This is a genomic window from Halorussus rarus, assembly GCF_003369835.1.
Taxonomy (GTDB): Archaea; Halobacteriota; Halobacteria; order Halobacteriales; family Haladaptataceae; genus Halorussus; species Halorussus rarus.
Genome location: NZ_QPMJ01000003.1, coordinates 223,040 through 331,450 on the forward strand (window position 1 = coordinate 223,040; position 108,411 = coordinate 331,450).

The 108,411-nt window shown below is 70.1% G+C and carries 112 protein-coding genes and 1 tRNA gene (2 of these 113 only partly in view); 44 read left to right on the forward strand and 69 right to left on the reverse strand.

All coding sequences use genetic code 11. The features are described 5' to 3' along the window. The 3 genes from DVR07_RS17255 to DVR07_RS17265 form a co-directional block, all read right to left on the reverse strand. Positions 1 to 60: the 5' portion of a DUF7535 family protein gene (locus tag DVR07_RS17255; RefSeq protein ID WP_240147610.1), read on the reverse strand. It extends 189 nt beyond the left edge of the window; 60 of the gene's 249 nt are visible here — the first part of the coding sequence; its start codon is at positions 58 to 60; its stop codon lies beyond the left edge, outside the window. Between the two features lie 184 nt (positions 61 to 244). Then, on the reverse strand, positions 245 to 493 hold the full coding sequence (locus DVR07_RS17260; protein ID WP_115798560.1) for a PRC-barrel domain containing protein: 249 nt from the start codon (positions 491 to 493) through the stop codon (positions 245 to 247). A 154-nt stretch (positions 494 to 647) separates the two neighbouring features. Then, positions 648 to 1,256, reverse strand: a complete 609-nt coding sequence (locus DVR07_RS17265; RefSeq protein WP_115798561.1) for an OsmC family protein — start codon at positions 1,254 to 1,256, stop codon at positions 648 to 650. Positions 1,257 to 1,487: 231 nt separating this feature from the next. Between DVR07_RS17265 and DVR07_RS17270 the strand changes: the two genes are divergently transcribed. After that, positions 1,488 to 1,955, forward strand: a complete 468-nt coding sequence (locus tag DVR07_RS17270; protein ID WP_115798562.1) for a hypothetical protein — start codon at positions 1,488 to 1,490, stop codon at positions 1,953 to 1,955. Positions 1,956 to 1,963: 8 nt separating this feature from the next. On the opposite strand, the gene DVR07_RS17275 is transcribed toward DVR07_RS17270, so the two are convergent. The 5 genes from DVR07_RS17275 to DVR07_RS17295 all read right to left on the reverse strand — a co-directional run bounded on the left by DVR07_RS17275 (position 1,964) and on the right by DVR07_RS17295 (position 5,101). Then, complete coding sequence (locus DVR07_RS17275; protein WP_115798563.1) at positions 1,964 to 2,443, reverse strand: hypothetical protein; 480 nt, start codon at positions 2,441 to 2,443, stop codon at positions 1,964 to 1,966. Between the two features lie 85 nt (positions 2,444 to 2,528). After that, on the reverse strand, positions 2,529 to 2,987 hold the full coding sequence (locus DVR07_RS17280; RefSeq protein ID WP_115798564.1) for a peroxiredoxin: 459 nt from the start codon (positions 2,985 to 2,987) through the stop codon (positions 2,529 to 2,531). An 89-nt stretch (positions 2,988 to 3,076) separates the two neighbouring features. Beyond that, positions 3,077 to 3,526, reverse strand: coding sequence for an Hsp20/alpha crystallin family protein (locus tag DVR07_RS17285; RefSeq protein ID WP_115798827.1), 450 nt, complete (start codon positions 3,524 to 3,526; stop codon positions 3,077 to 3,079). 90 nt (positions 3,527 to 3,616) lie between these two features. Continuing rightward, positions 3,617 to 4,429 (reverse strand): prephenate dehydratase, encoded by an 813-nt coding sequence (gene pheA / locus DVR07_RS17290; protein ID WP_115798565.1) that lies wholly within the window; start codon positions 4,427 to 4,429, stop codon positions 3,617 to 3,619. Positions 4,430 to 4,597: 168 nt separating this feature from the next. After that, positions 4,598 to 5,101: an ACT domain-containing protein gene (locus DVR07_RS17295; RefSeq protein ID WP_115798566.1), complete on the reverse strand. Its 504-nt coding sequence runs from the start codon at positions 5,099 to 5,101 to the stop codon at positions 4,598 to 4,600. Positions 5,102 to 5,228: 127 nt separating this feature from the next. Between DVR07_RS17295 and DVR07_RS17300 the strand changes: the two genes are divergently transcribed. Next, a complete protein-coding gene (locus DVR07_RS17300; protein WP_115798567.1) occupies positions 5,229 to 5,450 on the forward strand; it encodes a hypothetical protein in 222 nt (73 codons plus the stop codon). 21 nt (positions 5,451 to 5,471) lie between these two features. Here DVR07_RS17300 and hisB read toward each other — a convergent pair whose 3' ends face one another. Beyond that, positions 5,472 to 6,059, reverse strand: coding sequence for an imidazoleglycerol-phosphate dehydratase HisB (hisB, locus tag DVR07_RS17305; RefSeq protein WP_115798568.1), 588 nt, complete (start codon positions 6,057 to 6,059; stop codon positions 5,472 to 5,474). A 106-nt stretch (positions 6,060 to 6,165) separates the two neighbouring features. Here hisB and DVR07_RS17310 point away from each other — a divergent pair, with 106 nt between their 5' ends. Continuing rightward, positions 6,166 to 6,345, forward strand: coding sequence for a hypothetical protein (locus DVR07_RS17310; protein ID WP_115798569.1), 180 nt, complete (start codon positions 6,166 to 6,168; stop codon positions 6,343 to 6,345). A 16-nt stretch (positions 6,346 to 6,361) separates the two neighbouring features. Here the strand turns inward: DVR07_RS17310 and hisA are convergent, their stop codons facing one another. Next, positions 6,362 to 7,084: a 1-(5-phosphoribosyl)-5-[(5-phosphoribosylamino)methylideneamino]imidazole-4-carboxamide isomerase gene (gene hisA, locus DVR07_RS17315; protein ID WP_115798570.1), complete on the reverse strand. Its 723-nt coding sequence runs from the start codon at positions 7,082 to 7,084 to the stop codon at positions 6,362 to 6,364. 162 nt (positions 7,085 to 7,246) lie between these two features. Here hisA and DVR07_RS17320 point away from each other — a divergent pair, with 162 nt between their 5' ends. From DVR07_RS17320 to DVR07_RS17335, 4 genes are all read left to right on the forward strand, one after another. After that, positions 7,247 to 7,654, forward strand: a complete 408-nt coding sequence (locus DVR07_RS17320; RefSeq protein WP_115798571.1) for a hypothetical protein — start codon at positions 7,247 to 7,249, stop codon at positions 7,652 to 7,654. Positions 7,655 to 7,735: 81 nt separating this feature from the next. Beyond that, positions 7,736 to 8,374 (forward strand): phosphoserine phosphatase SerB, encoded by a 639-nt coding sequence (gene serB / locus DVR07_RS17325; protein ID WP_115798572.1) that lies wholly within the window; start codon positions 7,736 to 7,738, stop codon positions 8,372 to 8,374. Positions 8,375 to 8,466: 92 nt separating this feature from the next. Continuing rightward, the gene (locus DVR07_RS17330) at positions 8,467 to 8,997 is read left to right on the forward strand and encodes an Hsp20/alpha crystallin family protein (protein ID WP_115798573.1); all 531 of its coding nucleotides are present in this window, start codon (positions 8,467 to 8,469) and stop codon (positions 8,995 to 8,997) included. A 128-nt stretch (positions 8,998 to 9,125) separates the two neighbouring features. Then, positions 9,126 to 10,211, forward strand: a complete 1,086-nt coding sequence (locus DVR07_RS17335) for an NAD(P)/FAD-dependent oxidoreductase (protein ID WP_115798574.1) — start codon at positions 9,126 to 9,128, stop codon at positions 10,209 to 10,211. On the opposite strand, the gene DVR07_RS17340 is transcribed toward DVR07_RS17335, so the two are convergent. The 5 genes from DVR07_RS17340 to DVR07_RS17360 form a co-directional block, all read right to left on the reverse strand. Beyond that, entirely contained in the window at positions 10,208 to 10,981 is a 774-nt protein-coding gene (locus DVR07_RS17340; RefSeq protein WP_193570241.1) for a DUF7530 family protein, read from the reverse strand. The two genes, DVR07_RS17335 and DVR07_RS17340, sit on opposite strands and share 4 nt — an antisense overlap. Positions 10,982 to 11,035: 54 nt before the next feature. Further along, the gene (locus DVR07_RS17345) at positions 11,036 to 11,986 is read right to left on the reverse strand and encodes an NAD(P)H-binding protein (protein ID WP_115798575.1); all 951 of its coding nucleotides are present in this window, start codon (positions 11,984 to 11,986) and stop codon (positions 11,036 to 11,038) included. Positions 11,987 to 12,070: 84 nt separating this feature from the next. Continuing rightward, positions 12,071 to 14,755, reverse strand: a complete 2,685-nt coding sequence (locus DVR07_RS17350) for an Hvo_1808 family surface protein (RefSeq protein WP_115798576.1) — start codon at positions 14,753 to 14,755, stop codon at positions 12,071 to 12,073. 135 nt (positions 14,756 to 14,890) lie between these two features. Then, the gene (gene metX / locus DVR07_RS17355) at positions 14,891 to 16,093 is read right to left on the reverse strand and encodes a homoserine O-acetyltransferase MetX (protein ID WP_115798577.1); all 1,203 of its coding nucleotides are present in this window, start codon (positions 16,091 to 16,093) and stop codon (positions 14,891 to 14,893) included. Beyond that, positions 16,090 to 17,439 (reverse strand): O-acetylhomoserine aminocarboxypropyltransferase/cysteine synthase family protein, encoded by a 1,350-nt coding sequence (locus DVR07_RS17360; RefSeq protein ID WP_115798578.1) that lies wholly within the window; start codon positions 17,437 to 17,439, stop codon positions 16,090 to 16,092. The genes metX and DVR07_RS17360 overlap by 4 nt, the downstream gene beginning before the upstream one ends. 101 nt (positions 17,440 to 17,540) lie before the next feature. Between DVR07_RS17360 and DVR07_RS17365 the strand changes: the two genes are divergently transcribed. The 3 genes from DVR07_RS17365 (at position 17,541) to DVR07_RS17375 (ending at position 21,047) form a co-directional block, all read left to right on the forward strand. Next, positions 17,541 to 18,590, forward strand: coding sequence for a family 43 glycosylhydrolase (locus tag DVR07_RS17365; protein WP_162829617.1), 1,050 nt, complete (start codon positions 17,541 to 17,543; stop codon positions 18,588 to 18,590). Positions 18,591 to 18,704: 114 nt separating this feature from the next. Next, the gene (locus DVR07_RS17370) at positions 18,705 to 19,766 is read left to right on the forward strand and encodes a S66 family peptidase (RefSeq protein ID WP_115798580.1); all 1,062 of its coding nucleotides are present in this window, start codon (positions 18,705 to 18,707) and stop codon (positions 19,764 to 19,766) included. A 75-nt stretch (positions 19,767 to 19,841) separates the two neighbouring features. Continuing rightward, positions 19,842 to 21,047, forward strand: a complete 1,206-nt coding sequence (locus tag DVR07_RS17375) for an MFS transporter (RefSeq protein ID WP_115798581.1) — start codon at positions 19,842 to 19,844, stop codon at positions 21,045 to 21,047. Positions 21,048 to 21,065: 18 nt separating this feature from the next. On the opposite strand, the gene DVR07_RS22555 is transcribed toward DVR07_RS17375, so the two are convergent. Beyond that, positions 21,066 to 21,197 (reverse strand): hypothetical protein, encoded by a 132-nt coding sequence (locus tag DVR07_RS22555; RefSeq protein WP_255457620.1) that lies wholly within the window; start codon positions 21,195 to 21,197, stop codon positions 21,066 to 21,068. 177 nt (positions 21,198 to 21,374) lie between these two features. Between DVR07_RS22555 and pdhA the strand changes: the two genes are divergently transcribed. Beyond that, positions 21,375 to 22,493 carry a pyruvate dehydrogenase (acetyl-transferring) E1 component subunit alpha gene (gene pdhA / locus DVR07_RS17380; RefSeq protein ID WP_115798582.1) on the forward strand — a complete coding sequence of 373 codons (1,119 nt, stop codon included), beginning with the start codon at positions 21,375 to 21,377 and terminating at the stop codon, positions 22,491 to 22,493. Between the two features lie 79 nt (positions 22,494 to 22,572). Next, entirely contained in the window at positions 22,573 to 22,890 is a 318-nt protein-coding gene (locus DVR07_RS17385; RefSeq protein ID WP_115798583.1) for a hypothetical protein, read from the forward strand. 30 nt (positions 22,891 to 22,920) lie between these two features. Here the strand turns inward: DVR07_RS17385 and DVR07_RS17390 are convergent, their stop codons facing one another. Continuing rightward, complete coding sequence (locus DVR07_RS17390) at positions 22,921 to 24,108, reverse strand: pyridoxal-phosphate-dependent aminotransferase family protein (RefSeq protein ID WP_115798584.1); 1,188 nt, start codon at positions 24,106 to 24,108, stop codon at positions 22,921 to 22,923. Positions 24,109 to 24,311: 203 nt separating this feature from the next. Between DVR07_RS17390 and DVR07_RS17395 the strand changes: the two genes are divergently transcribed. Then, entirely contained in the window at positions 24,312 to 24,548 is a 237-nt protein-coding gene (locus DVR07_RS17395; RefSeq protein ID WP_115798585.1) for a PRC-barrel domain containing protein, read from the forward strand. A gap of 28 nt (positions 24,549 to 24,576) precedes the next feature. Here the strand turns inward: DVR07_RS17395 and DVR07_RS17400 are convergent, their stop codons facing one another. Then, positions 24,577 to 25,395 carry a hypothetical protein gene (locus tag DVR07_RS17400; protein WP_205254559.1) on the reverse strand — a complete coding sequence of 273 codons (819 nt, stop codon included), beginning with the start codon at positions 25,393 to 25,395 and terminating at the stop codon, positions 24,577 to 24,579. 118 nt (positions 25,396 to 25,513) lie between these two features. Here DVR07_RS17400 and ligA point away from each other — a divergent pair, with 118 nt between their 5' ends. Both ligA and DVR07_RS17410 read left to right on the forward strand, forming a co-directional pair. Next, on the forward strand, positions 25,514 to 27,586 hold the full coding sequence (ligA, locus tag DVR07_RS17405) for an NAD-dependent DNA ligase LigA (protein WP_115798586.1): 2,073 nt from the start codon (positions 25,514 to 25,516) through the stop codon (positions 27,584 to 27,586). A 90-nt stretch (positions 27,587 to 27,676) separates the two neighbouring features. After that, positions 27,677 to 27,901, forward strand: a complete 225-nt coding sequence (locus tag DVR07_RS17410) for a hypothetical protein (protein ID WP_115798587.1) — start codon at positions 27,677 to 27,679, stop codon at positions 27,899 to 27,901. Positions 27,902 to 28,037: 136 nt separating this feature from the next. Here the strand turns inward: DVR07_RS17410 and DVR07_RS17415 are convergent, their stop codons facing one another. The 3 genes from DVR07_RS17415 to DVR07_RS17425 all read right to left on the reverse strand — a co-directional run bounded on the left by DVR07_RS17415 (position 28,038) and on the right by DVR07_RS17425 (position 30,206). After that, a complete protein-coding gene (locus DVR07_RS17415) occupies positions 28,038 to 28,919 on the reverse strand; it encodes an ABC transporter permease subunit (RefSeq protein WP_115798588.1) in 882 nt (293 codons plus the stop codon). After that, complete coding sequence (locus tag DVR07_RS17420) at positions 28,916 to 29,839, reverse strand: ABC transporter ATP-binding protein (protein WP_115798589.1); 924 nt, start codon at positions 29,837 to 29,839, stop codon at positions 28,916 to 28,918. The genes DVR07_RS17415 and DVR07_RS17420 overlap by 4 nt, the downstream gene beginning before the upstream one ends. A gap of 106 nt (positions 29,840 to 29,945) precedes the next feature. Beyond that, a complete protein-coding gene (locus DVR07_RS17425) occupies positions 29,946 to 30,206 on the reverse strand; it encodes a hypothetical protein (protein ID WP_115798590.1) in 261 nt (86 codons plus the stop codon). A 219-nt stretch (positions 30,207 to 30,425) separates the two neighbouring features. On the opposite strand from DVR07_RS17425, the gene DVR07_RS17430 reads away from it, so the two are divergent. Both DVR07_RS17430 and DVR07_RS17435 read left to right on the forward strand, forming a co-directional pair. Continuing rightward, positions 30,426 to 31,034: a hypothetical protein gene (locus DVR07_RS17430; RefSeq protein ID WP_115798830.1), complete on the forward strand. Its 609-nt coding sequence runs from the start codon at positions 30,426 to 30,428 to the stop codon at positions 31,032 to 31,034. A gap of 9 nt (positions 31,035 to 31,043) precedes the next feature. Then, positions 31,044 to 32,879, forward strand: a complete 1,836-nt coding sequence (locus DVR07_RS17435; protein ID WP_115798591.1) for an excinuclease ABC subunit C — start codon at positions 31,044 to 31,046, stop codon at positions 32,877 to 32,879. A 198-nt stretch (positions 32,880 to 33,077) separates the two neighbouring features. On the opposite strand, the gene DVR07_RS17440 is transcribed toward DVR07_RS17435, so the two are convergent. After that, on the reverse strand, positions 33,078 to 33,407 hold the full coding sequence (locus DVR07_RS17440; protein ID WP_115798592.1) for a hypothetical protein: 330 nt from the start codon (positions 33,405 to 33,407) through the stop codon (positions 33,078 to 33,080). Positions 33,408 to 33,529: 122 nt separating this feature from the next. On the opposite strand from DVR07_RS17440, the gene DVR07_RS17445 reads away from it, so the two are divergent. Further along, entirely contained in the window at positions 33,530 to 34,678 is a 1,149-nt protein-coding gene (locus tag DVR07_RS17445) for an SPFH domain-containing protein (RefSeq protein ID WP_115798593.1), read from the forward strand. 15 nt (positions 34,679 to 34,693) lie between these two features. On the opposite strand, the gene DVR07_RS17450 is transcribed toward DVR07_RS17445, so the two are convergent. Both DVR07_RS17450 and DVR07_RS17455 read right to left on the reverse strand, forming a co-directional pair. Continuing rightward, positions 34,694 to 35,566 (reverse strand): sulfite exporter TauE/SafE family protein, encoded by an 873-nt coding sequence (locus DVR07_RS17450; RefSeq protein ID WP_115798594.1) that lies wholly within the window; start codon positions 35,564 to 35,566, stop codon positions 34,694 to 34,696. An 86-nt stretch (positions 35,567 to 35,652) separates the two neighbouring features. Next, positions 35,653 to 36,282: an LLM class flavin-dependent oxidoreductase gene (locus DVR07_RS17455; protein ID WP_115798595.1), complete on the reverse strand. Its 630-nt coding sequence runs from the start codon at positions 36,280 to 36,282 to the stop codon at positions 35,653 to 35,655. A 213-nt stretch (positions 36,283 to 36,495) separates the two neighbouring features. On the opposite strand from DVR07_RS17455, the gene DVR07_RS17460 reads away from it, so the two are divergent. Next, entirely contained in the window at positions 36,496 to 36,939 is a 444-nt protein-coding gene (locus DVR07_RS17460) for a hypothetical protein (RefSeq protein WP_162829618.1), read from the forward strand. 181 nt (positions 36,940 to 37,120) lie between these two features. On the opposite strand, the gene uvrB is transcribed toward DVR07_RS17460, so the two are convergent. Beyond that, positions 37,121 to 39,181: an excinuclease ABC subunit UvrB gene (uvrB, locus tag DVR07_RS17465; RefSeq protein WP_115798597.1), complete on the reverse strand. Its 2,061-nt coding sequence runs from the start codon at positions 39,179 to 39,181 to the stop codon at positions 37,121 to 37,123. 151 nt (positions 39,182 to 39,332) lie between these two features. Between uvrB and DVR07_RS17470 the strand changes: the two genes are divergently transcribed. Further along, positions 39,333 to 39,593: an AbrB/MazE/SpoVT family DNA-binding domain-containing protein gene (locus DVR07_RS17470; RefSeq protein WP_115798598.1), complete on the forward strand. Its 261-nt coding sequence runs from the start codon at positions 39,333 to 39,335 to the stop codon at positions 39,591 to 39,593. A 1-nt stretch (position 39,594) separates the two neighbouring features. Next, on the forward strand, positions 39,595 to 40,002 hold the full coding sequence (locus DVR07_RS17475; protein WP_115798599.1) for a hypothetical protein: 408 nt from the start codon (positions 39,595 to 39,597) through the stop codon (positions 40,000 to 40,002). Between the two features lie 32 nt (positions 40,003 to 40,034). On the opposite strand, the gene DVR07_RS17480 is transcribed toward DVR07_RS17475, so the two are convergent. Both DVR07_RS17480 and DVR07_RS17485 read right to left on the reverse strand, forming a co-directional pair. Then, on the reverse strand, positions 40,035 to 40,667 hold the full coding sequence (locus DVR07_RS17480; RefSeq protein WP_115798600.1) for a rubrerythrin family protein: 633 nt from the start codon (positions 40,665 to 40,667) through the stop codon (positions 40,035 to 40,037). 381 nt (positions 40,668 to 41,048) lie between these two features. Beyond that, positions 41,049 to 41,915, reverse strand: a complete 867-nt coding sequence (locus DVR07_RS17485; protein ID WP_115798601.1) for a sulfurtransferase — start codon at positions 41,913 to 41,915, stop codon at positions 41,049 to 41,051. A gap of 256 nt (positions 41,916 to 42,171) precedes the next feature. Between DVR07_RS17485 and DVR07_RS17490 the strand changes: the two genes are divergently transcribed. Then, positions 42,172 to 42,954 (forward strand): sulfurtransferase, encoded by a 783-nt coding sequence (locus tag DVR07_RS17490; protein ID WP_115798602.1) that lies wholly within the window; start codon positions 42,172 to 42,174, stop codon positions 42,952 to 42,954. 80 nt (positions 42,955 to 43,034) lie between these two features. Here DVR07_RS17490 and DVR07_RS17495 read toward each other — a convergent pair whose 3' ends face one another. Next, positions 43,035 to 44,036 carry an AI-2E family transporter gene (locus tag DVR07_RS17495; protein ID WP_193570242.1) on the reverse strand — a complete coding sequence of 334 codons (1,002 nt, stop codon included), beginning with the start codon at positions 44,034 to 44,036 and terminating at the stop codon, positions 43,035 to 43,037. A gap of 142 nt (positions 44,037 to 44,178) precedes the next feature. Between DVR07_RS17495 and DVR07_RS17500 the strand changes: the two genes are divergently transcribed. Genes DVR07_RS17500 through DVR07_RS17510 form a run of 3 tightly spaced genes read left to right on the forward strand, consistent with a single transcriptional unit; the run spans position 44,179 to position 48,258 of the window. Beyond that, positions 44,179 to 45,330, forward strand: coding sequence for a thiamine ABC transporter substrate-binding protein (locus DVR07_RS17500; RefSeq protein WP_115798603.1), 1,152 nt, complete (start codon positions 44,179 to 44,181; stop codon positions 45,328 to 45,330). Between the two features lies 1 nt (position 45,331). Then, complete coding sequence (locus DVR07_RS17505) at positions 45,332 to 47,164, forward strand: ABC transporter permease (protein ID WP_115798604.1); 1,833 nt, start codon at positions 45,332 to 45,334, stop codon at positions 47,162 to 47,164. Then, positions 47,152 to 48,258 carry an ABC transporter ATP-binding protein gene (locus tag DVR07_RS17510; protein ID WP_193570243.1) on the forward strand — a complete coding sequence of 369 codons (1,107 nt, stop codon included), beginning with the start codon at positions 47,152 to 47,154 and terminating at the stop codon, positions 48,256 to 48,258. Before DVR07_RS17505 ends, DVR07_RS17510 begins: the two co-directional genes overlap by 13 nt. Before the next feature lie 35 nt (positions 48,259 to 48,293). Here the strand turns inward: DVR07_RS17510 and DVR07_RS17515 are convergent, their stop codons facing one another. The 3 genes from DVR07_RS17515 to DVR07_RS17520 form a co-directional block, all read right to left on the reverse strand. Next, on the reverse strand, positions 48,294 to 48,542 hold the full coding sequence (locus tag DVR07_RS17515; RefSeq protein ID WP_115798605.1) for a hypothetical protein: 249 nt from the start codon (positions 48,540 to 48,542) through the stop codon (positions 48,294 to 48,296). Next, positions 48,539 to 48,709, reverse strand: a complete 171-nt coding sequence (locus DVR07_RS21830) for a hypothetical protein (protein WP_162829619.1) — start codon at positions 48,707 to 48,709, stop codon at positions 48,539 to 48,541. Before DVR07_RS21830 ends, DVR07_RS17515 begins: the two co-directional genes overlap by 4 nt. Positions 48,710 to 48,839: 130 nt before the next feature. After that, complete coding sequence (locus DVR07_RS17520; protein WP_115798606.1) at positions 48,840 to 51,191, reverse strand: ATP-dependent DNA helicase; 2,352 nt, start codon at positions 51,189 to 51,191, stop codon at positions 48,840 to 48,842. A gap of 167 nt (positions 51,192 to 51,358) precedes the next feature. Between DVR07_RS17520 and DVR07_RS17525 the strand changes: the two genes are divergently transcribed. Next, positions 51,359 to 51,814 carry a universal stress protein gene (locus tag DVR07_RS17525; protein WP_115798607.1) on the forward strand — a complete coding sequence of 152 codons (456 nt, stop codon included), beginning with the start codon at positions 51,359 to 51,361 and terminating at the stop codon, positions 51,812 to 51,814. A 184-nt stretch (positions 51,815 to 51,998) separates the two neighbouring features. Here DVR07_RS17525 and DVR07_RS17530 read toward each other — a convergent pair whose 3' ends face one another. Both DVR07_RS17530 and DVR07_RS17535 read right to left on the reverse strand, forming a co-directional pair. Beyond that, on the reverse strand, positions 51,999 to 52,523 hold the full coding sequence (locus DVR07_RS17530) for a GNAT family N-acetyltransferase (protein ID WP_115798608.1): 525 nt from the start codon (positions 52,521 to 52,523) through the stop codon (positions 51,999 to 52,001). After that, a complete protein-coding gene (locus DVR07_RS17535; RefSeq protein ID WP_115798609.1) occupies positions 52,520 to 52,888 on the reverse strand; it encodes a universal stress protein in 369 nt (122 codons plus the stop codon). The genes DVR07_RS17530 and DVR07_RS17535 overlap by 4 nt, the downstream gene beginning before the upstream one ends. A gap of 152 nt (positions 52,889 to 53,040) precedes the next feature. On the opposite strand from DVR07_RS17535, the gene DVR07_RS17540 reads away from it, so the two are divergent. Then, the gene (locus DVR07_RS17540) at positions 53,041 to 54,045 is read left to right on the forward strand and encodes a DUF5806 family protein (RefSeq protein ID WP_449272234.1); all 1,005 of its coding nucleotides are present in this window, start codon (positions 53,041 to 53,043) and stop codon (positions 54,043 to 54,045) included. A 54-nt stretch (positions 54,046 to 54,099) separates the two neighbouring features. Here DVR07_RS17540 and DVR07_RS17545 read toward each other — a convergent pair whose 3' ends face one another. From DVR07_RS17545 to DVR07_RS17565, 5 genes are all read right to left on the reverse strand, one after another. Continuing rightward, positions 54,100 to 55,152 carry a hypothetical protein gene (locus tag DVR07_RS17545; RefSeq protein WP_115798610.1) on the reverse strand — a complete coding sequence of 351 codons (1,053 nt, stop codon included), beginning with the start codon at positions 55,150 to 55,152 and terminating at the stop codon, positions 54,100 to 54,102. Positions 55,153 to 55,218: 66 nt separating this feature from the next. Beyond that, positions 55,219 to 55,839: a DUF7529 family protein gene (locus DVR07_RS17550; protein WP_193570244.1), complete on the reverse strand. Its 621-nt coding sequence runs from the start codon at positions 55,837 to 55,839 to the stop codon at positions 55,219 to 55,221. 77 nt (positions 55,840 to 55,916) lie between these two features. Continuing rightward, a complete protein-coding gene (locus DVR07_RS17555; RefSeq protein ID WP_115798611.1) occupies positions 55,917 to 56,363 on the reverse strand; it encodes a DUF7112 family protein in 447 nt (148 codons plus the stop codon). A gap of 128 nt (positions 56,364 to 56,491) precedes the next feature. Then, a complete protein-coding gene (locus DVR07_RS17560) occupies positions 56,492 to 56,899 on the reverse strand; it encodes a 30S ribosomal protein S6e (RefSeq protein WP_115798612.1) in 408 nt (135 codons plus the stop codon). Positions 56,900 to 56,945: 46 nt separating this feature from the next. Next, positions 56,946 to 57,542 (reverse strand): hypothetical protein, encoded by a 597-nt coding sequence (locus DVR07_RS17565; protein ID WP_162829620.1) that lies wholly within the window; start codon positions 57,540 to 57,542, stop codon positions 56,946 to 56,948. Positions 57,543 to 57,644: 102 nt separating this feature from the next. Between DVR07_RS17565 and DVR07_RS17570 the strand changes: the two genes are divergently transcribed. Next, a complete protein-coding gene (locus DVR07_RS17570) occupies positions 57,645 to 58,340 on the forward strand; it encodes an SOUL family heme-binding protein (RefSeq protein WP_115798614.1) in 696 nt (231 codons plus the stop codon). A 54-nt stretch (positions 58,341 to 58,394) separates the two neighbouring features. Here the strand turns inward: DVR07_RS17570 and DVR07_RS17575 are convergent, their stop codons facing one another. After that, entirely contained in the window at positions 58,395 to 59,156 is a 762-nt protein-coding gene (locus tag DVR07_RS17575) for a hypothetical protein (protein WP_115798615.1), read from the reverse strand. A gap of 420 nt (positions 59,157 to 59,576) precedes the next feature. On the opposite strand from DVR07_RS17575, the gene DVR07_RS17580 reads away from it, so the two are divergent. From DVR07_RS17580 to DVR07_RS17590, 3 genes are all read left to right on the forward strand, one after another. Then, the gene (locus tag DVR07_RS17580; RefSeq protein ID WP_115798616.1) at positions 59,577 to 60,293 is read left to right on the forward strand and encodes an AzlC family ABC transporter permease; all 717 of its coding nucleotides are present in this window, start codon (positions 59,577 to 59,579) and stop codon (positions 60,291 to 60,293) included. Continuing rightward, positions 60,290 to 60,637 (forward strand): AzlD domain-containing protein, encoded by a 348-nt coding sequence (locus tag DVR07_RS17585; RefSeq protein ID WP_115798617.1) that lies wholly within the window; start codon positions 60,290 to 60,292, stop codon positions 60,635 to 60,637. Before DVR07_RS17580 ends, DVR07_RS17585 begins: the two co-directional genes overlap by 4 nt. 71 nt (positions 60,638 to 60,708) lie before the next feature. Next, entirely contained in the window at positions 60,709 to 61,662 is a 954-nt protein-coding gene (locus tag DVR07_RS17590) for an RNA ligase family protein (protein ID WP_115798618.1), read from the forward strand. Between the two features lie 85 nt (positions 61,663 to 61,747). Here DVR07_RS17590 and DVR07_RS17595 read toward each other — a convergent pair whose 3' ends face one another. Beyond that, positions 61,748 to 62,071, reverse strand: coding sequence for a hypothetical protein (locus tag DVR07_RS17595; RefSeq protein WP_115798619.1), 324 nt, complete (start codon positions 62,069 to 62,071; stop codon positions 61,748 to 61,750). A gap of 167 nt (positions 62,072 to 62,238) precedes the next feature. Next, complete coding sequence (locus tag DVR07_RS17600) at positions 62,239 to 62,622, reverse strand: hypothetical protein (protein WP_115798620.1); 384 nt, start codon at positions 62,620 to 62,622, stop codon at positions 62,239 to 62,241. 158 nt (positions 62,623 to 62,780) lie between these two features. Between DVR07_RS17600 and DVR07_RS17605 the strand changes: the two genes are divergently transcribed. Beyond that, positions 62,781 to 63,623 (forward strand): restriction endonuclease, encoded by an 843-nt coding sequence (locus DVR07_RS17605; RefSeq protein WP_115798621.1) that lies wholly within the window; start codon positions 62,781 to 62,783, stop codon positions 63,621 to 63,623. A gap of 224 nt (positions 63,624 to 63,847) precedes the next feature. On the opposite strand, the gene DVR07_RS17610 is transcribed toward DVR07_RS17605, so the two are convergent. The 7 genes from DVR07_RS17610 to DVR07_RS17640 form a co-directional block, all read right to left on the reverse strand. After that, positions 63,848 to 65,023, reverse strand: a complete 1,176-nt coding sequence (locus tag DVR07_RS17610; RefSeq protein ID WP_115798622.1) for a GNAT family N-acetyltransferase — start codon at positions 65,021 to 65,023, stop codon at positions 63,848 to 63,850. Between the two features lie 491 nt (positions 65,024 to 65,514). Further along, positions 65,515 to 66,495, reverse strand: a complete 981-nt coding sequence (locus tag DVR07_RS17615; RefSeq protein ID WP_115798623.1) for an ABC transporter permease subunit — start codon at positions 66,493 to 66,495, stop codon at positions 65,515 to 65,517. Continuing rightward, complete coding sequence (locus DVR07_RS17620; RefSeq protein ID WP_115798624.1) at positions 66,492 to 67,403, reverse strand: ABC transporter ATP-binding protein; 912 nt, start codon at positions 67,401 to 67,403, stop codon at positions 66,492 to 66,494. The genes DVR07_RS17615 and DVR07_RS17620 overlap by 4 nt, the downstream gene beginning before the upstream one ends. Positions 67,404 to 67,543: 140 nt before the next feature. After that, positions 67,544 to 68,836 (reverse strand): MBL fold metallo-hydrolase, encoded by a 1,293-nt coding sequence (locus DVR07_RS17625; RefSeq protein ID WP_115798625.1) that lies wholly within the window; start codon positions 68,834 to 68,836, stop codon positions 67,544 to 67,546. Positions 68,837 to 68,889: 53 nt separating this feature from the next. Beyond that, a complete protein-coding gene (locus tag DVR07_RS17630; RefSeq protein ID WP_115798626.1) occupies positions 68,890 to 69,804 on the reverse strand; it encodes an ATP-grasp domain-containing protein in 915 nt (304 codons plus the stop codon). Positions 69,805 to 69,942: 138 nt separating this feature from the next. Further along, entirely contained in the window at positions 69,943 to 70,668 is a 726-nt protein-coding gene (locus DVR07_RS17635) for a class I SAM-dependent methyltransferase (protein WP_205254560.1), read from the reverse strand. 182 nt (positions 70,669 to 70,850) lie between these two features. Further along, positions 70,851 to 71,768, reverse strand: coding sequence for a winged helix-turn-helix domain-containing protein (locus DVR07_RS17640; protein WP_115798836.1), 918 nt, complete (start codon positions 71,766 to 71,768; stop codon positions 70,851 to 70,853). Between the two features lie 135 nt (positions 71,769 to 71,903). Between DVR07_RS17640 and DVR07_RS17645 the strand changes: the two genes are divergently transcribed. After that, positions 71,904 to 73,082 carry a M24 family metallopeptidase gene (locus tag DVR07_RS17645; protein WP_115798837.1) on the forward strand — a complete coding sequence of 393 codons (1,179 nt, stop codon included), beginning with the start codon at positions 71,904 to 71,906 and terminating at the stop codon, positions 73,080 to 73,082. A gap of 319 nt (positions 73,083 to 73,401) precedes the next feature. On the opposite strand, the gene DVR07_RS17650 is transcribed toward DVR07_RS17645, so the two are convergent. The 3 genes from DVR07_RS17650 to DVR07_RS17660 all read right to left on the reverse strand — a co-directional run bounded on the left by DVR07_RS17650 (position 73,402) and on the right by DVR07_RS17660 (position 77,313). Next, positions 73,402 to 74,271, reverse strand: coding sequence for a universal stress protein (locus DVR07_RS17650; RefSeq protein WP_115798627.1), 870 nt, complete (start codon positions 74,269 to 74,271; stop codon positions 73,402 to 73,404). A 225-nt stretch (positions 74,272 to 74,496) separates the two neighbouring features. Then, on the reverse strand, positions 74,497 to 75,885 hold the full coding sequence (locus DVR07_RS17655; protein ID WP_115798628.1) for a hemolysin family protein: 1,389 nt from the start codon (positions 75,883 to 75,885) through the stop codon (positions 74,497 to 74,499). A 456-nt stretch (positions 75,886 to 76,341) separates the two neighbouring features. Beyond that, entirely contained in the window at positions 76,342 to 77,313 is a 972-nt protein-coding gene (locus DVR07_RS17660; protein ID WP_115798629.1) for a D-2-hydroxyacid dehydrogenase, read from the reverse strand. Positions 77,314 to 77,504: 191 nt separating this feature from the next. Between DVR07_RS17660 and DVR07_RS17665 the strand changes: the two genes are divergently transcribed. Both DVR07_RS17665 and DVR07_RS17670 read left to right on the forward strand, forming a co-directional pair. Beyond that, positions 77,505 to 78,827: an amidohydrolase gene (locus tag DVR07_RS17665; protein ID WP_115798630.1), complete on the forward strand. Its 1,323-nt coding sequence runs from the start codon at positions 77,505 to 77,507 to the stop codon at positions 78,825 to 78,827. Positions 78,828 to 78,934: 107 nt separating this feature from the next. Further along, positions 78,935 to 80,566, forward strand: coding sequence for a spermidine synthase (locus tag DVR07_RS17670; RefSeq protein WP_115798631.1), 1,632 nt, complete (start codon positions 78,935 to 78,937; stop codon positions 80,564 to 80,566). A gap of 21 nt (positions 80,567 to 80,587) precedes the next feature. Here DVR07_RS17670 and DVR07_RS17675 read toward each other — a convergent pair whose 3' ends face one another. Next, positions 80,588 to 81,955, reverse strand: coding sequence for an aspartate aminotransferase family protein (locus DVR07_RS17675; protein WP_115798632.1), 1,368 nt, complete (start codon positions 81,953 to 81,955; stop codon positions 80,588 to 80,590). Positions 81,956 to 82,070: 115 nt separating this feature from the next. Then, positions 82,071 to 83,696 carry a BCCT family transporter gene (locus DVR07_RS17680; RefSeq protein ID WP_115798633.1) on the reverse strand — a complete coding sequence of 542 codons (1,626 nt, stop codon included), beginning with the start codon at positions 83,694 to 83,696 and terminating at the stop codon, positions 82,071 to 82,073. A 550-nt stretch (positions 83,697 to 84,246) separates the two neighbouring features. On the opposite strand from DVR07_RS17680, the gene DVR07_RS17685 reads away from it, so the two are divergent. Beyond that, positions 84,247 to 84,900 (forward strand): hypothetical protein, encoded by a 654-nt coding sequence (locus DVR07_RS17685; protein WP_115798634.1) that lies wholly within the window; start codon positions 84,247 to 84,249, stop codon positions 84,898 to 84,900. Positions 84,901 to 84,969: 69 nt separating this feature from the next. Here the strand turns inward: DVR07_RS17685 and DVR07_RS17690 are convergent, their stop codons facing one another. Together DVR07_RS17690 and DVR07_RS17695 are read right to left on the reverse strand one after the other, a co-directional pair. Further along, the gene (locus DVR07_RS17690; protein ID WP_115798635.1) at positions 84,970 to 85,731 is read right to left on the reverse strand and encodes an SDR family NAD(P)-dependent oxidoreductase; all 762 of its coding nucleotides are present in this window, start codon (positions 85,729 to 85,731) and stop codon (positions 84,970 to 84,972) included. 76 nt (positions 85,732 to 85,807) lie between these two features. Beyond that, positions 85,808 to 87,247 carry an ABC transporter substrate-binding protein gene (locus tag DVR07_RS17695; RefSeq protein WP_240318898.1) on the reverse strand — a complete coding sequence of 480 codons (1,440 nt, stop codon included), beginning with the start codon at positions 87,245 to 87,247 and terminating at the stop codon, positions 85,808 to 85,810. 341 nt (positions 87,248 to 87,588) lie between these two features. Between DVR07_RS17695 and DVR07_RS17700 the strand changes: the two genes are divergently transcribed. Next, positions 87,589 to 88,719: a succinylglutamate desuccinylase/aspartoacylase family protein gene (locus tag DVR07_RS17700; RefSeq protein ID WP_115798637.1), complete on the forward strand. Its 1,131-nt coding sequence runs from the start codon at positions 87,589 to 87,591 to the stop codon at positions 88,717 to 88,719. 56 nt (positions 88,720 to 88,775) lie between these two features. On the opposite strand, the gene DVR07_RS17705 is transcribed toward DVR07_RS17700, so the two are convergent. The 6 genes from DVR07_RS17705 to DVR07_RS17730 all read right to left on the reverse strand — a co-directional run bounded on the left by DVR07_RS17705 (position 88,776) and on the right by DVR07_RS17730 (position 96,144). Beyond that, complete coding sequence (locus DVR07_RS17705) at positions 88,776 to 90,158, reverse strand: aspartate aminotransferase family protein (protein WP_115798638.1); 1,383 nt, start codon at positions 90,156 to 90,158, stop codon at positions 88,776 to 88,778. A 237-nt stretch (positions 90,159 to 90,395) separates the two neighbouring features. Beyond that, complete coding sequence (locus DVR07_RS17710) at positions 90,396 to 91,535, reverse strand: ABC transporter permease (RefSeq protein WP_115798639.1); 1,140 nt, start codon at positions 91,533 to 91,535, stop codon at positions 90,396 to 90,398. A 16-nt stretch (positions 91,536 to 91,551) separates the two neighbouring features. Beyond that, complete coding sequence (locus tag DVR07_RS17715) at positions 91,552 to 92,205, reverse strand: ABC transporter ATP-binding protein (protein WP_240318903.1); 654 nt, start codon at positions 92,203 to 92,205, stop codon at positions 91,552 to 91,554. Positions 92,206 to 92,413: 208 nt separating this feature from the next. Beyond that, complete coding sequence (locus DVR07_RS17720) at positions 92,414 to 93,670, reverse strand: hypothetical protein (RefSeq protein WP_115798641.1); 1,257 nt, start codon at positions 93,668 to 93,670, stop codon at positions 92,414 to 92,416. A 310-nt stretch (positions 93,671 to 93,980) separates the two neighbouring features. Beyond that, positions 93,981 to 95,282 carry a 5'-deoxyadenosine deaminase gene (locus DVR07_RS17725; RefSeq protein ID WP_115798642.1) on the reverse strand — a complete coding sequence of 434 codons (1,302 nt, stop codon included), beginning with the start codon at positions 95,280 to 95,282 and terminating at the stop codon, positions 93,981 to 93,983. 94 nt (positions 95,283 to 95,376) lie between these two features. Then, entirely contained in the window at positions 95,377 to 96,144 is a 768-nt protein-coding gene (locus DVR07_RS17730; protein ID WP_115798643.1) for a hypothetical protein, read from the reverse strand. Positions 96,145 to 96,271: 127 nt separating this feature from the next. On the opposite strand from DVR07_RS17730, the gene DVR07_RS17735 reads away from it, so the two are divergent. Next, positions 96,272 to 96,511 carry a hypothetical protein gene (locus DVR07_RS17735; protein WP_115798644.1) on the forward strand — a complete coding sequence of 80 codons (240 nt, stop codon included), beginning with the start codon at positions 96,272 to 96,274 and terminating at the stop codon, positions 96,509 to 96,511. Between the two features lie 60 nt (positions 96,512 to 96,571). Here DVR07_RS17735 and DVR07_RS17740 read toward each other — a convergent pair whose 3' ends face one another. Together DVR07_RS17740 and DVR07_RS21835 are read right to left on the reverse strand one after the other, a co-directional pair. Then, positions 96,572 to 97,549: an oxidoreductase gene (locus DVR07_RS17740; RefSeq protein ID WP_115798645.1), complete on the reverse strand. Its 978-nt coding sequence runs from the start codon at positions 97,547 to 97,549 to the stop codon at positions 96,572 to 96,574. A 163-nt stretch (positions 97,550 to 97,712) separates the two neighbouring features. Further along, positions 97,713 to 97,862 carry a hypothetical protein gene (locus DVR07_RS21835; RefSeq protein WP_162829621.1) on the reverse strand — a complete coding sequence of 50 codons (150 nt, stop codon included), beginning with the start codon at positions 97,860 to 97,862 and terminating at the stop codon, positions 97,713 to 97,715. Positions 97,863 to 97,997: 135 nt separating this feature from the next. Between DVR07_RS21835 and DVR07_RS17745 the strand changes: the two genes are divergently transcribed. Next, positions 97,998 to 98,666 carry a DUF7119 family protein gene (locus tag DVR07_RS17745; protein WP_115798646.1) on the forward strand — a complete coding sequence of 223 codons (669 nt, stop codon included), beginning with the start codon at positions 97,998 to 98,000 and terminating at the stop codon, positions 98,664 to 98,666. A gap of 13 nt (positions 98,667 to 98,679) precedes the next feature. Here DVR07_RS17745 and DVR07_RS17750 read toward each other — a convergent pair whose 3' ends face one another. Continuing rightward, a complete protein-coding gene (locus DVR07_RS17750; RefSeq protein WP_115798647.1) occupies positions 98,680 to 99,963 on the reverse strand; it encodes a M20/M25/M40 family metallo-hydrolase in 1,284 nt (427 codons plus the stop codon). Positions 99,964 to 100,101: 138 nt separating this feature from the next. On the opposite strand from DVR07_RS17750, the gene DVR07_RS17755 reads away from it, so the two are divergent. Beyond that, positions 100,102 to 100,175, forward strand: a tRNA-Lys gene (locus DVR07_RS17755). Between the two features lie 390 nt (positions 100,176 to 100,565). On the opposite strand, the gene DVR07_RS17760 is transcribed toward DVR07_RS17755, so the two are convergent. Both DVR07_RS17760 and DVR07_RS17765 read right to left on the reverse strand, forming a co-directional pair. Further along, on the reverse strand, positions 100,566 to 101,153 hold the full coding sequence (locus DVR07_RS17760) for a DUF7090 family protein (RefSeq protein ID WP_115798648.1): 588 nt from the start codon (positions 101,151 to 101,153) through the stop codon (positions 100,566 to 100,568). Between the two features lie 91 nt (positions 101,154 to 101,244). After that, positions 101,245 to 101,685 (reverse strand): DUF2391 family protein, encoded by a 441-nt coding sequence (locus DVR07_RS17765; protein WP_115798649.1) that lies wholly within the window; start codon positions 101,683 to 101,685, stop codon positions 101,245 to 101,247. Between the two features lie 136 nt (positions 101,686 to 101,821). On the opposite strand from DVR07_RS17765, the gene DVR07_RS17770 reads away from it, so the two are divergent. Further along, on the forward strand, positions 101,822 to 102,502 hold the full coding sequence (locus DVR07_RS17770; RefSeq protein WP_115798650.1) for a class I SAM-dependent methyltransferase: 681 nt from the start codon (positions 101,822 to 101,824) through the stop codon (positions 102,500 to 102,502). A gap of 145 nt (positions 102,503 to 102,647) precedes the next feature. Then, positions 102,648 to 103,772, forward strand: coding sequence for an ATP-binding protein (locus DVR07_RS17775; protein ID WP_115798651.1), 1,125 nt, complete (start codon positions 102,648 to 102,650; stop codon positions 103,770 to 103,772). A 70-nt stretch (positions 103,773 to 103,842) separates the two neighbouring features. On the opposite strand, the gene DVR07_RS17780 is transcribed toward DVR07_RS17775, so the two are convergent. From DVR07_RS17780 to DVR07_RS17790, 3 genes are all read right to left on the reverse strand, one after another. After that, positions 103,843 to 104,421, reverse strand: a complete 579-nt coding sequence (locus DVR07_RS17780) for a peroxidase-related enzyme (protein WP_115798652.1) — start codon at positions 104,419 to 104,421, stop codon at positions 103,843 to 103,845. A gap of 69 nt (positions 104,422 to 104,490) precedes the next feature. After that, a complete protein-coding gene (locus tag DVR07_RS17785; protein ID WP_115798653.1) occupies positions 104,491 to 105,498 on the reverse strand; it encodes a sodium:calcium antiporter in 1,008 nt (335 codons plus the stop codon). Positions 105,499 to 105,599: 101 nt separating this feature from the next. Beyond that, complete coding sequence (locus DVR07_RS17790; protein ID WP_115798654.1) at positions 105,600 to 106,160, reverse strand: DUF1684 domain-containing protein; 561 nt, start codon at positions 106,158 to 106,160, stop codon at positions 105,600 to 105,602. 389 nt (positions 106,161 to 106,549) lie between these two features. On the opposite strand from DVR07_RS17790, the gene DVR07_RS17795 reads away from it, so the two are divergent. Continuing rightward, positions 106,550 to 106,972: a DUF5807 family protein gene (locus DVR07_RS17795; protein WP_115798655.1), complete on the forward strand. Its 423-nt coding sequence runs from the start codon at positions 106,550 to 106,552 to the stop codon at positions 106,970 to 106,972. Between the two features lie 425 nt (positions 106,973 to 107,397). After that, positions 107,398 to 108,411 carry the 5' portion of a carbohydrate kinase family protein gene (locus DVR07_RS17800; protein ID WP_115798656.1) on the forward strand. It continues 9 nt past the right edge of the window, so the window shows 1,014 of its 1,023 coding nt (coding positions 1–1,014); it begins with the start codon at positions 107,398 to 107,400; the stop codon falls past the right edge of the window.

The following is a 108,411-nucleotide window of genomic DNA, read 5'->3' on the forward strand; positions in this document are numbered from 1 at the left end:
CTTCTTCATCGGTTCGGGTACGACGCTCTCGCTCCCTCCGTCTGCATCCCCCTCGCTCATGGCGCGAACTATCGACGACGGGAGGGATAAGCGTTTGCGGCCGGACGACCCGACCGGGGTTCGTTTCGAGTGGAACCGACGTGAAACAGCGGAAACGGCGGTGTCTGACGCGCGTCGGACGCGCCCCGAGCGAGTACGGCTGCGTCGGACGGTTGCCGTCGCCTGCCGAGGCAGTATTTCGCGGTTACTGCGGGGACAGGTCCTCGCGGATGCGGATCTGGCTGTTCTGGACCGCGGTGACGGCCTCCTCGTCGATGGCGTGGCGGTCGTCGCCCTCCGACCAGCCGAGCGCGTCGCGCAGGTCCTCGGGGAGGTGGTCCCAGTCGGGGTCCACGTAGGCGGTCCCACCGCGGACGTCCGTGACGGTGCCGATGCGGTCGGTGTCGTTCACGACTGTCTTGCCGCGGTCGTCGTCCGAGAGTTCCCCGGTCATGACGGTGACAGTACACGAGTTACGGGGAAAACCTCGGTGGCTCACCGTCGCCCTCTGACGTTTCGACCGGTGCACGGTCGGGTGACGCCGAATTCGGAGCCCCGGCCCGGCCGCGTCGACTCGACTGGCGAGGAAATCGGAGTCCGATGGTCGATTACGCGGTCCTCGACTCGTCGTTCATCCGCATCTCGGGCGTCATCTCGTGGGCCCGCGACACGAGGTTGAACACCGGGGAGCGGGCCACGCCCTCCCGGAGGATCGCGGCGTCCTCGTCCGTGAGGTCGGGACCGCCGACCTCGACGTCGATGGTGATGTCGTCGTAGGTCTCGTCGCCGTGCTCGACGTCCCGGATGCCGAAGAACACCCGCGGGTCGAGGTCGGCCGAGACCCTCGTCTCGAGGTGGTCGAGGTCGATGCCGTTCTCCAGCGCGACCACGTCGAGCGTGGCGTTGATGCACCCGGTGAGCGCCGCCAGCGCGACCTCCACCGGCTCCGGTCGGTCGGCGGGGTCGACGAACCCCGCGTCGGCCTCGACCTCCTTGAATCCGCCGAGCTGGAGGCTGTAGTCGCGCGTCTCGCGGCGGACGTCCTCGCCGCCGTAGCTGTAGCCGCCGAGCTTCGCCAGCGTGTGCATCGGGCGGCCCTCGGCGAATCCCGTGGCGCCGAGTCCGAGCATCGCGTCCTCCGGGTTGGCGGTCGCGTGCTCGATGAACTTCGCGTACTGTTCGAGGTCTACTCCGTGCTCTGTGGACTTCTGTGCCATGGAAGACGGTACGCCGGACGTATCTATAACTATTTTTCATTACGTTCGGGAATGTCGGCGGCTAACACTCTCGTAGCCGGGTCCTGCACGATTACACGAGCCCGTGCGAGTCGCCCCCGGCGACCGGCCCGAAGGTGACCGCCCGCCGACCTGCTCCGTCCGAGACCTGTCGGCGGGGCATTGCGCCCGGTGACGAAACCTTGAGGTGCCGCCCGCGAGTCGGCCCAGCTCGTGGGCGAGTTCGCCGACGACGTGCGCGACCGACTCTGGAAGTCCCTCGCCGAGCGACGGCCCTCGCACGAGTGGTCGACCGAGCACCGCATCCGGCGGACGCCCGTCGACGTCGTCGGCACCGACGAGGAGACACTCGTCGCGGTCGAACTGGAGTGGCGCCGCGCCGACCCGGTCAACAACACCGCGAAGCTGTTCTACTACGCCGACGAGGGGGAGATGGACGAGTACGACGAGGTGGTCGTCTGTCAGGTGTTCTCCGGCTACTACGACCTCGCGTCGGGGGGTGTGTCCTCCAAACGAGAGGTCGCGGAGTTCGTGGGCGAGACCGCCGCCGCGTCGGTCGAGCGCGTGACGTTCCACCCGCTCCGACTCCCCATCGACCCGCCGAAGCGGGGCGGCGAGCGCCCGGACGACTGGCGGGCGCGGACCGACGAGACCGCCGCGGCTGTCGCCGACCTGCTCTGACGCGCGGTTCACGGTTCTCGCGGTTCCGCCGAACGCGGCCCGAGGAAGAACCGGACGCCGAGGCCGTAGACCAGCCCGTACGAGACCGCGAGCGCCAGGGCGTACGCCAGGCCGAATCCGAGGTTGGGCACCGGCGGCGCCACCCCGGTCAGGTCGAGCAGTCCGGGCACCGCGAACGGGAAGAGGAAGCCGAGCACGAGCAGCGTCACGACGACCTCGATGCGCCGGTCGTGCGCGCCGGGCGCGGCCGGCCGCGTCGCGACCCAGGCGTAGCCGGCGGCGAAGGCGGTGACGACGACCGCGGCGAACGGCCGCGAGAGGTCGACCGACGCCGGCGTCCGCGTGAGGTGGAGGTACCAGGTCGCCGCCAGCAGGCCGAGCAGGAAGACGTACGAGGCGGTGACGGCCCACTGGAGTCCGCCGACGACCTTGGCGGCGAGCGTCGGCCGGGTCGGTCCGGGGACCCGCGACTCCGGCGCGTCGGTCATACCCCCGGTTCGGCGCCGGAGCGAAAAATCCTACCGGCGGCGTCGGCACCACCGGTGGGACGGGGATGGCGCCGCCGAGGTCGAGCTACTCCAGCGCGACCAGGCCCTCGTCGAGCATGTCGCCCAGCACGCCGCGGGCGTGGCCGTCGGGGTCGACCCCGTCGTACACCGACTTCACCTCGCCGTCGGCGAGCACGAAGGTCGTCCGAGAGGCCGCGCCCCGCGAGGGGTCGACGCCCACGCCGAACGCCTCGGCGATCTCGGCGTCGGGGTCGGCCAGCAGGTCGAACCGGATCTCGTACTTCTCGGCGAACTCCTCGTGGCTCTCGACGCCGTCGGTCGAGACGCCGAACACCGAGACGCCGGCGTCGTGGTAGCTCTCTAGCTCCCGGTCGAACTGCTCGGCCTCGGTGGTGCAGCCGGGCGTGTCGTCGCGGGGGTAGAAGTACAGTACGGTCGGCTCGTCGAAGTCGAGTTCGACGGTCTCGCCGCGCTGGTTCCGCGCCTCGACGGTCGGCGCGTCGTCGCCGGTCTCGAGCGTCATGTCCGAGCATTGCGGCCCGGACGGGAAGGCGTTTGCGCTCGGCCGGCAGTCGCCGCGTCCGCTCTAGCGGACGCCCGTCGCGTCGGCGCTCAGCTGATGTCTATCTGGTGGGAGTCGCCCTCGCTCGCGCTCCGCTTCGGCAGGGTCACCGTCAGCACGCCGTTCCGGTAGTCGGCCGAGACGCTCTCCTCGTCGACCTCCTCGGGGATCGTCACGGTGCGGTTCACCGACCGGTGGCTCCGCTCCTTCCGGATGTACCGGCCTTCGCCCTCCCCCTCGTCGGTCTGCTCGGACTCCTGCTCGCGCTCGGCCCGGATGCCGAGGCGGTCGCCCTGGAGCGTCAGGTCGATGTCCTCCTTCCGGTACCCGGGCAGGTCCGCGGTCACGACGAACTCGTCGCCGCGGTCGGCCACGTCGACCGACGCGCCGCCGCCTCCGAGTTGACCCATTCCCTCGCCGCCCATCGACTCCTCGAGCTGGCGGCTCATGCGGTTCATCATCTCCTCGATCTCCTTGAACGGATTCCTGCGTCCTGACATTGTGTCCCCCGGGCGTCGGTCGCCCGGTCGGAACTGCGACGCCATCGTCCTTAAAAATTCAGCCCCTCCTCGGCGACCGAGATGCCCGCGTCAGTAGATGACGTGCTCGGTGTCGTACGACCCGAGGCGCCGGACCCACCCGTTCTCCGCGATGTCCTCGACGTCCGCGATGGCTTCCTGGGCGCGGTCCTCGTAGAGGCCCGCCGCGAAGTCGACGTGGAACACGTAGTCGCCGAGGCGCTCGCCGCTGGGCCGGGACTCGACCCGGGTGAGGTTGATGTCGCGGTCGGCGAACGGTTCGAGGAGCTCGAGCAGCAGCCCGGGGTAGTTGGCGTTCGGGTAGACCACCAGCGAGGACTTCCCGCCCGCATCCGACCGCTCGTCGGCGGGCGCGATGACGAAGAACCGCGTCGCGTTCGAGGTCCGGTCCTGGATGCCCTCGGCGACGACCTGTAGGTCCGGGTCCCCGTCGGCGTTGGCCGGGTGGGCGATGCCCGCCACGTCGCGGTTCTCGCGGGCGTGCTCGACGCCGCGGGCGGTGCTGGCGACCGCTTCGAGGTCGGCGTCGGGGTACTCCTCCTCGAGGAAGCTCCGGCACTGCGCGAGCGCCTGGGAGTGGCTGGCGACCACCGAGAACTCCTCGCCCTGGGCGAGCAGCGCGTGGCGGATGGGCGTGACGATCTCCTGGACGGCGGCGACCTCGCGGTCGGTCAGCGCGTCGAGCGTCTCGGTGACGCTGCCCTCGATGCTGTTCTCGATGGGGACGACGCCCCGGTCGTACTCGCCGTCGGCCACCGCCTCGACGATGGCGGTGACCGACTCGCGGAACTCCACGTCGTCGGCGACCGAGGCGGCCGCCCGGTGGGAGTAGGTGCCCTCTGGTCCGAGCGTGACAGCTTGCATATGCACGCCCTTTCTCGGTGGCCACCAAAAGGGCGTCGGGTGTGATAGATCTTCGCGCGGGCGAGTGGGCACCCGGGTTCGGCGGACGACTGAGCGAGCAGTGGGCGGCCAGCGACCGCAGACGCTGCGGGTTCGGGGAGCTCCCTCCGTCGCGACGGGGTCGACGTGCTACTCCAGTTCGAGCTTCCGGACGAAGTCGCGGTTCTTGAGCTCGTTCAGCACGTCGCCGGGGATGTCGTCGTCGGTCACCAGGTAGAGCCGGGGCTCGTCGGTGAACTCCGGGTCCTCGCTGACGGTCTGGCGGATGGAGATGTCGTTCTCGGCCAGCAGCGTCGTCACCTCCGCGACGATGCCGGGCTGGTCGGCGTCGGTCACGTCGACGGTCAGCACCGTCAGGTCGAGCACCGGCGCGAGGTCCATCAGGCTCGGAATCGAGGAGATGTTCTGGAAGATGCGCCGGAGCTGCTCGTCGGCGAGGATAGCGTCGGTGGTCGAGTCGACCACCCGGCGGTCGACCCCGATCTCGCTGGCGATCTGGGTGTTGGGGATCTCGATGCTCCCCGAGACGACCCGCCCGTCGTCGTTGACCGAGAACCCGCGTTCGAGGAGCAGGCGGATGACCGCCTGCTGGGAGGGGCTTCCCTCGAACTTCCGCATGATCTCGTCGAACATGGTTCGGCTAACGGAGGCGCTCGTTAAGGGTCTCCCGGTCGGTCTGCCACCTCGGTACGGGCCAGCCATCGAGCGCGGACTCCGCCTGCCAAGAGAGTTATGTACCGTCAGTGAGATACCGCCGACCATGCCCGACCGAATCGAACTCGGCGTCAGCACGCCCGCGCTCGGCATCGCGGTCGTCGGCCTCGGCATCGTCGGCCTGGAGATCGGCGGGCAGACGAGCCAGTCCCTCGACGGAACCGTCCCGGTCGCGCTCGCGCTCACCGGCGGCGCGCTCGTCGCCGTCGCGAGCGGCGCGGCCGGGTTCTGGCTCGGGTCGGCTCGGACGGGTCCGGACGACGACTGATTCCGGCCGTCGGACGCCGGCCTACAGCTGCCCCTTCGTGCTCGCGACGTCGCTCCGGCGCTCGTCGATGCGGGTCGCGTCGTCGAGCGCCCGGGCCAGCGACTTGAACAGCGCCTCTATCTCGTGGTGGGCGTTCTCCCCCGACACCTCGACGTGGAGCGTCAGCCCGGCGTTCATCGCGAGCGAGCGGACGAAGTGCTTGGCCATGTGGCTGGTCAGCTCGCCCACGCTGGCCTGCGAGAACGACCCGTCGAAATCGAAGAGGGGTCGCCCGCTCACGTCCACGACGACCGACGCGACCGCCTCGTCCAGCGGGACCCGGCGGTCGGCGAAGCGCTCGATGCCGCGCTTGTCGCCCAGCGCCTCCGCGAAGGCGTCGCCGAGCGCGATGGCCACGTCCTCGACGGTGTGGTGGTCGTCGATCGCGAGGTCGCCGTCGCACCGGACCGTCAGGTCGAACAGTCCGTGCTTGGCGAAGCTCTCGAGCATGTGGTCGAAGAAGCCCACGCCGGTCTCGACCGTGGCGTCGCCGTCGCCGTCGACGTCGAGGGTCACCTCGATGTCGGTCTCGGCGGTCTCGCGGGTCACCGCGGCGGTTCGCTCGCTCATACCCGACAGTTAGCCCGGAGCCACATGGTCGTTACCCTCCGGCCGGGATGTGACGAGCGTCTGACAAAGATATATTGCAGTTCTCGCGTAACGAGCACACGAGACGATGCGCAAAATCGACGTCCTGACGCTGCTCGGCCTGTTCGTGGGTGGACTGCTCGCGCTCGGCGACGGCGCGGTGGTGGGCGTGCCGCTGCTCGCCGCGAGCGCGTACTTGCTCGCGAAGCCGCGGACGCGGTCGACCCGCCGGCGCCTGACGGCCGCGCTGGGTCCGCTGGGCCGGTGACGCACAGCCCCGTGCGCTAAACCGACCGCGCTTCTTCGAGCGTGAACTCGCCCTCGTAGAGTGCGGTCCCCACGACGACCGCCGCGGCCCCGGCGTCCCGGAGCGCGCGCACGTCTTCGAGCGTCGCGACGCCGCCGGAGGCCACGACCGGAATCTCGACCGCTTCGACCACCTCGCGCACGCGGTCGGTCTGGACGCCCGCGAGCTGCCCCTCCACGTCGACGTCGGTGAACAGGATGGCGCCCGCGCCCAGCTCCTCGTAGCGAGCCGCGGCCTCGGCGGGGTCGAGCCCGGTCCCCTCGGTCCACCCGGAGACGACGACCTCGCCGCCCTTCGCGTCGAGGCTGACCGTGACCGAGCCGGGGTACTCCTCGGATATCTCGGCCACGATGTCGGGGTTCTCGACCGCGGCCGTCCCGAGGATGACGCGGTCGACCCCGCGGTCGAGCAGGTCGGTCGCGTCCGCGACGGTCCGGATGCCTCCGCCGAGCTGGACGTCGACGTCGACCGCGTCGAGGACGGCCTCGACCGCGTCGGCGTTGGCGCGCTCGCCCTCGAAGGCGCCGTCGAGGTCGACCAGGTGGAGCGTCTCGGCGCCGCGCTCGACCCACTGCTCGGCGGCCGCCACCGGGTCGCCGTAGGTCTTCTCCGTGCCGCGCTCGCCGGCGACCAGCTGGACCACCTCGCCGTCCTGCATGTCCACCGCGGGGACGACCTCGAACTCGGGGAACGGTGTCATGGGTGTCGGTAGTGCGAGCGGCGGTTAAAGGCTCACTCTTCCGGCAGCGGTTCGCGGAGTCGGTGTCGCCCCGGATGCGAACGCCGCCGCGCCCGTGACTCAAACGTCGCTCCGACACCTTCGGACGCCAACTATTTGTGGCGCTCCGGCGGACCGACACGCATGAAACAGTCGCGCTTCCGATACCTGGGTCTCTTCGACCTGCTCCTCGTCGCGGTGTTCGTCGCCGCCTTCGGAACCGCCTCGTTCGCGGCGAGCGTCGCCATCCCGGCCATGGCGCTCGCGGGCCTGTTCGCCGTTCTCGCCGGAAGCGTCGCCGAGCTGTCGCTCGGCTCGGTGACGGTCACGTGGCGCCACTTCGTCGCCGCGACGTACGCGCTCTTCGCGCTGGCGCTCCCCGGCAGCTACCTGCCCGACGTGGTCGCGGGCACCGCGGGTCGGGCGGAACTCGCGCTGTTCGCGGTCACGTCCGTCGGCGCGCTCACCCTGCTGTTCTTCGGGTACGACGTCGCCCGCGGCGGCGACCACTTCGAGGTCGAACCGGACGTCGATACCGTCGTCGGCCGGTGACGGTCGCTCCGTTCCGACTGTCCCCCCGCAACGACCGCGTCTTCCGGTCGTTTCAAGCCCCCGGCAGCCCAACCCCCGGCCATGACGCTGGTCGCGTTCGACTTCGACGGGACGCTCTCGGACTCGGAGATGACGGTCCTGCTCGGCGAGCGGCAGGGGGTGGCCGACGAGATGGCCGACATCACCGAGCGGGCGATGAACGACGAGATTAGCTACGCGAAGAGCCTCCGGGACCGGGCCGCGCTGCTGGAGGGGCTGCCGGACGAGAGGGCCGAGGAGGCGTTCGAGGAGGTGTACCTCCGGCCGGACGCCGCGACCGTAATCCGGGAGCTCAACGAGGCGGGCGTGACCACGGCGGTTCTGACCGGCGGGTTCGAGCGCGGCGTCGAGACGGCCCTGGCGCGGGAGGGCGTCTCGGTCGACGTCGTCGTGGCCAACCGGCTCCCGGTCGCGAATGGAGACCTCACCGGCGAGGTCGAGGGGCCGCTCATCGAGGGGACGAAGGACGACGCCCTCGAACGGCTCGCCGGCGAGCGCGAGATCGCGATGAGCGACACCGTCGCGGTCGGCGACGGCGCGAACGACCTCCCGATGCTGGAGGTCGCGGGCCTCTCGGTCGGCTTCGTCCCCAAGCCCGCGGTCGAGCCGGCCTGCGACGTGGTGGTCTCGTCGATGGAGGGCCTCCGCGAGCTGTTCGACGAGGAGGGACTGCTCGACTGACGGGATTCGGGATATGGGTGTCTCGAGGCCTGTGATACAGCTTCTCGGCAATCTTATCTCCTCGCGAAGCCTATAGGTATGCGGTGAATCGAATGTCCCGATACGGCCCCTTCGAGGAGATGGACCGCGTGTTCGAACAGCTTCGCACCCGGATGTGGACCCCGGACGGGCCGTACGGCCGCGACGCCGGAGCGCTCGCCCGCGGCGACCGGGGCGTCCGCATGGAACCCGGGAAGCACGGCGGCGTCTTCGGGAGCGCAGCGACCGACGGCTCGTCGCTCTCCCGGAGGTCGAGCGACGGCGAGTACGTCTTCGTCGCCGATCTGCCGGGCTTCGAGCGCGAGGAGATCGACCTCTCGTTCGACGACGACGCGCTGACCCTCACCGCCGAGAGCGAGACCGGCGAGACCACCGCCGACGACGAGGGCGGGATCGCACTCCGCGGCGAGGTCACGCGCTCGCGCCGGGTGTCCGAGCGCGTCGCGATCCCCGAGGACGTGGTTGAGGACGAGATCACGGCCTCGTACCGCAACGGCGTCCTCGAAGTCCACCTCCCGCTGGTCGACCCGGTCGAGGCGGACGACGACGGGGACGACGCGACCAAGATCGACATCGGCGAGTAGTCCGTATTTTTCCGTGCAGTCGCGCGCTCGGTAGCGACAGCGACACGTCCCGGAGCGTCGCCGGTCCGTAACGTCGGCCGTCGACCGGGGCGAGTACGCTTTTCCCGCCGGCCTCCGACGGTTCGACCATGACTGACATCGCCGTGGTGGGCGCGGGCGTCGCCGGCCTCGGGGCCGCCTACGCGCTCCGGGAAGCCGACGCCGAGGTCACCGTCTTCGAGCGCCGCGAGTCGGTCGGCGGCCGGGCGGCGACGCGCCGCCGCAACGGCTGCGTCTACGACGTCGGCGCGAACTACTGTAAAGACGAAGACGAGCGCATCGCCGACCTCATCTCGGGCGAACTCGCCGACGGACTGGTCGAGGCCGAGGGGCCGGTGTGGACCTTCGACGCCGACGGCGACATCTCGGAGGGTCGCGGCGACGACGCCCGCAAGTGGACCTACCGCGAGGGGCTGGCGACGCTCGGCGAGCGCCTCCGCGAGGCCGGCGGCGCGACAGTCCGGACCGGCACCGAGGTCGCGCGGCTCGTCGGCGAGGACGACGGCTGGCGGCTCGGCACGAAGGCCACCGCCGACGCGAGCGACCCCCAGGCCGACGAGTTCGCGGGCGAGACGAACCCCGCCGAGGCCGACGCGTTCGAGGCCGACGCGGTCGTGCTGACGCCGCCCGCGCCGACGACCGCCTACCTGCTCGATCGGGCCGACTGGGACGACTCGCTCCGGGCGGACCTCGTCGAAGCCGCGGCCGACGTGCCCTACCGGACCATCCTCACGGTCGCGCTCCACTACCCCGACCGGACCGACGCGCCGTACTACGCGCTCGTCAACGCCGACAAGGACCACGACCTCGGCTGGGTCGCCCGCGAGGAGTGCAAGCCCGGCCACGTCCCGGACGGCGAGAGCCTGCTCGTCGTCCAGCCCTCGCTCGAGTGGTCCCGGCACCGGTACGACGACCCCGACGACGAGATCGCGGTCGCGGCGGCCGACCGCGCCGCCGAACTGCTCGGCGACCCCGACAGGTACGAGTTCGACTGGGCCGACGCGGTGCGGTGGCGCGACGCGCTCCCCGACGCCGGGGCCGACCGCGACGTCCTCGACCGCGGGGCCGACGCCGACCTGTTCTTCGCCGGCGACTGGGTGGCCGGCGAGGGTCGGGTCCACGCCGCGCTCCGGAGCGGGCTGGACGCGGGCGAACGGGTCGCCGAGCGGCTCTAGTCGCGGTCACGGCCGAGCAGGAGCACCGACGCGCCCGAGACCAGCGTCACCGCGACGACGTGCCCGACGACCGCCGCGACCAGCAGCGGCCGGTCCCGGACGAACGGCACCAGCAGCAGTTGCACCAGCGCGAACCCGACGGTCAGCAGGTCGACCCGGCGCAGACCGGCCCGGGTCGGGGCGTCGAACCGGTCGCGGTATCGGAGCGTCCGCCAGAGCCCGGTGAGGCTGGCCCACCACCCCGTGCCGATGCGGTAGCAGAGGTCCCACAGCACCAGCAGCGCGAGGTAGACCGCCGGTGCGGGCGGAGCGTCGCCGAGCAGGCGCGCGAACGGCGACACCCCGCCGGTCCGGGCGTCGGCCGAGAACAGGACGGTCAGCAGCGCGACGAACGCAAGCACGCCCAGCACCACCTCGATGCTCGACGAGAAGAGCAGCCGGCGGTACGGCTCTGGGGTCTCGACCCGGCGTATCTCGCCGCCGAGCGCCAGCATGAGGTAGCTCCCCGCTGCCGCGACCCCCACCGCGGCCGTGCCGGCCGGCACCGCGGCCCAGAGGTCGTACGCCGCGGCGAGCGCAAGCACCAGCCCCTCGAACACCGCGAACTGGACGACGACGGCCACCGGCGGCGAGAGCCCGAGGCCGGGAATCGCCCCCACGATGCTCTCGTAGACCCAGGTCTCCCCGTATCGGGTCGCGGGGTCCGCCCCGTCTCGGTTGTCGCCGCCGGCGTCGGCGTCGCTGCCGCCGTCCGGGCGCTCTCGGTTCATCGCTCGCCCGCCGCGTCGTCGTCGGTCATCCCTTTCGTCTCGTGGCCTCGGTGGTCATCGCTTTCCCGCCGCGTCTCCGTCCGCCGCCACGTTGCTCGCCGTCCAGTCTGCGCGGGCCTCCTCGGCCGCCAGCGCGCGCCCGACGGCCTCGTCGAACGGCGTCAGGTCGACCGGGACCAGTTCGCGGATGGCGGCGTCGTCGGCGACGACCGGGTTCTTCAGCCCCGCGATGAGCGGGTGGGCGATGGACTTCGGCACGCCGGTCACCAGGTCGACCCAGTAGGTCGACAGGGTCGGCGTCAGCACCGGCACCGGGACGATGCGGGGCTCCCGGCCCATCACGCGGCCGGTCCGGCGCAGCATCTCGCCGTAGGTCAGCACCTCGGGACCGCCGATCTCGTAGGTCCCGCCCGCGGTCTCGGGGACGTCGAGGACGCCGACGAGGTAGGCCACCACGTCGGCGACCGCGACGGGCTGGCACTCGTTGCGGACCCACCGCGGCGCGACCATCACCGGGAGCTTCGCGACGAGCTCGCGGATCATCCGGAAGCTCGCGCTCCCGTCGCCGACGATGACGGCCGCGCGGAGCGTCGTCAGCGCGAAGTCCTCGCTCTCGGCCAGGACGGTCTCGACTTCGCGCCGGGACGCCAGGTGCGCCGAGAGCGCGTCGCCGGTCTCGCCCAGCCCGCCGAGGTAGACCACCCGACGGAGGGGCGACCCGCGGGCGGCCTCGACGAAGTTGCGCGCCGCGAGCCGGTCGCGCTCGGCGAAGTCGCCGCCGGTCCGCATGGAGTGGACGAGGTAGTAGGCCGCGTCGACTCGCTCGAAGACTCCCGCCAGGCTCTTGCGGTCGAGCAGGTCGGCCTCCGCGACTTCTACCCCGCCGGGAGCGTCGTACCGGCTCGCGTCCCGCACGAGCGCGACCACGTCGTGGCCCGCGTCGAGCAGCGCGGGCACGAGGTGGCCGCCGACGAACCCGGTCGCCCCGGTGACCAGCACGCGCATGAGGTACGGCTTCGGCCCGCGCGACCATAACTGTCGGCGGCGGAGGAGCTCGGGCGAATCGGTGGTGACGTCGGTTTCCCGCCCTCACCCGGAGACGGTCGTCGTCGTGCCAGTCCCCGTTCCGTCCATCGCCGCGTTCGGATTCGCCGCGCCGGTCGTCGCGTTCCCGCCTCCCGCGTTCCCGCTGCCCGCGAGACCGGGCCGCAGGTCCGCGAGGTCGGCGACGGTCGGGGCGTTCACGACGGTGACGTTCCGGCCGTCCCGGACCACCCGGAAGGCGTCGGCGAACGGCCCCGACTCGACGACCCGGGTGTTCGGCCCGACCCGCTCGGCGCCGTGGCCGGCGAGCACCTCGCGGTACGCCCGGTGGAACTCCCGGGCGTCGCGGTCGGTGTCCCACGCGGTCAGCCAGACGTAGCCGTACTCGGTGTCGTTATCGGGGGCGCTCGGCCCGCCGAACACGGTCTCGTCCCCGTCGGCGTCGGCCGTCCGGTACGGCACGAACACGTCGTTACCCCACCCCGTCGAGGGCGCGCTGGTGTAGTTGAACCAGTCGTACGTGCCGCCGTTCGGGAACAGGTGCTCGTTCACCCCGATTATCTCGTTGTCGTACTCGTAGCCCTGGTACCACAGCATCGCGAAGATGCCGACCTCCCCGACGGTCGTGCTCCCGTCGGTGCCCCGGAACGCGAGCAGCGAGGTGTCGAACTGCCGCCAGTCGCCCCGCGCCGTATCCTCGAAGTCGAGCCGGACGGGGGGCTCGTTCCGGCGCTCTGGGTGGAGTATCTGCTCGGTGCTGGCCGGCAGGTCGTCGTAGGCGTCGTTCACCGCGTCCCAGCCGCCCCGCTCGCGCAGGTCCTCGACGTACCCCGGTCCGTCGGAGTACGGCGCCAGCGCGAGCTGGCGCATCGCGAAGTTCCGCGTCGGCGAGACGTTCCCCCCGCTGGGTTCCCTCGCTTCGACCTGGAGGCAGTTCCACGCCACCCCGCAGAGCGCCTCGAACCGCTCGTCGGCGTACCGGGCGTCGCCCTCGACCAGCGCGTTGCGGGCGTTGAACGCGTCCTCCCGCGCGGGAGCCAGGTCCCGGCGCGTGAGGTCGAAGTGCTGGTCCTGGAGCGCGTGGACGAACTCGTGGACCAGCGTCGTGCTGCTGATCGCGACGGGATCGGCCTCCTCCGAGACCACGACCAGCTTGTCGGTCAGCGGGTGGTAGAAGCCGCCGATCCGGGTGGACTCGGCGTTCATCTCGGCGGTCGCGTTCGCGTCCTCGCCGACGACGAACAGCGCCTCCCAGAACTGGTTGTCCCACGCCGAGGCGAGGCCGGAGTCGTTGCGCTCGCCCCGCGACCGGCGCTCGAGTTCGTCCCGACTGACGACCTCCAACGACACCGACCCGGTGTACTCCAGCTGGCGGAGGTGTTCGGCGCGGGCGATGGCCCGGTAGACGTACGCCCGGAGCTCCCGGTCGGTGAGCCCGTCGGACTGGTTCGCGGCGATGGCGTCGTCGTACCGGACGCCGCCCTCGACGCCGATGGTCTCGTCGCCGGTCGAGTCGAAGACGACCGCGCCGTCGCGGTTGCTCGCCACCCGGACGCCGGTCGAGTTCTCGAGCGTGACGCCGCCGATCCGGTTGTTCAGGACCGCGTTCCCGGTGACCGCCCCGCCGGTGACGTTGCGGTAGAAGACGCCGATGGAGCCGTTCTCGGCCGTCGAGTCGGTCACGGCGGCGTCGGCCGCCCGGAACGCGTAGACGCCGTACTGGTTGCGCGAGGCGTCGGTCGCGACCACGCTGGCCTCGGTGCCGTTCTCGAGAAGCACCCCGGCGAGGTTGTTGTTCGTCGCCGAGACGCCGAACACTGTCGTTCCGGTCGCGTTGACGGCGCGGACGCCGGCAAGGCCGTTCCCGACCACGGCGGTGCGCCGCACGTCGGTCCCGGACGCGAACAGCAGGGTGACGCCGACCCGGTTGTCCGACGCGGTCCCGCCGGTGACGCTGGCCCCGGTGGTCGATTCGAGCAGGACACCCGCGAGGTCGTTATCCCGGGCGGTGACGTCCGCGACGGTGCCGCCGGTCCCGCCGGAGAGGTAGACGCCGGCGAATCCGTTTCCGGCGGCGGTGACGTTCGCGACCCGCACCCGGTCGCTCCGGAACGCGCCGACCCCGAGGACGGCGTTGCCGTCGACCGCGCCGTCGGTGACCGTCGCTCCGGGCGACGCGATCGCCGTCACGCCGAATCCGTTGTTCTCGGCGCGGACGCCGGCGAGTCGACCGTTCCGGACGCCGGAGGCGACGACGCCCCACCGCCAGTCGGTGACGGTCAGGTCGGTCACGGTCACGTTCGACAGCCGGCGGTTCGCGGTCGCGGCCACCCCGACCGTGGCGCCGGCCCCGAACGGGTTGACCCGCCCGCCGAAGAACCGGTCGGTCAGCGCGTCCGGGTCGCTGGTCGTCACCCCGTCGACCGCGTGGCCGTTCCCGTCGAGGACGACGTCGCTCGCTCGAATCCTGATGCAGGTGTCGGCCGAACTGTTCTCGATGTCGCCGGTCAGGACGTATCGCCCCGGCCGCGCGATGGTTCTGCACGACGAGATTTCTGTCGCCTGCGCCGCCGCGTTCGCCGCCCGGTCCCCCGCTGTTCCCGCCATCGCGTCGCCCGTCGTCCCCGGCATCGCGTCTCCCGTCGCCGCTCCCCCTGCCGCCCCTGCCCCCGCCGCCGACCAGCACAGCATCAGCAGGCAGGCGACGACCGCGAACTGTCTGTTCGTCATTCTCTACCGCTCTCACGACGCCGCGGGGCATGAAACTCCGGGGCGGGTTCGCGCGACCGCGCCGGGATTTAATCGGTCTCCCGGCTGGTCGGAAGCGTCGGTCGGTCCCGAAGACGAGTGCAGGAGTGCCGGGCGTCAGTCGCCGAACAGGCTGGCGTGGACCGGCGCGAACTCCCGCTCGTCGGCGTCGCTGACCGCCCGCCCCTCGACGCCCGCCGCGAGGAAGTCACGGACCGGCGGGCCGACCTCCTCGGGTTCGACGAGGAAGGCGTCGTGGCCGTGGTCGCTCTCGACGACGTGGTTGGCCACGTCGACGCCCGCGGTCTCGAACGCGGCCGCGAGGCGCTCGGCCTGCTCGACCGTGAAGTGCCAGTCGCCGGTGAAGCTGACCACGAGCGCCTCGCCCGAGAACCCCGCCAGGGCGTCGGCATCCGAGTCGTACCCCTCGCCGAGGTCGTAGTCGTCCATCGCCCGCGTGAGGTAGAGGTAGCTGTTGGCGTCGAACCGCTCGACGAACTTCTCGGCCTGGTAGTCGAGGTACGACTCGACCTCCCGGTACGGGAAGAAGTCCGCGGCGGGGTCGTCGGGCGCGAAGGCGTCGGCCATCGCGGCCCGGCCCGCCGACCGCCGGCCGAACTTCCGGTCCATCGACTCCTTCGAGAGGTAACCGACGTGGCCCAGCTGGCGGGCGACCGCCAGGCCGTCGTGGGGTTCCTCTTGGTCCTCCCCGTAGTAGTCGCCGCCGTTCCAGTTCGGGTCGGTGGTGATGGCCCGGCGGGCGATGGCGTCGATGGCGAGCATCTGGGGGTCGAGCCGGGCCGCGGCGGCGACCGGGATCACCCGGTCGACGCGCTCGGGGTAGCGCTTGGCCCACTCGAGGACGTTCATGCCGCCGACGCTCCCGCCGATGACGGCGTGGAGCGGGCCGACCCCGAGGTGGTCGAGCAGCCGGGCCTGCGCCCGGGTCCAGTCGCCGACCGTCACGGCCGGGAAGTCGGTGCCGTAGGGCTCGCCGGTCTCGGGGTCCTCGCTGGCCGGGCCGGTCGTGCCGTAGCACGACCCCGGGACGTTCGCGCAGACCACGTAGTACTCGCGGGTGTCGACCGCCTTGCCCGGGCCGACCACGTCGCTCCACCACGCCGCGGCCTGGCCGTCGGTCCCCTCGTCGCCGCGCTTCGGGCCGGTGACGTGGGCGCTGCCGGTCAGGGCGTGACAGACCAGCACCGCGTTGTCGCCGTCGTACTCGCCGTAGGTCTCGTAGGAGACCTCCAGCGGGACCGACCGGCCGCACTCGAACTCGAACTCCCCGAGGGCGGCGGTGTCGCGCGTCCGGTTCATGCGTCCTCCGTCGGTGTCGCGGACGCGTCGGTCGCACTTTCACTACTGCCGCCCGTCGCCGCCTCGATGGCCTGCTCGACGTCCGCGAGCAGGTCAGCGGGGTCCTCGATACCGACCGAGACCCGGACGAGGTCGGGCGAGACGCCGGCGTCGCGCTGTTCCTCGGGCGAGAGCTGAGCGTGGGTCGTGCTCGCGGGGTGGATGACCAGCGTCTTGGCGTCGCCGACGTTGGCGAGGAAGCTGGCGAGCTCGACGCGCTCGCAGAACCGCTTGCCGGCCTCGAAACCGTCTTCTAGGCCGAACGCGATCATCCCGCCGTACCCGCCGTCGAGGTACTCGCTGGCGTTGTCGTGGGTCTCGTGGCTCTCCAGGCCGGGGTACGCCACCCACGCAACGTCGTCGCGCTCCGCGAGGTACTCCGCCAGGATTGCCGCGTTCTCGCAGTGGCGCTGCATGCGCAGGGGAAACGATTCGAGGCCCTGGAGGGTCTGCCAGGCGTCGAACGGCGACTGCTGGTTGCCGAGGCTCCGGAGCGCCCGGAATCGCACCGCCGCGGCCAGCGGCGCGTCCGCGAAGTCCGCCGAGAAGTCGGTGTCGTGGTAGGCGGGGTTGTCGCCGGCGAGTTCGGGGTAGTCGTCGGCGTGGGCCTGCCAGTCGAAGCTCCCGCCGTCGACCAGCACGCCGCCGACCGTGGTCCCGCTGCCGTGGAGCCACTTGGTGGTCGACTCCCAGACGACGTCGGCGCCGTGGTCGAGGGGGTTGCAGAGGTACGGCGTCGCGAACGTGTTGTCGACGACGAGCGGCGCGCCGGCGTCGTGGGCGATGGACGCGACGCGCTCGAAGTCGGGGGTCACCAGCGAGGGGTTGCCGACGGTCTCGACGTGGACGAACGCGGTGTCGTCGTCGACCGCCGCCTCGTAGGCCTCGTAGTCGAGGGTGTCGACGAACCGGGGTTCGACCCCGCGCTTGCTCGCGGTGTGGCTGAGGTGGGCGGTGGTGCCGCCGTAGGTGTCGGTCGAGCAGACCACGTTGTCGCCCTGCCCGGCGAGGACGAGGACCAGCGAGTCGAACGCCGCCATCCCGCTGGCGGTGGCGACCGCCCCGGCGCCGCCCTCCAGCGAGTTGAGCCGCTCCTCCAGCGCCCGGACCGTGGGGTTCGAGATGCGCGAGTAGATGTCGCCCTCGGCGTCGAGCGCGTAGAGCTCGGCGGCGCGGTCGGCGTCGTCGAACTGGTAGGAGGTGGTCTGGTAGATGGGCGGCGCTCGCGCCCCCGTCGCGGGGTCGGCCCCGTGGCCCGCGTGGAGGCTCCGCGTGTCGAAGCGCGGCTGGTCGTCCTCGGAGGTCATGTACTACACTCATATTTCTCGACGAGGTTATAACCCTCAGTTACGGCAAGCATTGCAGAACCGGGCGGAGCCCTTTAGTCGCGCTTCGGCGTAGCCCCGACGTGAACCGGCGCGAACTGCTCGCCGGCGCGGGGGTCGCGGGCTTCGGAACAGTCGAGACTGTCGGCTCCGCTCTCGCAGACACCGCCCCGCGAGAGCGCCAGTCGCACGAGACCTATCGGAATCCCGTCTCCGACCGCATCTTCCCCGACCCCGACGTGCTCCGGATCGGCGATACCTACTACGCCTACGGCACCTACCATCCCTGGACGCCGGGCGAGGGTCCCGACCGACAACTGGTCCCAATCCTGCGGTCGCCGAACCTCGTCGACTGGGAGCCGGTCGGCCCGGCCTTCGAGCAGAAACCGCCGTGGTCGCGCTATCGGGGCCTGTGGGCGCCCGGCGTCGGCCGACTCGACGGCCGGACGCTGCTCTACTACTCCGACTCGAAGTTCGGCGCCGACAACCCGGGCGTCGGCGTCGCCACCGCGCCCGAGCCCGCCGGTCCTTTCGAGCCTCGGGGCGGCCTGTTCCGGAGCGAGGGCATCGGCGTCCCCAACTCCATCGACCCGATGCTGTTCGAGGCCGACGCGCCGTACCTGTTCTGGGGGAGCCACCGGGGTATCTACGGCGTCCGGCTGGCCGACGACGGCCTCTCGACCGCGGGCGAGAAGTTCCGGATCGCGGGCGATGGCGTCGAGGCGCCCTACGTCGTCGAGCGGGACGGCTCCTACTACTTCTTCGGCTCGCGGGGCACCTGCTGCGCGGGCGCCGAGAGCACCTACCACCTCGTCGTCGGCCGGGCCGAGCAGTTGCGGGGCCCCTACCGCAACCGCGAGGGGGAGCGGCTCACGGCCGACGGAGCGACCGGGACGACCATCCTCGACGGCGGCGAGCAGTTCCTCGCGCCGGGCCACTGCGCGGTCGTCCGCGACGGGAACGGCGGGTGGTGGCTGCTCTACCACGCCTACGTCGCGGGGAACGCGCGGGTCGGCGACACCCCGCGTCGAGTCCTCATGCTCGACCGAATCCGGTGGGTGAACGGGTGGCCGGTGGTCGGGGAGGACGGCACGCCGAGCGCGAGGGGGACGGTTCCGCCGGCCGAGGAGTAACGCCGCCTCGACAGCTTCGGTGGCGGCGCTCGCGAATCAAGCGGTTTTCGGCGCGCGGAACCCGCTTTCAACCTCTCCGTAAACCATAGGGAACCCGACACCCAAGTCCCCGTCATGACCGACTTCGTCGTCCCGCCGGCGCTCGACCGCGGCGACCGGGTGGCCGTCGTCGCGCCCGGGTCGAACCGGGCGACCGACTTCCCGCACGTCTACGAGCTCGGCCTCGAGCGCCTCCGGGAGGTGTTCGACCTCGAACCGGTCGAGTACCCCACCGCGACGCGGGACAGCGAGTACCTCTACGACCACCCCGAGGAGCGGGCGCGGGACGTGATGGACGCCTTCGCCGACCCCGACATCGCGGGGGTCGTCACCGTCATCGGCGGGTTCGACCAGGTCCGCATCCTGCGCCACCTCGACCCCGAGGTGCTCCGCGAGAACCCCACGCGGTTCTACGGCATCAGCGACAATACCAACCTCGCGTGCTACCTCTGGAACCTCGGTATCGTCTCGTTCTACGGCGGGACCGTGATGACCGACCTCGCCATGCAGGGGTCGATGCACGACTACACCGTCGAGCACCTCGAAACGGCGTTCTTCGCCGACGACCTCTCGGCGTTCGGCGAGCTCCGGCCCGCCCAGCGATTCACCGACGAGGACCTCGACTGGGGCGACCCCGACAATCTCGACGAGCACCGGGAGATGGAGCCCGCGGACGGCCGGACCTGGCGCGGCGCCGACCGCGCCGTCTCGGGCCGGACGTGGGGCGGGTGCGTGTCCACCTTGGACATGCAGTTCCGGACCGACCGATTCCTGCCGGCGCCCGAGGACCTCGACGGCCGGATCCTCTTGCTGGAGACCTCGGAGGAGCTCCCCTCGGCGATGGACGTCCGACAGTTCCTCATCGGACTGGGCGAGCGCGGCCTCCTGGAACGGTTCGCCGGCGTCCTCGTCGGCCGTGCCAAGGCCCGCAACCCCGTCGAGGACCCCGGTCCCGAGGCCCGGGCCGAGTACCGGCAGAACCAGCGAGAGACCGTCGCGGAGGTGCTCGCGGAGTACAACCCCGACGCGCCCGTCGTCCTCGACGTGGAGTTCGGTCACACCGCTCCGGTCGTGCCGATTCCGATCGGCGGTCGCGTGGAGATCGACCCGACGAGCGAGACCGTCGCGTACCGGTAGGAGCCGGCGACCCAGCGACGCCCTCCTATTCCATCGCCGTTAAGACGGTGTAGTTCCCAGTTTCGACCGATACCCGTGAGTTCCGCTCGCCGCGACCGCGTTCTGCTCGCGACCGTGGTGTTCGCCGTGATGCTCGCCCAGGTGCTGCTCTACCCCGGCGTCCCGGACCTCGTCGACGCGGTCGGCGCGTCGACCTCGCTCGACGCGAGCATGTGGTTCCTCGCCGCGGAATTCGCCGCGTTCGTCGCCTTCGCCGGGGCGTGGGGCGCGCTCAGCGACGGGCTCGGCCGCCGGATTCCGCTGGTCGTGGCGGGGGCGCTGGGCGGCGCGGTCGGCTACCTCGCGCTCGCGCTGCTGCCGGCCGCGCTCTCGCTGTCGTTCCTCGGCGTGCTCGGACTCCGGGCGCTCCAGGGCGCGACCACCATCGGCGCGTTCTCGCTGTCGATGACGATGCTGATGGACCTCGAGGGCGGCCACGGCAAGAACATGGGCGCGGCCGGCATCGCCATCGGCCTCGGGACCGCGATCGGCGCGCCGCTCGGCGGCCAACTGTACGGCGTCGGCCCGCTCCTGCCGCTCTACGTCGCGAGCGGCCTGCTCGTCTGCGCCGCGGTGCTCGCGCTGCCGATCTCGGACCGGGTGCCGGGCGACGAGGCCGACGAGCGCGGCCGGGTCGTCCGGGCGCTGACGACCCTGACCGAGCGACCGATCCTCGGCCTCCCGTACGTCTTCGGGTTCGTCGACCGGTTCACCGCCGGGTTCTTCGCGCTTGTCGGCACCGTCTACTTCCGGGAGGCGTTCGGCCTCGACGCCGCCGCGACCGGCGTGATGCTCGGGCTGTTCTTCGCGCCGTTCGCGCTCCTCCAGTACCCCTTCGGCGTCCTCTCGGACCGGATCGGCCGGAAGGCCCCCATCGTCGCCGGGTCGGCGCTGTACGGCCTCGCGGTCGTCGGCGTCGGCGTCTCGCCGACCGTCGCCGTCGCCGGCGCGGGGATGGTCGTCGTGGGCGTCATCGGCGCGCTGATGTCGCCGGCGACGATGGCGCTAGTCACCGACCTGTCGGCCGACTCCGCGCGGGGCACCGCGATGGCCGGCTTCAACGTCTTCGGGAGCCTGGGCTTCCTCGCCGGCATCCTCGTGGGCGGAACGGTCGCCGACGAGGCCGGGTTCCTCGCGGCGTTCCTCGTCGCCGGCGCGCTGGAGACCGCCATCGCGCTCGCGTCGATTCCGGCGTTCCTCCGGGTCGACCTCGACGGCGAGCGGAGCGCGTTCGGCGGATAGACCGTTCTGGGCGGACCGTCAGGAGACGAGGTGCTCGACCGCCTCGGGTCCGAGCACGCCGAGGAGGAGAAGGACCGCGTCGAAGCCGGCGACGAGCGCGATGAGGGCCCGGAGCAGCCCCCGGAGGTCCTCGTCCAGATTGTTCGACATGTACTCGAGGCTGTTCCACCACCGGCATAAAACCCCGCCCGCACGCCGGGGACGAGTCCGACCCACCCGGACGCCCCGCTGCACCGGAGGGGCTCCCCGACCACCGGACTCGGCCGCCCCGGAGATGTTGCGACCATCAAATGGTTCTTGTGGACCGTCAGCGATGTACACCCACGAATGACGAGGCCCGACGGACTGTTCGCGCGTGCGCCAGACGACCGCATTCGAGTCCTGGACGCCGACGGCGAGGTGGTCGCACCGGAGCTACTTCCCGACCTCGACGACGAGGCGCTCGTCGCGATGTACCGCGACATGCGCTTCTGCCGCCGGCTGGACGAGCGCGCGATCAGCCTCCAGCGCCAGGGCCGGCTCGGCACGTACTCGTCGCTCGCCGGTCAGGAGGGCGCCCAGATCGGCTCGACGCACGCGCTCGCCGACGCGGACCTCGTCTCCTACCAGTACCGCGAGCACGGCGCGGTCGTCGCGCGCGGGTTCCCCTGGGAGTACCTGCTCTACTGGGCGGGCCACGAGCGCGGCAACGCGGCGCTCGCCGACGTAAACGTCCTCCCGCTCAACATCACCATCGGCGACCACCTCCCCCACGCGGTCGGGATGGCGTGGGCGGCGAAGCTCCGGGGCGACGACCGGGCGACGGTCGTCCACTTCGGCGACGGCGCCACGTCGGAGGGCGACTTCCACGAGGGGCTCAACTTCGCGGGCGTGTACGACGTCCCCGCGGTGTTCGTCTGCAACAACAACCAGTGGGCCATCTCGGTCCCGCGCGAGCGCCAGACCGCGAGCGACACCCTCGCCCAGAAGGCCCGCGCCTACGGCTTCGAGGGCGTGCAGGTCGACGGAATGGACCCGCTCGCGATGTACGCCGTCACGCGGGCGGCCCGCGAGAAGGCGCTCGACCCCCGCGAGGACGAGCCCCGGCCGACGCTCGTCGAGGCGGTCCAGTACCGGTTCGGCGCCCACACCACGGCCGACGACCCCTCGGTCTACCGCGACGAGGCGGAGGTCGAGCGCTGGCGCGAGCGCGACCCGCTCGACCGGCTGGAGGCGTTCCTTCGCGAGACCGGCCGACTCGACGACGACCGTCTCGACGAGATGGACGCCGAGATCGAGGCGACGCTGGCCGACGCGGTCGACCGCCTGGAGTCGTACGAGGCCGACCCCGACGACCCGTTCGAGTACACCTACGCCGAGCCGACCGAGACCCTCCGCGACCAGCGGGACTACCTGCGTGCGCTCCGGGAGGAGTACGGCGACGAGGCGCTCCTGCAGGACGAGTAGCGTAGAGGTTCGACCGACAGCCGGTCGCGCTCGCCGATAACGGTATCCGGCTCGCTGCCGAGAACTGTAGTCGTCACGCATGGCACCGAACTACGGGAGCGGCGACGCGGTCAGGGTCGTCCGGTGGGCGGCGATGGCGGTGGCGACGTACGCGGTGACGGGGGTCGTCTACGCGATTCTGGTGCTCGCGTCGGCCCGAGGGCCGCTGCTGTCCGAGGCGAGCTGGGAGGTGATGACCGCGCTCATCCTCCCGGCGTTCTACGCGAACCCCGCCCGGGCGCTCGTCGCGCCGGGGGTGGCGACGCTCGCGTTCGTCGTCGCGGCGGTCGCGGTGGTCCTGGGGACGCGGGGGCTACAGTCGCTCTACGTCCTGACGAACCCGACGCAGAAAGGGTGACGGCGAACGCGGCGTTCGATGGCCGCGGCGTTACCGCAGTTCCTCGCGGGCGGCCTCGACGCCGGCCTCGGCGTCGACGTCCGCGCCGGTCGCCTCGAACGCCTCGCCGACCGTGCGGACGCCCCGGAGGATCTGCTCGCTGGAGAGGTTGCCCATGTTGCTAACGCGGAAGATCTCCCCGCCGAGGTGGGCCTGCCCGCCCGAGATGGAGACGCCCCGCTCCTCGACCGCGTCGAAGAAGGCGTCGGGGTCCTCGCGGGTGTGGGCCGGCAGCGACACCGCGGTCAGGGTGTTGGAGTACCCGGTCGCCTCGTTGCGCTCGGGGAAGAGGTCGAGGCCCATCGCGACGAACGCCTCGCGGAACGCCCGCGACTGCTCGCGGTGGCGCTCGATGCGGTCGCCCATTCCCTCGGCCTCGATGTTCTCGACCGCGACCGCGAGCCCCCGGAAGAGGGGGACCGCGCTGGTGAAGGGGGTCTGGTGGGAGTCGGCCTTCCGGAGGTGCCAGTCGAGGTCCTCGTAGAACGGGGCGGCGTCGCCGTCGAACTGCTCCTGGGCGCGCTCGGTGGCGTACATCGCAGAGGTGCCCGGCGGCGCGGCCAGGCACTTCTGGGCGTCGGTGACCGCCACGTCGACGTTCCAGTCGTCGATGCGGAACTCGTCGCCGCCGATGGAGGTCACGCCGTCCACGACGAAGGTGGCGTCGTGCTCGGCCGCGATCTCGCCGACCGCCTCGACCGGGTTGAGCAGGCCCGTCGAGGTCTCGTTGTGGACCATCGTCACCACGTCGGTGTCGTCGTCGACGGTCTCGGCGACTTCGTCGAGGTCGATGGACTGGCCCCACGTCGCCTCCACCGGGTCGACCGAGGCGTATCGGTCGGCGATGCGCTTGAAGCGCCGGCCGAACTTGCCGTTGACCAGCGGCACGACCGTGCCGCCGTCGCCGCGGCCGCTCAGGCTGCCCACCAGATTCGCCACCGCGGCCTCCATCGCCATCGTCGCGGTCCCGTTGAAGATGAGGCTGGTCCCGTCGCTGGCGGTCGACGACCCGTCGAGCGTCGACTCGGTGAACACGTAGTCGAGCGCGTCCTGGGCCCGCTCGTACACCGCCTCGAACTCGGCGGAGCGGTGCGAGACCATCGGCTCGCTCATCGCCTGCCGCACGTCGCGGGTCGTGGGTACCGGCCCGGGGTTCAGGAGGAGAAAGTCCTCGCGCATGGACGAAGGGTCGGCCGGGCGCGGCTTAAGTACGCGGGGTCGGCGCAAATCCCGCCAATTCCGTCCGGTCGCTCCGCGGTCGTCGGGCCGTTCGTTTTCGTCGCGGTGTGACCTCCTGTCGGACTCACCGACCGGTCGCCGGAGATGACATGCCAGTTCGGGGCCACAGTCGTCATCAGTCCTCCCGGCGTATCTCGGCTGCTATGGCACAATTCAGCGAGGACGACGAGGGCAAAGACGTCGTCATGGGCGACGACAAGGTCGGAACGGTCCAGGAAGTGCGCGGCGACACGGCGTACGTCAACCCGGACGCCGGCATCACCGACAAGATCAAGGCGAGCCTCGACTGGGGCGACGACGACGAGGACACCTACCCGCTCGAGGCCGACCAGGTCGACGCCGTCACCGACGACGAGGTTCGCCTGCGAAGCGACCTGTAGCCGACCCGCTGCGCAGCGCGCTCGTTTTTTATTGTTTCGCGATTTGCTCGGCCACCCTGTCTAGGTGATCGAGCCCGACGACAGCGACCGTCTCTCCGCGCTCGCGGAGCGACGCGAGTTCCCCGGCCATGTGCTCCTCGCGGGTCTCGTCCCGGAGCGCCACGGGCCGGGGCGGGTCGAACGCCCGGAGCAGCGACTGGGAGCGCCTGGCCTGCGCGCGCTCGTCGCTGGCCTGCACTGCGGGCGGGTCCGCGCGGGTGCAGTCGTGCTCGACGGGGTCGTCGACCTCGACCCGGAGCGCGGTCCGGTCGGCGACCGCGGCCGCGACCCGGCAGGTCAGCGCGTGGCGGGTCACCGACGCGACGCCCGACGCCACCCGCCGGAGCGTGCCGGGCGAGGCGCCGTCGCGCCACCAGTTGCGGGCCAGGCGGGCGAAGAAGCCGCCGGTGGGCCCGTCGACGCCGACGACGTCGGCGCCGCACTCCTGGGCGGCCTGTGCGGCCGCGCTCATCTCGCCGCCGAACGCGGGCGGGGTGCGGTCGCTCCGGGCGTAGGCCCGGTAGAGCGGCGTCGCCAGCGGCGGCGCTTCGAGCGCGACGGTGTCGGGCTCGCGCTCGGCCACCACCGCGCGGGCCCGGAAGACGCTCGCGGGGTGGTCGTGGACGACGCCGACCAGGGTCACGTCGCCGTCGGGGTGGGCGACGGTGCGGACGTACTCGTCGCCCAGGCGCGGGTCGTCCGGGCCGTCGGTCGGCGGTTCCGCCGGCTCGTCGCTCGGTTCGGGGGTGTCGTCCGACCCGCCGTCGGGGGCGTCGGTCGAGTCGGGTGCGTCGTCGGGGGAGGGCATCGACGTGCGGGCCGGTATCACGCACCCCACATAACGTTTCGGATTCGGTCGCGTCCGCCGGCGGGCCGGCGGCCCGCGGGGACCGGGTTTATACCGGAGAGGGGACAAGTCCCCGCCAATGGCGAGCGTCAGCGCCGACGAGAACCCCTACGTCGAGGACCCGCCGACCGACTTCGACCCGGTCGAGCAACTGACCGACGAGGAGGCCGCCGAGCAGGCCCGCCTGCTCCGGGAGGCCGTCCGCTACCACGACTACCGCTACTACGTCGAGAACGACCCCGTCGTCGCCGACCGGACGTACGACGCCCTCTTCACCCGCCTCCAGGATCTCGAGGACGCCTTCGACGTGCAGACCGACGACAGTCCCACCCGGCGAGTCGGGGGCGAACCCCTCGACGAACTCGGGACGGTCGAGCACGTCGCGCCGATGCTCTCCATCGACTCGAGCGGCGAGGCCGAGGACGTCCGGGAGTTCGCCCGGCGGATGGAGCGAGAGGTCGGCGACGACGTCTCGTACGTCTGCGAGCCCAAGTTCGACGGGCTCTCGGTCGAGATCGTCTACGAGGACGGCGAGTACGTCCGGGCCGCCACCCGCGGCGACGGCCACACCGGCGAGGACGTCACCGAGAACGTCCGGACCATCGCCAGCGTGCCCCACCGGCTCCGGGGCGATCGTCCCGACCGGCTCGTCGTCCGCGGCGAGGTCCACATCCCCGAGGGCGACTTCCGGGAACTCAACCGCGAGCGGGTCGAGCGCGGCGAGGACCCCTTCGCGAACCCCCGGAACGCCGCGGCCGGCACCCTCCGGCAGCTCGACCCGTCGGTGACCGCCGGCCGGCCGCTCGACGTGTTCTTCTTCGACGTCCTCGACTCTTCGCACGACTTCGCGACCCACTGGGAGCAGCACGAGACGCTGCCCCGCTGGGGCCTGAAGGTCAACGACCGGGTCGAGCGCACCGACGACGTCGAGGACGCCATCGCGTACCGCGACCGGCTGATGGAGGACCGGCCGGACCTCGACTACGAGATCGACGGCGTCGTCATCAAGGTCGACGACCTCGACGCCTGCGAGGAGCTGGGCGCCACCGAGCGCCACTACCGGTGGGCGTACGCCTACAAGTTCCCCGCGCGCTCGGAGGTCACGACCATCACCGACATCACGGTCCAGGTCGGCCGGACCGGCCGACTCACCCCGGTCGCGCTGCTCGAACCGGTCGACGTCGGCGGGGTCACCGTCTCGCGCGCCAGCCTCCACAACCCCGACGAGATCGCCGCGATGGACGTGAACGTCGGCGACGAGGTGCGGGTCGAGCGCGCCGGCGACGTCATCCCCTACGTCGCCGAGGTGGTCGAGCACGGGGCCGAGGGCCACTACGAGTTCCCCGAGCGGTGCCCGGTCTGCGACAGCGCGGTGGAGTTCGACGGCCCCATCGCCTACTGCACCGGCGGGCTGGCCTGCGACGCCCAGCTCCGGCGCGCGGTCCAGTACTACGCCAGCGAGGACGGCCTCGACGTCGAGGGACTGGGCGGCGAGCGGGTCGACCAGCTCATCGACGCCGGCCTCATCGACGACAGCCTCGCGGACCTCTACCGCATCGAGAAGGCCGACCTGGTCGACCTGGAAGGGTGGGGCGAGACCAGCGCCGAGAACCTCCTGCGCGAACTCGAGGCGTCGAAGCGACCCCGCCTCCGGGCGTTCCTCGCGGCCATCGGCATCCCGAAGGTCGGGCCGGCGACCGCGGCAGACCTCGCCCGCTCGTTCGGCGACCTCGACGGCGTCCGGACCGCGACCCGCGACGAGCTCGAATCGGTCGAGGGCATCGGCCCGAAGGTGGCCGACCAGATCGCGGAGTTCTTCGACTCGCTCGAGAACGAGCGGGTCATCGACGACCTGCTCGACGCGGTCGGCCCGCTCGAAACCCCGGGCGACGGGGAGACCGGCGACGAACTCGCGGGCCTGACGTTCGTGTTCACCGGCTCGCTCGACGGCTACACCCGGAACGAGGCCCAGCAGCGGGTCGAGGACCACGGCGCGAACGCCACGGGCAGCGTCTCCGGAAACACCGACTACCTCGTCGCCGGCGACAGCCCCGGCCAGTCGAAGCTCGACGACGCCGAGGCCGAGGGCGTGCCGGTGCTGGACGAGGAGGCGTTCGAGGGCCTTCTGGCGGAGCGGGGCGTGGCCGCCTGAAGGTCAGTCCCCTCGACCGCCTGGCAGTGATCACACACCCGAAACGCGTGTCACCCCAAAATTATTACTTAATTGGGGGGATTTAGACGCATGAGCGCGCTCAAGTCGCTGTTCGCATACTGGAAGCGACTCCACGCGGCGGTGCACGTCGATTCGCCGTGGCGGAGGGCGATTATCGGCGGAGTCTCTGGCCTTTCGGGTGCACTGCTCGCAGATGCGGTCACGCAATCGTACTCGCTACGACTGCTCACCATCTTCGTCGTCACTACCGGTCTCATGGTCGTCCTCTCGGCCCTCGCGAATCATCTTCAGTAGCGTATCGCCTCCTGCGGGCAGACTTTCGCCGACCGACACCGTCGCAGATGGCCCGCTCGTAGACGTACGAACCGGCCGATTCGACCGGTTGGGTTCGGGAACACCCTTCGAACAGAAAGCGTGTTCTCGACGTCGGCTACAGGTCCGAGTCGTTGAACGCCAGGTAGCCGAGCGCGACCGGGACGAGCAGCCACAGCAGGAACTGGGCCAGCACGACCCAGTCCGAGAGGTAGACCGGCGTCTCGCCGATCTGCTTGGCGATGAACGACTGCATCCGACCGGCGCCGTACAGCCGGGCCGACAGGACGCTGTCGGTGTACAGCCGGGTGACGAGGCTCTCGTACGCCCGGATGGGGTTGAAGAACTTGATGAACAGCCCGTACTTCACGAGCGTCATGTTCTCCCAGCCGAGGCCGAGCTGGTCGTTGAACACCACCAGGACCCGCCGGACCTGGGTCCAGAGCATCGTGAGCACGACGTACGTCCCGACCGTACCGAGCATCGCCCGGCGGTTCGACGACGACGCGGCCGAGAACCCGACCGCGACGCTGACGAACACGACGCCGAGCAGCAGCGTCAGGGCGACGAACGCGAAGTACTTCAGGGGCTCGACCTGCACGCCGTAGAGCGCGAGGACGACCGCCGCGAGCAGCATGGCGATCAGCACCGGCAGGGTGAGCACGGTGCTCCGCCCGAGGGTCTTGCCGGCGACCACGTCCTGCCGGGAGTGGGGCAGCGAGAGCAGCAGCTTCAGCGACCCCGACTCGCGCTCGCCGATGATGGAGCTGTACGCGACGGCGATGGCGACGATGGGGACCACGAGCGCGACCACCCGGTTGCCGAGCGTCGGCACGAACACCTCGGAGGTGAGCGGCTGGTTCCCCTGCGGCTCGACGCCCGACCCGATGAGGTAGGCGCTCCCGACGAACAGGCCGAAGAAGACGGCAGACAGGCCCCAGAGCCACCGCGAGCGCACCGCGTCCCGGAAGTCCTTCCGGGCGATGGCCTGCCACGTCATGCCGTCACCTCCTGTCTGTCGGTGGTGTACGCCATGAACAGGTCCTCGAGCGACGCCTCCTCGGTCTCGAAGTCGCTGACGTCGACGCCGGCCGATTCGAGGGTCGTGATGACCGACGTCTTGGCGTCGCTCCCGCAGGAGACGACCAGCCGGCCGCCGTCGTCCCGCTCGACCTCGGAGACGCCGTCGAGGTCGCGCACGTCGGCCAGCGCCTCGTCGGAGACGCCGTCGGCGGTGATCCGCAGCACGGTGTCGGCGCTGGTCGCCTCGCGCAGCCCCTCGATGGAGTCCTCGGCCACGAGCTGGCCGTCCCGGAGGATGCCCACGCGGTCGCAGACCGCCTCGACCTGGCCCAGGATGTGGCTCGAGAAGAAGACCGTGGCGCCCCGGTCAGCCTCCTCGCGGACGATGTCGCGCATCTGGCGTGCCCCCTGCGGGTCGAGCCCGGTCGAGGGCTCGTCGAGGACGAGGATGTCGGGCTCGCCCACCAGCGCCATCCCGAGGACCAGGCGCTGGGCCATCCCCTTGGAGTAGCCGCCGGCCTTCCGGTCGCCGGCGTCGCCCAGCCCGACGCGGTCGAGGATGGCGTCCGGGTCGTCGTCGGCCTCCTTCGACTCGATGGCGAACTCGAGGTGCTGTCTGCCGGTCAGGCGGTCGTACACCGAGAACCCCTCGGGGAGCACGCCGAGGCGCTCGCGGACCGCGACGCCCTCCTCGCGGACGTCGCGGCCGAGGATGCGGACCTCGCCGTCGGTCGGGCGGACGAAGTCCAGCAGCATGTTGATGGTGGTGGACTTGCCCGCGCCGTTCGGGCCGAGGAAGCCGAACACCTCGCCCTCCTCGACCTCGAAGGAGAGGTCGCGGACGGCGACCACGTCGCCGTACCGCTTGGTGACTCCGTCGATCTCGATAGCGGCCATAGGAGCGCCTTTTGCGTTCCCCTACGTAAACCCTTGTCTTATCCCGGCGTTCGTCTGACGGAGACGGTGTCCCGCTAGTTCTCTCGTAGCGAGTGCCTCCGGTCGCTCAGACCGCCTCGTCCGGGTCGTGCCGGTCGGCCATCCGGGTCGCCTCGTCGGCGTAGCGCTCGCGGGTCGCCTCGTCGTCGACCGCGTCGAGCGACTCGGGGTCGGCGTCGACGGCCGCGGTCACGTCCACCTGGCTGAGCATGTTCATCGACCGCTGCTTGTGGAGTCTGCGCTCGCCGTCGGTCGTGGCGTACACCAGCGAGACCATGCCCTTGTCGGTGTACGTCCGCTCCACGAGCCAGAGTCGCTCCTCGTCCATGTTGACACCTACTCGGGCGGCGAGTTGAATCCACCGGGTCGGTCGCGCCCTCGCGCTCGCGTCGGCACGCCGGGTCAGCGTCGCGTGCCAGTAGCGTTAAGGCGCGAAGCGGCGTAACGGACTGTGAATGATGGACTACGGGTGGCAGGACCGAAGGGGACACGGAGTACCGGGTACCGGTAGCAACAGCCTCGGTCCCCTCCCCGCGAAGGCATGAGGATGAGCCAGTCCCCGCTCTCCCAGGCCACGGACGACCGCCTCTCGGAGATGCTCTTCCAGGGCGAGGAGGTCGAGGAGGAGTTCACCGTCGAGGGCGCCCGCGTCGCGGTCACGACCCACCGCGTGCTCGTGTTCACCCCAGACGGCGACGGCCGGCGGTTCGACCACGCCGACCGGCCGAACGTCCTGGACGCGAGCGTCGAGACCTCCGGGCGGAACTCGTACGTCGAGTGGGGCGTCCGGACCGGCGTCTACGGTGCGGTGCTGCTGGGCGGCGGCGTCCTCCTGAAGACCAGCGGCATCCTCGAGCAGATCGGGGCCACTCAGGCGCCCGCGGACGTCCCCGGGTCCGGCATCGCGCAGTTCGTCTCTCTCCTCCCGAAGGCGCTGGGCACGCTCACGACCGGCTTGCTGCTCGGCGGCGCCCTGCTGGCGCTGGCGGCCGCCGCGCTCGGCGCCCTCTACTTCGACTCCCGCGAGCGCGAACTCGTCATCGAGCGGGCCGGCCGCGACCCGATGCGGGTGCCGGTCCGCGACGACGAAGCCGAGGACGTCGCCCGACGGCTCCGGACCGCGGTGGGAACAGGTTCAAAGCCGCGCAGCGACTAGCGGCGCTCGATGGACGGCGACGCGGTACGCGACCGAGCCGGAGAGCTGCCCCGACAGCCCGGCGTCTACCAGTTCGAAGACGGCGAGACGGTCGTCTACGTCGGCAAGGCCGTCGACCTCCGGGACCGGGTGCGGTCGTACGCCGACCCGCGGGGCGAGCGCATCCGCCGGATGGTCGACCGGGCCGACCGCATCGACTACTCGGTCACCGACACCGAGACCCAGGCGCTGCTGCTCGAAGCGAACCTCATCAAGCGGTTCCAGCCCCGGTACAACGTCCGGCTGAAGGACGACAAGTCCTACCCCCTCGTCCAGCTCACCGACCACGAGTTCCCCCGCATCGAGATCACCCGCGACCCGGACCCGGCGGCCCGCGCACGACGGGCCGGCGAGGCCCGGAGCGACGGCGGCGCCCGGGCGAGCGCGGGCGGCGGTCCCGACGCCTCCGGACCCCGGGTTTTCGGGCCCTTCACGCGGAAGACGCGGGTCGAGACGGTCGTGAAGGCCCTGCGGGAGACCTACGGCGTCCGGGGCTGCTCGGACCACAAGTTCGCCAACCGCGACCGGCCCTGCCTCGACTACGACATCGGCCTGTGCACCGCGCCGTGTACCGCCGAGATCGACCGGGACTCCTACATCGCCGACGTGGAGTCGGTCGTCCGGTTCTTCGAGGGCGAGACCGGCGTGCTCGCCGACCCCTTGCGCCGCGAGATGGAACGAGCCGCCGAGAACAGGGAGTTCGAGCGCGCCGCGAACCTCCGGGACAAGCTCGACGCGGTCGAGGGGTTCCACGGCGGCGCGGGCGAGGCGGTCGCCCACGAGAGCGACGAGCGCGCCGTCGACGTGCTCGGCGTCGCGCTGGAGGGCGACTCGGCGACCGTCGCGCGGCTCCACAGCGAGTCGGGCCAGCTGGTCGACCGCGAGCGCCACGCCGTGACGGTGCCCGAGGGCGACGCCGACGACGCCGACACCCGGGCCGGCGCGGTGCTCTCGGCGTTCGTGACCCAGTACTACGCCGAGCGCGACCTGCCCGACGCGCTGCTGTTCTCCGACCGGCCGGACGACGAGGAGGTGCTCGACTGGCTGGAGGGAGAGGGCGTCGCGGCCAGGGTGCCGGGCGCCGGACGCGAAGCGACGCTCGTGGACCTCGCGCTCAAGAACGCCCGGCGGGGCGCGAGCGAACCCGACGCCCTCGCGGCGCTCCGGGACGCGCTCGACCTCGACCGGGTGCCCCGGCGCATCGAGGGGTTCGACGTGAGCCACGCCCAGGGCAAGCACGCGGTCGGCAGCGACGTCGCCTTCGCCGACGGGTCGGCCGACAAGTCGGGCTACCGCCGGAAGAAGCTCAGCGACGAGAACGACGACTACGCCAACATGTACGACCTCGTGCGCTGGCGGGCCTCCCGTGCGGTCGAGGGCCGCGACGACCGGCCCGACCCCGACCTCCTGCTCATCGACGGCGGCGAGGGGCAACTCAACGCCGCCCGCGAGGCCCTCGCCGACGTCGGCTGGGACGTGCCCGCTATCGCGCTCGCGAAGGACGAGGAGGTCGTGGTCACCCCGTCGGGAACCTACGACTGGCCGAGCGACGCCGACCACCTCCACGTCCTCCAGCGGGTCCGCGACGAGGCCCACCGGTTCGCGGTCCAGTACCACCAGACGCTCCGGGACGACGTCTCGACCGAACTCGACAACGTGCCCGGCATCGGTCCGCAGACCCGCCGGAAGCTCCTCCGGCGGTTCGGCAGCGTCGAGGGGATTCGGGAGGCGTCGGTCGCGGAACTACAGGAGGTGGAGGGCGTCGGCGAGAAGACCGCCGAGACCATCGAGACGCGGCTGTCGTAACTCCTCGATTCCCGCTGACTGGTCGAGCCACCGAACGCCTTTCCCGCCGTTCTCCGAGCCGAGTCGGTGATGCCCTCCAGCGCGAAGTCCGCGCTTCTGTCTGCCGTCCGCGTCGTCTTCGTCGCCCTCGCCCGGCGGTTCGCCGAGACCGTCGTCGGAGGACTGTTCCGAACTCTCGGCCGGCGCAGTCGCCCGTGATTACGTGCTCTCCTCGAGGTGCTCGCGCGTCCGCCCCGAGTAGCCCAGCACCAGCGCGACCACCAGCAGCACTGCCAGGCCGACGACGAGCGCGCCCTGCAACACCGCCACGATGAGCAACCCGACGGCCCCGACGGTCGCGACTCTGTATCGGCCGGCCCAGATGCCGCGCGCGCCGGTGAGCGCGAACGAGACCGTCAGTAGATAAACCAGGAGTCCGCTGTCGGAGAAGCCCCTCGAGTCGAAGAGGACGACCGCACCGATGGCGAGGACGAGGACCACCACCCCGACCGAGAACCCCTTCGCCAGCGCCGAGCGCGTGTTCGCCATACGCCACGTTGTCCGGCCAGCGACATAATACGCCGTGGTGCCCCGCCGCCGACGCCCTCCCCGTCGCCCGGTAGGCGACACAAAGGCCAAACGTTATGACCGCATAGCATCGTGTAACCAACATGAACAACCCCTTCTACGAACTCGGACGGCTCACCGCCGGGGTGAGCGTCTCGCGCCTGCTGGCCGGCGTCGTCGGGGTGCTCGCGCTCCTCGTCGCCCTCCCGTACCTCGACGCCGCGGCGGTCGCGGGTCTGCTCGCGCTGGGGTTGGTGGTCGCGGTCCTCGCCAGCGCGGTCGAGATCGTCGGCCCGTACGAGAAGCGAGCGCTGACGGTGTTCGGCGAGTACCGGGAACTGCTGGGGCCCGGCCTGAACGTCGTCCCGCCGCTGGTGAGCGAGACCCACGCGTTCGACATGCGGACCCAGATGCTCGACGTGCCCGAGCAGGAGGCCATCACCGAGGACAACTCGCCGGTGACCGCCGACGCCGTCATCTACATCCGCGTGATGGACGCCGAGAAGGCGTACCTCGAGGTCGACGACTACCGGAAGGCGGTCTCGGACCTCGCCCAGACCACCCTCCGGGCGGTCATCGGCGACATGGAGCTCGACGAGACGCTCCGGCAGCAGAAGGAGATCAACGCCCGCATCCACGAGGAACTCGACCGGCCGACCGACGAGTGGGGCGTCCGGGTCGAGGCCGTCGAGGTCCAGTCGGTGATGCCCACGCCGACCGTCGTGAGCGCGATGGAGCAGCAGACCGCGGCCGAGCGCCGTCGTCGGGCGATGATCCTGGAGGCCCAGGGCGAGCGCCGGAGCGCCGTCGAGAAGGCCCAGGGCGAGAAGGCCTCGAACGTCATCCGCGCGCAGGGCGAGAAGCGCAGCCAGATGATCGAAGCGCAGGGCGACGCGGTGTCGACCGTGCTCCGGGCGCGCTCGGCCGAGTCGATGGGCGAGCGCGCGGTCCTCGACAAGGGGATGGAGACGCTCGACGCCATCGGGCAGGGCGACTCGACCACGTTCGTCCTGCCCCAGGAACTGTCGTCGCTGGTCGGCCGGTACGGCAAGCATCTGACCGGCAGCGACGTGGGGGACGTCGGTGACGGCGATTCGCTGGAGAGCCTCGACTTCGACGCCGAAACCGAGGAACTACTCGGCCTCGACGACGTCGACGAACTGGTCGGCGAGTTGGACGGCGGCACAACCGACGGCGAGAAGGCCGATGCCGAGTTCGACGCCGACGTCGAACTCGAGACCGAGAACCAGTGACGGCGTCGCCCGACCTCAGAGGAACAGGACGCGGAACAGGACGAACGCGCCGACCAGCGAGTAGACGACCATCATCGCGCGGACGGTCGCCTTCTCGGAGACGCGGCTGTTGATGAACGCGCCCGCCTGGCCGCCGACGAGGCACGTCAGGCCCGCGGCGAGGCCGAAGTCGAACGGGACGGTGAAGTCGTGGCCGCTGAACGCCGGCGGCGCGAACTCCAGCAGCAGGAGGTTCGTCACCAGCGCGGCGACGATGGTCCCGTGGAGCACGAGCGCGCTGGTCCCGGTCGAGAGCTTGACCGAGACGCGCTTGCGGACCGTCAGCAGCGTCTGGGTCAGCTCGCCGATGGCGATGGCGACGAAGCCGGCCATCGCCCCGCCGACGCCCGCGACCAGTCGGTCGTAGCGGTCGAAGGTGGAGGCCGGCGATACGACTTCGCCCCCGTCCGCGGCGACTCCCTCGGCGCCGCCCTCGTGACCGTCGTGGGCCCGGAACAGCACGGCCGAGAGGACGATGAGCATCCCGCCGAACAGCAGCTTCAGCACCGTCGAGGGCGCGAAGTACGACAGCGCCCGGGTGACGACGGCGACCGGGACGCTGATGGCGAGGATGGCCTTCGCCACGTCGAGGTCGATCTGCTCGCGGAGGTAGTACGCCGAGACGCTGCTGGTGTAGCCGAACAGCTCGACGAACAGGGCGAGCCCGATGGCGGCCTGGAGGGTGACGTCGGGGAACGCCGGGACGAGCGCGGGGTACACGAACAGGAAGGCGGGGACGAAGAGGACGGCCGCCTCCATGGCGAACGTGTTGACCGTGGTGCATATCGCGAACGTCAGAAGCACGAACGTCAGGAGACCGACCGCGGAGAAGCCGAGCGGGAGCGCCATCTACGCGAAGCCTCCTGTCGGGGGTTGGATGGGGTGGCCCGGGTCCGAGCGAGCGTCCGGCAGTCGTTGAATCATGGTGGCCCGGTCTAAGCGACGCCGAACTGAAAAGATTTGATGAAGCAGAAAATCGTTCCGGGCGGTGGCGACGCTCTGCGTCTACAGGTCCGATGCGACGCCGCCCGCTCGACCGCCGGGTTCGCGTTCGCGGCCATCCACGTCCGGAGGCCGCCGTCGGGCCGCACGGGAATCGTCGCGTCCTCGACCGCGTAGTACTCGCCCTCGTAGCTGACGTTCGTCTCGGTGAGGAGTCGGTCGACGAGCTCGAGCCCCTCGACGAGGCGGGGCACCCGCTCGCGTTTCGGGACGCCGAAGGCGTCGAACTCCTCGTCCCGGTAGCCGGCACCGACCCCGAACGCGGTCGGGCCGTCGTGGAGCGCGTCGAGCGTCGCGACCCGCTCGGCGATGTCGACCGGATGGCGGAACGGCAGCAGCACGACGCCGGTCGCCAGCTCCATCCCGGACACCTCGCCGGCCACTCGTGAGAGGAACGGGACCAGCTGGAGCTGCGTGAAGTCCGAGAGGTAGTGCTGGCCGGCGCTCAGGTGGTCGAACCCCACCTCGTCGGCCGTCCGCGCCAGTTCCAGCAGCCCGTCGCGGAGTTCGGTCGGCGTCCGGTCCGGGTCGCCCTGCGGATTCAGGTAGAGGCCGAACTTCATACCCACACCACGAGAGGTCTTATCAAATGCGTTCGCGTCCGGCGGCGAGTAGCGAGCGAAGCGCCGATTCGGGCCTCTTTTCCGCGGTCTCGTAGATGCGCCGGATGCAGGCGGCGATTCGCAGCGGGGGCCGACACCGGAGTAAATACTCCCAGCCGAATACCTGTACTATACGGGAAAATTACATATTTCTGGCCGTAGTCCCGATAGACGATGGCGCCAGGTGTCCGTTCGGACGGAGCGGTGCCGGTGAACGCGTTCCACGTCGGGGACTCGTACCTGTTCAAGCACTACTTCGAGGGCGAGGCGGTGTTCGACCGGCTCCGGCGGTACTACGACAACACCCAGTACCGGTTCGCGGTGCCGACCGAGGAGTTCGACGGCGTCCGCCGATTTCTGGCCGATCGCGGCTACGCGCTCGACCCCGTGACGTCGCTCGACGACTACGCCGTCGTCGTGCGCAAGTACACGGCCCATCCGGACGACATCTTCAAGACGTCCGTCCTCCAGCGCAGCCACGGGGACTACAACCTCTTCGTGCTGACCGACGAGAACGCGGTCGCCGAGGCGGTCGCCGACGGCGGAACCCGGCTCGCGGACTCGCCGCTCTCCGTGACGCTCGGCTCGCAGATGCGGCTCTCGGCCGCCGAGGGCTGACCCCTCTCTGCCGGCTACGCGCGGAGGTCCATTAGGAATGTGCGGGCGTGTCGGATTGGAGTCTGCGGGCGTGTCGGCCCGCGCGGTTCGCAGACGACGGCTTTGAAGTGGAGACGTTCTCGAACCGATTCGACCGTTCCGCCCCGGTGGTCGACCGAGGAAACCGGTTGCCGGCCGCCGGTCAGAACCCCTCGGTCGGTTCGGGCACGCCGCCCTCGACGTCGACGTCCACCTCGAACTCCTCGCGGAGCTCCCGGATGCGGTCGCGGATGTCCGCGGCCAGCTCGAACTCCAGGTTGTTCGCGGCCTCGTTCATGCGGTCCTCGAGCTCCTCGATGCGGCGCTCGGCCTCGTCGTCTGTCTCGGGTTCGCCCGAGGTGACCCCGGAGGTGTCGGTCTTGCTCCCGGGCAGGTTGGCCTCCGAGACCTCCTTGTCGATGGTGGTGGGCTCGAAGCCGTGCTCCTCGTTGAACTCCCGCTGGATCTGCCGGCGGCGCTGGGTCTCGTCGATGGCGGCCGCCATCGCGTCGGTGGTCTCGTCGGCGTACAGCACCACCTCGCCGTTGACGTTCCGGGCCGCCCGGCCCATCGTCTGGACCAGCGACGTCTCCGACCGGAGGAACCCCTGCTGGTCGGCGTCCAGTATGGCGACCAGCGAGACCTCCGGGATGTCGAGGCCCTCCCGGAGGAGGTTGATGCCCACGAGCACGTCGAACTCGCCCAGGCGAAGCCCGCGGACCAGTTCGTGGCGTTCGAGCGTGTCGGTCTCGTCGTGCATGTACTCGACCGCGACCCCGGCCTCCTCGAGGTACTCGGTCAAATCCTCGGCCATGCGCTTGGTGAGGGTCGTCACGAGCACGCGCTCGTCGTTGCCGGTCCGCTTCTCGATGCGGTCCATCAGGTCGTCGATCTGCCCCTCGGCGTCGGTGACCTCGACCTTCGGGTCGACGAGGTGGGTGGGCCGGACGATCTGCTCGACGATCTGGTCGCTGTGCTCGCGCTCGTAGTCGGCGGGGGTCGCCGAGACGTAGAGGGTCCTGTCGGTCTTCTCCTCGAACTCCTCGAACGAGAGCGGTCGGTTGTCGTACGCCGTGGGGAGCCGGAAGCCGTTCCCGACGAGGCTCTCCTTCCGGGACTTGTCGCCCGCGAGCTGGCCCTTGATCTGGGGGACGGTCTGGTGGGACTCGTCGATGACCGTCAGGAAGTCGTCGGGGAAGTAGTCGAGCAGGGTGTAGGGCGCGTCGCCCGATTCGCGGTCCGAGAGGTACACCGAGTAGTTCTCGATGCCCGAGCAGTAGCCCGCCTCCCGCATCATCTCGAGGTCGAACGTCGTGCGCTCCTCGATTCGCTGGGCGGCCACGAGGTCGTTGTTGCGCTCGAAGTACCGGATGCGGTCCTCGAGGTCGTCCTCGATCTCGGCGATGGCCCCCTCCATCGTCTGCTCGGGGATGGAGTAGTGCTCGCCCGGGTGGACAAGCACCGCCGACTCCTGGGACTTGACCTCGCCTTCGAGGGGGTCGACCTTCATCATCCGGTCGATCTCGTCGCCCCAGAGCTCGACCCGCACCGCGTATCGGCCGTACATCGGGAATATCTCGACCGTGTCGCCCCGCACGCGGAACGTACCCTGGGTGAAGTCGACGTCGTTGCGCTCGTAGTTCAGGTCGACGAGCCGCGCGAGCAGTTCGTCGCGGCCGATGTCGTCGCCGACCTCCAGCCGCAGGCTCATCTCCTCGTAGTTGCGCGGGTCGCCCAGTCCGTAGATGGCCGAGACCGATGCCACCACGATGACGTCGTCGCGGGTCAGCAGCGACCGGGTCGCCGAGTGGCGCAGCCGGTCGATCTCGTCGTTGATGGAGGCGTCCTTCTCGATGTACTTGTCGGTCTGCTCGACGTACGCCTCGGGCTGGTAGTAGTCGTAGTAGGAGACGAAGTACTCGACGGCGTTGTCGGGGAAGAGGTTCCGGAACTCCTCGTACAGCTGGGCGGCCAGGGTCTTGTTGTGCGCGATGACCAGCGTCGGCATCTCGATCTCCTCGACCACCCACGAGACGGTGTTGGTCTTCCCGGAGCCGGTCACCCCGAGCAGGGTCTGCTTGTCCATGCCCGACTGGAACCCCTCGGCCAGCTGCTCGATGGCCTCGGGCTGGTCGCCGGCGGGGTCGAAGGGGGCATCGACCCGGAAGTCGCTCTCGGCCTCGGGTCTGTCGGGCGAAAGCGGCCCGGAGTCGGCGTCGCTCATTGTGGCGCGAGGTAGGGATTGGAGCTACTTTACCCTCTCGTCGCGGCTTTACCTTCCCCTCGCCCCGTCGGTTCGTCGCGTCGATAGGTCGCACCCCACTCTCCCATCGACCACCCGCAGGACTAAGGTATTACAGTTAGTATTACCTGCTATGAGTGAGACGACGCGCGTGACCGAGAAGGGTCAGGCGACCATTCCGAAGGAACTGCGCGAGAAGTACGACCTCGAACCGGGCGACGAGGTCGTCTGGATGGACACCGATGAGGGAATCGTCGTGAGAAAGCGGACGCGAACCGCCGGTCGTGGGATGCTGCTTCCCGACGACACTTCCGATGAGAAGCGCGAGGAGGTCGCCGAGGAACTCGGTCAGCGACTCCGCGACCGCCGAGATCGCAACTACGAGGAGACCTGACGTGGCGACCTACACGGCCGACGCGGTCGCACTCCTGGTCTATCTCGTCGATGCGCTCCCGGACTCAGCCGACCGAGTGTTCGCCGAAGCCGAGGCCGGCGAGACGGTCATCTCGGCGCCCGGTACCGCACTGGCCGAAGTCCTCTATTCGGTTTCGCGCGATAAGGACGTTCGGGGCGTCACGCTTACCGGCACGCCCGAGGATGCTCGTCAGGCACTCGTCGCGAACGGTCCCGTCTCGGCGACCCCCCTCGACGATGACGAACTGACCGAGTACGCCCAGATTATCGACGGGTTCGGCCTCCACGATGCGTTCGTCGTCGCCAGTCACCGCGCCCGAGCGACGGACGCTGTCATTACCGCGGACGGTGTCATCGGCGATGCCGGCGTCGAGACTGTTTGGGAGTAATGTACGTCCTCGAAGAAAAGCCCTCTTGACCGCTAGCAGACCGGCTTCGGATTCACGCCCATTCCTTCTAACGTCTCGGTGTACTCGTCGTAGGCCGCCTGAATCGCACCGCCGGCCGCCTCCAGCGCGGCGTCCCAGTCAGCGTCGTCCTCGCAGACCGCCGCCAGCAGTTCCTTCCCGCGCTCTATCTGCCCGTCGAGGTCGTCGCCGAGGTCCCGGAACAGCTGGGCGGTCTGCGGATCGGCCTGCCCGGTGAAGAACCCGACCATCTGGCCCTTGGACTTCTCGCTGGCGAGCGTCCGGCCGAGGAAGCCGCCGACGCGGGCCGGGTCGTCGCCGAGGTCGCGCAGGTACTCGTGGATGGCCGGCACCTCGCCCGGCTCGTGGTCGCCGTCGAGCTTGCCGACGACCTTGTCGTAGTGGTCGCGCTCCTGGTCGGCGAAGTCGGCGAACGTCTCGCGGACGCTCTCGCTGGCGTCATCGTCGTCGGCCCACCCCTGGAACGTCTCGCTGGCGGCGTGCTCGGCGTCCGCCGCCGAGGCGAACACCACCTCGGGGTCCATCTCGCCCTCTGTCGCGGCGTACAGCGACTTCGAGGAGCCGAGCCGCGAGAGCGCGGTCTCGTTGTCGTCCCGGACGGCGTCGAGGAACTCGTCGGCGTTCATGCGGGAGGGTACGAAAGGAAGGCGCTTGTAAGTAGCGACGGCGGCGAGAAAACGACGGGGCTTGTGCCGACGGAATCGCATCCCATATCGTTGCGAAGGCTGCTTCGAAAGCCCCCGCCCGCTCGCGGTCGCTCGGCGACATATCCTCCGCTCACTCCGTTCGCTCCGGATAGGGGTCGCCGAGACGACTGAAGTGAACGCGAGCGGGCGGCCCCTTTCAGTCCCCCCCGTCAGCTGATTCACCGAGCGCTTCCGGTGGACAGTCACGCAGTCTCCGGTTTTTTCGTCATTGAGCGCTACCACCGACTGGCGGCTGTTGGCGCAGAAAATGGGAAGACGACTCTCGTCTCGCAACCGGTCAGAAAAGATTATTATACCGGATCAGTCGCTGCTGCCGGTCTCGATGGGCGCGTCGACGAGGTTCCCCCACTCGGTCCACGAGCCGTCGTAGTTGACGGTGTCGTCGTAGCCCAGCAGCTCGTGGAGCGCGAACCAGGCGACCGACGAGCGCTCGCCGATGCGGCAGTACGCGACCGTGGTGCCCTCGCCGTCGATGTCCTCCTCGGCGTAGAGCTCTTCGAGCTCGTCGCGGGTCTTGAACGTGCCGTCCTCGTTCGTGACCGCGGCCCACGAGATGTTCTTCGCGCCGGGGATGTGGCCGCCGCGCTGGGCGGTCTCCTGGAGGCCCGGCGGCGCCAGCACCTCGCCGCTGTACTCCTCGGGCGACCGGACGTCCACGAGCGGAACGCCGCGGTCGATGGCCTTCTCTACGTCGTCGCGGTACGCGCGGATGGACTCGCGCGGGCCGCCCGCGTCGTAGCTCTGCTCGGAGAACTCCGGCACCTCGTCGGTGGTCGGGTAGTCGTTCTCGAGCCAGTACTCGCGGCCGCCGTCGAGCAGGCGCACGTCGTCGTGGCCGTAGTACTTGAACTGCCAGTAGGCGTAGGCCGCGAACCAGTTGGAGTTGTCGCCGTAGAGGACGACCGTCGAGTCCTCGGTGATGCCGTGGCTGCCAAGCAGGTCCTCGAAGTCGTCCTTCTCGAGGATGTCGCGCTGGGTCTGGTCCTGGAGCTGGGTCTCCCAGTTGAAGCCGATGGCGCCGGGCGCGTGGGCCTCCTCGTAGGCCTCGGTGTCCACGTCGACCTCCACGAGCCGGTACTCGGGGTCGTCGCTCTGGAACTCGTCGAGGTGATTCTCCGCCCAGTCGGCGGAGACGAGGACGTCGTTCGCGTACTCTGTGTCGCTCATAACCACTTCCATCTACACGGCCTCTCGTTATATCCTCTTTACTTACGGTAGGTAACGCCTCCTGTCGGCCGTCCCGGAAATTGTTGCCCCTTCCCCGTCGGCCCGCGAGAAGTATCCTCGAACTGATACGGGCGGCCCGCGGCCGGCTCCCGACCGCTCTTCCGGAATCAGGCAGTTCTTTCCGGTAGCTGTGAGACCGGGCGAGTAGTCGCCCGAACCAGGGGCCATTTAGCCCCGGCGCGCCTACCCGCCCGACATGAACCAGGACGTCGTGGTCGGCGCCGACTGGCTCGCCGACCGCCTCGACGAGGTGCGAGTCGTCGACGTGCGCGAGGCGTGGGAGTACGACGGCATCGGCCACGTCCCGGGCGCGGTCAACATCCCGTTCGACAAGTTTCGGAGCGGCGACGACGAGGACGCGGGGATGCTGCCGGGCGCCGAGGCGTGGGCCGAGCTGCTCGGCGAGGCCGGCATCGCGGCCGACGACACCGTGGTCGCCTACGACGACACCCACGGGGTGTTCGCCGCCCGCTTCCTCGTGACCGCGGAGCTGTACGGCCACGAGGACCTCCACCTGCTCGACGGCGACTACAGCTCGTGGATGCGCGAGCACGAGACGAGCAGCGCGACGCCCGACGTCGAGCCGACGACCTACCGGATCAGCGAGCCGACCGACTCGCCGCTGGTCGACCGCGAGGATGTCGAGGCCGCGCTCGACGACCCGGACGCCGTCGTCGTCGACACCCGCGACGACTGGGAGTACGTGGAGGGCCACCTCCCCGGCGCAGTCAACCTCGACTGGCGCGAACTCGTCGACGAGGAGACCCGGGGGCTGAAGCCCCGGGACGACATCGAGGCCGTCCTTGCTGACCACGGTATCACTCCCGACCGGCGCGTGGTCCTCTACTGCAACACGGCCCGGCGCATCAGCCACACCTACGTCGTGCTCTCGTCGCTGGGCTACGAGGACGTCGGGTTCTACGAGGGGAGCCTGACCGAGTGGGAGGCGGTCGGCGGCCCCATCGAGACCGGGTCGTGAGGCGGCGGCCGGACGCGCGTTCTCGGTCAGTTCGGAACCGACCACGGTCGCTCCGACCCGCCCGTCGACACGGAGGGGGTCTACGCCCGGCTGCGGTCGTACCCGTTGACCTCGGCCGCGAGCAGTTCGGTCGCCTCCGCGAGCAGCGCGACGACCAGCGGCCCCGCGATGAAGCCGATGGGGCCCAGGCTGAGCAGCCCGCCGGTGAAGCCGATGAAGTAGAGGCTCCCCGGCAGGTGGGCGGTCTCGCGGGCCAGCCGCGTCCGGATGACCGCGTCGGGAAGCCAGCCGATGATGACGCCCCCGAGCACCAGCACCAGCGCCGCCGCGACCACCTGGTCGGCGGTCAGTCGGTAGGCCGCCAGCAGCGCGACCAGGAACGAGGGGCCGACGATGGGCAGGAACTGGAGGAACCCCGCGACCAGCGCGAGCGTGACGACGAACGGGTAATCGAGCACGTAGAACACGGGGAGCGCGACCAGGAAGGTGGCCGCGGCCGTGGCGGCCTGCAGGACGTAGATTGCGAACAGCGTCTCGCGCGTGCGCTCGTGGAAGGCGGCCGCCACGTCGCGGTACGCCGGCGGAATCGGGGCGAGCAGGGCGCGGCGGGCTTCGCCGCGCCGGATGAGCAGCGCGAACACCAGCAGCACGAACAGCGTCGCCTTGATGGCGAGCACCGGCGCGACCCGGGCGAACTGGAACGCCAGGACGCCGAGGTACTCCCGGGCGGGTTCGGTCACGGCGCCGGCATCGACGGTGTAGACCGTACCCAGCAACTCCACGCTGACGCTCTCGGGGAGGTCGAGGAGGAAGTCGACCAGCGCGGCCCGCCGCCTGTAGACGAGGAAGCCGAACGACGCGAAGAACAGGAGCAGTCCCACGAACGCCACGGTCGTCGCGGCGACGCTGGCCCACCACGGGTGGACCCCGCGCCGGACGAACCGCTCGTGGAGCGGCACGAGCACGTAGGCCACCGTGACCGCGAAGAACACCGTTCCGAGCACGTCGAACAGCACCGCGGCCGCGAGCAGCCCCAGCAGTCCCAGCACCCCCGCCAGCACCCACTGTCGTCTCGCGGACATAGCCGCCACATCGGACCCCCGGACGAAAACGTTTCGGCTCCGCCCGGCCGACGCCGATCTCGGTCGCGTCGGGGTCTCGACGTCCCCGCCACCCGGCGCCAGATGACGCCAGTTAAGTATCACCGACTGTAACCACCGGGTAATGAGACGACGAACCGTACTGAAACACGGCGCGACCGCGACGCTCGTCGGACTCGCCGGCTGCACGGGCGCCGGCGACGGCGGGCAGGAGACGACCACCACCGAGTCGACGACGACCGAGTCAACGACGACCGGGGAGACCACCGCCGAGACCACGACCCGGGCGGGGCTCAGCGGCACTCTCCGGGTCGCGACGTACGGTTCGTTCGTGGACGCACCGAGTTCGTCGCCCGGGCCGTGGCTCAAGGAGGAGTTCGAGAAGCGCCACCCCGACGTCACCCTCGAGTGGCAGACGCCCGAGAACGAGGTCAACTACTTCATCCAGCGGGCCGCCCAGGGCGTGGACATCGAGGCCGACGTGTACGTCGGGCTCAACGTCGACCACCTCATCCGGATCGACGAGCAACTGGGCGAGACCCGACTGTTCGAGCCGACGGCCGACGCGCTCTCTCATTACGGCCACGTGAAGGAGGGGCTGAAGTTCGACCCCCAGAACCGCGCGATTCCCTACGATACGGGCTACATCAGTCTGGTCTACGACGAGAGCGCGTTCGAGGCGCCCCCGACGACCTTCCAGGACCTGCTGAAGGACCGGTACCAGGGCGACCTCATCGTCCAGAACGCCAAGACCGCCGCCACCGGCCGGGCGTTCCTGCTGTGGACCGTCAACACCGTCGGCGAGGACAAGTACCTCGACTACTGGTCGAAGCTCAAGGACAACGGCGTCAAGATACTCGGCTCGTGGGACGACGCCTACACGGCCTACGGGAACGGCGAGGCCCCGATGGTGGTCTCGTACTCGACCGACCAGGTGTACGCCCACCGCCAGGACCAGGACCTGACTCGGCACCAGGTCGGGTTCCTCAACAACCAGGGGTACGCCAACCCCGAGGGGATGGCGAAGTTCGCGAGCACCGACCAGCCCGAACTCGCCGAGGCGTTCATGGACTTCATGCTGAGCAAGCAAGCCCAGAAGCAGATCGCCCAGCTCAACGTCCAGTTCCCCGCGACCGACTGGGCGCCGCTCGGCGAGGAGTTCCAAAAGTACGCCAAGGAGCCCGAGGAGCCGGTCACGTTCACCTACGAGGAGCTCCAGGGCAACCTCGACGACTGGGTCGACTCGTGGGCGCGCCAGATCGCCGGCGGCAGGTAGCGTGACCCGAGACGGGGCGGGCGGCGACGCGACCTCGCGCGGGGACGCGCAAGCGCGGCGCGCCCCGGGTCAGCGCGTGCCGACCCGGTGGCTCGAACGGCACGCGCTCGCGGTCCTCGGAGCCGCGACTGCGGCCGTCCTGCTCGTCGTCTTCTACTACCCCGTACTCACGGTGTTCGCCGACGCGGTCCGGGTCGGCGGCGCGTGGACCCTCGACGTCGTCGCCGACGTGCTGACCGACCCGTTCTACTTCGGCGCGCTCGCCCCCGTCTTCGCCGGGGAGTTCGGGCAGGTCGGGGCGGTCGCCGCCGAGTCGCCGCTCGGCCTCGTCGGGTTCACCGCCTACCAGGCGCTGCTCTCGACGGTCGCCAGCGTCGCGCTCGGCCTGCCGGGGGCCTACGTCCTCTCGCGCTACGAGTTCCCGGGCCGCCGGACGCTCCGGTCGCTGACCATCCTCCCGTTCGTGCTCCCCTCCATCATGGTCGCCATCGGCTTCGTCGCGTTCTTCGGGACGAACGGCCCGCTGAACGACCTGCTGGCCGCGCTCGGCCTCGGTCCCGTCAATCTCCTGTTCACGCTCGAAGCCATCGTCGTCGCCCACGCCTTCTACAACGCGCCGCTCGTGGCCCGCGTGACGACGGCGGCCTGGGAGAGCGTCGACGCCCGGATGGTCGAGACCGCCCGGTCGCTCGGCGCCGACCCCTGGCGAGCCTTCCGGGACGTGCTGGCGCCCCAACTCCTCCCCGCGATTCTGACCGGCGCGCTGCTCACGTTCATCTTCACGTTCATGTCGTTCCCCATCGTGCTCGCGCTGGGCGGGTTCGAGCTCGCGACCGTCGAGGTGTGGGTCTACTCGCTGGTCCAGGAGCTCGACTACGCCGAGGCCGCCACGCTCGCCGTCGTCGAGACGGTCCTCTCGCTCGCGCTGACCTACGCCTACCTCCGGTTCGAGGCCCGCCAGTCGGGCGGCGGCCGGGCCGCGAACCCGCCGGCGCGCAAGCGATTGCTCCCGGCCGACCCCTCGCCGGGCGCGGCGCTCGAACGCCTCGGCGTGCTCGCCTACGCGCTGGTCGTCGCCGTGGTGTTCGCCGGGCCCGTCCTGACCATGGTCGTCGAGAGCCTGACCGGGCCGAACGGGTTCACGCTCCAGTACTACCGGTTCCTCGTCGAGCGACAGGTCGAGGGCGCCTCCTTCCAGACGAAGCCGGGGGTCGCGGTCCGCAACTCGCTCTTGTTCGGCGTCGCCACCCTCCTCGCGGCGCTCCCGATGGGCGTGACGGTCTCCGTCCTCACGGCCCGTGGCGGCCGGTGGGCCCGACTCGCCGACGTCGCGGCGATGGCCCCGTTCGCGGTCAGCGGCGTCGTCGTCGGCCTCGGGATGCTCCGGGGCCTGGTCTTCGGCGTCGACCTGTTCGGCCACCGGCTCCAGATAACGGGCCCCGTCGCCATCGTCGCGGCCCACGCGGTCGCGGCCTACCCCTTCGTCGTCCGGAACGTCGCGCCGCTGCTCGGCGGCGTCGACCGCTCGGTGGTGGAGTCGGCCCGGGCGCTCGGCGCGACCCGGGTCCGGGCGCTGCTCGACGTGGAGCTCCCGCTGGTGGCGTCGGGGGTCGCCGCGGGCGCCGCGTTCGCGTTCGCCATCAGCATCGGCGAGTTCGATTCGACGGTGATTTTGGCCACCGGGAGCTCGAGCTACACGATGCCGGTCGCCGTCGAGCGCTACATCGGCAACCGCACGCTCGGGCCCGCCACCGCGATGGGGACGGTGCTGCTGGCGGTCACGAGCCTCAGCTTCGTGGTGGTGGACCGGTTAGGGGGTCGATGGGAAGCGTGACCGACCTCTCGCTCCGCGGCGTCTCCAAATCGTTCGGCGGCGTCGACGCCCTCCGCGACGTCAGCCTCGACGTGGCCGACGGCGAGTTCTTCACGCTGGTCGGCCCCTCGGGCTGCGGGAAGACGACCACGCTCAGAGCTATCGCGGGCTTCGAGTCGCCGGACTCGGGGTCGGTGCGGTTCGGCGGGACCGAGATGGCCGGCGTCCCGCCGGAGAACCGCGACGTCGGCATCGTCTTCCAGAACTACGCGCTGTTCGCGAACATGACCGTCGGCGAGAACGTCGCCTACGGCCTCCGGTTCCGCGACACCCCCGGCGGCCAGTCGAAGGAGGCGCGAGTGGCGAACCTGCTCGAACTCGTCGACCTGCCGGGGTTCGAGGACCGCGACCCCGACGAGCTGTCGGGCGGGCAGCGCCAGCGCGTCGCGCTGGCGCGGGCGCTCGCGCCCGGTCCGGACGTCCTGCTGCTCGACGAACCCATGAGCGCGCTCGACGCGCGACTCCGCCAGGAGCTCCGGACGCAGGTCAAGGCCATCCAGTCGGAACTGGGCATCACGACCGTCTACGTCACCCACGACCAGGAGGAGGCCCTGGCCGTCTCGGACCGGGTGGCCGTGATGAACGACGGTCGGGTCGAGCAAGTCGGCGCGCCCGAGGCCGTCTACCGGCGGCCCGACACCCGGTTCGTCGCGGAGTTCCTCGGCGAGAACAACGTCTTCGCCGGCGAAGTCGCGGAGAGTGCGGGCGAGCCTGCGGGCCGCGGAGGCGACGGCGCGGGCGCGACGGTCCGGGTCGGCGCCGCCTCGTTCCGGCTCGCGGAATTCGACGCGTCCGAGGGTAGCGAAGTCGTCTTCTGCGTCCGCCCGGAGAAGCTGGCCGAGGGCGGCGGGCCGAACGGCTTCGAGGCCGACGTCGAGACCGTCGAGTTCCTCGGCGAGGCGTTCCGGGTCCACCTCGACTGGGACGGTCGGGACGTGACGCTCCGGACGCCCGAGCGACCGTCCGCCGACCGGCTCTCGGTCGGCTTCGCGCCCGAGGACGCTCACGTGGTCTCGGCGGGCGGCCGCGAGCGGGCGGTCGTCGAGGAGCGGTAACGCGCTCGCCGCGACGTCGAGACGGGCCGTTCGAATCAGGTATCGTCGGCGTCGCCGGGGAAGCAGTTGGTGCAGTCGTCGTAGAAGACGGTCTGGCGGGGCGAGAGCTTCCGCCACGTCGCGTCGTCGCGCTGGAGGAACGCCCGGCACGCCGGCTCGTCGCCGGTCTCGTCGGGACGATGGCGCTTCTTCGTGGTCGCCGAGGGGCTGACGAGGTACTGCCGGTCGGCGTCCTCGGTGGCGGCTCGGTCGCCGTCGTCGGGGGCGGCGCGGCCCGCGCTCATCGGTGCTCCTCCACGTCGACTGTGCTCGACCTGGCGGCCCTGATCCACTCGCGGGTGGCGTCGGGCGTGTAGAGGACGAGTTCGGCCTCGCCGTCGCTGTTCGTCCGGGCGTACGTCTCGACTCGGCCGCGTGCGTCGTCTGCGGTTAGGGTGGCGTGTGTGTTCATTTTCGGGTGCCTCCCGTGGGGTCGGTCGACACCCGGATATTGGGGTCTCAACCGGTTAAAGGCGAGCCAAGGGCGCGGTGAAAGTGAAACTGGCGATCGAGTCGGGCAGGGTAGTCCCGGCCGACTCCCCCTATTCACGCCCGCGCCAGAACCGCTCCAGTCCGAGCGAGAGCATGTCGGGACTCACCGGCTGGAACTCCTCGCGCTCGGTCGGGGGCAGGTACTCCCGGACGCTGTCCCACGAGTCGCGGGCGTACCGGGAGTCGACCAGGACCCGGACCCCGACCTCCTCGGGCCCCCGGATGACCCTGCCCAGCGCCTGTCGTGCTTTGCGGACCGCAGGGACCGTCAGCGCGTACTCGAATCCGTCGCCGAAGGCGCGGTCGTAGGCCGTCCTGACCGCCTTCGTCCGGGGACTCGCGGTGTTGATGATGGGAACGCCGCAAACCGCCGCGGCGTGGAGGCGGTCGCCCTCGTAGTCGACGCCCTCGGTGAGGGTGCCCCGGAGGCTGGTCACCAGCACCTTCCCGTCGCCGCCGAAGAACTCGGCCTTGAGGTCCTCGGTCGCGTCGTCGGCGCTGCTCTCGTCGAGCAGCACCGGCTTCTCGACCTTCGGGTTCGCGCGGAGCGTCTCGGCGGCCCACTCGGCCTCGGCGTAGTTGGGCATCCCGACCAGCACGTTGCCCGGCGACTGGGCCACGTCCCGGAGCGCGTCGGCGTACGCCTGGCGGGCTGGCGTCTCCTCGCCCGGTGCGCCTCGATTCTCGTAGGTGAACTTCGGCGCGTCCACCGCGAAGCTCTCGCGGTTCGCCTCGGGGAAGTTCAGCCCGTAGGTCCGCCGGACGACCGGCCGGCGCTCCTCCTCGCGGAGGTGCCGGAGGCCGGTCACCTCCTCGAACACGTCGAGGGGTTCGAGGGTCGCGCTCATCAGCACGCCGCCGCCGAACTCCGCGAGGCGCTCGCCGATGGCGTCGCTGGGCACGCAGTTCTGGATGGCGAGGCGGGCGTTGTACGCCCGGCGCCACGAGGAGTCGGGCTCCTTCTTATTCCAGGTCCGCTCGAGCTCTATCTCCCGGAAGTAGCGCTCGTGGTCGTTGCGGTACCACTCGCCGAGCACCCGGCCCGCCGCCGGGGCGGCCCGCTCTTTCTCCTCGTCCTCGGCCTCGTTGAGGATGCGGGCCGCGACCGCGCCGGCCGCCTCGGCACGGACCCAGACGCCGTCGTGGTGGCCCGCCGACTCGGCCCACTCCGATATCTCGTCGGGCTGTGGCTCGGTCGGGTCCCGGAGCGGGATCTCGTCGTCGGGCAGGTCGTGGAGCTGCGACTTCCAGCCGCGGTGCTCGCGTTCGAGGTGGGCCGTCACCCGTCGGTCGAGCTCCTCGCGGAGGTCCCGGAGGAAGTCCCGGACCTCCTCCAGCTCCGAGAGGCTCACGTCGCTGTCCGAGAGCTCGCCCCGTATCATGTCGGCGTCGGCAGTGGTGTGCGTCTCCCTATCGTCGAACTTGACGGGCTGGATGACCCGCGTGAGCTCCGATTCGGCGTCCCGCAGGGTCGCGTCGCCGACCGCGTCGCTCACGAGGTCCCGGACGCGGGGTTCGAGCATGTGGGCCTCGTCGCAGACCACGAAGGTCGAGTCGTCGAGCAGCGCGCCGGTGAACCCGCCGGTCGTCACGGGGTCGAAGGCGTGGTAGTAGTTGCCGACGACGACCTCGGCGTGGGCCAGGATCGCCCCCATCATCGAGTGGGGGCAGGTGCCGTGCTGGACCGACAGCCCGACCAGCTCCTCCGGGTCGATGAGCCCCATCCCGTCGAAGTCGAAGGGGACCGACTCCACGGGGTCGCCGTCCTCGGGCAGTTCCTCGAGGAACTGGGCGTAGAACGGGCAGTACTCCACGTCGTCGTACTCGGGCATCTCCGGCGGATAGGGCGAGGGCTCGCCGGCGGTCTCCAGATAGGACGCGGCGGCCCGGCCCTGCGCCCCCGAATCGGCCAGTCCGGTCTGTTGGCTCCGGGCGCGCGAGACGAGGTTCTGCGCGGTGGTCGAGCCGCCCTCGCCGGTTATCGCCCGGGTGTCCTCGCGGAGCGACTCGCACCGCTCGTAGACGTTGCCGTCGTCGATGCCGCCCGCGCTCTCCCGGTTGTACGGGCAGACGTCGGCCTTCCCGACCAGCGTGAGCCCGGTGACGGGGTCCCAGTCGTCGGGCAGGCCGGCGTTGATGGTCCGGAGGTCCTGCTCGAACTGCCGGAGTTGCTGCTTGACGCTGGTGAGCACGACCACCCGCTCGTAGTCGCTGTCGGGGTCCCGGACCAGGTGGATGCCGGCGGTCAGCGCCAGCATCGTCTTGCCGGTGCCGCAGGCGCCCTCGACGACCGCGAAGCCGCCGTCCTCGGCGGTGTCGACGGCGGTCTCGATGCCGTCGACCTGCTCGTCGTACGGCTCGGCGTGGCCGAAGATCTCGCGCCACGAATCGCTGGACGTCACTGGGCCGGGGTTGGTCGCCTTCGGGTTTGAACGTTTGGAATCGGGGAATCGGGCGGGTCGACCGTCGGGTTCGGTCGGCGGGCCGGGGTGACCGACCGGCGTGGTCGCCGCGTCGGACCGGGTCCGGGAAGCGAGGATTTTTGCCGAGCGGCCTCACAGGTACCCACATGACCGAACCGCCGCTCGAAGTCGATTGCGTCCTCGTCCCCGTCGACGGGAGCGACGAGTCGGCCGAGGCCGTCGAGTACGCGCTCGCCGTCGCCGAGAAGTACGGCGCCTCGGTCCACGCGATGTACGTCCTCGGCGAGGAACTGGTCCGGGGCATCGAGAGCGGCGCGGTCGACGAGGAGGACGTCGTCTCCGAGACCGAGACGTTCCTCGGGGAGGTCCGGGCGACGGCGGCCGACTACGACGTGGCCGTCTCGTCCTCGAACGCCTACGGCTTCTCGACCACCCGGAAGACCCAGCACCCCGGCAGCGCGGTGCTCGACACCGCCGAGGACATCGAGGCCGACTTCGTCGTCATCCCGCGGGAACCCCTGAGCGGCGAACCGGGCGAGGTGCTGGAGAAGGCCGCCGAGTACGTGCTGCTGTACGCGAGCCAGCCCGTGCTGTCGGTGTGACGAGGTTGCTCGACCGCATTTTCCACCGTGGGGAACCAGTTATTGTACCGCGAGTGACCGCAGGAAGCGAGCGGACCAAGTGAGGACCGGAACGGGCAGAGCGAGTGGAGGGCGAACGCAGTGGTTTTCATCAACGTTTTGCAAGAGAGCGCCTCTCGGGGCGCGACCGCAGCAAACGGTCGTCCTACAGCCGCAGCACCATCTCGATCTCGAAGCTCTCGGTGCCGTGGGTCTCGAAGCCGACCGACTCGTAGAGGTTGACGGCGGCGTGGTTCCAGCGCTCGACCGTGAGCCAGACCTTCTCCGCACCGTTTGCCCGCCCGTGGCCCAGCAGCGCCCGGATGAGCCGCGAGCCGATGCCCGAGCGCTGGAACTCCTGGTGGACGAAGATGGCGAGCTCGTAGGCGTCCTCGTCGGGGACCAGCGTGGCGTGGCCGACCGCCCGGTCGTCGTGCCACGCCACCACGTTCAGGCCCTCGAGCAGGGTCTCGAGCCAGTCGCGGACCCGCTCCTCGGTGGCCGGCGGGATGCCCTGGGCCCGGTCGGCGGGGTCGAAGTCGGCGTACATCTCCACGATGGCGTCGAACTCGCCCTCCTCGTAGGGCCGGATCTCGATCTCGCGGCCCTCCTTGTCGGCGAACGACAGCGGCGGCTCCGGGAACGACCCCGCGGCCGGTTCGTCGGGGTAACTCCGCTCGCTCGGGCTCATCGTACCAGTTTGACGCTCACGGCGGAGTTCAGCAGGACGAACTCCGCGATGTGGCCCAGCTTGATCTTGCCCATGGGGCTGCGCTGGCCGCCGCCGAGGACGATCTGGTCGAACTCCCCGCGCTCGGCGAGGTCGACGAGCTGGCTCCCGGGGTCGCCCGAGAGCTGGCGCACCTCGGCCGCGAACGCCGCCGTCTCGAGCGCCTCGAACACCCGCGACTCGATCTCGCCCGTTTCGCGGTCGCTCTCGGGGTTCTCCAGGACGACGACGGTGAGGTCGTCGCCGGCGGCCTTCGCGCGTTCGATGGTCTCCTCGAGGGCCCGCAGCGAGTCGTCGCTCCCGCCGATTCCGAGCAGTACGTTCATGTCTCCCACAACCGCACCCGCCCTCAAAACAGTTGTCAGTCTCCCACGACCGCGGTTCCGAGCCTCCCGCTCGAATCCCGGTAACGACCGCCAGACCGCGGGAACCGCCGCCAGACGACACGCTTTTCCACCTCCACTCGTAACCCCGACCCATGGCAGACGACCAACCGCGTCCGCCCGAGAACGACAACAAGGACGCCGACGGTGAAACGCCTCGCAGCCCGGAAACCGACAGCGAGGTCCGACGTTCCGATGCCGGAATCGAGAGCGACGCCGACGAAGCGATTGCTGCGGAAACCGACGCTGAACCTGACGCCGAAGTCGACGCTGACGCCGCGACCGATTCCGGCGACGAGAGCTCCGAGGAATCGCCCGACGCGGCCGCCGACCGGTCGACGGACGATCCGGCGGATGCCTCGGTAGATGAGACCGACGAGTCGCAGGTGGACGAGTTCCAGGCCGACGCAGCACCTGCGGATGACTCGGCCGGGCGCGACGAGGGAACACCGGCGCAGGACGAGGAGAGCGCGACGGACCTCGACGAGACGCCCGCGGAGACCGACGATACAGCCGACTCACCGGCCGACGACTCCCCGGCCGCGGACGTGCCCGAGGACGTCCGGAAGTACGCCCGGTTCAAGAAGATGGACGGCGCCCAGTACGACCGGGTCAACGAGTTCCTGCGCGACCGGACGTACATCACCGCCCGCGAGTGGGCCATCGCCCGGCTCTGCGCCGACTTCCGGACCGAGACCGGGGTCGAGATGACCAAGATCGGCGAGAACCTCCCCGAGCTCGTCCCGTTCATGACCGACACCTACACTCCGCAGGCGGTCAACCAGGCCCGCAGCTCCTTCGAGAACAAGGTCCGGCAGGCCGGCGCGACCTTCCTCTACGGCGCGATGTCGGGGTTCTTCACGGCCGAGGAGCTCGACGACATGATGTACGAGGTGACCGAAGTCGCGAAGTTCCTGCTCGAGGTCGAGGGCGTCGACCTCTCGGTCGAGGAGGAGCTCGAGGCCGAGGACCGCATCTCCGACGTGATGCGGGAGGTCCAGTCGGCCAGCGAGGAGCTCCGCCACGACGAGCTCGCGTGCCCGAACTGCGGCCACGAGCTCGAGGCCGCGGAGGCCGACACGGTAGAGGGCGACGACTGACCAGTCGCTGACTGACACGACTGAACGTTGACGCCGACCGACGAGACGCCCCGCCTACTCCTCCTCCTCGTGCTGGTCGCTTCCCGCGACGAACGGCCCGATGAACAGCGTCGACTGGGAGACGGTCGCCAGTCGCGAGATGTACGAGATCAGTATCATGAACGGGACGAGCGCCACGGTCGCGGCCCCGCTGACGAACCACAGCCGGTTCTCCACCCCGAGGGTCGCCTCGGGGAAGACGCCGGGGTCGTACATCTGGCTCGCCCAGAACGCCAGCAGGAGACACGGGAGCCCGGCGTAGAGCAGCGCCCGCGAGAAGTTGATGAACTCCGTGCGGATGTACGTCGTCTTGAGGTACCCCCGCGCGGTGACGAACAGCTCGATGGCGTTGACCATCTCGACCAGCGCCTCCTTCTCCGCGTCGTCGAGCCGGTCGGCGTACTCCTTGCGGATCCGCCGCAGGTGGCGTATCTTCCCGGAGGTGTCGAGGTCCATCACGGCCGCGACCGCCTCGAACCCGCCGAACTTCGCGTCGGTCAGCTCCTCGTTGACGTCGTCGGCGTCCTCGACCAGCTTCCGGGCGAACTCCCGGACCTCGGACTCCAGCTCCGGCCCGCCGTCGACGGTCTCGGGCAGGTCGGTCGCCCGGTCGCGGAGCGCCGACACCAGGTCGTCGAGGTACTGCCCCGGCGAGAGCGGGCTCACGGTGTCGTCGAGCAGCCCCTCGCTCTGACGGCGGAGCTTCATCGTGTCGTCGAGCCGGCCGCGCTGGTCGCTGACGGGACCGAGCTCCGGCGAGAGCACCAGCTGGTTGATCGAGAGGACGATGGTGACGACCGAGACGATGGTCTTGAGCAGTTCGACCAGCGCCGTGGCGGGCGAGACGCCCTCCGAGAGGAACCGCTGGACCGACACCGGCCCGAACGTCCCGACCGCGACCGTGAGGACGAACGTCCCCGCGGCCAGCAGGCCGACGACCAACCAGCGGTTGGCGTCGATGAGGAACCACCGCTTGAGGTCGAACAGCGCCCGGCGGAGCCGCCCGCGGTCGGGCTGCTCGATGGTGTCGGTGATCTCCGTCGGCGAGTCGACGTCCGCTCCTGACATTCCGACCGATGGGTTCGACGGCCGGCCCTTTCGGTCCGTCGGCCGACGGGGAGCTGTCGACCCCACTTACCCGTCGGCGCCGTCGCCCTCGTCGTCCTCCGTCGGCGCGAAGTTCGCCGGCTCGTCGTGGGTGAACTCGATTTGCTCCTCGCTCAGCGTCCGGACGTAGGTCCGCATCTCCCCGGCGTGCTCGGCCTCCTGGAGCATCCCCTGGGCGTCCTGCGTGTCGTAGTAGGCCGGGTAGAGCACCGCCACCTCGGCGTCGGGGTCCTCCATCGCGACCACGAGCAGCACGAGCGAGTCGGCGGTCGCCCGGAACGCCTCGTAGGAGTCGAAGCCGACCTCGCCCTCCACGAGGGTCTCGAGCTCGGCGAACTCGTCGTCGGGGACCAGCACGTCGAGCCCGAACCGGTCGTCGTTCTCCGTCGGCGCGAGCGCGGTCACGTCGCCGGGGTGGAGCTGGAGCGTCTCCCACCCTTCGGCCTCGTACTCGGCGGCCGTCGCCTCCATGTCACCGATGATGTCGTCCCAGTACTCCGCCGCCCGGAGGTGCGTGCCGGGAATCTGGCTCGCCTGCTCGAACGCCGCGGCCGGGTCCTCCTCGGCGAGCCGTTCGAGCTCCGCTTCGTCCTCGGGGGTCGTCTCGTCGGCGACCGACTCGTCGCGCTCCTCGGCGTCCTCGCTCATGGTTACGAACGCGACGTTCCGGGCAAAAAGTCTTGGTACTCGAATCCGCCCTCGACTCGGACGTTTCCGGCCCTCGTCTACTCGTCGAGCTGCCGCGCGATGTCGGCCAGCCCCTCGTCGGGCGACTCGGTGGCCTCGTAGAAGACGCGCCGGCCCGGTTCGCGCAGGCCGTACTTGAATCCGGGCTCGACGACGTCGACCAGCACCGACTGGCCGAACTCGATGCCGGTCCCCTCGACCCACGTCGAGAGGTGGTTCTCGCCGTCCTCGGGGTTGCGCGCGAGCGACGGCGACTCGTAGAGCCCCCGGAGCTCCCGGCCCTCGCCGGTCAGCGGCGACTCGATGCGGGCGCGGTACTCGGTGTCGTCGGCGACGACCCGGACGAGTTCGCCGTCCGGGAAGGTGTCGAGGTCGACTTCATCGGTCGGAATCTCGACCTTCGGGCGGTCGAGCCCGCCGCTCCGGACGAGCGTCGCGCGGACGGTCGTCAGCGAGGAGTGGTCGCTGGAGATGCGGTCGGCCATGCGTGTGCTGTTCCGTTCTAGCCGTCTGAGAGAGAAAACGCCTGCGGTCGTTCCGCGGCGCGTCGCGGGGCGTCCCGCACCGCGTCGCGGGCCGTGTTCCGCGTTACTTCCCGAGACGCGGTCCCGCGCTACTCCTCGTCCTCGCCGCCGTCGCCGCCCTCGCCGAGCAGTTCCTCGACGTCCTGGTCGCCGCGCTCGGCGATCTTGACGTTGAGCTGGGCCGTCGCGTCGCTGACCTCGCCGCCGCGGACGGTCACGCGCTTGCGCTCGCCGTCGCGGGACGGCTCGTAGCCGACGCCGCCCTCGAGGAGGACTTCCTTGAGGTTCGGGCCGGCGACGTCGCCGCGCATCGGGCGACCCGCGTCGTCGGAGCCGCCGGTGATCTCGACCGTGTAGCCGTCGAGGCCGACCGCGCCGCCGTCGACCTCCTCGCCGATGGACATGCCGAGGAACCGGTTGGCGTCCTGTCCGTCAACGTCGCGCTGGTAGGTCGTCCCGGAGTCGGGGTCCGCGACGACGACCTGAAAGTCTGCCATACGGGTCAGAAAGGGGACGTTGCCTAAAAATACGTCGAAGTGCGGCTTACGACTCGCAGCCGAATCCCGCGCCCTCGACCCCTGACTCGCCGACTCGCAGCGACAGCTCCGTGACGTGGCCGTCGCACCGGATCAGCCCCCAGGCGGTCAGGACGGTCGCGTTCGTCCCACTGCCCTCGCGCTTCTCGCGGACCGTGTAGACGACGTTCCCGGTCGGCGGCACCCCGTCGTCGGTCACCGTGAAGTTCGGCGACCCCTCGAAGAAGGCACCGCCGACCGTATCGCCGCCCGGGTCCACGTCGGTCACGTTCGACTCGGGACCGAACGCGACCGCGCCCAGTCGGTCGGGCGCCGCGATTCGCCGCGTCGAGCCGTTCGCGTACGTCACGGTGACGTTCTCGAAGGGCTCGGCGACCAGGCGGGCGGCGACGACGTACGTCCGGGCCGGGTCGCCGGTCAGCTCGACCGCGAAGGTCTCGTTGCCGGCCGGGGTCGGCGTCTCGGCGTCGGGTGCGCTCGCACAGCCCGCGAGCACCGCCAGGAGGGCGAACGCGAGCGGAACCGTGAGGCGCCTCGCCCGGCGTCGCGGCGGACTCGATTCGGTGGTACGGGGCGGTCGACTCGCGGGGGGACGTCGCGTCACGGAGGACGATTCGCCGACACTGCACTTGAATCTCCGTAGATTTCGCGCCGGCGGCGCGAACCCGTGGCGCGGACTTTTCTTCCCCGGCGCCGTACCCGACCCATGCGCGACAGCATCAAAGCACTGACAGCCGGCGCCGGCGGCCTCCTCGCGGCGTGGGTCGGCTGGGGGCTCTACGTCGACCGCACGACCGAGCGCGTCCCCTACGAGACCGTCGAGACGTTCGACGGGGCGGAGCTCCGGCGCTACCCCAGGACGGTCCTGGTGGAGACGACCGCCGACGACCAGCGCACCGCCTTCGGGCGGCTCTTCGGGTACATCTCGGGCGAGAACGCGGCCGACGAGGAGCTCTCGATGACCGCACCCGTGGCCACCGACGCCGATGGAGGGGGTACCGCGGTGTCGATGACCGCCCCGGTCCGGACCGCGCTCTCCGGCGGCGAGCGCGTGCCGATGACCGCCCCGGTCCGCACCGACTCCGGGTCCGGCGCGGGCGGCGGCAGCGTCACCATGGCGTTCTACCTCCCGGCGGAGTACTCGCCCGGCACCGCCCCGACGCCGACCGACCCGCGAGTCCGGCTCGTGGTCGAACCGCCCCGCACGCTCGCGGTCCGGTCGTTCTCGTGGTACGCGACCGACGACCGGATCGAGCGCAATCTCCGGGACCTGCGCGACGCGCTCGACGCCCGCGACCTCGCCGCCCGCGGCCGGCCGGTCGTCCTCCAGTACGACGACCCGTGGACACCGCCGTTCATGCGCCGGAACGAGGTCGGCGTCGAGGTCATAGACGAGACGTAGCCGCGAGCGTCCGTCGCCGTCGCGATAGCGCCGTCGGTCGCGCTGGTCGCCCGGCTACGCGAAGTCGCCGAGTTCGCTGTTGACCCGGTAGGTCAGCTCCTCGCCGTCCTCCTCCTCCCCGTCCGGCGAGACCCGCCGGACCCACGCGGTGTAGCTCTCGGGCAGGTCGTCGAGGTCTACGCGGATCTTCAGAACCGTGGCCTCGCGGGCCTTCGCCCGCATCGCCGCGCGCTGGCTCCGCTCGAACGACCCGTCGCCGGCCTTGACCTCGCACCAGTACTCGGTCAGGACGGGCCGGTCGGGTCCCAGCCGGACGACCGCCCGGCAGTCGGGCTCCCACCGCCGGTCCGACCGGACGACAACCGGCTCGGGGGCGGTGTCGAGTTCGACCCGCAGGGGCTCGTCGCTCGCGTCGCCGCTGTCGGAGAGATCGACGTCGACCCGCGCGAAGTGGGTGAGCAGCGGCGGATTCACCGGCGGCGTGCAGACCAGCGCCTCCCCGAGCGCGCCGTACTGGTTGGCCTCGGTGTCGAACGTCAGCCCCTCGGTCGGCGTCCCCTCGGGCGTCCGGGTCCGGCGGTCGGGCCACCCGACGAGGTAGCCGTCGACGTCGTCGGGGTCCTGCGGGGCGGCCCGCTGGACCTTGACCGCGGCGTCGCCGTCGGCCGACAGCTCCCGGGCCCGCCGGTGGGCCGCGGCCTCCGAGTCGAAGTCGAGGCGGTCGCCCTCGGCTCGGACGAGCCGCCGGACCGCCCGGTTCTCCTCCCGCGCGCTGTCCTTGACGGCGACGGTGAACGGGTCGGGGTCGAAGCTCATTACCGGGTGTGTTCGGGCGCGGTATTTGTATCTGAAGATGCGCGACCGAGGGTGAAATCTGACGGCTACTCTGTGGGCCGGAACTGCTCCCTACGTAGCAGAACGTCGAACGACGGCGCGAAGCTAGCTACTGCCGTCACCTGTGTACCGCAACCGCCCCGCCACGCAACCGCGGGCCTCACACCTCCCCAACCGCTTGCGTTGCTCGCTCGCTCCGCTCGCTGCGCTACTCTATCCCTCGCACGCCTGGCGCGACACGAGGTCGAGCCAGCGCGCGCCGGCCTGCCGCCGAGCCACCCGAAAGTTCTCAAGGACCTCCCCGCGGAGCGCCGTCCCCGGTCGCCGGCCGCGTCGCGCCCGACCCCGTGCGATTGGCCGGTTTCTCAACCTCTTTATCGGTGCTCGCCCGTAGCCACGGGCATGTCCGGCTCCGCGACCGGGTCCGGCGAGCCGCGCGCGGCGTTCCGCGCGGGCGTCCGGGACGTGCTGCCCGCGCTGCCCGCCAACGTCCCGTTCGGTATCATCGCGGGGGTCGCCACGGTCGGCGCGGGGTTCGACCCGGCCCAGGCCACCGCGTTCGCCGGGATGCTGTTCGCCGGGGCCGCCCAGGTCGCCGCGGTCGAACTCGTCGACCAGCGCGCGCCGGTCGTCGTGGTCGTCGCGACCGCGCTGGTCGTGAACCTCCGGTACCTGATGTACAGCGCGTCGCTCGGCGCGCACTTCCGGGACCTCTCGACCCGGTGGAAGCTGGTGGTCGCGTTCTTCCTGCTCGACGTGACCTACGCGCTCTCGGTCGGCCGGTTCGAGGGCCGCGAGGACGCCGACCCGACCGGCGAGGGCCGGTGGTACTACCTCGGGACCGCGCTCCCGCTGTGGGGGACGTGGATCGCCGCGAGCCTCGTCGGCATCGTCTTCGGCGCGCGCGTCCCGGCGGGCTGGCAGCTCGACTTCGCCATCCCGCTGCTGTTCATGGGGCTGCTGTTCCCGGCGCTCGACGGCGGTCCGTCCTACGTCGCCGCGGGGGCGGCCGGCGTCCTCGCGGTCGCGGGGTTCGGCCTGCCGTTCAACGTCGGCATCCTCGCCGCCGCGGTCGGCGGCATCCTCGCTGGCGTCCTCGCGGAGGTGAGCCTGCGGTGACTCGGGCGCCGCTCGGCGACGCCTCGGTCTGGCTGGTCGTCCTGGCGGCGAGCGCCGGCACCTTCGCCATCCGGCTGTCGTTCATCGCGCTGTTCGGCCGGCTCGAACGCGTCCCGCCCCGTCTCGAACTCGCGCTGCAGTACGTGCCCGCGGCGGTCCTGACCGCGCTGGTCGCGCCGCGACTCGTCTACCTCGACGGCGCGCTCGCGCTCGGCGCCGGCAACGAGCGACTGCTCGCGGGCCTGGTCGCGGCGGTCGTCGCGTGGCGGACCGAGAGCCTGCTCTGGACCATCGTGGTCGGGATGGCCGCGCTCTGGACGCTGACGTGGCTTCCGGTCGGGTGACTGTCCGGCGCGTTTCGCCCCCGGGGCTCCCGTGCAAACCCTTACCTCCGCGCGCCGACAACTCCCCGGCCATGAAGCGGTACCCCGAGACCCCCCGCGCCGCCGACGCGCCGCCCGGCCTGTTCGAGTCGGGGCACCTCTGGCTCCAGGAACTGGTCGACGGCGCCCACCTCCGGTTCCGCCTGCGGGAATCGGGCATGCTCGAATTCGGCGACCGGGACAGGGTCTATCGGGACACCGCCGCGCGAAGCGCGTCGAGCAGTCGGACGGGGTCCGACGACGCGGACGAGATCCCCGCGTCCTACCGCCACGCGGTCCGGCACGTCCGCGAGTCGTTCGACCGCGAGGCGCTCCGGGCGGCCCGCGAGGACCCCTCGTCGGTCGTCTTCTTCGGCGAGGCGACCGTCCGGTGCGGCGTCGACTACGACTGGGACCGTACCCCCTCGTTCCTCGGGTTCGACGTCTGGGACGCCGACGCGCAGGGCGCGTCGAGCAGTCGGACGGGGTCCGACGACGCAGATGCGGGACAGTTCCTCCCGCCGGACGCGGTCGAGCAGGTGTTCGACCGCGTCGGACTCGACTCGGTCAACGTCTTCGCGAAGGAGGTCCGGGCCGCGGACTTCGACCCCGAGGACTACGCGATTCCCGACTCGGCGTGGTACGACGGCCCCGCCGCGGGCGCGGTGGTCCGGAACAAGACCGGCCAGCGAGCCGTGATTCCCAATCTCGACGTCGAGGAAGCGGCGGTCGACGAGACCGCGCCGGTCGACCCGTCGGCCGAGGACGCCGAAACGCGCGCCGAGGAACTGGCCGAGCGGTTCGTCACCCGCGAGCGCGTCGAGGCGGTGGCCGACGACCTCGAAGCCCGGGGACGCCCAGCCACGTTCGACGCCGTCTTCGAGCGCGTGTTCGAGGCCGTCGCCCGCGAGGAGCACCGCCTGCTGTTCGGCGAGCGCGCGTCGGTCGACGTCGGCGCGTTCCGCTCGGCGGTGGCGGCCCGGACCCAGCGGCTCCGCGAGACCTGACCGTGGTCGAAAATACGGTTCGGTATTCAGCAGCGCTTGTGTGGTACTCGTTCCATGATGCCCTCGGCGACACGCAACCAGGTGATCAGTCCTCCTCGTCGTCCCCGCCGGGCAAGCGACGGACCGCCTTCAGCCACCTGTCTTTGGCCGCCTGCCCGGGGTACGCGATCGGGTCGTACGCGATGTCTTCGGCCGTCCCGAGATGCTCCCCTTCCCTGCCGGTCGCCCGTCGCCACAGGCCGACTACCGCTGCGATCAGCAACGACGCGAACAGGACAGCCAACGCGACGCTGGCGAAACTATCGAACGGCGACACCACGAAGGCCAGAAGTGTCGCGAGCGCCGCCAGCGACGACCCGTAGAAGAGGTAAATGAGCGACTTGCCGGATATATCGAACGTGCGGCTCATCTTCGTATCGGACGGTCACTCGATGGACTGATAATCCTTTTCGACTGGTTGGATACCTCGCACCACGCTACAGCACGGAAGAACTCGATTCGTCGCACTCCTCCTTACCGAGCAACAGCCTGATTCTGCGAGGTGGACGGAGAGAATGGGCGCATTTTCACCGACTGCTAACGGCCCAGCGCACGGCGAATCCTCGCCATCAGACCACCGCCGCCCGACGTCGGGAGTTCGCGGGCCAGCGCGTCGAGCTCGTCGTCGCCGAACCGACCGTCGTGGCGGGCCTCGGTCAGCCAGTCGTCCCACTCCTCGGCGGTTAGGGTGCCCCGGGACTCCTGGCCCCACTGCTCGACCAGCGCCTCCCGGTCGCGGAACGGGATGTCCATCTCGCCGCCGCCCCAGTGGAGCGGCGAGAGCCAGAACTCGTACTCGGCGTCCTCGCCCGGCGGCTCGTCGCCGCCCGGGAACTCGACGCGATAGGGGTAGTTGTTGTAGAGGAAGACGTCGTCGGGCGCGACGGTCTCGCCGTTCGGGAGTTCGAGCGTGCGGGTCATCCGGGCGGGCGGAGCTACGGTCGGCGACCTATTGAGCGTTCGGCCGGGGGTCTCGAAGCAGATTCGGTCACCCCATCGACGACTGGCGTCTCCTGTCCGGACACTCTCTCGAACGCGACCGCGAAACCTTTAGATCCCCGGTCTCGCTACGTGGGAGCATGGCGATGTCGGCGGCGCAGGACCGACTGCTCGACCGCATCCTGGAGCTCTCCCCGGCGGAGTTCGAGGTGCTCTGCAAGGTCGTCCTCGCGGGGAGCCTCCGGACGACGCGGCTCGCGGTCACCCCCGCCTCGCAGGACGGCGGCATCGACATCGAGGGCCGGCTCAGCTACGACTGGTTCGCCGCGGACTTCGGCGCGCAGGTCAAGCGGTACGCCCCCGGTAACGTCGTCGGCAGCGACCGCATCCACCGGCTGGCAGGCGCGCTCACGGAGAACGGCTACGACCTCGGCACCTTCGTCACCACGAGCTCCTACTCGGGACCGGCCCGCGAGACGGCCGAACGACTGCCGATTCAACTGGTCTCGGGCGCCGACCTCACCGAATCGATGCTCCGGACCGGCGTCGGCGTGACCGGGGCCGGCGACGACTACGACCTCGACCCGACGTTCTGGCGGGCGCTCGCCGAGAGCGACGAGAAGGTCCCGGCGAGCGAGGTGCCGCTGGCCAACAACCTCGACCGGGTCCGCGACGTGCTCGGGGCGCTCCGGGCGACCGACGGGACCCGCGACGAGATACGGCGGTGGGCGGCCGAGTCCGCCGACCGCGACCTCTCTGAGCGCCACGTCTACATCAACGCCAACTCCGCGACCGTGCTCGGGCTCGCCCGCGAGGAACCGTCGCCCGAGGGCGACGCTCGGCGGTGGGGACTGACCGCGACGGGCGCCGACTACCTCGATGCGGGCGCCGAATCCTCGAACGAGCGATCCGCAGCGTCGACCTCGTCGGGCGCGTCCGCGCGGCGGTCGCCGACGCCGGCGAACTCCCCGCGACCGAGATAGACGAGACCGTCGCCGCGGAGACGTCCGGCCTCTCCGAGACCAGCGTCGAGCGCCGAAGCAGCGCGATACGGGCGTGGCTCGGCGTCCTTCCCGAGATATCGGTCGAGGGGCCGCGGTCGGCGAAGCGATACGTCCTGTCGGACGACGGCGACGGGGAACTTCCGCCGGAGTCGCCCCGCGAGTAGCGACTCGCTGCAGGAGTCGGGCCACGGCTCTGCTCTCGTTCACTGACTATCCCGAGCGCAGAGCGCGAGCCGCCAGTCCGTAGGGTCGCCCAGCGCCCGACCCTCCAGCGTCCAGTCGCCCCCGTCGTCGGCCGGCCGGGCGACCTGCACCGTCGGCGTGGCGACCCACGACAGCGGCGGTCGTCGGTCGCCGCGGAAGCCGTGGGCCGCCAGCAGCGAGTCGGGCAGGCTGTCGCCCTCGGCGAGTATCACGTCGGCGTCGGCGTGCTCGTCGAGCACCGCGGGCAGCAGCGCCGACAGCGCGCGGTCGCGCTCGGGGCTCCCCGCCAGCGGGACCACGTCGGCGAGCTGGACGACCCGCGTCCCGTCCGACCGGGTCCGCGCGCCCACGACGAGGGCGGCGGCCGGGCCGTCGGCCGACGCCACGACCGTCTCGTACGCCCACGTCGGGTTGTCGAACCGCCAGCGGTAGAACCGCTCGTCGCGGGCGACGTGGAATCGGCGCGGCTCGCCGGCGTCGGCCAGCGACGCGAGCAGTTCGGGCGGCACGCGGTCGTGCCACCGGACGGCGGTTCCCTCGGTCCCCGCAGCTTCTTCGGACGACGCCGCCGACGCTGGCGATGCCGACGCCAGGCGCTCCCGAGCCGCGAAGTACGACCGCGCCGCGCGTCGACCGGCGTCCGCCGCCGCTTCGCCGAGCCGGTCCGGCGGCTCGACCGCGACGGCGTCCGAGACCCACGCGGCCGGGTTCTGGACCCGGTAGTAGGTCGTGCGCTCGGCGACGACCTCCCAGCCGAGCTTGCGGTTCCCGGGCAGCGAGTACCGGTTCGGGAAGTTGAAGTAGCAGTCGACCCGGTCGGCGTAGCGGTCGAGCGCGGCCTCTGTCATCCGGGTGAACAGCCCCCGACGCCGGTGGTCGGGGGCGACCACGGTGTCGCACGGCTGGAAGGCGAGGCGGTCGGTCCCCTCGACACGGAGCGCGAGCGGGAGGAACGCCCTGGCGCCGACCACCTCGCCGCCGGTCTCAGCAAGGAGTATCGGGACGTGGTCGACGTACGGGTTCGACCGGTACTTCCAGTCGAACCACGGCTCGCTCGCCCGACCGCCGAGCACGCGCTCGAACAGCGAACGGAACGCCTCGCTGTCGCCCGGTTCGTACGGGCGAATCTCGTACTCCGGGCTCTCGCGGCGACCGCCCGCTTTCGGTCGACTCACGCGACCACCTCCGGCGGTCCGGCTCGCGGTCCGATTCGACTCGGCGACCCCCGCCCGGAGCTCTCCCGACCCGGCGGACGTTCCGCCGGACCGCCTGACCCCGGTGGGCGTTCCGGCTCCCCGTCGTGGCGCGCAGCTAGCATCGGGCGTCCCTCGGTGCTCGCCGCACAATACTACTGGCCGCCTAACCGCCGCCGCGGACCGGCGGGGCGGCCGGCCCCTCCGCCGGCTCCGAGTTAGCCGTGCGCTTCCATCGTGATTAGCTGACGCCTAAGGCCGGGCTCGGTGCGAGCGCGGCGCCGCTGTTCGGGACGAAACCCCGACGGGACGACTGACCAGCAATCCGTCGAGTCGGCCGGGTCTACGGGCTGTCGAGACGGACTCGGAACGCGGACAACGGTTCCGGGAGCGAATACGCGACGCCTACCGGCGATTCGAGCGTCCCCGTCCCGAACGTCTCCCTCCTCGACCCGGGCGCATCGACGCCGCGCTCAGAGCAGGTCCCGGCCCCGGAAGTAGAGCACGCCGGCGACCGGCGCGAGCGCCGTCCAGCCCAGCAGCACGACCGCGGCGAACGGGTAGCCGGTCGCCGCCGAGGCGAGCGGTTCGTACGGGGTCGTGACGAGCGGGTGGCCGTGTTCGACGTTCGCGAACAGGGTCGTGAGCTTCACGTAGGCGTTGATGGGGTTGAGCCGGCCGATCCAGAAGTACCACTCCGGTCGCGGGAACGGATTCTCGACGCCCTGCAGCAGGACGAACTGGAACGCGGGCCAGCCGGCGCGGAGCACCGCGAACGCCGCGATGACGGCCGCGACCGCCCGGTTGGAGTTGTCGGCGTACGCCGACGCGGTCAGCCCGATGCCGACGAACAGCAGCGCGTAGGGGATAGAGACGGCCGTGAGCCCGACCATCCCGAGGAACGAGCCGTCCTCGAAGGTGGCGGCAACGATGACCCCCGTGAGCGCGAGACAGACCACCAGCGGGACGACGACGACCGCGGCCCGCGAGAGGTACTTGCCGAGGAAGGCGTCGTCCCGGGAGTTGGGCAGGCCCAGCAGGAACCGGACGCTGCCGGTCTCGCGCTCGCCGACCAGCGCGGCGTAGCTCCCGACCAGCCCGACCAGCGGGAGCAGGAACGAGAGCGCGCTCCCGATGGTGACGACCGCGAACGACATCGACGGGCGGACCCCGCGGGCGGGGTCGGAGAGCGCGAGCGTCAGCGCCACGGCGAGCGCCGTGAAGCCGACGACCACGCCCGCGATCTGCTTGGGGTTGCCCAGGAAGACCAGCGCGAGCAGCGCCCCGACGGTGAGCAGCCCGCCCACGCCGGCCAGCGCGGCCACGTCGGCCGCCAGGGCGAACAGCCCGACCGCGACCACCGTCGAGAGCGCGAGGATGGCGGACACCGCCGTCCCGGTCCGCGACCGGTAGACGCTCGTCAGGTCGCGCCGGCAGACGTCGCGGTAGCTCACGCCCGGCCCTCCGTGTACTCCGAGAAGACGTCCGACAGCGACGCCTCCTCGACCGCGAAGTCCTCGAAGACGCCCGCGTCCGCGACCGCGTTGAGCGCCCGGAGCTTGATCGCGCCGTCGCCGTCGCACGCGACCTCGATGCGACCGTGGCGGGGCCTGACCTCCTCGACGCCGTCGAGCGCCCGGAGGTCCGCGAGGAGCGCGTCCGGGACCGACGACACCCACACCGAGAGCGTCGTTCCGGCGCCCAGTTCCCGCCGGAGCTCCTCGACCCCGCCGACCGCCGCGAGCGACCCGTCGAGCAGGATGGCGATGCGGTCGGCGACCGCGTCGACCTGTTCGAGGATGTGGCTCGAGAAGAAGACGGTCGCGCCCCGGTCGGCCTCCGCCAGGACGACCTCCCGGAGGGTGCGGGCGCCGTTGGGGTCGAGCCCGGTCGACGGTTCGTCGAGCACGAGCAGGTCGGGCTCGCCGACGAGCGCGACCGCGAGCGCCATCCGCTGGCGCATCCCCTTCGAGTAGCCGCCGGCCCGCCGGTCGGCCGCGTCTTCGAGGCCGACGCGGTGGAGGAGCGCGTCGGGGTCGTCGTCGGCGTCCTTCGTCTCGATGGCGTGCTCGACGTGCTCGCGCCCGGTGAGCCGCGGGTACGCTCCGTACCCTTCCAGCAGCAGGCCCGAACGCCGCCGGACCGCGACCGAGTCGCGCCGCGAATCGCGCCCGAACACCCGGACCGTCCCGCTGGTTGGCTTCGTGAAGTCGAGCATCGCGTTGATGGTCGTGGACTTGCCGGCGCCGTTCGGGCCGAGGAAGCCGAACACCTCGCCCTCCTCGACCTCGAAGGAGAGGTCGTTCACGGCCGTCACGTCGCCGAAGCGCTTGGTGAGCCCGTCTAATTCGATGACTGACATGGGGACCGTACCTCGAACCCCAGACGCTCGGAGGATAAGTCTTGTCACGCGGTAATCGTGACCAAGTGCGCGACAATCTGTCGGTAGTTCGACGGACCAGCCAGAGAACGACCGGTTTCCGCCACGCCCCGCTCGGACGCCTACACGACGACCGTCTCGTCGTGCTCGGGCGCGGTCGCGTCGTACCCCTCGTCCCCGAGTTCCGCGGCGAAGTCCGCGCACCGGTCGCCGTGGTTCACGAGAATCTGGGCGCCCTCGTACTCCCCGAGGAAGTCCAGCAGCCCCTCGCGGTCGGCGTGCGCAGAGAAGTCGTACCACTCGACCTGCGCGCTGACGGGCATCACCCGGCCGTCGAGTTCGGCCCGACCGGTCTCGAGGAGTTCGCGGCCGGGCGTCCCCTCGACCTGGTAGCCCGTGAGCGCGACCTTGTTCGTCGGGTTCGCCCGGATGGCCGGCACGTAGGTCATCGCCGGGCCGCCCGAGAGCATCCCGCTGGTCGTGACGACGACCGTGTTCTGCTCGGCGATGCGCCGGCGCTGGCCGTCGCGGCCGGTGACGAACCGGGCGTTCGACGTCGCGCGCTTGAGGGCGTCGGCGTCGCGGACGAACTCGGGGTGGCGGCGCAGCATCTCGGTCACCTCCTTTCCCATCCCGTCGACGTAGCAGTCGACGTCGCGGGCCTCGCAGACCAGCAGCATCTCCTGGGTGCGGCCGATGGCGAACGCCGGGACGACGACCGTCCCGCCCTCCCAGACGGTGGTCTTGACACTCCGGGCGAACCGGTCCTCGATGTCCCCGCGGGGCTCGTGGTCGACGTCCGAGTACGTACTTTCGCAGAGAACGACGTCGGCGTCGGGTCGCGCGGTCGAGGGCGAGACCAAGCGCTGTCCACGAATCGGTTCGCCGGCGCGATTCGTGCGGCTCGCGGGAGCTTCGCTCTCGCGGTGGTCGTCGGTGTGGAAGTCGGCGGTGTAGAGCAGTCGCGTCTCGCCGTCGTCGACCAGCACGTGGGCGCTACCGGGGATGTGGCCCGCGTTGTAGAACGTCACCTCGTGGCCCGCCGCCTCGAACGTCTCGCGGTAGCCGTGGGTCTCCGAGACCTGCGTGACCCGCCGGACCTCGGTCTCGGTGAACGGGCAGTCGTACGTCCCGCCGTGGAGTTTGAGCGTGTCGCGGGCCAGGGTGAGCGCGAGTTCGCGGGTCGGCGGTGTCCAGTGGATGGGCGGCCGACGGTCGCCCGAAAGCAGCGAGGGAATCGCCCCGACGTGGTCGAGGTGGCCGTGGCTCGCAACCACCGCCTCGGGGTCGGGGGCGTCGACCGGGAACTGCGGGGGGTTGCCGGTCTTTATCCCGTAGTCCAGCAGCAGGCGGTCGTTGACGAGGATGGCGCTCCGCCCGACCTCGCGGACGCCGCCCAGGAACCGGAGTTCCATCGGATCACGATAGCCACCCGGGCGGTTTGGGTCCGTCGCTTTCCGGCGAGACGCTACTCACCCGCTCCGACGGCCGCCAGCGCGGTCTCGACCGCGTCGGCGAGCGCGGCGACCGCGCCGGGTTCGGTGTCGAGGCTCAGGTACGGCTCTATCAGTTCGAGCTCCATCAGCCGGAACCCCCCGTCGCGCTCGATGCTGTCGACCCTGGCGTACGGGAGCCGGGCCGGGTCGACGCCGAGCAGTTCGCCCGCGGTCTCCAGTACTGCCCGCGAGTCTTCGACCACGTCGCCCGGCGGGTCGTCGGGCTCGGAGGTGCCGCCGTAGTCGTGGTGGGCGCGGAAGTCGTCGGCCGCGGGGTAGCGCCGGAGGGCGTGGCTGAACTCGCCGCCGAAGAAGACCAGCGAGCGCTCGCCGTCGGCGATCTCGGGCGCGAACTCCTGGACCAACACGTCGCCGTCGCCGACCAGCGACGCGAACCGGTCGCGGCGGTCCGGCGCCTCGGCGAGCGACGTCCGGAACGCGCCCCGGGCCTTCGCGCCGACCGCCGGCTTCACCACGGCTCGCTCCCAGCCGCGGTCCCGGAGCAGCGCCGGGAGGTCGGCGTCGCTCGACGCCTCGACCCACGCGGTGGGCAGCACCGGAACGCCGGCGTCGGCGAGGTCCCGGAGGTAGAACTTGTGGCTGTTCCACCGGACGACCTCGGGCGGGTTGAGCACCGTCGCGCCGGCGTCGACGAGGGCGTCGAGTCGCGCTCGGAACGCGTCGGGCGCCTCGTGGTAGTCCCAGCACGACCGCAGGAGCGCGACGTCGAGGTCCGCCCAGTCGACCTCGTCGTCGGTCCAGACGACGGGGACGGCCGCGAAGCCGCGACGCCGGAGTTCTGACCGGAGGGCTCGACCGTTCTCCGTGAGCCGAGGCGCGCTCTCGCCCGTGACGATGCCGACGCGCGTTCGCGGGGAGTCGGTCATGTGAGCCGGATACCGGCGCGAGCGACTAATACGCTCGCTGTACCTGTCTTTTGTAGGAAAAGTTACTTCCTGGTGTATCGCTCCGCCGACGGTCGGTCAGAAACCGGGCTACCGAGCGACTGCCGAATCCGCTTCGCCTCACGAGGGGTCGGCTTCGATCGCAGTGAGTATCCCGAGCGGCCCGGTCCGGGCCTCGGTGACCGTCAGCCCGGCGCGCTCGGCGACCGCCACCGGCTCCTGGTTCCACCGGCAGCCGGCCTGCTGGTAGTGGGAATCGGCGCGCCAGTCCTGGAACCGCGCGAGCGGGCCGACGTCGCTCCGGCCGTGCTCGACCAGCAGTATCCGGCCCTCGGGCCTGCAGACCCGCTCCATCTCCCGGAGCGCGGCGACCGGGTCCGGGAACGTGCAGGTCGACAGCGCCGAGACGACCGCGTCGAAGCTGTCGTCGTCGAACGCCAGTTCCTGGGCGTCCATCCGCCGGAGCGTCCCGTCGCGCCCGAGGCGGTCGAGTCGGTTCTCGGCCTTCGCCAGCATCTCCGGGCTGATGTCGATTCCGACCAGGTCGACTCCCTTCGGGAGGTATCGGAAGTTGGTCCCGGTGCCGCAGGCGACGTCGAGCACCCGGCCCGTCGCGTCGCCGAACTGCCGACGGCGAGTACGGCCGGTGAGCAGCCGGTCCATCCAGTCGAACCGCTCCATCCAGTCGGCGTACTCGGCGTACGACTCGCGGATCTCCGCGACCGACATCGGGCGGTCGCCCGCCGGGTCGCTCGCGGGGTCGGGCTCGTCGTTCGGTCGGCGCGGCTCGTCGGCCGGTCGGGCGGTCGCCTCGCGCCGGCCCGCCGAATCAATTTGCTCCGTCATCTCTCGTTCCTCTAGCCGCGCCGCTCGACCATAATAGTATCGTACAACTGATAATTTGTCGGTTCCGCTTCAAAATCGCGATTGACCGTTTCGCAGCCGATGCAGGTCATCCGGGACGAATTCCGACGCTCGCGACGTGCCGACCGGCCAGCCCACTCAACCGCGATAAAGTAGTCTTTCTGTCATTCCTCGCCGGCGTCGACGGTCGAGGCTCGGACGCGCTCGGTGCGCGTGACGTTCGCGGCGGCGTCGAGTCGGGCCCGGAGCGCGTCGTCGCCCCGGCGCAACACCACCTCGAAGGCGTCGGGGTCGGTCGCGGTCCGCTCGGACGTCCACCGGCCCGCGCGGAGGTGCTCGTGGAACTCCCACATCCCGGCGGTGCTCACGTCGACCCCGCGGTCCCAGTGGAACGCGACCGACGCGGGGTGGTAGGCCACGCCGTAGGTGAGCGGGCCGGAGTACCGCCGGAGACAGATCTCGCAGGCGTCGACCGCGAGGTACGGGTCGGCGTCCGGGAACGACGGCTCGGGGACCTCCCGAACTTCGGTCGAGAGCGACCCACCGCACTCGGGACACGTGCCGCGCCGGATCTGGGCGTAGTCGGCCGCCTGCCGTCGCGCGACGCTCGCCAGCAGGTCGGCGTCGGACTCGACCATCGCCGGCGTGACCGGGTAGCCCGCCACCGGACGGTCGCAGGACTCGCACTCGACGCTGAAGAACTGGTCGCGGAGCCGCGCGACGAGCGCCGTCTCGCCGCAGTAGGGGCACGCGCCGTCGGCCTCCCGCGGGTCGACGTCGCCGAGGCGCTCGTACCCCTCGGCCAGCACGAACCGGACGACCTGCTCGCCGGCGGGAGTCAGCGAGTAGCGCCCGCCGCGCTTCCGGAGGAACGTCCCGGCGAGCTCGCCGAGGTGGTACGACAGCCGGGAGGTGCTGTCGACGTCGATCCGGTCGCGTATCTCGGAGAACCCGAGCTGGGCCGGCCCGGTCCCCAGCCCGTCCCGGTCGTGCTGGGCCCGCGCGACGGCCCGGAGGACGTCGACGCGGGTCGGGTCGGCCAGGAGTGCGAACGCCTCGTCGGCGGTGCGGTCCTCGCCCACGGCGGTCACCTGCGCCGACAGAGGTCGGCCGCGCCCTTGAAACTCCGGTCTCGGAGGGTGTACACACAATCCGTTTCCAATGTACACAAAAAAGTTAACCGGCGGCGCGTCGAACCGCCTGTGAACGTCGGTGCCATGCCACAGGAAATCTTCGACGACAGCGAGTACCAGCGGCGGATCGCCCGGACGAAAGACCGACTGCGCGAGGAGGAACTCGACGCGCTCGTGGTCGCCGACCCGGCGAACATGAACTACCTCGCCGGCTACGACGGGTGGTCGTTCTACGTCCACCAGGCCGTGGTCGTCACCCCCGACCGCGACGAGCCGGTGTGGGTGGGTCGCCAGATGGACGCCAACGGTGCGCGGGCGACCACGTGGCTCGGCGAGGAGAGCATCCGGGCCTACTCCGACGACCACGTTCACTCGCCCTACGACCTCCACCCGATGGACTTCCTGGCGGACGTGCTCGAGGACCTGGGCGTCGACGACGGCCGCATCGGCCTCGAGATGGACGCCTACTACTTCACCGCGAAGTCCTACACCCGCCTGCAGGAGAACCTCCCCGAGGCGACCTTCGAGGACCACACCCTCCTGGTCAACTGGGTCCGGGTGAAGAAGTCCGACCGGGAACTCGAGTACATGGAGCAGGCCGCCCGCATCTCCGAGAACGCGATGCGTGCGGGCCTCGACGCCATCGGCGAGGGCGTCCCCGAGTACGAGGCCGCCGAGGCCATCTACTCGGCGCTCATCGACGGGACCGACGAGTACGGCGGCGACTACCCCGCCATCGTCCCGCTGATGCCGTCGGGCGACCACACCGGGACGCCCCACCTCACGTGGACCGACCGTCCCTTCGAGGACGGCGACCCCGTCATCATCGAGTTGTCGGGCTGTCGCCACCGCTACCACTCGCCGCTGGCCCGCACCACCTTCGTCGGCGACCCGCCCGAGGAGATTCAGGAGACCGCCGACATCGTGGTCGAGGGCCTCGAAGCCGCGCTCGACGCCGCCGAGCCGGGCGTCTCCGCCGAGGAGGTCGAGCGGGCGTGGCGCGAGACCATCGCGAAGTACGACGTCGAGAAGGAGGACCGCATCGGCTACTCGATGGGGCTGGGCTACCCGCCGGACTGGGGCGAGCACACCGCCAGCCTCCGCCCCGGCGACGAGACGGTGCTGGAGGAGAACATGACCTTCCACATGATTCCGGGCCTCTGGTTCGACGACTTCGGCGTCGAGCTGAGCGAGACGTTCAAGGTGACCTCCTCGGGCGCGGAGACGCTGGCGGAGTTCCCGCGGGAGCTGTTCACGGCGTAGGCCCGAGTCGGGGTTCGCCTTTCGGCGCGAATCGACAGCTACAACGAATCGAATAGACCGCCCTTGTTGAACGCCTCAATCGGTGATACGTTTCGGGGGTCGTGCTGAATAGGGAGGGATAGTCCGTACCAGACCCGGAGTTATGGGGTGGGTGGTCGCTCGGGAATTACAGAGCCTCTGCTGAGGAGCACACAGGATCAGGTGACGAGGTCAGCCGACACGACAATTCTCAGAGCGCGCTCTCGATTGCTGCTCTACATTATGCCTCGGCAGGGGTTCTCTCAACGGAGGCGTCGGAAACCCTTCCTCCCGAGGGGATTTACTCCGGTTCGGCGACAGTCATGACGGGGACCGGTGCCGAGCGCACGGTCTTCTCCGCGACACTGCCGAGCAGGATCCGATCCGTGCCGCGTCTCCCCGTCGTGCCCATACCGACGGCGTGGATGTCGTTCGATTCGATGCAGTGGAGAATCTCCTCGACGGGCGTTCCACGTTCGATATGGCGAACCGTGTTCGTAACCCCACGTGACTCGGCTTCCGAGACGACAGCCTCGACAGCGTCGGTCGCAGCATCTTCACTTTCTTTGCCGGACCCCGTCGACCGGACGTCCAGTCCGAGTGCAGTGTCGTCCACGACAGACAAGACGTGTACAGTTGCATCGAGCGACGCCGCAAGCTCGATAAGATGACCGGCAGCGTGCGCCGCAGCGGTACTCCCGTCGGTCGGGATGAGGATGTTCTCGTAGGGGAACACGAGCTCCTCGTCGGGCTGCATGCGGACTGTTAGCACGGGAATCGACGAGAGCCGAACGACCTTCTCGGAGACGCTTCCGATGAGGTATCGTGAGACCCCTTCGCGGCCGTGGGTCGGCATCACGATCAGGTCCTGGTCGTACCGCTCGGCGTAGTCGACGATCGTGGGGGCCGGATTCCCCTGGACGATCTCGGTGTCGTACGAAACCCCGAGAGTGTCTAGCGTCTTTGCGGCCTCGTCGACGACATCCTCTCCCTGTTGCTCGAGCGCATCGACAGTTTCACCTTCGATGACGGTGACGCTATCGCGCGTCGTGTCGGCAACGTAGAGCACGTGGATGGTCGCGTCGGCCCAGTGGGCGATCTCGCTGGCGTGATGGAGCACCTCGGCTGCACCCTCGCTACCGTCGAACGGGAGAAGGATGTCCTCGTACATGATTGATAAGACGGGCTACGTTTGCCGGCCTCCTAATGGTTTTCACCTCTCTCGTAGTGGCTCCCGACCGCAGGAGATCGGACTACCGATCGCACGGTCCTGCGTCGCCACGTATCGAGTGCCAGTCTCGACTTCGGAACAGAGCCACAGAGGATAATTGTCGGCACGGGGTCCCCTGGAAGCCGAGTTACCTGTTCGAAGTCTCGACTGCTGAGACTCTCCCGGTCAATCGATTTCGCCCTCGCCGGCCAGCGACCCCTCCTCGACCGGATCGACGGTGTCGCGGTCGACGGTCACCCTGACCTTCTGAATACGGGTGTTTTCCACCTGTTCGGCTCTGAGCGTCGCGTTCCTGTAGTCGAACTCCTCACCCTGTTCGACGAGGCGACCCGCACGGTTGAAGAGGAAACCCGCGATGGTCTCGAACTCCTCGCCCTCGGGGAGGTCGATGTCGAGGGCCTCGTTGACCTCGTCGATGTTGACATCGCCGCGGACCAGCACCTCCGCGTCGTCGACGAACTCGATCGGGTGTTCCTCGTCACCCACCAGTATCTCGCCGACGATCTCCTCGAGCAGGTCTTCCATCGTGATGAGGCCCTCAGTAGCGCCGAACTCGTCGATGACGATGACCATGTGCATCCGGTTCTCTCGCATCTCCGAGAGGAGGTCATCGACGTTCTTGGACTCTGGGACGTGGAGCGTCGGGTTGACCACGTCCGCCACTTCGAGGTCAGCGAAGGTGCCGTAGTCGGACTCCTCCAGGTCACGGATATCGAAGAGCCCGACCACGTTGTCCAGCGAGCCCGCGTAAACCGGCAGGCGGGCGTGCCCTGCCCGCATACACTCCTGGATGGCCTCCGCGACGGTCGCGTCTTTGGAGATGGCCGCCATGTCGAGACGGGGGGTCATCACCTCCTTGGCGGTGGCGTCGGTGAACCGCAGGGTGCGCTGGAGTATCTGGCGTTCCTCCTCTTCGAGGACGCCTTCGCGTTCTCCTGTCTTGATCATGTTCCGAATCTCGTCGCGGGAGACGTACGAGGACTCGATGGCCGAGCCGCCGCCGGTAACCTTGTTGACAAGTGTTGTCAAGTAGTAGAACAGGGTGATGAGCGGCCACAGCACTTTCTCGACGATCTTCAGCCCTCGGGCGACGCGCCGTGCGTGCAATTCGGTGTGCTCGACGGCGTAGGACTTGGGTGCGCTCTCCCCGAATATCAGGACCATCGACGTGATACCGAGCGACGAGACGAGCACTGCCGTGCCAGGGTCGAAGTAGAAGCCGACGAGGGTCGTCGAAATCGAGGACATCGTGATGTTGACCATGTTGTTCCCCACGAGGATCGTCACGAGCAAGCGGTGGGGGTCCTCCTTAAGCGATTTGACTGCGCGGGCACCACGCTTACCCTCCTCGACCATCGCGTCGATCTGGTGGGCCGGCAACGAGAACAGCGCGATCTCGGACGACGAGAAGAACCCCGACCCGACGAGGAGCAGCAGAATCATGAGGATGCCGACTGCGGTGATCTCCGTCTGTCCCAGTTCGATACCGACGACCGGCACGGTGTACAGCGTGATACCGGCCTCCGATGCTGCTCTGAGCACGGATAACTCCATCAACTCTGGCTATTCGTAGAGCGGAAAAGTAACTCTTGTGGAACGTAGTAAATATTTATGACGGACACTCGGGGATACTGGATTATTGATGGACGGTTGTCTCGTAATTGTTCCACGAACCATTCAGTTCAAAACCCTACGATATAGGGTCTCAGAACGTTACTCGCTACCCTCGGTCAGACGGAGGCGACTACATCAACAACGTACTCGAGTAGCACCTTGTTGATGGAGAGACCTCTTGTGGTCCTTCTGTACTCCGATCTTATCGACATGAAACAGTACTTCGAGTGGGACCCGTGAGCAGTTCGATTCGCACACCCACGGGAGTCGCTCCACCATCAAGGAGTGAAACAGATATCGACCGCTTGCAGCATCCACGCTCTGTATTCAGCACGCAGTTCCTGTCAATTCACGCCATGTTATGTAAGGCGAACTTTTTGATCCGGCTACGAAGATTCATTCCGACTTCGGCGCGAGTACCTGATTCTCCAGTTCCTCGCCCGCCTCCAGCCGTCGGACGTTCTCTGCCACGATGTCGGCCAGTCGCTCCCAGTGCTTCGGCGTGTGGCCGCCGGTGTGGGGCGTGATGAGGCAGTTCTCGAGGTTCCACAGCGGGTGGTCCTCGGGGAGCGGTTCGGGGTCGGTCACGTCGAGCGCCGCGCCGCGGATCTTGTTCGACCGGAGCGCCGCCACCAGCGCGTCGGTGTCGACGATGGCCCCGCGGGCGGTGTTGACCACCACGGCCTCGGGCGGCAGGGTCTTGAGTTCCTCATCGCCGACCAGCCCTCTGGTCGTATCGGTCAGCGGGCAGGCGACGACGACGTACTGGCTCCGCGCGAACGCCTCGTGGATGGCGTCCTCGTCGAACCCGACCACCTCGTCGGTCGGGCCGCCCTTCTCGGGGGTGTACCGCACCCCGATGGTCTCGACCTCGAACCCCTGCAATCGCTGGACCACGGCCTGCCCGATGGAGCCCAGCCCGACCACCGTGACGGTGCTGCCCTGGAGTTCGCTCGACTGGAAGTGGCGCCACTCCCGCTTTTGTTTGCGGCGCCACCCCTCGTGGAGCCGGCGGGCGAACGCGAGCACGTTCCCGATGGCCTGCTCGGCGATGCCGGGCGCGTGGATGCCCCCGGCGTTGGTCACGGCCACGCCGCGGTCGGCCAGCGCGTCCGTCGGCACGTGGTCGGTGCCGGCGAAGGTGCAGGCGAACAGCTCCAGACGGTCGGCCGTCGCCAGCAGCTCCTCGTCGACCGTGATGCCGGTGACGACCCGGGCGTCGGCGACCAGGTCGCGCTCCTCGGCCGGGGTCCGGGCGTGCGCGACCCGCCGGTCGGGCAGCCGGTCGCGCAGCTCCTCGGCGTACGATGCCATCGACAGCCCTTCCGTCCCCTCGCGGAGGACGACGACGTCGGGTCGGTCGGTCATGGTGATTGTTGTGGTCTCGCGTCCGCGCGGTCGGCGGATCGTCCACGGTCGCCTTAGAGGCCCCGCTCGTGCACTGCGCGGACGCCGTTTCTGTGTTCGACTCGTCGCCCGCCCCCGACTTAATCCTTTTTGTAGCCGATATCAACGAAAAGCGTTTACAACTAAGTGGCTGGCGCGTGTCAGGGCCACGCATGGCACGACCGGTGCGAGACCGACTTGCCGAGACCCGACGCGAGTTCCACCGCTACCCCGAGCCCGCGTGGCGCGAGTTCCACACGACCCACCGACTCGTCGAGGAGCTCGAACGGATCGGAGTCGACGAACTCGCGGTCGGCCCCGAGGCGTACGACCCCGACGACCGGATGGCAGTTCCCGCGGACGACGACCTCGACGAGTGGCGCGACCGCGCCCGCGACCGGGGCGCCGACCCGGACCTGCTCGACCAGATGGCCGGCGGGAACACCGGCGTCGTCGCCGTCATCGACCGCCGGGATACTGACGGCGACGCTCCGGCCGACGGCGACTCCGCCGCCCCCGCAATCGGCCTCCGCGTGGACATCGACGGCCTGTTCGTCGAGGAGTCGACCGGCGACGACCACGTCCCGGCGGTCGAGGGGTTCCGGTCGGAGACCGGCGAGACGATGCACGCCTGCGGTCACGATACCCACATGACGTGGGGGCTGGCGACCGTCGAGGCCGTCAAGGACAGCGACTTCGCGGGCCGTCTCGTCGTCTTCTTCCAGCCCGCCGAGGAGGTGTCGGGCGGCGGCCACCCGATGGCCGAGAGCCGGTTCGCCGACGACCTCGACTACCTGTTCGCGGTCCACGTCGGCCTCGACCACCCGACCGGCGAGGTGGTCGCGGGCATCGAGAAACCACTGGCGATGTGCCACGTCGACGCCACCATCCGGGGCACCTCGGCCCACGCCGGGAAGGCCCCGCAGGACGGCGACAACGCGATGCAGGCGCTCGGGACGGCCATCCAGAACGCCTACGGGATTCCGCGCCACGAGGACGGGATGACCCGGGTCAACGTCGGGAAGGCCGAGGCCGGCACGTCGAGCAACGTCATCGCCGAGCGCGCCGACGTGGCCGCCGAGGCCCGGGGCGAGACCACCGCGCTCATGGAGTACGCCAAGGGCCGACTCCGGCGGGTCTTCGAGAACTCGGCCGAGATGCACGGCTGCGACCTGAAGTTCGACGTCGTGAGCGAGTCGCCCCGGGCCGACAGCGACCCCGAACTCGTCGACGTGATCGCGGACGTGGCCGAGGGCGTCGAGGGCGTCGAGACGGTCGTCCCCACCGCGGACTTCGGCGCGAGCGAGGACGCCACCTTCCTGATGGAGCGCGTCCAGGAGGAGGGCGGCCTCGCCTCCTACCTCATCGTCGGCACCGACCACCCCACCAGCCACCACACCCCGACGTTCGACGTCGACGAGCGCAGCCTCGAGACGGGTGTCGAGGTGCTGACCCGGTCGATACTGGCGGTCGGAGACGGCGGCCGGGTCGCGTAGCCGGCCATCCGGTCCCGTAGTCGGCGGCCGACGGACGCGACCTCGTAGTCGACTGTCGGCTGTCGGCGCGCCAACGTTAATAGTCCCGTGACTGTAGCTCTCCGGGAATGGGGGACCGGGAAGCACTCGGCCGGGCGCGACCGTCGCGGCCGGAGGTGGCGGTGTTCGTCTCCGGGGTCGCGAGCATGGGGCTGGAGATCGTCGCCGGGCGGGTCGTCGCCCCGCAGTTCGGGAGCAGCATCTACACGTGGGGCAGTATCATCGCCGTCTTTCTCGCCGCGCTGAGCCTCGGCTACTACCGCGGGGGGAAGCTGGCGGCCTCGCACGCGACGACCGACCGGCTGATCCGGCTGCTCCTCTGGACCGCGGCGTACGTCGCGGTGCTCATCTTCGCGGGCGACCTGCTGCTGACGGCCGCGGCGACGATACCGCTCCCCTCCCGGTTCGCCCCGCTGCCCGCCGTGACGCTGCTGTTCGGCCCGCCGACGTACTTTCTGGGGTTCGTCAGCCCGTACGCCGCCGAGCTCTCCGGGAAGGAGACGCCCGGCGAGGCGTCGGGGCACGTCTACGCGGTGGGGACCGTCGGGAGCATCGTCGGCGCGTTCGCCACCACCTTCTTCCTCGTCCCGGCGCTCTCGATTCCGCGGCTCGAGCTCGCCTTCGGCCTCCTGCTGGTCGCGACCGCGCTGTGGCTGGCGTCGCCGTCGTTCCGACGACGGCAGGTGGTCGCCGCGCTCGCGGTCGCGGCGCTGCTGGGCGCGGCCGTCGCCAGCGGGTCGTTCGGCATCTCGACCCACGGTCGGGTCGTCCACCAGACCCAGACCCCCTACCAGGAGCTCGAGGTCGCCGACCTCGGCGACACCCGGACCCTGTACCTCGACGGCCAGCGCCACAGCGCGATGGACCTCGACCACCCCCGCCGACACGTCTTCGAGTACACCCGGTACTTCCACCTGCCGCTCCTGCTGACCGACGGCGTCGACCGGGTGCTGTTCGTCGGCGGCGGCGGGTTCACCGGCCCCAAGCGGTTCGTCGCCGACTACGACGTGACGGTCGACGTCGCGGAGATCGACCCCGTGGTCATCGACACCGCCAAGCGGTACTTCGGGGTCGAGGAGTCCGAGCGGCTCAACATCCACAACACCGGCGGACGTCGGTTCCTCCGCCAGACCAACAGGACCTACGACCTCATCGTGCTCGACGCCTACAAGAAGGACAAGGTCCCGTTCCAGCTGACCACGGTCGAGTTCATGCGGCTGGCCCGCGAGCGCCTGTCGGCGGACGGGGTGTTGCTCACGAACCTCATCTCCGCGCCCGACGGTCCCGCCTCGAAGTTCTACCGCGCGGAGTACAAGACCATCTCGCGGGTGTTCCCGCAGGTGTACAGCTTCCCCACGACGGATGCGAACGTGATCCAGAACGTCGAGGTCGTCGCCACGAAGAACGCGACCCGGGTCACGGAGGCCGAGCTGCTGGCCCGCAACGAGCGCCGGGACATCGGCATCGACCTCGAACGGGAAATCCGGTCGTACCGGAGCGACGAGGACACCGGCGGCGTGCCGGTCCTCCGGGACGACCGCGCGCCGGTCGACAGCCTCCTCGACCCCATGGTCGGCCAGCGGTACGTCGTCCAGCGGTCGGCCGAGGGGAACGCCACGACGAGCACTGACGTCCGGGGCCGAGACGCCTCTTCGGCGTCGTTCGACTTCGGTCCCGAGAGAATCGCGCTCGCGGGGTGAGAAGAACACCGGGCCGAGCGCCTACGCGACCGACGCCGTCTTCCCGGCCGCCTCGACGGCCTCGTTGAAGATGCCGACGCCGAGTTCGATCTCGCGCTCGGTCGAGTCCAGCGGCGGGAGCAGCCGGACGGTCTTCGCGCCGCAGCCGAGCGTGAGGAGACCGCGCTTCAGCGCCTCCTCGACCACGGCGTCGCGGCGCTCCGCGGTGTCGAACTCCACGGCGAGCATCAGCCCCTTGCCACGCACGTCCTCGACGTGGTCGGCCGCGGCGTCCCGCAGGAGCTCCCTGGCCTGCCGGCCGCGCTCGGTGGCGTTGTCGAGCAGGTCGTGCTCCTCGATGGCCTCCAGCGTGAAGGCGCCCATCATCGACCCGAGGAGGTCGCCGCCGCCGAACGTGGAGCCGAGCCGATTCGCCTCCGAGGGGAAGACGTCCGACCGCGAGATGGTGGCTCCCACGCGGAGCGCCTTCGCGCTGGCGATGATGTCGGGCTCGAAGTCGTAGTGGTCCGAGGCCCACATCTCGCCGGTCCGGCCGACGCCCGACTGGATCTCGTCGACGACCAGCGGAATGTCGTACTCCTCGCAGACCGCCCCGACCTCCGCCGCGAACTCCTCGTTCGGGAAGCGGTAGCCGCCGACCCCCTGGACCGGCTCCAGCACGAGGAAGCCGATCTCGTCGGGATTGAGGTGGCCGCCCTCGGGCTGGAGGCTGTTCCGGAGCCGGGAGCCCTCGGCCGTGAAGAAGCCGCAGTCGCAGGGGCCGTCGGCCGGGTCGTGGTCGCGGTCGTCGCAGAACGGCACGGTCCGGACCCCGGCGATCTCCGGGTAGTGGCGGGTGTAGACCTCGTTCGACCGCGTGACCGAGAGGGTGCCCAGCGTCCGGCCGTGGAAGCTCCCGTCGAACGCGACCCCGTGCTTGGCGGTCGGGTTCCGGTCGTAGGTCACCTTCATGGCGTTCTCGACCGCCTCGGCCCCGGAGTTCGAGAGGAAGACGGTGTCCATCCCGTAGTGGCTCGACACCTCGGTCAGCTTCTCCATCAGGTGGCTCGACCCGGGGAACTCGCTCGACTCGGGGTCGGGGCCCGCGCCGTAGTAGACGTCCTGGCCGGCGATCTTCATCGGCTCGCGCAGGTCGAACTCCCGGAGCTTCCCGAGCACCTTCTCGTTGTCGTAGCCCAGCGGCGCGGCGCCGATGTGGCAGGTGAAATCGAGGAGGACGTTCCCGTCGACGTCGGTGACGAACGGGCCGTCGGCCTCGGCGGAGAGGTCCCAGACGAAGTCGTGGGAGTGCTCGCTGGGCGCCGCGTGCTCGCGGTGGAACGACACCCACTTCTCGGCGTTGGGGCCGGGGAGTGCGTCGGCGTCGGGCTCCGCGGTGTCCCTATTCATACACAGAAAATGTATTCACCGTCAATTAAAACTTGTTATCGGCGAGGTGGCCGTTCCCGTCGGTCGGCCGCCGGCCGGCGTTCCGCCGTCGGCGTCTCGCGCCGGCCGTCTCGCCTCAGTCGTCGTCGGTCGCGGGCTGCTTGGCCGAGGCCGACGTCTCGTCGGCGTCGGCCGAGCCGATCAGCCTCGTCTCGTCCTGCAACAGCACGCGGCCGTGGTCCGAACTGAACTCCCGGACGAGCCCGAGCATCGCGAACAGGCAGACGAAGGCGAACGGCGCGCCCGTGATGATGGCCGCCGACTGGAGCGCGTCGACGCCGCCGAGGGTCATCAGGATCGCGGCGGTCATCCCGAGCACCACGCCCCAGAAGACCCGGTTGATGGTCGACGGGCGGGCCTTCCCGCCGGTGGTCATCATCGACACCGCGAGCGTCGAGGAGTCGGCCGACGTGATGAAGAACGTGGTCACGAGCAGCATGAACGCGATCATCAGCACCGACCCGAACGGGAACGTCTCGAACAGCGCGAAGCCGGCGACCGACGCGCCGTACTCGCCGACCGGGCCGAGGATCTCGGCGCCGTTGTGCTGGGCCCAGACCGCCGACCCGCCCACGAAGGTGAACCACGGGATGGTCGCGGCCGAGGTGGCGACGATGCCGGTGAACGCGACCTCCCGGACGGTCCGACCCTTCGAGATGCGGGCGATGAACAGCCCCGCGAACGGCGACCACGACAGCGCCCACGCCCAGTAGAACACCGTCCAGCTGTTCATCCACCCCGTGGCGTCCGGGTTGCCCGCGCCGGTGAACAGGCTCATCGAGACGAAGTCGGTGAGCATCCCGCCGACCGCCTGGGTCCCGAGCAGCACGAGGAACACCGACGGACCGAGGACGAACGTCACCAGCATGAGGACGACGAACGCGATCATGTTGAAGTTCGAGAGCCGGCGGATGCCCCGGTTGACGCCCAGCACCATCGACACCGTGAACAGCAGCGTCATCGTCGTCACGACGAGGATGATGCCGACGTTCCCGAGGTCGATGCCCCACTGGTAGTCGAGGCCGGTGATGAACTGGCTCCCGATGAAGCCCAGGGAGGTCGCCACGCCGCCGATGGTCGCGAAGACGGCGACGATGTCCACGAACTTCGCGGCGATGCCGTCGAGGTTGTCCGGCCCGAGCACCGGCGCGAGCGCCGAGGAGACCCGGAGCGGGACGTCGTCGTAGTTGTAGGCGAAGTAGCCGATGGCGATGCCCATGAGGGTGAACACCGCGAGCTGGGGGAGCGCCCAGTGGAACAGCGTCTGCTGGACCGCGATGACCATCGCCTCCGAGGACCGCGCCGAGACGTCGAACAGCGGCGACGGGTTGTCGTAGTAGTACAGCGCCTCGGTCGGTCCCCAGAAGACGACGCCGGCGGCGAACCCGGCCGAGTACAGCATCGCGAAGAACGACAGGAAGCTGTACTCCGGCGACTCGTCGCCCAGCTTCAGGCTGCCCCACGGGCCGACGATGAGGTACAGCAGGAACACCACGACGAGGAAGACGATGAGCAGCAGCGCCCAGTTGAGGTACTGGTTCATCACCGAGTTGCCGACGTTGATGCCGTCCTGGACCAGCCCCGGGTTCAGAAAGTACAGCGCGATGATGCCCACCGTCAGCCCCGCGCCGAACAGGAAGACGACCGGGTCGAGCTCCTCGCGGAAGCGCCCGACTGCGCCGAGGTCGTCGGACCGGCTCACGCGCGACCACCTCGCCAGTTCGCGTCGTCCGGCGACGGCCTCGCGGCGCGGTCGTCGGAGCGCCGCCCGGACGGAACGTCGGGACGCGCTGTCGTTCGTAGTCGGGTCCCCGCACGTCGATGTCGGCCGTGGTTGCTGCGTTTCATGTAATGTTCACACCCTACCATGTTGCCCGGTGCCGCACACCACGCCAGTCGTTAATTATCGTGATAAACGTTACGATTACTGGAGTCGATGAATACAAAATACGTTTACAGAATCGGACGAGATACGCTATCTGTTGATAGGTAAAACGATAATCCGGTGACGGAGACGGAGGGAACGAACTCGCTCGTCGGGACCGACGCTTCCCCGACCTTCCCGACGACCGCTCGGACGAACCGATGGACGGGCGACTGTAAACGCTAACTGTGAACGATCCGGGTCCGAAGCCCGCCACGGCTCCGCCGTCGTCATCTCATCGGGCCGGCACGGTCGCTCGCGACGCGAGGAGGCGGATATTCGGGGGTCTACCGTAACTCTTAATCCCGAACGTATACGAATTCCGTGTATGGTCGAATCCTCCGACGACCCCGACGCCGAGGACAGTCTGGCCCACTCGGCCGACCGCGGCCGGGGCATCCTCACGCCGAGCGACCGGGAGTTCCTGCTCGGCCGGAAGACCGACTACACCGAGCACTCCAAGAAGCAGAAGCGCAACCGCATCCGGCGGCGCATCCGGAACGCCATCCTGGACTTCAGTATCCTGTTCGAGCATCTCGAGGACCGCGACCGCGAGACGGTGTTCGACCCCGACGACGACGCCCGCGACGCCTACACCCGGGGCATCACCGACATGCTGGCGTTCCTCCACCTCGGGACGATGGGCTACTACACGCCGTTCAAGCACATGCTCGCCCAGGGCGTCAACAAGGCCGAGCAGGAGCTGGCGGGCTCGGACTACCGGATGGTCACCGTCGACTTCAACGTCGACCCGGTGGGCCAGATCGACGTCGACGACGTCATCGACAAGCTCGAGTTCGGCGACTTCGAGGAGATCACCGACGAGGAGCTCCGGGCGTTCGCCCGGCTGCTCTCGGAGTCCGAGGACTTCTCGGCCACCACGCTGCGCTCGGACATGAAGGAGCAGATGTCCGCCTACATCGAGGAGGTGTACGCGGCGGCCGAGCAGCGAGACCAGCGCGTCGAGGAGCTCAACGACTGACCGCGGGGCGGGCCGCTCGCCGGACGCTCCCGGCTCCGCCCGCCGCCCGACGCGACGGGCTGTTTCGCTTCACCCGCTCTCGAACCCGCCGTCGACGACCAGCCCGTGGCCGGTCACCCACGACGCGTGCTCGGACAGCAGGAAGGCGACGCAGTCGGCGACCTCCTCGGGCTCGCCCAGCCGCTTGAGCGGGTACTGTTTCTCCATCTGCTCGCGGGCTCGCTCCGGGTCGTCGCGGCCCGCGAAGTACTGGTCGGTCAGCGGCGTGTCGACGAACCCCGGACAGACCGCGTTCACCCGGACGCCGTGGGGGCCGGCCTCCTGGGCGGCCGCGCGGGTGAAGTTCAGCACCGCGCCCTTCGTCAGCGAGTACACCGACTGGCGGGGCAGGCCGAGCTTGCCCGCGATGGAGGACATGTTGACGATGGCGCCGTGGCCCTGCTCCTTCAGGAGCGGGAGCGCGGCGTGACAGCAGTTCCACACGCCGTTGATATTGACGTCCATCACGAAGTCCCGAACGCTCTCGTCGACGTCCTCGATGACCTCGCCGGGGTGGCCCACGCCGGCGTTGTTGAACAGGCCGTCGAGCCCGTACTCCTCGTGGGCGGCCTGGATGACGCTCGCGACCTGCTCGGGTTCGGTCACGTCGAGCTCGTGGGCCTCCGCGTCGCCGCCGTCGGCGCGAATAGCCTCCGCGACGTCCTCGGCGCCGGGCGCGTCGACGTCCGTGACGATCACCCGCGCGCCGTACTCGCCGCAGCGTTTCGCGGTCGCCTCGCCGATGCCGGAGGCGGCGCCCGTGACGAGCACCGTCCTGTCGTCGAGTCGCATACTCCGCCTACGAACCCCCGTCACATAACTTTGGAACCCGGCGCGGCCCGCTCGACCCCGTCTCGTACCCGGCGCCCTATCTGAACCCCATCTCGTAGGCGTAGATGAACTCGTCGCGCCGGGGCGTCCACTGGAGCCGGGTGTTGAGCCCGTAGACGCTGAACTGCTGGTTCAGGTAGACCCACGGCGCCTGGTCGTGGCACAGCTTGTTGGCCCGCCGGAAGAGCCGCTTGCGCTGCTGCCGCTCGCGGGCCTGCGATGCCTGCCGCATCAGGCTGTCGAGCCGCTCGTTCTCGAACGAGGTCGAGACGCCGTCGCTGGTCAGGACCGGGCCGATGGAGACCGACGCGTCGAACATCTCGTTGGCCCAGCCGATGAGGTAGAACGGCGGGCTCGTCGTGATGTCGCCGCTGGCGACCTCCTCGACCAGCGGGCCGAACTCCCGCTGGCGCACCGAGCACGAGACGTTCGAGAGGCCGTCGATGGCGTTGGCGACCGCCTGGGCGATCTCGATGTCCTTGAGGTAGCGGCCGACCGGCGTGTGGAGCGTGATCGACGCCCCGGCGTGGCCGCTCTCCTCGACCAGCCGTTCGGCCCGTGCGGGGTCGTGTGGGTACGGCTCCACGTTCGGGTTGTGGCCGAACACGATGTCGAGGGTCGGCTGGCCGGTCGGCGCGCCGAACCCCGCCAGCACGTTCTCGACGATGCTCTCGAGGTCGACGGCGTAGTTCATCGCCCGCCGGAACGCCACGCTGGAGAACGGCTCGACGTCGTACCGCATGGCCGCGAACACCAGCCGGGTGCTCTCGGCGGCCTCGACGGCCCGACCGTCGGCGGACCTGATGCGCGAGACCTCCTGGGGCGGGACGTTGACGACGACGTCGGTCTCGCCTTCGAGGAGTTGGTTGACCCGGGTGCTGGACTCGCTGGCGGCGGTGAACCGCAGCCGGTTTATCGCGGCGGGCTCGCGCCAGTAGTCGTCGTACCGCGTGAACGTCACGTGGACGTCCGACTGGTACGACTCGAGCTGGAACGGCCCCGTTCCGTTCGCCTGCCTGTTGATCTCGGCCGTCGAGCGGCTCTGGACCCACGACTTCTCCATCACCTGCCCGAAGAAGCTCGCGAGCTGGTCGAGCAGGATGGGGTTGTAGCCGTTCGACAGGACGTCGACGGCCCGCTGCCCGTCGACGACCTCGGCGCCCGTGATGGGCTCGAGCGTGGACTGCTGCGGGCTGGTGATGCCGACGCCGTTCCGCACGATCCGGTTGATGCTGAACGCGACGTCCTCGGGCGTCAGCGCGTCGCCGTTGTGGAACGTCACGCCCTCCCGAATCTGAAATCGGACGCGTCCGGCCTCGACCCTGTTCCACTCGGTCGCCAGCCGGGCCGTGACGGTCCCGTCTCGCTGCCTGGCCACGAGGTTCTCGTACGTCTGGCGCAGGATGTTGCCGTCCGGCGTGTTCACGTGGTCGTGCGGGTCGAGCCCGCCGAGCAGCTGGCCCTGCGTGACCGTCACCGAGTTCGACTGACTCCGCTTCCCATCGTCGGCCTCACTGCGCTCCGGTCGTTCGTCCGCCCGGCTCCCCCGAACGCGCCCCGAAATCGAAGCGGCCGCGAGTCCCGAGCCCGCGGACGCGAGTAGCGTGCGTCGTTTCATGTTCTCCCTCTGGCACCGACTCCCACGGTGCCGAACACCACACCGTATCGGTGAGCTCCGGTTTAACAGTTACGGATACCGTGGTGGCCGAAACCGAATTCTGTGTACGGCCGGCACCGTCGGCTGCCGAACCCGGTGAAAGCGTCGGACGGGGAGCGACGCCCGACCACGTTTTTGGCGATGCGGAGCGAACGCCGGGCATGGACATCGGAACCGTCGACTCCCGGCCGGGCGAGGTGTCGCGGGGGTACGTCGAGGCGACCCGGCTCCCGACCGGCGGTCCCGAGCGGTTCCCCGTCATCGTCGCCGAGGGCAACCGCGAGGGGCCGACGCTCTGGGTGACCGCCGCGATCCACGGCGACGAGGTGACGAGCCTGGCGGCGGCCCAGGACTTCTCGGACCGGCTCGATCCGACCGAGCTCGCCGGTCGGGTCGTCTGCCTCCCCGTCCTGAATCCGGCCGGCCTCCGCCGGAACCGCCGGACGTCGTACTACCACGGCGACGACCCGAACCGCTACTTCCCCGCGGCCGACGCCGGGTCGGCCCGGCCGCCGCGGGTCCAGGAGCTCGTCGACGGGCGCCTCTTCGGACTCGTTGCCGACTCCGCCGACGCCTTAGTGTCGCTCCACTCGTCGTGGGCCGGGTCGGCGTCGTACGCCATCCGGCCGCGGGTGCCCTACGGAGCGGCGGACGACTCCGCGGAGACCGACGGTACCGACAACACCGACGAGCCCGCCGGCACTGACAGGCCCGGCAGGACGAGAGCCGAGGCCGAGGAGATCGCCGACCGGCTGGCGGACCTGACGGCGGCGTTCGGTCTGCCGGCGGTCAACCAGTTCGACGGGGACCGGGTCGAACGCCAGGGACTGCATCGGTCGCTCGCGGAGGCCGCGGTGCGCGAGGCCGGCGTCCCGGCGTTCACCCCGGAGCTCGGGGGCCGGTACGTCGTGGAGGAGGAGGCGCGCCGGCTGGGCGTCGAGGGGCTCCTGAACGTCCTCCGGGCGATGGAGATGGTCGACGAGCCGGTGCGGACCGACCAGCGGGTCGAACCGCCGGTCGAGCCGCCGCTGAAGCGGGCTATCCACCCGTACACCGACACCCCCGGCGTCGTCCGGTACCGGGTCGACGCGGGCGACGTGCTGGCGGAGGGGGACCCAGTCGCGGACGTCCTCACCCCGCACGGCGACCGGAAGACCACGGTCCGGACCGACCGCGAGGGGTACGTGCTGAGCCGCCACGAGGGCGTCGCGGTCTACGAGAACGACCCGCTGCTGGACCTCGCGGTCCCCGACGACGACCCCCTGGTCGTCTCCGCGGAAGCGACCGAGTGACCGCGTCGGCGGATTCGACGCGCCCCGAACGGTCGCGGTCGACGCCCCTCGACCGCTCAGGCGCTCTGCTTCCCGCCGGCGACGACCTCCCGAATCGCGTCCGCGATCACGTCCATCGCGGTCTCGGCGAGCTCCTCGGTGATGACAAGCGGCGGGAGCAGCCGGAGCACGTTGCCGTGTCGGCCCGCCTTCCAGACGAGGACGCCCCGCTCGTAGCACCGCTGTTGGACCGCGTCGGCGGCGTCGGCGTCCGGGTTCCCGTCGGCGTCGACGAACGGCGCGCCGACGAACAGGCCCCGGCCCCGGACCTCGCCGATGCGCCCGGTGTCGTCGGCGACCTCACCGAGGCGGTCCCGCACGTACTCGCCGACCTCGCGGCCGTGGGCCAGCAGGTCGTGGGCCTGGATGTACTCGATGGCCCGGGTACCCGCCCGCATCGCCACGACGTGGCCCCGGTAGGTGCCGGCGTGGTCGCCCGACCCCCAGGTGTCGAGCTCCTCGCGGTACATCGTGGCCGACAGCGGGAAGCCGACGCCGCCCAGCGCCTTGGCCGAGGTCATTACGTCCGGGGTCACGCCGTCCCACTCGCTGGCCCACCACTGGCCCGTGCGACCCAGGCCGCTCTGTATCTCGTCGAACACCAGCGTCACGTCGTTGTCGTCGGCGAGGTCGCGCAGCCCCTGCAGGAACCCCTCCGGCGGGACGACCACGCCGCCCTCGCCCTGGATGGGCTCGACGAAGATGCCCGCGGGGTTGGCCAACCCGCCGTAGGGGTCCTCGAGGATGGCCTGGACCTCCTCGAGCGCGCGGTCGACCGCCGCCTGCGGGTCCTTGCCCTGCTCGAACGGGTTGGGGTACGGCGCATGGACCACGTCCGAGAGCAGCGGCGTGTAGCTGTCCTTGAACCCCTTGTTGCCGGTGAGGCTCATCGCCCCGCTGGTCGCGCCGTGGTACGCCCCGCGGAACGCGATGAGGCCGTCGCCGCCCGAGTTGTACTTGGCCAGCTTGATGGCCGCCTCGACGGCGTCGCTGCCGGTCGGGCCGCCGAAGACGACCTTGTTGTTCCCGGCGAGCGCCCCGGGCGCGATCTCGTCGAGCTTCTCGATGAGCTCGAGGCGGGCCTCGGTCGGGAAGTCGACGGTGTGGACCAGCTTGTCGGCCTGCTCGTGGACCGCCTCGAGCACGTACGGGTTGGCGTGGCCCACGTTCAGCACGCCGATGCCCGCGAACATGTCGATGAAGGTGTTGCCGTCGACGTCCCGGACCGTCGCGCCCTTCCCCTCCTCGAAGGCGACGGGGATGTCCTCGGGGTAGGCGACCGCGCTGCTGTCGATCTCGCGCTGCTTCTCGAGCAGCCGCGTCGAGTTCGGCCCCGGCACGGTGTCTACGCCCGGTGCGTTCTCGTAGTGAAGTTCGTCGATATGTGGTCCGGTCGTCATACGAGAACGCATGGGAAATAGTCGTAAATAGTTTATCCACGGTTTCTACACACAGCGTACACAGAAACTGATTCCGTGGCCGGGTCGGTCTCGTCGCTCCGACGTCGCTCGGTCGTCGGGGTGGAAGCCGGTGAAAGCGAGAACGCGACGAACGAACGGGAACGCGGAGACGCGAGGGAGCGAACCGGGCCGCGACGGCGAGCCGGCGGACCGCCCGCCGGCCGTCGGGAATCTTCGTCAGTCCCGGAGCGCCTCGACCGGGCGTTCGTTGGCGGCCTTCCACGCCGGGTAGATGCCGCTGAGGACCGCCGCGCCGACGCCGAACGCGAAGCCGACGCCGATGTACCGGATGCCGCTCGCGGTGAACGCGAACGGGTCGCCAAGCAGCTGCTGGTTGATGAGCAGGCCGAGCGCGACGCTGAGGCCGGCGCCGATGACCGCGCCGATGACCCCGAGCAGCGTCGACTCGCCCAGCATCAGCCGGAGGATGTCGAACCGGCCGTAGCCGACCGCCCGGAGCACGCCGATCTCCTCGCGGCGCTCGATGACGCTCATCAGCTGGACGTTCAGGATGGAGATGCCCGCGACCAAAAGCGAGATGCCGCCCACGCCGAGCAGGAACAGGTTGATGGTCGACATCTGCTGGTTGAACTGCTGGATGCTCGACTGGAAGTCGATGATGTTGTAGCGCTCCTCCCGGCCGAAGCCGAGGCGCTCGCGCAGCATCATCGCGGTCGCGTTGGCCTCGGTGGGCGAATCGGTCCGGATGTGGACCTGCGTGTACCCGTCGCCGCTGAACGTGGACATCGGCACGAGGATGCCGTCGTCGATGGTCTGGAGCGCGCCCGTTCGGGGCTGGTCCTCCAGCACCGCTGCGATGCGGTAGGACCTGTTGTCGAGCCTGATGCTGTCGCCGACCCCGAGGTCGTAGTCCTCGGCGGTGGTCGCGCCGACCACCACCTGGTCGCGCCAGTTGTCGGGTATCGCCCCCTCCCGGGCCGAGACGTACTCCGTGGCGTCCTCGATGCCGTAGAGCGACACCGTCCCGGAGTCCCGGAGGTGGCGGAACCGGGCCTGGCGCTGCTTGACGCCGTAGGCCGCGTCGTCGGCGTCGAGGTTCGCCTTCACCTGCGAGACCTGCGTCGGGCTGAGCAGGCCGCCGGCGTCCTCGCCGGGCATGACGAGCACGGTGTTGCCGATGGACGCGCCCTGGAGGAAGGATAGCTTGAACGCCACGCCGAACACGCCCAGCGACGAGATGGCGACCACGCCGATGACGACGCCCAGCATCGCGAGCACCGACCGGGTCTTGGCCCGCGAGAGGTTCCGTCGGGCCAGCATCGCCAGCGGGAACCGCTCGAACAGCCAGTCCATCATGCGTCGGTCCCGCCGTTCATGTGAGCTCTCCGTCGACCAGTTCGACCGTCCGGTCGGCGAACTCGGTCACCTGCTCGTCGTGGGTGACCGCGACCACGGCGACGCCCTCGTCGGTGATGCGGCCGAACTCCGCCAGCACCTGCGAGCCGGTGTCCCGGTCCAAGTTCCCAGTCGGCTCGTCGGCCAGCAGGAGGTCGGGCTCGTTGATCAGCGACCGCGCGACCGCGACCCGCTGCTTCTGGCCGCCAGAGAGCTGGTTGGGCAGGTGGTCGAGCCGGTCGCCCAGCCCAACGCGCTCGAGCAGTTCGGTGGCCCGCCGGTCGGTCGCCTTGCGGTCGCCCTCCAACAGCCGGGGAACCTTGACGTTCTCGACGGCCGACAGCGTCGGGATGAGGTAGAAGTTCTGGAACACGAACCCGACGGTCCGCTTGCGGAGCCGGGTCCGCTCGGCGATGGAGAGGTCGCTGATCGAGGTCCCCTCGACCGTGACGGTGCCCTCGGTCGGGGTGTCGAGCAGCCCGAGCTGGTTCAGCAGCGTCGACTTGCCGCTCCCGCTCGGGCCGACGATGGCGACGAACTCGCCGGCGTGGACCGCGAGGTCGATGCCCTTCAGCGCCCGGAGCACGCCCTCGCCCGAGTCGTACTCCTTGACCAGGTTGCGCGCCCGGATGACCGCCTCGCCGTCGGCGCCGCCGGGCTCGGCGTCGGGGGCCGCATGTTCGTCGCCGGCCTCGGCATCGAGGGTCGCGGATTCGTCGCCGGGCTCGGTATCGGGAGTCGCGGATTCGCCGCCGGGTTCGCCGTCGGCGGCGGTGGGCCCGTCACCCGCCTCGGCGTCGGCGCGCACGGACCCGTCGTCGGCCATCGCTGACCCGTCGTCAGTCACCGCGGAACCACCTCCAGCCGCCCGCGAGCGCGATCACGGCGACCAGGCCGACGCCGAGCAGCGCCAGCGGCGGGCCGGAGCTCGACTTCGCCGGCTGCTGCTGGTCGGTCTGGGGCACGTCGTACTCGACCGGGACGGTCCGGACCCGCCGCACGCCGTCGACGATGTACGAGACCCGGAGCGGAATCGTCACCGTCGAGGCGTTCGCGTCGAGCCGGGCCTGGACCTTGAACGAGCTGAAGTCGCTGGTGGGAATCTCGCCGACGAAGTACTCGGCGGTCGACTGGCCCGGGCTCACGTCGCCGTTCGACTCGACGCCGACGACCGCGCTCAGCACGTCGGTCGTGCCGACGTTGCTCGCGCTCCCGGTCACCTGGAGGGTCCGGCCCTGCCGGGTGACCGAGACGCCGGTGAGGTTGACCGAACCGGGGTTCGACAGCTCGGTGAACGTCGGCGTCAGCGTCCGACTGACCGACCGGTGGGTCCCGTTGGCGGTGGTGTACGACAGTGCGGCGGTCAGGTTCGCGGTCCCGACGGTGTCGCCGGTCACGTCGAAGGCGAACGTCTCGGACGTCGTCGCCGCGAGCTGGGCGAGGCTCCGTCGGTTGTCCTTGACCGTCACCCCGTCGCCGGTGAGCCGGAGCTCGACGTTCCTGATGCGCTCGTCGATGCCGTTGGTCAGCGAGACGTTGAGCGTCGTCTGGCCGCCCGAGACGGTCGGCTCGGTCGCGACGGCCATCACCGGATGGGGGTCGTACACCGAGACGTCCACCGGATGGACGACCTGGTAGTCGTTCCCGTTCTCGTTCTTGAACTTGACGTGGACGTAGAGGGTGTGCTCGCCAACCTGGTCGAGCTCCATCGACTGGTTGTTCCGGAGGTGGCCGCCCGACCAGAGCCGCCTGTCGGGCTCGTCGGCGACGACCTTCTCGCCGCCGCGGGACTCGCGGACCGTGACGCCCTCGACGAACACGCTGCCGTCGCCCGCGGCGACGTTCTCCACGTGGGTCGTCAGGGTGAAGTTCGACCCCGCTTCGGGCTGGGTCTCGTTGAGTTCGGTCCGGACCGACACCAGCGTCGGGACCGACGCCGCGCGCACGGCCGACCCGTCGACGGCGACTGCGTCGTCGGACAGGTCGACGCTCGCGGCGTCGGCCGTCGGGGCGGCGCCGACCGTCGCGGGGACGACGCCGGCGCTCGCGGCCGAGAGGACGACGAGTAGACAGCCGAGCAGTCGGGCCCCGCTCATCGAGAGGGCCTCCGGTCGGTCGTCAGACCGTAGTGCGCGCGGGAGGGTTCGCCTGCCGTGGGAGACTGGGCCGCAGCGGAGGATTCGAAGCGGTCGCCGACGACCGTGACCGGGCGCGAGGCTCGCCGGCCGGTTTCGGCACCGCTCCGTTCTTCGTCGATTAAAGACATGTGTCTCGAATTTCACTCTCGGTGCTACAGTTAAGAATCTTAGGATTTCGGGGTGATCGCCGCCCGTGGTCCGTCGAACGGTCGAAAACGGCCGCCCCCACGATACCGATACTCGATACGTTCCGAACGCCGACCCCGCGCTACTCGGCCTCGACCGGCAGGTCGTACTCCCGGGCGCGTCGCCGGATCGCCTCGGCGTCGCCGGTCCGCAGTTCCCCGTCCTCGTACACCGCCTCGCCGTCGACCATCGTGAACGCGACGTCGTCGCCGTGCGCCGAGAAGACCAGGTGCGAGAACACGTCGTGGAGGGGCACGGCCCGGGTCACGTCGGTCGTCAGGCCGACGATGTCGGCCTTCCACCCCTCGCGGAGCCGGCCGACGTTCTCGAAGCCGGCCGCCCTCGCGCCGTTCTCGGTGGCCATCCGGAAGACGAGTTCGGCCGGTGCGGTCGTCGGGTCGAGGTGCTCGACCTTCTGGAGCAGGCTGGCCTGGCGCATCTCGGTGAAGGGGTCGAGGGTGTTGTTGCAGGGCGGACCGTCGTTGCCCAGCGCGACGTTGATGCCCCGGTCGAGGTAGTCGGTTATCGGTGCGATGCCCGAGGCGAGCTTCATGTTCGAGGACGGGCAGTAGGTGACGTGGGTGCCGGTCTCGGCCAGCACCTCGCGCTCCGACTCGTCGGTCCAGATGCAGTGGGCCAGCACCACGTCCTCGCCGGTCAGCCCCACCTCGTCGAGCCAGTGGATGTTCCGCCGGCCGGTCCGGTCCTCGACGGTCTCGACCTCGTCGCGGTTCTCGCTGGCGTGAGTGTGGATGCGGACGCCGTCGTAGGCGTCGGCGAGCTCGCGCGCCCCGCGCAGGCATTCCTCGGTGCAACTCACCGCGAACCGGGGCGTGACCGCATACTGGATGCGCCCGCCGTGCGTGTCGTGGTGCTTCTGTATCAGGCGCTCGGTCTCGTCGAGGCCCTCCCGGGTGCCTTCCAGCAGGCCGTCGGGCGACTCGGTGTCCATCAGCACCTTCCCCATCCGGGCCCGGATGCCCAGGTCGCCCGCGGCCTCGAACGCCTCGTCGGCGTGGCGGACCGACAGGTGGTCGATGGCGGTCGTCACGCCGGATTCGAGCAGTTCGAGGTAGCCCAGTTCGGCCGCGATGCGCATCCCCTCGGCGTCGAGGCCGGCCTCCATCGGCAGCACGTAGTCGAACAGCCAGTCCAGCAGCGCCGTGTCGTCGGCGATGCCCCGGCCGAGCGACTGGACCGAGTGGACGTGGCCGCCCACCGCGCCCGGCGCGAGCAGGTCGTACTCCCGGCGCTCGCGGTCGGGGTAGGTCTCGACCAGTTCCTCGCGTTCGCCGACCGCGACGATCTCGTCGCCCTCGACGACGACCGCGCCGTCCTCGACGACCGTGTCGGCGTCGGCGACGACCGTTCCCTGAAGTAACATCCCGGCCGGACTATGGGGGAGCCCGGAAAATACCCATCGATTCGCAACCGTCTCCGTCGTGGTTACCGGCGCATCTCCGGCTTCTCCGGGGGTCTCAGCTGTCGTCCTCGGCCTCGTTCTCGTCGGCCAGCGACTGCACCGCGGGGTCCAGACGCTCGAACCGCTCCCGCCGACGGTCGTCGTTCGAGTCGGCGATGCGGATTTGGGGGCGCTCGTCGACCTCGAACACCTCGTCCTCGTCGATGCCGGCCTCCGCGACCGCGTCCTCGACCTTCCCCCTGTCGAAGCTCTTGACCGCCTCGGGGTCGACGCCGGCGTCGTCGAGCGCGTCGCGGACCGTCGCCTCGTCTTCGAGGCTCCGGTACTCGTAGGTCCGCCGCCGGACGCTGCCCAGTTCGGCGGTTATCTCGCAGTCCTCCCGGAGGTCCTCGAGCATGGCGTCGCGGACCTCCTTGCGGGCGGCGTCGGCCGAGTTCTTCAGGTCGGCCAAAAGCGAGTAGAGGTCGGCCAGCTGGGCGGTTCCGAGGTCGTCGAGCGACGAGAGGTCGTACTCGTCGGCGAGTTCGAGCAGGACCAGCGCCTCGCGCTCGAACCCGAACTCGAAGTCGTCGTCCCCGTCCCCGCGCTCGTCGGGGTTCGCGGCGGATCCGGGGCTGTCGACGGAGTCACCATCGCTACCGTCGCGCTGGCGGCGCTTCTCGGTCTCCACGAAGTCCCGGGCGCCCTCGTAGGCCAGCCGGTCCCACGAGTGGCCGTCGCCGTCGGTCCGGCCGACGTGGGCGGCGACCGAGCGGACCGCGTCGCGGTACGCGCAGTCGCTCACGGGGCACTCCACCGGGTCGTAGTCGGTCGCGTCACTCATCGACCGTGCGTTGGGACGCGAGGCGGGATAATCCTTCGTCGCGCGCCGTCGCCCGCGGGAGCGTTGCGGGACGCTCGAGACCGAACCAGCCACAATCGCTATAGTCCAATAGTCCCCGTGTGATGACATGGGTGACCGACCTACCCTGCCCGTGCCGACGACCGCGTGGCCCCGCGTGTTCCTGACCGGCACGGCGCTCAGCATCGGACTCGTGGCGAGCATTCGGGGAGCGTCTTCGGGGCTCTCGCGGTCCTCGGAACTGCTGACTGCCGTCCTCGTCGTCGGTCTCTACACGGCTCTCAGCGTGTTCTACTACGCGACCGCGAGCCGCGAGCCTCCTCGCGTCCGCCCGACGGACGAGCTCTGAGACGTCGGTTGACCGTCTCGTCCGCCGCGGACCCGCCGCTCGTTTCGCGCTCGCTCGCGCTCAGTCCGCGGTCGCCGGCCGCCGGAGCTCGTAGGTCACGCCGGTCAGCTCCTCGGAGACCTCCCAGAGCTGCTCGGCCCGGTGGCGGTCGTAGGAGGCGTCGCTCGACTGCTGGACCGCGGGCTCGCCGCGCATGTTCATGAACCCGCCGGGGCCGACGTACTCCCCGCCCTCGACGCTCGGGGCGGTGGCGGCGTACAGCATCGGCAGCGCGCCCCGCTCGGCCGACTGGGCGAGCACGGCGTTCGCGGCCTTCATCGCCCAGAGCCGGAGCGTCGACCCCCGCATCTCGGGGCCGCGGCGCTGGAGGTCGGTGGCGGCGTAGCCCGGGTGGCACGCCGCGCTGACGACGTCGGCGTTCGCGTCGTCGAGCCGGCGCTGGAGCTCGTAGGCGAACAGCACGTTCGCCAGCTTGCTCTGGGCGTAGGCGTCCCACTCGTCGTACGATTCCTCGTGCTGGAGGTCCTCGAAGTCGATGTCGCCGCTCTCGTGGACGCCGCTGCTCTGGGTCACGACCCGGGTCTCGCCGGCCGTCCCGCCCAGCCGGTCGAGCAGCAGGCCGGTCAGCGCGAAGTGACCGAGGTGGTTGACGCCGAACTGCATCTCGAAGCCGTCGGCGGTCTCCCGACGGGGGATGGCCATCACGCCCGCGTTGTTGCAGAGGACGTGGAGCTCGTCGTGGGCGTCCCGGAACCCGTCGACGAACGACCGGACCGACGAGAGGTCCGCGAGGTCGAGGTGGGCGACTTCGAGCGACCCGCGGTGGGCGCCCCCGTTGTCCTCGGTCCGGATGCGCCGCTTCGCGTCCTCGCCCCGGTCCTCGCTCCGACAGGCCATGACGACGTGGGCGCCCCGCCGGGCGAACGCGCGGGTCGCCTCGTAACCGAGGCCGCTGTTCGCGCCCGTGACGACCACGGTCCGGTCGTCCATCTCGGGCATCTGGTCTGCGGTCCAGTCGCCGCGGCGGTGTCCAGCCATGCACCGGCGTACGGGGGCGAGACACTGAAACCCATCGCCGCCGGCGTGACGCGCCGGCACCGCTCCCGTCGTTCGATCGCTCCTCGCTGCCCGACTACGACTCCGTTTCCGTCGTTCACCCGTCATCCTGACCGCCTCTCCGCCTCCGCCCCTCCGGCGGCGCCTACCCGTCGCCCCGCGCCACCACGAAGCCGCGGCACTTCGGGCACACCACGACCGACCGCTCCTCGAACGTCGCGCCGCAGAGCGTGCAGACGTACTCCCCGTTCTCCCGCGGTCGCCGTCGCTTCGCGAGCCGACTGATGATTCTCACGGTGGAACGACGCGACCGACGGAGAAAGGGATTTTCGACCCCGGCTGACCTGTCAGCCGGCTGGCCGCTCCCGGACGGAGGCGACCATTGTTCCGAACCGCGGATTTTTGCCCGCCGAGGACCACCCTCAGACCGATGAGCGAAGAGTCGGGCGAGGAGGGACCGCCGACCGACCGCGAGTCGCCGGTCGGCCAGCCGGTCGTCCGCGGCGACGAGACCGTCACCGGGCGCGACGCCGAGCGGGCCAAGGCGTTCGACCCGTCGGACCCCGAGAGCCTCGCGGCGGCGGCCGAGACCGTCGCCAGGTTCGCCGAGAACACCGCCGGCGGCGAGGACAACGTGTACATGCTCCGGGGCGCGGCCGCCTGCGCCGCGCTGGTCCGCGGCGAGGGCTCGTACAAGGCCGCGGCCGAGCGCGCCGGCGGCGAGGTGACCGTCGCGTTCATCCGGAAGTGGGCCCGGGTCCACGACCTGCCCCAGTCCATCCGGCGGTACGTCGCCATGGGCCACGTCGCGCCGACCGCGGCCAAGCACATCGCCCGGGTCGGCGGCGAGGACCGGTTCCGGCTGGCGTGGGCCGTGCTCGACGGCGACCTGACGGTCCGGGAGGTCCGGTCGGTCGCCAGCGCGGTCAACGGCGGCACCCCGGTCGAGGAGGCGCTGGCCGACCACGGCGTCACGCCGGGCGAACTCACGCTGCGGCTGCCGGCCGACACCTACCGGGAGCTCCGCCGGACCGCGGCGATGGAGGGCAAGGACCCCGACGAGGTCGTCGCCGAGGCGCTCGACGAGCACCTGCCGTGAGCAGCGACGGGACCTATTCTGCGCGCAGGAACTCTGCCGCGGCGTCCGCGAGTACCTGTCCCGCGGTCAGCACCGCCGACCACCCCACCGTCTCGTCGGGGAAGTGGGCCTGCTCGATGCTCCCCGGCCCGAACATCACCGTCGGGACGCCGGCCTCGATGTACCACCGGGCGTCGGCGCCGTAGGTCGCGCCCCGGGGCTCGGCGTCGTCGAGGTCGTTGGCCGCCATCGCGCGCTGGACCGCCCCGACGACCGGCTCGTCGGGGTCGATTTCGGAGGGCTCGAACTGCACGGAGAAGCGCTCGAACTCCGGCGGATGGTCGGCCAGCCAGTCGTCCGCGGCGACGAGTCCGGCGAGGCGTTCCTCGAAGGCCGCCTCGACCTCGGCGACGGTCTCGCCCGGCGCGACACCGATGCGGAGCTCCGCGGCGAGTTCTGCCGGCACCGACGACGCCCAGTCGCCGGCCTCGACCCGGCCGACCACCACGGGCCACGGCACCGGGAACGCCTCGTAGAGGGGATGGGCGACGGTCTCGCAGCGCTCGGCTTCGAGGTCCCGGAAAGTCCGACGGATCTCCTCGAAGTACGGGAGGACGTCCACCCCGCGCCATCGGGTCGCGGCGTGGGCCGACCGGCCCTCGATGCGGAGGCGCTTCATCAGGCTCCCCTCGGAGGCGACGACTGGCCGGAGGTCGGTCGGCTCGGCGATGATCGCGGCGTCGCGCTCGAACGGGTAGGGGTTCGAGAGCGCGGCCGCCGCGGCGCCGATACCGCCCTCCTCCTCGCCGGCGACGCTCTCGACGACGAGGCGGCCGTCGAGGTCGACGGGTGCCGATTCCGCGAGGTGCTTCGCCGCGAAGACGCAGGCCGCGAGGCCGCACTTCATGTCGGCGGCGCCGCGGGCGGTGAGGGTCTCGGTGCCGTCCGCTCCCTCCTCGTCGCGCCAGGTCGGCTCGAAGGGGTCGCTCGACCACGACTCGCCGGCGGCCGGGACCACGTCGACGTGGCCGTTCAGCACCAGCGTCGGCCCGGCGTCGGGGTTCCCGAATTCGAGGACGCCGCCGACGCTGGGCCGGCCCTCGACCGGAATCGCGTCGGTGTCGTCGGGGAACGACGGGTGGGCGGCCAGTTCGGCGGCGTCGGCGGTCCACTCGTAGGTCTCGAAGCCCAGGTCGTCGAGTTTCTCTCGGACGAATGCCTGGGCGGGGGCCTCGTTCCCGCCGGTGGTGTCGTATCGGAGGAGCGTCGCGGCGAACTCCCGGAGGTCGGGGCCGCGCTCGCTGGCGAAGTCGTCCATAGTCGTGTCGAGTGAGGAGGCTGGGGGTAAAGGTTCCGACGCGCGTCTGTAGACTCGTTTCCTACCTCCAGCTACGAATGGAAGCGACCTCCCTGTGAATGGTAAATGTTTAACCCTACCGGACGCAAGACCGGTTGAGGGCTGGTAGCTCAGTTAGGCAGAGCGTCTGGCTTTTAACCAGACGGTCAGGGGTTCAAATCCCTTCCAGCCCGTTTCTGTGACGACCGAGGATGAGGGTACTAGTGTTCTAACAGCCTCTCTGAACTATCAGCACCGCTAGCTACTGCCGTCACCTGTGTACAGCACCGCACAGCCCCGCACCGCGACAGCCTCACCCCTCCCCAGCCTCCTCCTTCGCTTCGCTCAGTCGTTCCTCGCGCGATTCGGCGCGGCCACTGACGGGCCGCCGGCAGACAATCGTGTCTGCCGGGCTGTTGCGAATCGGAGATTCGCCACATCCCGAAAATCTCCGATTTTCGGAGACGTCCGTTCGCTTCGCTCACGACGACCGCGCCAGCGCGCGCCAGTTCCCAAGTTGGAATCCCGCGAGAACGAACCTCGATTTCCCGTCTGTCGATACACTCCGAAAGCGAACGCCTCGCTCAGACGTCCTCGAAGTCGCTGTTCACCTCGCCGTCGCGGTCGAGGTCGATGATGGCGTCGAACAGCCCCATGAACTTCTCGACGTGCTCCTCGTCGTGGACGCCCTTCGAGAGGTGGAAGAGGCCGACCGCGTCGTGTTCGCGCAGCAGGCCCAGAATCTGGCGGATCGCGTCGCGGACCCGCGACTCGTCGGCGTAGTAGGCCATCTCGGTGATGGAGTCGAGGCTGATGCGGCGCTTGCCCTCCGTGTTCTCCAGGAACCGCCGGGTGACCTCCAGCACGCCCTCGAGGTCGTCGGGCGAGGAGACGTAGTGGACGTTGTCGGTGCTCCGGCGGGAGTAGCCCCGCTCGATGCTCAGCGTGTCGAGGATCTCGGCCTTGCTCTCGTCGACGTCGTAGTGGTCGAGCTTCTGCTTGACCTCCCGGGCGGTGGTTCGGGTCGAGATGACGAGGAAGCGGTCTGTGTCGGTCTTGAGGAAGTCGGTGTCGATGCGGTCGGTCTCGCCGGTGCTCGGATGCAGGAGGAGGACGCCAGTGCCACCGGGAATCGCGTCGGGCGTGTTCTCGATGGCGAGTCGATAATCCATACCATCTGGTATTACGTGGCGGCGACTTAAGACTGCGGGTCAGGCGGTCGCGTCCGGACGCCGCACCCGGGTCCGCCGGCGAAGGGTCGACTCAGAACACGCTGTCGGCGGTGGCCGCGCCGACCACGCTGAACACCGCGCCGACGCTGATGGCCCGGAGGGTGACGGTCACGGTCTCCATCGACGCCTCGCCGGCGACGAACGTGTCGCCGAGGAACGTGCCGGGCGCGCCGAACGCCACCGCGAGTATCGCCACCGACCCGAACGAGACCAGCATCAGCGAGACGAATCGCGAGGGGACGCCGGCCACCTCGGCCTCCCGGTCGGGGTCGCGGTCGTCGTCGGCCTTGTAGAGCGCCCCGTACCCGATGAGAAAGACGATGAGCACCGTGGCGACCGTCTGGAACCACGTCATGTCCCGGGCCAGACTCCACACCTCCTCGGTGACGACGAACGGCCCCGCCAGCAGGAAGCCGCCGACGATCTGCTGGGCGGAGTCCGCCAGCGCGAAGCGCTTCTTCGATCCGACCATACGCGACCTGATACACCGTGCCGTTAAAAGGCTCCTGCCTGACCCGGGTCCAGCCGGACCCCGACTCACACCGCCCAGCCCTCCATCTCCGACCCGTTCCGAACCCGTTTTGTCGGTGGCACGTCTTCCTTCCGGCATGAGCGTCCGCGAGGAGTTCGACGAGTGGGCGGCCGACGGCCGCGACAGGGGAATGGAGGACCGCCACTGGCACACCGGGAAGTACGTGCTGGCCCGGATGCCGGTCGAGGCGGGCGACACCGTGCTGGACCTGGGGACCGGCAGCGGCTACGCGGTCCGGGCGCTCCGGGACACCCAGCGCGCCGGCCGGGCCTACGGCCTCGACGGCTCTCCCGAGATGGCGCGCAACGCCCGGGGGTACTCCGACGACCCGCAGGTCGGCTTCCTCGTCGGCGACTTCGACCACCTGCCGTTCGCCGACGACAGCGTCGACCACGTCTTCACGATGGAGGCATTCTACTACGCGAACGACCCTCACGAGACCCTGGCGGAGGTCGCCCGCGTCCTCCGGCCCGGCGGCACGTTCTACTGCGGCGTGAACTACTACGAGGAGAACGTCTACTCTCACGAGTGGCAGGAGTTCATCGACGTGGAGATGACCCGCTGGTCGGCCGCCGAGTACCGCGAGGCGTTCCGCGAGGCGGGCCTGCACGTCGCCGAGCAGGACAACGTCCCCGACCGCGACACCGAGATCCCCGACGAGAGCGCGTTCCCGACCGACGACTGGGAGAGCCGGGAGGCGATGGTCGAGCGCTACCGGGAGCTCGGGACGCTGCTGACGGTCGGCGTCGCGCCCTGAGCCGCGGTCGCCGGTCCGGCTCCCGACGCGCCCCATCGCGGCGAACATGCGCGTCGCGTAGCTCCGAACATATTCGTCCGGGCCGCGCTCTCCCCTTCGCTTGCAGGCGAAATACCTATTTCACCGCGTCGCCAGGCCCAGAGTAATGGGTCACTGGTCGCGTCTCGTCTCGACGCTCGGTGGGGACCGCGTCGTCGCCGGGTGGGGTGGACTGTACGTTCTTCTCGCTACCGCGCGAGCCGGCTTCATCGTCGCCACGGGTCGGCCGATAGTCGCCGCTATCGTCGACTTCGTGCTGGTCGCCGGTCCGGGAGCCGTCATGCTGTACGGGGGACTCCGACTCTCCCGGTCGGACCTCGATCCGGAGACCTACCCCCGGGTCGTGGCCTGGTGTCTCGCCGGCTTCGTCGTGACTCTCGGCATCATCGAACTGCTCAATCTCGAACCCGGCGTCACCATCGCCTACCCGCGATGGTCGTTCACGCTGGGCGCGGCCGTCGGGACCGCGGCCGGCTTCGGTATCGGCGTGAACGACGCCCGCGCGGTCACCCGGGCGAAGGAGATAGAGCGCCGTAACCGGGAACTGGAGCGCCAGAACGGTCGACTAGAGAGCTTCGCCCGGATGGTCGCCCACGAGCTCCGGAGCCCGTTGACCGTCGCGAAGATCTACCTCGACGGGGCCGCGAAGGGCGACGCCGACGCGGCGGCGCAGGTCGAGAGCGCCCTGGACCGCATCGAGGAGATGATCGAGGTCGTGCTGGTCACCGCCCGGGGCAGCGACGCCAACATCGACGCCGACCCCGTGTCGGTCGCCGACGTCGCGGCCGAAGCGTGGGCGCCCCTCGACTTCCCCCGCGCCGACCTCGTCGTCGAGACCGACCGGACGGTTCTGGCCGACCCGATTCACGTCCGCCACCTGCTGGAGAACCTGTTCCGCAATTCGGTGGAGCACGGCTCGACGAGCCACCGTCCGCGCGACGGTGACGTCGACGCGTCCGACGCGGGCGTGACGGTCCGCGTCGGCTCGCTGCCCGGCGGATTCTACGTCCAGGACGACGGTCCCGGCATCCCCGAAGACGAGCGCGACGCCGTGTTCGAGGCCGGCCACACCACCGACGACGACGGGATCGGCCTGGGACTCACCTTCGTCTCGCAGCTCGTCGACGCGTACGGCTGGGACTGTGACATCACCGAGGGCGAGTCCGGCGGGGCGCGCTTCGAGTTCACGAACGTCGACACGGTTTCGGCCGAGCGGCCGAAGACGCACTGACGCCGGTCGGTCTCCCGACGATTGCTGCCGCGGGGCGGACCCGCTCGCTCCGCTTCCTCACTTTCGGATTCTACTCCTCGGCCTGTCGCGCAAAGGTGTAGAACTCGTCGTTCGGGCGCATGTCCGCCATCGCGGCCATCCGGTTGCTCAGGTTGAAGAACGCGGTCACGCTGCCGACGTCCCAGATCTCCTCGTCGGTGAGGCCGACCTCGCGGAGCGCGCCCAAGTCGGCCCCGGTCACGCGAGCCGGCTCCTCCGTGAGCTTCACCGCGAAGTCGAGCATCGCTCGCCGGCGCTCCGAGAGGTCGGCCGCGCGGTGGTTGGTCGCGAGCTGGTCGGCCAGCTTGGGGCGCTCGCTGTAGAACCGACAGAGCGCGCCGTGGGCGACCACGCAGTAGAGGCAGTCGTTCGCACCGCTGACCGCGACGACGATCATCTCGACCTCCTCGCGGTCGAGCGGCGTGTCCTCGACCAGCGCGTCGTGGTACCGGAAGAACGGCCGGAAGTGGCTCGGCTTGTAGCCGAACGCCCGGAAGACGTTGGGCGCGAAGCCGGCGCGCTCGGTCTCCTCCTCGATGCGCTCCCGGAGGTCGTCGGGCAGGTCCTCGGCGTCCGGGACCGGGAACTCGGTCATCGGTTCCTCGGGCATGCGACCCCCTTCGTCAGGTTCGCCCTTGAGTCTTGACGCGGGACGGCGTCGGCGACTCGCTCGCGGCGCTCAGATCCCCCGGACCGTCTCGATGACGCCCGTGCTCTCGAGGGTCATCCACGCGAGGAACACGGCGTAGAGGCCGAGCAGGGCGTACGCCTCGCCGTCGGTGAGTTCGAGGTGGGTGCGGGTGACGACGACGAACACGAGCGTCGCGAACGCGAGGAATCCCATCATCGGGATGGCCGCGAGGAAGTTGACGGTGGCGGACCCGCCGAGGAGGACGCCGACCGGGATGGCGACAAGGAGGTTGAACGTGTTGCTCCCGAGAACGTTCGTGAGGCTGGTGATGCTCTCGTCGTTCTTCGCGGCGTTGATGCTGACGAACGCGTCCGGGAGGCTCGTCGCGGCCGCGATGACCGTCAGCCCCCACAGGAAGCTCGGCGTGTCGAAGATCTCGCCGAAGCCGAGCGCGGCCCGGACGATGCCCTCGACGCCGACGGCGATGAGGACGAGCGAGACCGCGAGCACCGCCCACTCGCGGCCCGGGTCGACGTCGACGTCATCGGTCGGCACGTGGTCCCGGGTGTCTTGGTACTGGAGGAAGACGTAGACGCCGTAGGTGGCCAGGGGCATGACGACGAGCGCGGGGGTGAGAATCGCCGCCGAGTTCGTCCCGCCGGGGACGTAGGTCGCCCCGAGCGCGAACGTGATGAACAGCACGAGGACGCTGATGATGTAGAACTGGGCGTCCTTGTGGACGATGTCCCGGGTCGCCTCGAGCCGCTCGGCGGCGAGCGCGGAGAGTGCCGGGATGACGAGCAGGTTGAAGATGGCGCTCCCGACGATCGCCCCGACGCCGAGGCCGAACTCGCCGTGGACCAGCGTGCTGATGACGACCGAGCTGAGTTCGGGAAAGCTCGACCCGATGGCGATGACGACGGCCCCGTGGACCGCGACCGGCAGCCCGTAGTGCTTGCTGAGCCGCTCGGCGGAGCGTTCGAGGAGCTCGCTACCCTTCCAGATGACGCCGGTCGCCCCGACCGCCAGCAGGAGATACAAGATGACGGGACTCATCGTGCGGACAGTAGAAAACCCTCGCTGAAGATACTGGCGGACGCCCGTCGAACGAGGTCGTCCCCAGCGTCCTGCTCTTTGGACTGTCGCGCGCGGCTTCGCTACGCCTTCTCGCCCGCCCGGATCTCCGCGTCCAGCCAGTTCTCCTCGGGCGGGAGCGGGCAGGCGAACGTCTCGCTGTACGCGCAGAACGGCGAGTACGCGAGGTTGAAGTCCAGGACCATCTCCGAGGCGTCGTCGAGACCGCCCTCGGTCTCGAACTCCATGTACCGGCCGCCGTCGTAGGTCTGCTGGCCGGTCGTCTTGTCGCGGAACGGGACGAACAGGCCGTCCTCGTCGGCCTCCTGGCGGTAGCCCGCGAGCTCGTCCGCCTCGCCGTCGAGCTCGAAGTGGAGCGTGGCGACCCGGAGGTACCGCTGGGGCGGGCCGGCGCTGACCTCCAGTTCCACGGGGTCGGGCTGCTCGTGGACCTCCACGGTCGCGGTCACCCGGTAGTCGGGGGCGGGGTCGAAGTAGTCGAGGCCGTCGAACGTCTCGCGCTCCTCGGGCGGAATCGGCGACTGGGGGTGCTCGGCGAAAAAGTCGTCCTTCTCGGTTCGGTGTGATTCGAGTTCTTCTCGCCACGCCTCGGCGTCGAACTCCTCGGTCGCGGTGTCGCTCATGGGCGGTCGTAGTCGGTCGCGCCGGGTAACGCTTCTCATCGCTTCGGAAGCTGGGCAAACAGCGTTCGGGTAGACTCAAAGGGGCCGGGCGGGGGCTTTCGACACCAACGTATTCCTGTTCGACGACCCTGCTGAACGCCTTGTCGAATACTGCAGTGCTAGCTACTGCCGTCACCTGTGAGTACCGCACCGCAACCGCGGACCTCACGCCTCCCCAACCGCCTGCGCTTCTCGGTCGTTACGCTCCCTCCGATGCTCGTCCCTCGCGCGTTCGGCGCGACACGCGGTCGCGCCAGCACGCGCCGACTGCAGTTCCAATCCGAAATGCGGCATCCTCTGATTCCCGACGAGAACGCGGGCCTTTTCCCCTCGCCTTGCCTACCGTGGGTATGAGCAAACGAGAGCAGTTCCTCGCGGGCGAGCGCCCCGAGGACGTGGCGCTGTTCCTCTCGGACTCGTTCGTCGAGGGCGAGGGCGACGGCCTGGCGAAGCACGGCGAGCAGGTCGAAGACGGCGTGGTGCTGGTGGTCGAGGGCGACCAGGGCCGGAGCGTGTTCAAGACCGCGACCGGGATGGACGCGATGGGGTTCGCCAAGCGGGCGATGGGCACCGAGGGCGACATCGCCCGTGACCTCTCGGGCGGGGACTGTCCCGACTGCGACGGGGCGGCCGAGTTCGTCTTCGCCTTCGCCGAGGAGCAGAACGAGGAGGTCGGCGACCTCTACGCCGAGGGCGACGTGGTCCACGCCTACGCCTACTGCGACTGCGGGACCGCCTACTCGGACAAGTGGGTCGCCGACGAAACGGAGTAGTTCGCGGAGCCAGTACGAGTGCGAACCGTTGAATCGAGGCCGCTATGTCTTCTTCGAAAGCCCCCGGCCGGTCGCGGTCGCTGCGGGACATATCCTCGGCTCGCTCCGCTCGCCTCGGATAGTGGTCCCGAAGACGACCACGTCCTTCGGACGCGACCGGCCGGCCCCTTTCAGTCCACCCGGACCGAGGCTCGCGGACTCGGGCACTCCCGGGGTGAATGCTGCACCGAGCGCGCCTTTTGATTGTCACCCAGGGACGGCCGCGTCCTGGCCGAGATGCCGCTCCACGAGTTCGAGGCCGGCGACGTCTCCTACGAGTTCCGGAAGCCGCGGTAGTCGTCTCTACGCTCGAAATCGACGCCACCGCGGCCGGTCGCGCGGCGGCGTCGTAAACGGTTTCGTCCCGGAGTCCATCGGTCGAGGCGATGAGCGACCACGGCCCGGGAGCGAGTTCGTCGGACTCCGACGCGGACCGCCCCGACCGCGACGCTCGCCCAGTCCCGCCCGCCCTCGACGCGGTGGCGGTCGGCAGCGCGGTCGAGGACCGCGTCTACGCGCTGACCAACCTCCCGGAACCCGACGGCGGCGCGTTCGTGCGCGACGAGACCACCGCGGTCGGCGGCGTCGCCGCGAACGTCGCGGCCGCGCTGACCCGTCTCGGCCGCGAGACCGGCGTCGTCTCCCGGGTAGGCCACGACGAGGCGGCCGACCGGATTCTGGCCGACCTCCGCGAGCGCGACGTCGACGCCCGGCGCGTCAGGCGCGGCGAGACCGACGAACGGACCTCCTACTCGCTGATCCTCAGGGACCCCGAGGGCGAGCGCATGATCGTCGCCGGCGGCGAGAGCGTGCCGAACCTCCGACTGGCCGACGACGACCGCGCGTACGTCCGGCGCGCCGACCTCGCATTCACGAGCGCGTACGCGCCCGACCCCGTGGTCGCCGACCTGGTGGACGCGGCGAACGAACGAGACGACGACTTCCCGCCGCTGGTCTTCGACCTCGCGGGTCCGCTCTCGGAACTCGAGGACCGCGCGACTCGCCCCGAGACGCTCGACGCGCTCCTGCCGGTCTGCGACTGCTTCGTCGCCAACGAAGTGTCGGCCCGGTCGTACCTCGGCGAGGACCCCCGGGAAGCTATCGACATCCTCCGCGAGCGCGGCGCCCGGCGGGCAGCGGTCACCCACGGGACCGACGGCGCGCACCTGCTCACCAAGGGCGGCGACGTTGTCGAAATCCCGGCGTTCGAGGTCGAGACCGTCGACACTACCGGCGCCGGCGACGCCTTCACCGCGGGGCTGATCCACGCGTGGCTGCTCGGCGAGGAGTCACCCGAGGTTGCGGGCCGATTCGCGGCGGCGACCGCGGCGCTGAACTGCACCGCGGCGAACGCGCGGGGCGGACTGCCGACCGAGAGGGAGGTCCTGGAACTCCTCGAT

Excerpts from the sequence above, each read along its gene's own strand:
- DVR07_RS17260 (WP_115798560.1), bottom strand. The coding sequence starts at position 493 with ATGACCGGGGAACTCTCGGACGACGACCGCGGCAAGACAGTCGTGAAC.
- DVR07_RS17265 (WP_115798561.1), bottom strand. The coding sequence starts at position 1,256 with ATGGCACAGAAGTCCACAGAGCACGGAGTAGACCTCGAACAGTACGCG.
- DVR07_RS17275 (WP_115798563.1), bottom strand. The coding sequence starts at position 2,443 with ATGACCGACGCGCCGGAGTCGCGGGTCCCCGGACCGACCCGGCCGACG.
- DVR07_RS17280 (WP_115798564.1), bottom strand. The coding sequence starts at position 2,987 with ATGACGCTCGAGACCGGCGACGACGCGCCGACCGTCGAGGCGCGGAAC.
- DVR07_RS17285 (WP_115798827.1), bottom strand. The coding sequence starts at position 3,526 with ATGTCAGGACGCAGGAATCCGTTCAAGGAGATCGAGGAGATGATGAAC.
- pheA (WP_115798565.1), bottom strand. The coding sequence starts at position 4,429 with ATGCAAGCTGTCACGCTCGGACCAGAGGGCACCTACTCCCACCGGGCG.
- DVR07_RS17295 (WP_115798566.1), bottom strand. The coding sequence starts at position 5,101 with ATGTTCGACGAGATCATGCGGAAGTTCGAGGGAAGCCCCTCCCAGCAG.
- DVR07_RS17300 (WP_115798567.1), top strand. The coding sequence starts at position 5,229 with ATGCCCGACCGAATCGAACTCGGCGTCAGCACGCCCGCGCTCGGCATC.
- hisB (WP_115798568.1), bottom strand. The coding sequence starts at position 6,059 with ATGAGCGAGCGAACCGCCGCGGTGACCCGCGAGACCGCCGAGACCGAC.
- DVR07_RS17310 (WP_115798569.1), top strand. The coding sequence starts at position 6,166 with ATGCGCAAAATCGACGTCCTGACGCTGCTCGGCCTGTTCGTGGGTGGA.
- hisA (WP_115798570.1), bottom strand. The coding sequence starts at position 7,084 with ATGACACCGTTCCCCGAGTTCGAGGTCGTCCCCGCGGTGGACATGCAG.
- DVR07_RS17320 (WP_115798571.1), top strand. The coding sequence starts at position 7,247 with ATGAAACAGTCGCGCTTCCGATACCTGGGTCTCTTCGACCTGCTCCTC.
- serB (WP_115798572.1), top strand. The coding sequence starts at position 7,736 with ATGACGCTGGTCGCGTTCGACTTCGACGGGACGCTCTCGGACTCGGAG.
- DVR07_RS17330 (WP_115798573.1), top strand. The coding sequence starts at position 8,467 with ATGTCCCGATACGGCCCCTTCGAGGAGATGGACCGCGTGTTCGAACAG.
- DVR07_RS17335 (WP_115798574.1), top strand. The coding sequence starts at position 9,126 with ATGACTGACATCGCCGTGGTGGGCGCGGGCGTCGCCGGCCTCGGGGCC.
- DVR07_RS17340 (WP_193570241.1), bottom strand. The coding sequence starts at position 10,981 with ATGAACCGAGAGCGCCCGGACGGCGGCAGCGACGCCGACGCCGGCGGC.
- DVR07_RS17345 (WP_115798575.1), bottom strand. The coding sequence starts at position 11,986 with ATGCGCGTGCTGGTCACCGGGGCGACCGGGTTCGTCGGCGGCCACCTC.
- DVR07_RS17350 (WP_115798576.1), bottom strand. The coding sequence starts at position 14,755 with ATGACGAACAGACAGTTCGCGGTCGTCGCCTGCCTGCTGATGCTGTGC.
- metX (WP_115798577.1), bottom strand. The coding sequence starts at position 16,093 with ATGAACCGGACGCGCGACACCGCCGCCCTCGGGGAGTTCGAGTTCGAG.
- DVR07_RS17360 (WP_115798578.1), bottom strand. The coding sequence starts at position 17,439 with ATGACCTCCGAGGACGACCAGCCGCGCTTCGACACGCGGAGCCTCCAC.
- DVR07_RS17370 (WP_115798580.1), top strand. The coding sequence starts at position 18,705 with ATGACCGACTTCGTCGTCCCGCCGGCGCTCGACCGCGGCGACCGGGTG.
- DVR07_RS22555 (WP_255457620.1), bottom strand. The coding sequence starts at position 21,197 with ATGTCGAACAATCTGGACGAGGACCTCCGGGGGCTGCTCCGGGCCCTC.
- pdhA (WP_115798582.1), top strand. The coding sequence starts at position 21,375 with ATGACGAGGCCCGACGGACTGTTCGCGCGTGCGCCAGACGACCGCATT.
- DVR07_RS17385 (WP_115798583.1), top strand. The coding sequence starts at position 22,573 with ATGGCACCGAACTACGGGAGCGGCGACGCGGTCAGGGTCGTCCGGTGG.
- DVR07_RS17390 (WP_115798584.1), bottom strand. The coding sequence starts at position 24,108 with ATGCGCGAGGACTTTCTCCTCCTGAACCCCGGGCCGGTACCCACGACC.
- DVR07_RS17395 (WP_115798585.1), top strand. The coding sequence starts at position 24,312 with ATGGCACAATTCAGCGAGGACGACGAGGGCAAAGACGTCGTCATGGGC.
- DVR07_RS17400 (WP_205254559.1), bottom strand. The coding sequence starts at position 25,395 with ATGCCCTCCCCCGACGACGCACCCGACTCGACCGACGCCCCCGACGGC.
- ligA (WP_115798586.1), top strand. The coding sequence starts at position 25,514 with ATGGCGAGCGTCAGCGCCGACGAGAACCCCTACGTCGAGGACCCGCCG.
- DVR07_RS17410 (WP_115798587.1), top strand. The coding sequence starts at position 27,677 with ATGAGCGCGCTCAAGTCGCTGTTCGCATACTGGAAGCGACTCCACGCG.
- DVR07_RS17415 (WP_115798588.1), bottom strand. The coding sequence starts at position 28,919 with ATGACGTGGCAGGCCATCGCCCGGAAGGACTTCCGGGACGCGGTGCGC.
- DVR07_RS17420 (WP_115798589.1), bottom strand. The coding sequence starts at position 29,839 with ATGGCCGCTATCGAGATCGACGGAGTCACCAAGCGGTACGGCGACGTG.
- DVR07_RS17425 (WP_115798590.1), bottom strand. The coding sequence starts at position 30,206 with ATGGACGAGGAGCGACTCTGGCTCGTGGAGCGGACGTACACCGACAAG.
- DVR07_RS17430 (WP_115798830.1), top strand. The coding sequence starts at position 30,426 with ATGAGCCAGTCCCCGCTCTCCCAGGCCACGGACGACCGCCTCTCGGAG.
- DVR07_RS17435 (WP_115798591.1), top strand. The coding sequence starts at position 31,044 with ATGGACGGCGACGCGGTACGCGACCGAGCCGGAGAGCTGCCCCGACAG.
- DVR07_RS17440 (WP_115798592.1), bottom strand. The coding sequence starts at position 33,407 with ATGGCGAACACGCGCTCGGCGCTGGCGAAGGGGTTCTCGGTCGGGGTG.
- DVR07_RS17445 (WP_115798593.1), top strand. The coding sequence starts at position 33,530 with ATGAACAACCCCTTCTACGAACTCGGACGGCTCACCGCCGGGGTGAGC.
- DVR07_RS17450 (WP_115798594.1), bottom strand. The coding sequence starts at position 35,566 with ATGGCGCTCCCGCTCGGCTTCTCCGCGGTCGGTCTCCTGACGTTCGTG.
- DVR07_RS17455 (WP_115798595.1), bottom strand. The coding sequence starts at position 36,282 with ATGAAGTTCGGCCTCTACCTGAATCCGCAGGGCGACCCGGACCGGACG.
- DVR07_RS17460 (WP_162829618.1), top strand. The coding sequence starts at position 36,496 with ATGGCGCCAGGTGTCCGTTCGGACGGAGCGGTGCCGGTGAACGCGTTC.
- uvrB (WP_115798597.1), bottom strand. The coding sequence starts at position 39,181 with ATGAGCGACGCCGACTCCGGGCCGCTTTCGCCCGACAGACCCGAGGCC.
- DVR07_RS17470 (WP_115798598.1), top strand. The coding sequence starts at position 39,333 with ATGAGTGAGACGACGCGCGTGACCGAGAAGGGTCAGGCGACCATTCCG.
- DVR07_RS17480 (WP_115798600.1), bottom strand. The coding sequence starts at position 40,667 with ATGAACGCCGACGAGTTCCTCGACGCCGTCCGGGACGACAACGAGACC.
- DVR07_RS17485 (WP_115798601.1), bottom strand. The coding sequence starts at position 41,915 with ATGAGCGACACAGAGTACGCGAACGACGTCCTCGTCTCCGCCGACTGG.
- DVR07_RS17490 (WP_115798602.1), top strand. The coding sequence starts at position 42,172 with ATGAACCAGGACGTCGTGGTCGGCGCCGACTGGCTCGCCGACCGCCTC.
- DVR07_RS17495 (WP_193570242.1), bottom strand. The coding sequence starts at position 44,036 with ATGTCCGCGAGACGACAGTGGGTGCTGGCGGGGGTGCTGGGACTGCTG.
- DVR07_RS17500 (WP_115798603.1), top strand. The coding sequence starts at position 44,179 with ATGAGACGACGAACCGTACTGAAACACGGCGCGACCGCGACGCTCGTC.
- DVR07_RS17510 (WP_193570243.1), top strand. The coding sequence starts at position 47,152 with ATGGGAAGCGTGACCGACCTCTCGCTCCGCGGCGTCTCCAAATCGTTC.
- DVR07_RS17515 (WP_115798605.1), bottom strand. The coding sequence starts at position 48,542 with ATGAGCGCGGGCCGCGCCGCCCCCGACGACGGCGACCGAGCCGCCACC.
- DVR07_RS21830 (WP_162829619.1), bottom strand. The coding sequence starts at position 48,709 with ATGAACACACACGCCACCCTAACCGCAGACGACGCACGCGGCCGAGTC.
- DVR07_RS17525 (WP_115798607.1), top strand. The coding sequence starts at position 51,359 with ATGACCGAACCGCCGCTCGAAGTCGATTGCGTCCTCGTCCCCGTCGAC.
- DVR07_RS17530 (WP_115798608.1), bottom strand. The coding sequence starts at position 52,523 with ATGAGCCCGAGCGAGCGGAGTTACCCCGACGAACCGGCCGCGGGGTCG.
- DVR07_RS17535 (WP_115798609.1), bottom strand. The coding sequence starts at position 52,888 with ATGAACGTACTGCTCGGAATCGGCGGGAGCGACGACTCGCTGCGGGCC.
- DVR07_RS17540 (WP_449272234.1), top strand. The coding sequence starts at position 53,041 with ATGGCAGACGACCAACCGCGTCCGCCCGAGAACGACAACAAGGACGCC.
- DVR07_RS17545 (WP_115798610.1), bottom strand. The coding sequence starts at position 55,152 with ATGTCAGGAGCGGACGTCGACTCGCCGACGGAGATCACCGACACCATC.
- DVR07_RS17550 (WP_193570244.1), bottom strand. The coding sequence starts at position 55,839 with ATGAGCGAGGACGCCGAGGAGCGCGACGAGTCGGTCGCCGACGAGACG.
- DVR07_RS17555 (WP_115798611.1), bottom strand. The coding sequence starts at position 56,363 with ATGGCCGACCGCATCTCCAGCGACCACTCCTCGCTGACGACCGTCCGC.
- DVR07_RS17560 (WP_115798612.1), bottom strand. The coding sequence starts at position 56,899 with ATGGCAGACTTTCAGGTCGTCGTCGCGGACCCCGACTCCGGGACGACC.
- DVR07_RS17570 (WP_115798614.1), top strand. The coding sequence starts at position 57,645 with ATGCGCGACAGCATCAAAGCACTGACAGCCGGCGCCGGCGGCCTCCTC.
- DVR07_RS17575 (WP_115798615.1), bottom strand. The coding sequence starts at position 59,156 with ATGAGCTTCGACCCCGACCCGTTCACCGTCGCCGTCAAGGACAGCGCG.
- DVR07_RS17580 (WP_115798616.1), top strand. The coding sequence starts at position 59,577 with ATGTCCGGCTCCGCGACCGGGTCCGGCGAGCCGCGCGCGGCGTTCCGC.
- DVR07_RS17590 (WP_115798618.1), top strand. The coding sequence starts at position 60,709 with ATGAAGCGGTACCCCGAGACCCCCCGCGCCGCCGACGCGCCGCCCGGC.
- DVR07_RS17595 (WP_115798619.1), bottom strand. The coding sequence starts at position 62,071 with ATGAGCCGCACGTTCGATATATCCGGCAAGTCGCTCATTTACCTCTTC.
- DVR07_RS17600 (WP_115798620.1), bottom strand. The coding sequence starts at position 62,622 with ATGACCCGCACGCTCGAACTCCCGAACGGCGAGACCGTCGCGCCCGAC.
- DVR07_RS17605 (WP_115798621.1), top strand. The coding sequence starts at position 62,781 with ATGGCGATGTCGGCGGCGCAGGACCGACTGCTCGACCGCATCCTGGAG.
- DVR07_RS17620 (WP_115798624.1), bottom strand. The coding sequence starts at position 67,403 with ATGTCAGTCATCGAATTAGACGGGCTCACCAAGCGCTTCGGCGACGTG.
- DVR07_RS17625 (WP_115798625.1), bottom strand. The coding sequence starts at position 68,836 with ATGGAACTCCGGTTCCTGGGCGGCGTCCGCGAGGTCGGGCGGAGCGCC.
- DVR07_RS17630 (WP_115798626.1), bottom strand. The coding sequence starts at position 69,804 with ATGACCGACTCCCCGCGAACGCGCGTCGGCATCGTCACGGGCGAGAGC.
- DVR07_RS17635 (WP_205254560.1), bottom strand. The coding sequence starts at position 70,668 with ATGACGGAGCAAATTGATTCGGCGGGCCGGCGCGAGGCGACCGCCCGA.
- DVR07_RS17645 (WP_115798837.1), top strand. The coding sequence starts at position 71,904 with ATGCCACAGGAAATCTTCGACGACAGCGAGTACCAGCGGCGGATCGCC.
- DVR07_RS17650 (WP_115798627.1), bottom strand. The coding sequence starts at position 74,271 with ATGTACGAGGACATCCTTCTCCCGTTCGACGGTAGCGAGGGTGCAGCC.
- DVR07_RS17655 (WP_115798628.1), bottom strand. The coding sequence starts at position 75,885 with ATGGAGTTATCCGTGCTCAGAGCAGCATCGGAGGCCGGTATCACGCTG.
- DVR07_RS17660 (WP_115798629.1), bottom strand. The coding sequence starts at position 77,313 with ATGACCGACCGACCCGACGTCGTCGTCCTCCGCGAGGGGACGGAAGGG.
- DVR07_RS17665 (WP_115798630.1), top strand. The coding sequence starts at position 77,505 with ATGGCACGACCGGTGCGAGACCGACTTGCCGAGACCCGACGCGAGTTC.
- DVR07_RS17670 (WP_115798631.1), top strand. The coding sequence starts at position 78,935 with ATGGGGGACCGGGAAGCACTCGGCCGGGCGCGACCGTCGCGGCCGGAG.
- DVR07_RS17675 (WP_115798632.1), bottom strand. The coding sequence starts at position 81,955 with ATGAATAGGGACACCGCGGAGCCCGACGCCGACGCACTCCCCGGCCCC.
- DVR07_RS17685 (WP_115798634.1), top strand. The coding sequence starts at position 84,247 with ATGGTCGAATCCTCCGACGACCCCGACGCCGAGGACAGTCTGGCCCAC.
- DVR07_RS17690 (WP_115798635.1), bottom strand. The coding sequence starts at position 85,731 with ATGCGACTCGACGACAGGACGGTGCTCGTCACGGGCGCCGCCTCCGGC.
- DVR07_RS17700 (WP_115798637.1), top strand. The coding sequence starts at position 87,589 with ATGGACATCGGAACCGTCGACTCCCGGCCGGGCGAGGTGTCGCGGGGG.
- DVR07_RS17705 (WP_115798638.1), bottom strand. The coding sequence starts at position 90,158 with ATGACGACCGGACCACATATCGACGAACTTCACTACGAGAACGCACCG.
- DVR07_RS17710 (WP_115798639.1), bottom strand. The coding sequence starts at position 91,535 with ATGATGGACTGGCTGTTCGAGCGGTTCCCGCTGGCGATGCTGGCCCGA.
- DVR07_RS17720 (WP_115798641.1), bottom strand. The coding sequence starts at position 93,670 with ATGAGCGGGGCCCGACTGCTCGGCTGTCTACTCGTCGTCCTCTCGGCC.
- DVR07_RS17725 (WP_115798642.1), bottom strand. The coding sequence starts at position 95,282 with ATGTTACTTCAGGGAACGGTCGTCGCCGACGCCGACACGGTCGTCGAG.
- DVR07_RS17730 (WP_115798643.1), bottom strand. The coding sequence starts at position 96,144 with ATGAGTGACGCGACCGACTACGACCCGGTGGAGTGCCCCGTGAGCGAC.
- DVR07_RS17735 (WP_115798644.1), top strand. The coding sequence starts at position 96,272 with ATGGGTGACCGACCTACCCTGCCCGTGCCGACGACCGCGTGGCCCCGC.
- DVR07_RS17740 (WP_115798645.1), bottom strand. The coding sequence starts at position 97,549 with ATGGCTGGACACCGCCGCGGCGACTGGACCGCAGACCAGATGCCCGAG.
- DVR07_RS17745 (WP_115798646.1), top strand. The coding sequence starts at position 97,998 with ATGAGCGAAGAGTCGGGCGAGGAGGGACCGCCGACCGACCGCGAGTCG.
- DVR07_RS17750 (WP_115798647.1), bottom strand. The coding sequence starts at position 99,963 with ATGGACGACTTCGCCAGCGAGCGCGGCCCCGACCTCCGGGAGTTCGCC.
- DVR07_RS17760 (WP_115798648.1), bottom strand. The coding sequence starts at position 101,153 with ATGGATTATCGACTCGCCATCGAGAACACGCCCGACGCGATTCCCGGT.
- DVR07_RS17765 (WP_115798649.1), bottom strand. The coding sequence starts at position 101,685 with ATGGTCGGATCGAAGAAGCGCTTCGCGCTGGCGGACTCCGCCCAGCAG.
- DVR07_RS17770 (WP_115798650.1), top strand. The coding sequence starts at position 101,822 with ATGAGCGTCCGCGAGGAGTTCGACGAGTGGGCGGCCGACGGCCGCGAC.
- DVR07_RS17775 (WP_115798651.1), top strand. The coding sequence starts at position 102,648 with ATGGGTCACTGGTCGCGTCTCGTCTCGACGCTCGGTGGGGACCGCGTC.
- DVR07_RS17780 (WP_115798652.1), bottom strand. The coding sequence starts at position 104,421 with ATGCCCGAGGAACCGATGACCGAGTTCCCGGTCCCGGACGCCGAGGAC.
- DVR07_RS17785 (WP_115798653.1), bottom strand. The coding sequence starts at position 105,498 with ATGAGTCCCGTCATCTTGTATCTCCTGCTGGCGGTCGGGGCGACCGGC.
- DVR07_RS17790 (WP_115798654.1), bottom strand. The coding sequence starts at position 106,160 with ATGAGCGACACCGCGACCGAGGAGTTCGACGCCGAGGCGTGGCGAGAA.
- DVR07_RS17795 (WP_115798655.1), top strand. The coding sequence starts at position 106,550 with ATGAGCAAACGAGAGCAGTTCCTCGCGGGCGAGCGCCCCGAGGACGTG.